The sequence below is a fragment of the Azonexus fungiphilus genome (assembly GCF_003634965.1).
Lineage (GTDB): Bacteria > Pseudomonadota > Gammaproteobacteria > Burkholderiales > Rhodocyclaceae > Azonexus > Azonexus fungiphilus.
On the sequence record NZ_RBXP01000014.1, the window covers coordinates 1 to 109,172 of the forward strand.

At 66.5% G+C, this 109,172-nt stretch carries 107 protein-coding genes, 2 tRNA genes and 3 riboswitches (1 of these 112 running past the window's edge); of the genes, 53 read left to right on the top strand and 56 right to left on the bottom strand.

The window, feature by feature from the left end; translation table 11 throughout:
- Window positions 1-256: 256 nt before the first annotated feature.
- The 9 genes from DFR40_RS07590 to DFR40_RS07630 form a co-directional block, all read right to left on the bottom strand.
- A complete protein-coding gene (locus DFR40_RS07590; RefSeq protein ID WP_121457902.1) occupies window positions 257-1,864 on the bottom strand; it encodes a carboxyl transferase domain-containing protein in 1,608 nt (535 codons plus the stop codon).
- A gap of 53 nt (window positions 1,865-1,917) precedes the next feature.
- A complete protein-coding gene (locus DFR40_RS07595; RefSeq protein WP_121457903.1) occupies window positions 1,918-2,517 on the bottom strand; it encodes an LOG family protein in 600 nt (199 codons plus the stop codon).
- Between the two features lie 16 nt (window positions 2,518-2,533).
- Complete coding sequence (locus DFR40_RS07600) at window positions 2,534-3,145, bottom strand: 2-hydroxychromene-2-carboxylate isomerase (RefSeq protein WP_121457904.1); 612 nt, start codon at window positions 3,143-3,145, stop codon at window positions 2,534-2,536.
- A gap of 70 nt (window positions 3,146-3,215) precedes the next feature.
- Window positions 3,216-4,352, bottom strand: a complete 1,137-nt coding sequence (locus DFR40_RS07605) for an acyl-CoA dehydrogenase (RefSeq protein ID WP_121457905.1) — start codon at window positions 4,350-4,352, stop codon at window positions 3,216-3,218.
- A complete protein-coding gene (locus tag DFR40_RS07610) occupies window positions 4,349-5,263 on the bottom strand; it encodes a DMT family transporter (protein WP_121457906.1) in 915 nt (304 codons plus the stop codon). Before DFR40_RS07610 ends, DFR40_RS07605 begins: the two co-directional genes overlap by 4 nt.
- The gene (locus DFR40_RS07615; RefSeq protein WP_121457907.1) at window positions 5,264-6,454 is read right to left on the bottom strand and encodes an acetyl-CoA C-acyltransferase; all 1,191 of its coding nucleotides are present in this window, start codon (window positions 6,452-6,454) and stop codon (window positions 5,264-5,266) included.
- Window positions 6,455-6,503: 49 nt separating this feature from the next.
- On the bottom strand, window positions 6,504-7,646 hold the full coding sequence (gene can / locus DFR40_RS07620; RefSeq protein ID WP_121457908.1) for a carbonate dehydratase: 1,143 nt from the start codon (window positions 7,644-7,646) through the stop codon (window positions 6,504-6,506).
- Between the two features lie 110 nt (window positions 7,647-7,756).
- Complete coding sequence (locus DFR40_RS07625; protein ID WP_121457909.1) at window positions 7,757-8,929, bottom strand: isovaleryl-CoA dehydrogenase; 1,173 nt, start codon at window positions 8,927-8,929, stop codon at window positions 7,757-7,759.
- 119 nt (window positions 8,930-9,048) lie between these two features.
- On the bottom strand, window positions 9,049-9,441 hold the full coding sequence (locus DFR40_RS07630; RefSeq protein WP_121458231.1) for a MerR family transcriptional regulator: 393 nt from the start codon (window positions 9,439-9,441) through the stop codon (window positions 9,049-9,051).
- Window positions 9,442-9,540: 99 nt separating this feature from the next.
- Here DFR40_RS07630 and DFR40_RS07635 point away from each other — a divergent pair, with 99 nt between their 5' ends.
- The 3 genes from DFR40_RS07635 (at window position 9,541) to DFR40_RS07645 (ending at window position 13,247) form a co-directional block, all read left to right on the top strand.
- Window positions 9,541-10,581 (top strand): MBL fold metallo-hydrolase, encoded by a 1,041-nt coding sequence (locus DFR40_RS07635; RefSeq protein ID WP_211329755.1) that lies wholly within the window; start codon window positions 9,541-9,543, stop codon window positions 10,579-10,581.
- A gap of 16 nt (window positions 10,582-10,597) precedes the next feature.
- Window positions 10,598-12,433 (top strand): PHA/PHB synthase family protein, encoded by a 1,836-nt coding sequence (locus DFR40_RS07640; RefSeq protein ID WP_121457911.1) that lies wholly within the window; start codon window positions 10,598-10,600, stop codon window positions 12,431-12,433.
- A gap of 151 nt (window positions 12,434-12,584) precedes the next feature.
- Window positions 12,585-13,247, top strand: coding sequence for a YiaD family glycine zipper/OmpA-like lipoprotein (locus DFR40_RS07645; protein WP_121457912.1), 663 nt, complete (start codon window positions 12,585-12,587; stop codon window positions 13,245-13,247).
- A 43-nt stretch (window positions 13,248-13,290) separates the two neighbouring features.
- Here DFR40_RS07645 and ubiT read toward each other — a convergent pair whose 3' ends face one another.
- The 3 genes from ubiT to ubiU are packed head-to-tail and all read right to left on the bottom strand — an operon-like array spanning window position 13,291 to window position 15,649.
- Complete coding sequence (gene ubiT, locus DFR40_RS07650) at window positions 13,291-13,746, bottom strand: ubiquinone anaerobic biosynthesis accessory factor UbiT (RefSeq protein ID WP_121457913.1); 456 nt, start codon at window positions 13,744-13,746, stop codon at window positions 13,291-13,293.
- Window positions 13,743-14,639 (bottom strand): U32 family peptidase, encoded by an 897-nt coding sequence (locus DFR40_RS07655; protein ID WP_121457914.1) that lies wholly within the window; start codon window positions 14,637-14,639, stop codon window positions 13,743-13,745. Before DFR40_RS07655 ends, ubiT begins: the two co-directional genes overlap by 4 nt.
- Before the next feature lie 2 nt (window positions 14,640-14,641).
- Window positions 14,642-15,649 (bottom strand): ubiquinone anaerobic biosynthesis protein UbiU, encoded by a 1,008-nt coding sequence (ubiU, locus tag DFR40_RS07660; protein ID WP_121457915.1) that lies wholly within the window; start codon window positions 15,647-15,649, stop codon window positions 14,642-14,644.
- 126 nt (window positions 15,650-15,775) lie between these two features.
- Between ubiU and DFR40_RS07665 the strand changes: the two genes are divergently transcribed.
- A complete protein-coding gene (locus tag DFR40_RS07665; RefSeq protein WP_121457916.1) occupies window positions 15,776-16,678 on the top strand; it encodes a response regulator in 903 nt (300 codons plus the stop codon).
- 6 nt (window positions 16,679-16,684) lie between these two features.
- On the opposite strand, the gene DFR40_RS07670 is transcribed toward DFR40_RS07665, so the two are convergent.
- From DFR40_RS07670 to DFR40_RS07695, 6 genes are read right to left on the bottom strand one after another with little or no spacing between them, the layout of a single operon-like run.
- Window positions 16,685-17,611, bottom strand: coding sequence for a septal ring lytic transglycosylase RlpA family protein (locus DFR40_RS07670; protein WP_121457917.1), 927 nt, complete (start codon window positions 17,609-17,611; stop codon window positions 16,685-16,687).
- On the bottom strand, window positions 17,608-18,711 hold the full coding sequence (rodA, locus tag DFR40_RS07675) for a rod shape-determining protein RodA (RefSeq protein ID WP_121457918.1): 1,104 nt from the start codon (window positions 18,709-18,711) through the stop codon (window positions 17,608-17,610). Before rodA ends, DFR40_RS07670 begins: the two co-directional genes overlap by 4 nt.
- Window positions 18,698-20,626: a penicillin-binding protein 2 gene (gene mrdA / locus DFR40_RS07680; protein WP_121457919.1), complete on the bottom strand. Its 1,929-nt coding sequence runs from the start codon at window positions 20,624-20,626 to the stop codon at window positions 18,698-18,700. Before mrdA ends, rodA begins: the two co-directional genes overlap by 14 nt.
- A gap of 12 nt (window positions 20,627-20,638) precedes the next feature.
- The gene (gene mreD, locus DFR40_RS07685) at window positions 20,639-21,160 is read right to left on the bottom strand and encodes a rod shape-determining protein MreD (protein WP_121457920.1); all 522 of its coding nucleotides are present in this window, start codon (window positions 21,158-21,160) and stop codon (window positions 20,639-20,641) included.
- On the bottom strand, window positions 21,160-22,074 hold the full coding sequence (gene mreC, locus DFR40_RS07690) for a rod shape-determining protein MreC (protein ID WP_121457921.1): 915 nt from the start codon (window positions 22,072-22,074) through the stop codon (window positions 21,160-21,162). Before mreC ends, mreD begins: the two co-directional genes overlap by 1 nt.
- Before the next feature lie 33 nt (window positions 22,075-22,107).
- Complete coding sequence (locus tag DFR40_RS07695) at window positions 22,108-23,151, bottom strand: rod shape-determining protein (protein WP_028994038.1); 1,044 nt, start codon at window positions 23,149-23,151, stop codon at window positions 22,108-22,110.
- A 104-nt stretch (window positions 23,152-23,255) separates the two neighbouring features.
- Here DFR40_RS07695 and gatC point away from each other — a divergent pair, with 104 nt between their 5' ends.
- The 4 genes from gatC to gatB are packed head-to-tail and all read left to right on the top strand — an operon-like array spanning window position 23,256 to window position 26,990.
- On the top strand, window positions 23,256-23,543 hold the full coding sequence (gene gatC / locus DFR40_RS07700; protein WP_121457922.1) for an Asp-tRNA(Asn)/Glu-tRNA(Gln) amidotransferase subunit GatC: 288 nt from the start codon (window positions 23,256-23,258) through the stop codon (window positions 23,541-23,543).
- Entirely contained in the window at window positions 23,540-24,997 is a 1,458-nt protein-coding gene (gene gatA / locus DFR40_RS07705; RefSeq protein WP_121457923.1) for an Asp-tRNA(Asn)/Glu-tRNA(Gln) amidotransferase subunit GatA, read from the top strand. The genes gatC and gatA overlap by 4 nt, the downstream gene beginning before the upstream one ends.
- A 1-nt stretch (window position 24,998) precedes the next feature.
- Window positions 24,999-25,526 carry a hypothetical protein gene (locus tag DFR40_RS07710; protein WP_121457924.1) on the top strand — a complete coding sequence of 176 codons (528 nt, stop codon included), beginning with the start codon at window positions 24,999-25,001 and terminating at the stop codon, window positions 25,524-25,526.
- Window positions 25,527-25,538: 12 nt separating this feature from the next.
- Window positions 25,539-26,990: an Asp-tRNA(Asn)/Glu-tRNA(Gln) amidotransferase subunit GatB gene (gatB, locus tag DFR40_RS07715; protein ID WP_121457925.1), complete on the top strand. Its 1,452-nt coding sequence runs from the start codon at window positions 25,539-25,541 to the stop codon at window positions 26,988-26,990.
- Here the strand turns inward: gatB and DFR40_RS07720 are convergent.
- A complete protein-coding gene (locus DFR40_RS07720; protein ID WP_121457926.1) occupies window positions 26,956-27,615 on the bottom strand; it encodes a hypothetical protein in 660 nt (219 codons plus the stop codon). The two genes, gatB and DFR40_RS07720, sit on opposite strands and share 35 nt — an antisense overlap.
- Window positions 27,608-28,249, bottom strand: a complete 642-nt coding sequence (gene pyrE / locus DFR40_RS07725) for an orotate phosphoribosyltransferase (RefSeq protein ID WP_121457927.1) — start codon at window positions 28,247-28,249, stop codon at window positions 27,608-27,610. Before pyrE ends, DFR40_RS07720 begins: the two co-directional genes overlap by 8 nt.
- A 41-nt stretch (window positions 28,250-28,290) precedes the next feature.
- Between pyrE and DFR40_RS07730 the strand changes: the two genes are divergently transcribed.
- From DFR40_RS07730 to DFR40_RS07755, 6 genes are all read left to right on the top strand, one after another.
- Entirely contained in the window at window positions 28,291-29,076 is a 786-nt protein-coding gene (locus DFR40_RS07730) for an exodeoxyribonuclease III (RefSeq protein WP_121457928.1), read from the top strand.
- A 63-nt stretch (window positions 29,077-29,139) separates the two neighbouring features.
- Window positions 29,140-29,454: an ElaB/YgaM/YqjD family protein gene (locus tag DFR40_RS07735; RefSeq protein ID WP_121457929.1), complete on the top strand. Its 315-nt coding sequence runs from the start codon at window positions 29,140-29,142 to the stop codon at window positions 29,452-29,454.
- Window positions 29,455-29,457: 3 nt separating this feature from the next.
- Complete coding sequence (locus tag DFR40_RS07740; protein WP_121457930.1) at window positions 29,458-29,859, top strand: phage holin family protein; 402 nt, start codon at window positions 29,458-29,460, stop codon at window positions 29,857-29,859.
- Window positions 29,856-30,149 (top strand): YqjK-like family protein, encoded by a 294-nt coding sequence (locus DFR40_RS07745; protein ID WP_121457931.1) that lies wholly within the window; start codon window positions 29,856-29,858, stop codon window positions 30,147-30,149. The genes DFR40_RS07740 and DFR40_RS07745 overlap by 4 nt, the downstream gene beginning before the upstream one ends.
- 2 nt (window positions 30,150-30,151) lie before the next feature.
- Window positions 30,152-30,478 (top strand): hypothetical protein, encoded by a 327-nt coding sequence (locus DFR40_RS07750; protein WP_121457932.1) that lies wholly within the window; start codon window positions 30,152-30,154, stop codon window positions 30,476-30,478.
- Entirely contained in the window at window positions 30,479-32,041 is a 1,563-nt protein-coding gene (locus DFR40_RS07755; protein WP_121457933.1) for an AmpG family muropeptide MFS transporter, read from the top strand.
- A gap of 6 nt (window positions 32,042-32,047) precedes the next feature.
- Here DFR40_RS07755 and metW read toward each other — a convergent pair whose 3' ends face one another.
- Together metW and metX are read right to left on the bottom strand one after the other, a co-directional pair.
- Window positions 32,048-32,659, bottom strand: a complete 612-nt coding sequence (metW, locus tag DFR40_RS07760) for a methionine biosynthesis protein MetW (RefSeq protein ID WP_121457934.1) — start codon at window positions 32,657-32,659, stop codon at window positions 32,048-32,050.
- On the bottom strand, window positions 32,656-33,789 hold the full coding sequence (gene metX, locus DFR40_RS07765; RefSeq protein WP_121457935.1) for a homoserine O-succinyltransferase MetX: 1,134 nt from the start codon (window positions 33,787-33,789) through the stop codon (window positions 32,656-32,658). The genes metW and metX overlap by 4 nt, the downstream gene beginning before the upstream one ends.
- Window positions 33,790-34,029: 240 nt before the next feature.
- On the opposite strand from metX, the gene DFR40_RS07770 reads away from it, so the two are divergent.
- Together DFR40_RS07770 and DFR40_RS07775 are read left to right on the top strand one after the other, a co-directional pair.
- The gene (locus tag DFR40_RS07770; protein WP_170160179.1) at window positions 34,030-34,626 is read left to right on the top strand and encodes a PilZ domain-containing protein; all 597 of its coding nucleotides are present in this window, start codon (window positions 34,030-34,032) and stop codon (window positions 34,624-34,626) included.
- Window positions 34,627-34,636: 10 nt separating this feature from the next.
- Window positions 34,637-36,679 carry a TonB-dependent receptor plug domain-containing protein gene (locus DFR40_RS07775; RefSeq protein WP_121457937.1) on the top strand — a complete coding sequence of 681 codons (2,043 nt, stop codon included), beginning with the start codon at window positions 34,637-34,639 and terminating at the stop codon, window positions 36,677-36,679.
- Window positions 36,680-36,686: 7 nt separating this feature from the next.
- Here the strand turns inward: DFR40_RS07775 and DFR40_RS07780 are convergent, their stop codons facing one another.
- From DFR40_RS07780 to bluB, 8 genes are read right to left on the bottom strand one after another with little or no spacing between them, the layout of a single operon-like run.
- Window positions 36,687-38,780: a diguanylate cyclase domain-containing protein gene (locus DFR40_RS07780; RefSeq protein ID WP_121457938.1), complete on the bottom strand. Its 2,094-nt coding sequence runs from the start codon at window positions 38,778-38,780 to the stop codon at window positions 36,687-36,689.
- Complete coding sequence (locus DFR40_RS07785) at window positions 38,777-39,670, bottom strand: ABC transporter substrate-binding protein (RefSeq protein ID WP_121457939.1); 894 nt, start codon at window positions 39,668-39,670, stop codon at window positions 38,777-38,779. Before DFR40_RS07785 ends, DFR40_RS07780 begins: the two co-directional genes overlap by 4 nt.
- Window positions 39,671-39,719: 49 nt before the next feature.
- Window positions 39,720-40,520 carry a cobalamin-binding protein gene (locus tag DFR40_RS07790; RefSeq protein WP_121458232.1) on the bottom strand — a complete coding sequence of 267 codons (801 nt, stop codon included), beginning with the start codon at window positions 40,518-40,520 and terminating at the stop codon, window positions 39,720-39,722.
- 10 nt (window positions 40,521-40,530) lie between these two features.
- A complete protein-coding gene (locus DFR40_RS07795; RefSeq protein ID WP_245985640.1) occupies window positions 40,531-41,421 on the bottom strand; it encodes a cobalamin-binding protein in 891 nt (296 codons plus the stop codon).
- Complete coding sequence (gene cobD / locus DFR40_RS07800; RefSeq protein WP_121457941.1) at window positions 41,412-42,410, bottom strand: threonine-phosphate decarboxylase CobD; 999 nt, start codon at window positions 42,408-42,410, stop codon at window positions 41,412-41,414. Before cobD ends, DFR40_RS07795 begins: the two co-directional genes overlap by 10 nt.
- Complete coding sequence (gene cbiB / locus DFR40_RS07805; RefSeq protein ID WP_211329756.1) at window positions 42,403-43,326, bottom strand: adenosylcobinamide-phosphate synthase CbiB; 924 nt, start codon at window positions 43,324-43,326, stop codon at window positions 42,403-42,405. Before cbiB ends, cobD begins: the two co-directional genes overlap by 8 nt.
- Window positions 43,314-43,559, bottom strand: a complete 246-nt coding sequence (locus DFR40_RS07810) for a helix-hairpin-helix domain-containing protein (RefSeq protein WP_121457942.1) — start codon at window positions 43,557-43,559, stop codon at window positions 43,314-43,316. The genes cbiB and DFR40_RS07810 overlap by 13 nt, the downstream gene beginning before the upstream one ends.
- The gene (gene bluB, locus DFR40_RS07815; RefSeq protein ID WP_121457943.1) at window positions 43,556-44,281 is read right to left on the bottom strand and encodes a 5,6-dimethylbenzimidazole synthase; all 726 of its coding nucleotides are present in this window, start codon (window positions 44,279-44,281) and stop codon (window positions 43,556-43,558) included. The genes DFR40_RS07810 and bluB overlap by 4 nt, the downstream gene beginning before the upstream one ends.
- A 40-nt stretch (window positions 44,282-44,321) precedes the next feature.
- Window positions 44,322-44,495: riboswitch (cobalamin riboswitch) on the bottom strand.
- A gap of 86 nt (window positions 44,496-44,581) precedes the next feature.
- Between bluB and DFR40_RS07820 the strand changes: the two genes are divergently transcribed.
- Entirely contained in the window at window positions 44,582-46,030 is a 1,449-nt protein-coding gene (locus tag DFR40_RS07820) for a cobyric acid synthase (RefSeq protein ID WP_121458234.1), read from the top strand.
- Here the strand turns inward: DFR40_RS07820 and cobU are convergent.
- Window positions 46,005-46,577, bottom strand: a complete 573-nt coding sequence (cobU, locus tag DFR40_RS07825; protein ID WP_211329758.1) for a bifunctional adenosylcobinamide kinase/adenosylcobinamide-phosphate guanylyltransferase — start codon at window positions 46,575-46,577, stop codon at window positions 46,005-46,007. The genes DFR40_RS07820 and cobU overlap by 26 nt on opposite strands.
- A riboswitch (cobalamin riboswitch) is annotated at window positions 46,578-46,763 on the top strand.
- Between the two features lie 74 nt (window positions 46,764-46,837).
- Here cobU and cobT point away from each other — a divergent pair.
- The 3 genes from cobT to cobC are packed head-to-tail and all read left to right on the top strand — an operon-like array spanning window position 46,838 to window position 49,163.
- On the top strand, window positions 46,838-47,878 hold the full coding sequence (cobT, locus tag DFR40_RS07830; protein ID WP_121458236.1) for a nicotinate-nucleotide--dimethylbenzimidazole phosphoribosyltransferase: 1,041 nt from the start codon (window positions 46,838-46,840) through the stop codon (window positions 47,876-47,878).
- A gap of 2 nt (window positions 47,879-47,880) precedes the next feature.
- Entirely contained in the window at window positions 47,881-48,642 is a 762-nt protein-coding gene (locus tag DFR40_RS07835) for an adenosylcobinamide-GDP ribazoletransferase (protein WP_121457944.1), read from the top strand.
- Window positions 48,630-49,163, top strand: coding sequence for an alpha-ribazole phosphatase family protein (cobC, locus tag DFR40_RS07840; protein ID WP_211329759.1), 534 nt, complete (start codon window positions 48,630-48,632; stop codon window positions 49,161-49,163). Before DFR40_RS07835 ends, cobC begins: the two co-directional genes overlap by 13 nt.
- Here the strand turns inward: cobC and DFR40_RS07845 are convergent.
- The 4 genes from DFR40_RS07845 to DFR40_RS07860 all read right to left on the bottom strand — a co-directional run bounded on the left by DFR40_RS07845 (window position 49,142) and on the right by DFR40_RS07860 (window position 53,912).
- On the bottom strand, window positions 49,142-51,142 hold the full coding sequence (locus DFR40_RS07845; RefSeq protein ID WP_121457945.1) for an LTA synthase family protein: 2,001 nt from the start codon (window positions 51,140-51,142) through the stop codon (window positions 49,142-49,144). The genes cobC and DFR40_RS07845 overlap by 22 nt on opposite strands.
- A 79-nt stretch (window positions 51,143-51,221) precedes the next feature.
- Entirely contained in the window at window positions 51,222-52,544 is a 1,323-nt protein-coding gene (locus tag DFR40_RS07850) for a sensor histidine kinase (RefSeq protein ID WP_121457946.1), read from the bottom strand.
- A complete protein-coding gene (locus DFR40_RS07855) occupies window positions 52,534-53,205 on the bottom strand; it encodes a response regulator transcription factor (protein ID WP_121457947.1) in 672 nt (223 codons plus the stop codon). The genes DFR40_RS07850 and DFR40_RS07855 overlap by 11 nt, the downstream gene beginning before the upstream one ends.
- Window positions 53,202-53,912 (bottom strand): PepSY domain-containing protein, encoded by a 711-nt coding sequence (locus DFR40_RS07860; RefSeq protein ID WP_121457948.1) that lies wholly within the window; start codon window positions 53,910-53,912, stop codon window positions 53,202-53,204. The genes DFR40_RS07855 and DFR40_RS07860 overlap by 4 nt, the downstream gene beginning before the upstream one ends.
- A 112-nt stretch (window positions 53,913-54,024) precedes the next feature.
- On the opposite strand from DFR40_RS07860, the gene DFR40_RS07865 reads away from it, so the two are divergent.
- On the top strand, window positions 54,025-54,990 hold the full coding sequence (locus DFR40_RS07865; RefSeq protein WP_211329760.1) for an SdiA-regulated domain-containing protein: 966 nt from the start codon (window positions 54,025-54,027) through the stop codon (window positions 54,988-54,990).
- On the opposite strand, the gene DFR40_RS07870 is transcribed toward DFR40_RS07865, so the two are convergent.
- The 7 genes from DFR40_RS07870 to polA all read right to left on the bottom strand — a co-directional run bounded on the left by DFR40_RS07870 (window position 54,956) and on the right by polA (window position 63,926).
- Window positions 54,956-56,317 (bottom strand): ATP-binding protein, encoded by a 1,362-nt coding sequence (locus DFR40_RS07870; RefSeq protein WP_211329761.1) that lies wholly within the window; start codon window positions 56,315-56,317, stop codon window positions 54,956-54,958. The genes DFR40_RS07865 and DFR40_RS07870 overlap by 35 nt on opposite strands.
- Window positions 56,314-56,979, bottom strand: coding sequence for a response regulator transcription factor (locus DFR40_RS07875; protein ID WP_121457949.1), 666 nt, complete (start codon window positions 56,977-56,979; stop codon window positions 56,314-56,316). The genes DFR40_RS07870 and DFR40_RS07875 overlap by 4 nt, the downstream gene beginning before the upstream one ends.
- Window positions 56,980-57,624 (bottom strand): TRAP transporter TatT component family protein, encoded by a 645-nt coding sequence (locus DFR40_RS07880; RefSeq protein ID WP_121457950.1) that lies wholly within the window; start codon window positions 57,622-57,624, stop codon window positions 56,980-56,982.
- Between the two features lie 25 nt (window positions 57,625-57,649).
- The gene (locus DFR40_RS07885) at window positions 57,650-58,435 is read right to left on the bottom strand and encodes an SDR family oxidoreductase (RefSeq protein ID WP_121457951.1); all 786 of its coding nucleotides are present in this window, start codon (window positions 58,433-58,435) and stop codon (window positions 57,650-57,652) included.
- Window positions 58,426-60,549, bottom strand: coding sequence for an AMP-binding protein (locus DFR40_RS07890; RefSeq protein WP_121457952.1), 2,124 nt, complete (start codon window positions 60,547-60,549; stop codon window positions 58,426-58,428). Before DFR40_RS07890 ends, DFR40_RS07885 begins: the two co-directional genes overlap by 10 nt.
- Complete coding sequence (locus tag DFR40_RS07895) at window positions 60,542-61,141, bottom strand: thermostable hemolysin (protein WP_121457953.1); 600 nt, start codon at window positions 61,139-61,141, stop codon at window positions 60,542-60,544. The genes DFR40_RS07890 and DFR40_RS07895 overlap by 8 nt, the downstream gene beginning before the upstream one ends.
- Before the next feature lie 85 nt (window positions 61,142-61,226).
- The gene (polA, locus tag DFR40_RS07900; protein WP_121457954.1) at window positions 61,227-63,926 is read right to left on the bottom strand and encodes a DNA polymerase I; all 2,700 of its coding nucleotides are present in this window, start codon (window positions 63,924-63,926) and stop codon (window positions 61,227-61,229) included.
- Between the two features lie 4 nt (window positions 63,927-63,930).
- Here polA and DFR40_RS07905 point away from each other — a divergent pair, with 4 nt between their 5' ends.
- Genes DFR40_RS07905 through DFR40_RS07945 form a run of 9 tightly spaced genes read left to right on the top strand, consistent with a single transcriptional unit; the run spans window position 63,931 to window position 69,545 of the window.
- The gene (locus tag DFR40_RS07905) at window positions 63,931-64,659 is read left to right on the top strand and encodes an LOG family protein (protein WP_121458240.1); all 729 of its coding nucleotides are present in this window, start codon (window positions 63,931-63,933) and stop codon (window positions 64,657-64,659) included.
- 31 nt (window positions 64,660-64,690) lie between these two features.
- Window positions 64,691-65,020 (top strand): DUF2782 domain-containing protein, encoded by a 330-nt coding sequence (locus DFR40_RS07910; RefSeq protein ID WP_121457955.1) that lies wholly within the window; start codon window positions 64,691-64,693, stop codon window positions 65,018-65,020.
- A 3-nt stretch (window positions 65,021-65,023) separates the two neighbouring features.
- Entirely contained in the window at window positions 65,024-65,950 is a 927-nt protein-coding gene (locus tag DFR40_RS07915) for a homoserine kinase (protein ID WP_121457956.1), read from the top strand.
- Between the two features lie 9 nt (window positions 65,951-65,959).
- Window positions 65,960-66,706, top strand: a complete 747-nt coding sequence (locus DFR40_RS07920) for a BPSS1780 family membrane protein (protein WP_121457957.1) — start codon at window positions 65,960-65,962, stop codon at window positions 66,704-66,706.
- 3 nt (window positions 66,707-66,709) lie between these two features.
- Complete coding sequence (locus DFR40_RS07925; RefSeq protein WP_121457958.1) at window positions 66,710-67,483, top strand: BPSS1780 family membrane protein; 774 nt, start codon at window positions 66,710-66,712, stop codon at window positions 67,481-67,483.
- Window positions 67,476-68,129, top strand: a complete 654-nt coding sequence (nadD, locus tag DFR40_RS07930) for a nicotinate-nucleotide adenylyltransferase (RefSeq protein ID WP_121457959.1) — start codon at window positions 67,476-67,478, stop codon at window positions 68,127-68,129. The genes DFR40_RS07925 and nadD overlap by 8 nt, the downstream gene beginning before the upstream one ends.
- Complete coding sequence (gene rsfS, locus DFR40_RS07935; RefSeq protein WP_121457960.1) at window positions 68,129-68,494, top strand: ribosome silencing factor; 366 nt, start codon at window positions 68,129-68,131, stop codon at window positions 68,492-68,494. The genes nadD and rsfS overlap by 1 nt, the downstream gene beginning before the upstream one ends.
- Entirely contained in the window at window positions 68,491-68,961 is a 471-nt protein-coding gene (rlmH, locus tag DFR40_RS07940) for a 23S rRNA (pseudouridine(1915)-N(3))-methyltransferase RlmH (RefSeq protein WP_121457961.1), read from the top strand. Before rsfS ends, rlmH begins: the two co-directional genes overlap by 4 nt.
- On the top strand, window positions 68,961-69,545 hold the full coding sequence (locus DFR40_RS07945) for a Maf family protein (RefSeq protein WP_121457962.1): 585 nt from the start codon (window positions 68,961-68,963) through the stop codon (window positions 69,543-69,545). The genes rlmH and DFR40_RS07945 overlap by 1 nt, the downstream gene beginning before the upstream one ends.
- On the opposite strand, the gene DFR40_RS07950 is transcribed toward DFR40_RS07945, so the two are convergent.
- Together DFR40_RS07950 and DFR40_RS07955 are read right to left on the bottom strand one after the other, a co-directional pair.
- Window positions 69,535-70,587, bottom strand: coding sequence for a hypothetical protein (locus DFR40_RS07950; protein ID WP_121457963.1), 1,053 nt, complete (start codon window positions 70,585-70,587; stop codon window positions 69,535-69,537). The genes DFR40_RS07945 and DFR40_RS07950 overlap by 11 nt on opposite strands.
- Before the next feature lie 60 nt (window positions 70,588-70,647).
- Window positions 70,648-71,421, bottom strand: coding sequence for an enoyl-CoA hydratase (locus DFR40_RS07955; protein WP_121457964.1), 774 nt, complete (start codon window positions 71,419-71,421; stop codon window positions 70,648-70,650).
- 147 nt (window positions 71,422-71,568) lie between these two features.
- On the opposite strand from DFR40_RS07955, the gene paaX reads away from it, so the two are divergent.
- Entirely contained in the window at window positions 71,569-72,495 is a 927-nt protein-coding gene (paaX, locus tag DFR40_RS07960) for a phenylacetic acid degradation operon negative regulatory protein PaaX (RefSeq protein WP_211329762.1), read from the top strand.
- On the opposite strand, the gene DFR40_RS07965 is transcribed toward paaX, so the two are convergent.
- Together DFR40_RS07965 and DFR40_RS07970 are read right to left on the bottom strand one after the other, a co-directional pair.
- The gene (locus DFR40_RS07965) at window positions 72,485-74,107 is read right to left on the bottom strand and encodes a methyl-accepting chemotaxis protein (RefSeq protein WP_121457965.1); all 1,623 of its coding nucleotides are present in this window, start codon (window positions 74,105-74,107) and stop codon (window positions 72,485-72,487) included. The two genes, paaX and DFR40_RS07965, sit on opposite strands and share 11 nt — an antisense overlap.
- 96 nt (window positions 74,108-74,203) lie before the next feature.
- Window positions 74,204-76,639, bottom strand: a complete 2,436-nt coding sequence (locus tag DFR40_RS07970) for a c-type heme family protein (RefSeq protein WP_121457966.1) — start codon at window positions 76,637-76,639, stop codon at window positions 74,204-74,206.
- A 222-nt stretch (window positions 76,640-76,861) separates the two neighbouring features.
- On the opposite strand from DFR40_RS07970, the gene DFR40_RS07975 reads away from it, so the two are divergent.
- Window positions 76,862-77,791, top strand: a complete 930-nt coding sequence (locus tag DFR40_RS07975) for a SphA family protein (protein WP_211329763.1) — start codon at window positions 76,862-76,864, stop codon at window positions 77,789-77,791.
- Window positions 77,792-77,875: 84 nt separating this feature from the next.
- Window positions 77,876-79,837 (top strand): acetoacetate--CoA ligase, encoded by a 1,962-nt coding sequence (locus DFR40_RS07980; protein ID WP_121457968.1) that lies wholly within the window; start codon window positions 77,876-77,878, stop codon window positions 79,835-79,837.
- Here DFR40_RS07980 and DFR40_RS07985 read toward each other — a convergent pair.
- Together DFR40_RS07985 and trhP are read right to left on the bottom strand one after the other, a co-directional pair.
- A complete protein-coding gene (locus DFR40_RS07985) occupies window positions 79,785-80,864 on the bottom strand; it encodes an acyltransferase family protein (protein ID WP_245985641.1) in 1,080 nt (359 codons plus the stop codon). The genes DFR40_RS07980 and DFR40_RS07985 overlap by 53 nt on opposite strands.
- Before the next feature lie 29 nt (window positions 80,865-80,893).
- Complete coding sequence (gene trhP, locus DFR40_RS07990; RefSeq protein ID WP_121457970.1) at window positions 80,894-82,168, bottom strand: prephenate-dependent tRNA uridine(34) hydroxylase TrhP; 1,275 nt, start codon at window positions 82,166-82,168, stop codon at window positions 80,894-80,896.
- Window positions 82,169-82,204: 36 nt separating this feature from the next.
- Here trhP and rng point away from each other — a divergent pair, with 36 nt between their 5' ends.
- The 11 genes from rng (at window position 82,205) to DFR40_RS08045 (ending at window position 94,299) form a co-directional block, all read left to right on the top strand.
- Window positions 82,205-83,656 (top strand): ribonuclease G, encoded by a 1,452-nt coding sequence (gene rng, locus DFR40_RS07995; protein ID WP_121457971.1) that lies wholly within the window; start codon window positions 82,205-82,207, stop codon window positions 83,654-83,656.
- 19 nt (window positions 83,657-83,675) lie between these two features.
- Entirely contained in the window at window positions 83,676-84,551 is an 876-nt protein-coding gene (locus DFR40_RS08000) for a dienelactone hydrolase family protein (protein ID WP_121457972.1), read from the top strand.
- A 68-nt stretch (window positions 84,552-84,619) separates the two neighbouring features.
- Window positions 84,620-85,048: a ProQ/FINO family protein gene (locus tag DFR40_RS08005; protein ID WP_121457973.1), complete on the top strand. Its 429-nt coding sequence runs from the start codon at window positions 84,620-84,622 to the stop codon at window positions 85,046-85,048.
- A 350-nt stretch (window positions 85,049-85,398) separates the two neighbouring features.
- Window positions 85,399-87,009 (top strand): ABC transporter substrate-binding protein, encoded by a 1,611-nt coding sequence (locus DFR40_RS08010; RefSeq protein WP_121457974.1) that lies wholly within the window; start codon window positions 85,399-85,401, stop codon window positions 87,007-87,009.
- A gap of 63 nt (window positions 87,010-87,072) precedes the next feature.
- On the top strand, window positions 87,073-88,026 hold the full coding sequence (locus tag DFR40_RS08015; RefSeq protein WP_121457975.1) for an ABC transporter permease: 954 nt from the start codon (window positions 87,073-87,075) through the stop codon (window positions 88,024-88,026).
- Between the two features lie 13 nt (window positions 88,027-88,039).
- On the top strand, window positions 88,040-88,936 hold the full coding sequence (locus tag DFR40_RS08020; RefSeq protein WP_121457976.1) for an ABC transporter permease: 897 nt from the start codon (window positions 88,040-88,042) through the stop codon (window positions 88,934-88,936).
- Window positions 88,933-89,997 carry an ABC transporter ATP-binding protein gene (locus tag DFR40_RS08025; protein ID WP_121457977.1) on the top strand — a complete coding sequence of 355 codons (1,065 nt, stop codon included), beginning with the start codon at window positions 88,933-88,935 and terminating at the stop codon, window positions 89,995-89,997. Before DFR40_RS08020 ends, DFR40_RS08025 begins: the two co-directional genes overlap by 4 nt.
- On the top strand, window positions 89,994-90,974 hold the full coding sequence (locus DFR40_RS08030) for an ABC transporter ATP-binding protein (RefSeq protein WP_121457978.1): 981 nt from the start codon (window positions 89,994-89,996) through the stop codon (window positions 90,972-90,974). Before DFR40_RS08025 ends, DFR40_RS08030 begins: the two co-directional genes overlap by 4 nt.
- On the top strand, window positions 90,974-91,690 hold the full coding sequence (locus tag DFR40_RS08035; protein ID WP_121457979.1) for a GntR family transcriptional regulator: 717 nt from the start codon (window positions 90,974-90,976) through the stop codon (window positions 91,688-91,690). The genes DFR40_RS08030 and DFR40_RS08035 overlap by 1 nt, the downstream gene beginning before the upstream one ends.
- Complete coding sequence (locus DFR40_RS08040; RefSeq protein WP_121457980.1) at window positions 91,687-93,276, top strand: gamma-glutamyltransferase family protein; 1,590 nt, start codon at window positions 91,687-91,689, stop codon at window positions 93,274-93,276. Before DFR40_RS08035 ends, DFR40_RS08040 begins: the two co-directional genes overlap by 4 nt.
- Window positions 93,277-93,324: 48 nt before the next feature.
- Window positions 93,325-94,299: a bile acid:sodium symporter family protein gene (locus tag DFR40_RS08045; protein WP_121457981.1), complete on the top strand. Its 975-nt coding sequence runs from the start codon at window positions 93,325-93,327 to the stop codon at window positions 94,297-94,299.
- 98 nt (window positions 94,300-94,397) lie between these two features.
- On the opposite strand, the gene DFR40_RS08050 is transcribed toward DFR40_RS08045, so the two are convergent.
- Both DFR40_RS08050 and DFR40_RS08055 read right to left on the bottom strand, forming a co-directional pair.
- Window positions 94,398-94,473, bottom strand: a tRNA-Lys gene (locus DFR40_RS08050).
- Window positions 94,474-94,487: 14 nt separating this feature from the next.
- Window positions 94,488-94,563: transfer RNA gene (locus tag DFR40_RS08055), tRNA-Lys, on the bottom strand.
- Window positions 94,564-94,710: 147 nt separating this feature from the next.
- Between DFR40_RS08055 and DFR40_RS08060 the strand changes: the two genes are divergently transcribed.
- Entirely contained in the window at window positions 94,711-95,535 is an 825-nt protein-coding gene (locus DFR40_RS08060; RefSeq protein ID WP_121457982.1) for a mechanosensitive ion channel family protein, read from the top strand.
- Between the two features lie 7 nt (window positions 95,536-95,542).
- Here the strand turns inward: DFR40_RS08060 and DFR40_RS08065 are convergent, their stop codons facing one another.
- From DFR40_RS08065 to metK, 6 genes are all read right to left on the bottom strand, one after another.
- On the bottom strand, window positions 95,543-96,379 hold the full coding sequence (locus tag DFR40_RS08065; RefSeq protein ID WP_121457983.1) for an HDOD domain-containing protein: 837 nt from the start codon (window positions 96,377-96,379) through the stop codon (window positions 95,543-95,545).
- Window positions 96,380-96,410: 31 nt separating this feature from the next.
- Window positions 96,411-97,235 (bottom strand): methylenetetrahydrofolate reductase [NAD(P)H], encoded by an 825-nt coding sequence (metF, locus tag DFR40_RS08070; RefSeq protein ID WP_121457984.1) that lies wholly within the window; start codon window positions 97,233-97,235, stop codon window positions 96,411-96,413.
- Window positions 97,232-98,059 (bottom strand): TlyA family RNA methyltransferase, encoded by an 828-nt coding sequence (locus tag DFR40_RS08075; RefSeq protein ID WP_121457985.1) that lies wholly within the window; start codon window positions 98,057-98,059, stop codon window positions 97,232-97,234. Before DFR40_RS08075 ends, metF begins: the two co-directional genes overlap by 4 nt.
- A 30-nt stretch (window positions 98,060-98,089) precedes the next feature.
- Window positions 98,090-99,490 carry an adenosylhomocysteinase gene (ahcY, locus tag DFR40_RS08080; protein WP_121457986.1) on the bottom strand — a complete coding sequence of 467 codons (1,401 nt, stop codon included), beginning with the start codon at window positions 99,488-99,490 and terminating at the stop codon, window positions 98,090-98,092.
- Window positions 99,491-99,571: 81 nt separating this feature from the next.
- Window positions 99,572-99,633, bottom strand: a riboswitch (S-adenosyl-L-homocysteine riboswitch).
- 20 nt (window positions 99,634-99,653) lie between these two features.
- Window positions 99,654-100,856, bottom strand: coding sequence for an HD-GYP domain-containing protein (locus DFR40_RS08085; protein WP_121457987.1), 1,203 nt, complete (start codon window positions 100,854-100,856; stop codon window positions 99,654-99,656).
- A gap of 253 nt (window positions 100,857-101,109) precedes the next feature.
- Window positions 101,110-102,273 carry a methionine adenosyltransferase gene (gene metK / locus DFR40_RS08090; protein ID WP_121457988.1) on the bottom strand — a complete coding sequence of 388 codons (1,164 nt, stop codon included), beginning with the start codon at window positions 102,271-102,273 and terminating at the stop codon, window positions 101,110-101,112.
- Between the two features lie 160 nt (window positions 102,274-102,433).
- On the opposite strand from metK, the gene DFR40_RS08095 reads away from it, so the two are divergent.
- The 8 genes from DFR40_RS08095 to DFR40_RS08125 all read left to right on the top strand — a co-directional run.
- Window positions 102,434-103,273 (top strand): lysophospholipid acyltransferase family protein, encoded by an 840-nt coding sequence (locus DFR40_RS08095; RefSeq protein ID WP_121457989.1) that lies wholly within the window; start codon window positions 102,434-102,436, stop codon window positions 103,271-103,273.
- A gap of 79 nt (window positions 103,274-103,352) precedes the next feature.
- The gene (locus tag DFR40_RS08100; protein ID WP_121457990.1) at window positions 103,353-103,856 is read left to right on the top strand and encodes a GNAT family N-acetyltransferase; all 504 of its coding nucleotides are present in this window, start codon (window positions 103,353-103,355) and stop codon (window positions 103,854-103,856) included.
- A gap of 59 nt (window positions 103,857-103,915) precedes the next feature.
- Window positions 103,916-104,746: a diaminopimelate epimerase gene (gene dapF / locus DFR40_RS08105; RefSeq protein ID WP_121457991.1), complete on the top strand. Its 831-nt coding sequence runs from the start codon at window positions 103,916-103,918 to the stop codon at window positions 104,744-104,746.
- Window positions 104,743-105,414 (top strand): DUF484 family protein, encoded by a 672-nt coding sequence (locus DFR40_RS08110; protein WP_211329764.1) that lies wholly within the window; start codon window positions 104,743-104,745, stop codon window positions 105,412-105,414. Before dapF ends, DFR40_RS08110 begins: the two co-directional genes overlap by 4 nt.
- On the top strand, window positions 105,411-106,304 hold the full coding sequence (gene xerC / locus DFR40_RS08115) for a tyrosine recombinase XerC (protein WP_121457992.1): 894 nt from the start codon (window positions 105,411-105,413) through the stop codon (window positions 106,302-106,304). The genes DFR40_RS08110 and xerC overlap by 4 nt, the downstream gene beginning before the upstream one ends.
- A 115-nt stretch (window positions 106,305-106,419) precedes the next feature.
- The gene (locus tag DFR40_RS17140; RefSeq protein WP_170160181.1) at window positions 106,420-106,572 is read left to right on the top strand and encodes a hypothetical protein; all 153 of its coding nucleotides are present in this window, start codon (window positions 106,420-106,422) and stop codon (window positions 106,570-106,572) included.
- 75 nt (window positions 106,573-106,647) lie between these two features.
- Window positions 106,648-107,841: a class I SAM-dependent rRNA methyltransferase gene (locus tag DFR40_RS08120; RefSeq protein WP_121457993.1), complete on the top strand. Its 1,194-nt coding sequence runs from the start codon at window positions 106,648-106,650 to the stop codon at window positions 107,839-107,841.
- Window positions 107,842-107,927: 86 nt separating this feature from the next.
- On the top strand, window positions 107,928-109,172 hold the 5' portion of the coding sequence (locus DFR40_RS08125) for a hypothetical protein (protein ID WP_121457994.1). 33 nt of this gene lie beyond the right edge of the window; the window shows 1,245 of its 1,278 coding nt (coding positions 1-1,245); its start codon is at window positions 107,928-107,930; its stop codon lies beyond the right edge, outside the window.

Genomic DNA, 109,172 nt, shown 5'->3' on the forward strand with positions numbered 1-109,172 from the left:
CCGCTGGTTTTCGGGGTCCCCCTGAGAGGCGCTGAGCAACGCAGGCGGTCCGGGGGAAGTCGGCTGGCGTTGTCTGAGCCGCGCAGCGGCGAGTTCAGCCAGCCGCCCGGAGCGTCGAGTAGCGCAAGGGACCCCGCGTAGCGGGGCGCCGACCTGGGGGGCGCCTTTTCTTTGGCTACTTTCTTTTGGCGAAGCAAAAGAAAGTAAGCCCGCCGGTCAACGGCGGAACCCAGCGGTTCAGAAATCCCCATCCCCATCACATCCGGAAAATCCCGAACTTCGTCACTTCCGCCGGCGCGTTCATCGCCGCCGACAGCCCCAGACCGAGCACGCGCCGGGTGTCGGCCGGATCGATGATGCCGTCGTCCCACAGCCGCGCCGAGGCGTAGTAGGGATGGCCCTGCGTCTCGTACTGCTCGCGGATCGGCGCCTTGAAGGCGGCTTCCTCTTCCGCCGACCAGCTGCCGCCCTTGGCCTCGATGCCGTCGCGCTTGACGGTGGCGAGTACGCCGGCCGCCTGTTCGCCGCCCATCACCGAGATGCGCGCGTTCGGCCACATCCACAGGAAGCGCGGCGAGTAGGCGCGGCCGCACATGCCGTAGTTGCCGGCGCCGAAGCTGCCGCCGATGACGACGGTGAATTTCGGCACTTTCGCGGTCGCTACCGCCGTGACCATCTTGGCGCCGTCGCGGGCGATGCCGCCGTTTTCGTACTTGCGGCCGACCATGAAGCCGGTGATGTTCTGCAAAAAGACGAGCGGAATGCCGCGCTGGGCGCAGAGTTCGATGAAATGCGCGCCTTTCAGGGCCGACTCGCTGAACAGGATGCCGTTGTTGGCGACGATCCCGACCGGGTAGCCGTAGATGCGCGCAAAGCCGCAGACCAGCGTCGTGCCGTAGCGCGCCTTGAATTCGTCGAATTCGGAGCCGTCGACGATGCGGGCGATGATTTCGCGCACGTCGAAAGGCTTCTTGGTGTCGGTCGGGATCACGCCGTACAGCTCTTCGGCGGCGAACAGCGGCGCGCTGGGCGCGGTCAACGTGACCGGCGGCGTCTTTTTCCAGTTCAGGTCGCGCACGATGCGCCGGGCGATGGCCAGCGCGTGCGCGTCGTTCTCGGCCAGATGGTCGGCGACGCCGGAGATGCGCGTATGCACGTCGGCGCCGCCGAGGTCTTCGGCGCTGACGACCTCGCCGGTCGCCGCCTTGACCAGCGGCGGGCCGCCGAGAAAGATGGTGCCCTGGTCGCGGACGATGATCGACTCGTCGCACATCGCCGGCACGTAGGCGCCGCCGGCCGTGCATGAACCCATGACGGCGGCGATCTGCGGGATGCCGGCGGCCGACAGGTTGGCCTGGTTGAAGAAAATGCGGCCGAAGTGCTCCTTGTCCGGAAAGACCTCGTCCTGCATGGGCAGGAAGGCGCCGCCGGAATCGACGAGATAGATGCACGGCAGGCGGTTTTCCAGGGCGATTTCCTGGGCGCGCAGGTGCTTTTTGACGGTCAGCGGGTAATAGGTGCCGCCCTTCACCGTCGCGTCGTTGGCGACGATCATGCATTCGACGCCTTCGACGCGGCCGATGCCGGCGATCACCGAGGCGGCCGGGACGTCGCCGCCGTACATCCCGTACGCCGCGAACTGGCCGATTTCGAGGAAGGGCGTACCGGGGTCGAGCAGGGCGCTGACCCGTTCGCGCGGCAGCAGCTTGCCGCGCGCCAGATGCTTCTGGCGCGCCGCTTCCGGGCCGCCGAGGGCGATCTTCTCGACCTTTTCATGCAGGTCGGCAACGACCGCCTGCATGGCCGCCGCGTTGGCCTGGAAGTCGGCCGAACGCGGGTTCAGTTGGGATTTCAGGATGGTCATGTCTCCTCGCTTCTTTTATCTGTGCGTTACCTGAAAACGAAAAACGGAAGGGCCTACAACTGCCTTTCCTCCTTGAGCCATTTGCTGACCGCCTCTGGCCGGTAGCTGGCCATGGCGCCGAGCAGTGCCTCGCTGTCGCTGTCGCACAGCGCCATCGCCCGGTTCTGCTCGCGCAGGAAACCGGCGGTGACGGCCTGGTCGAACATCGCCAGCAGCGGATCGTAGAAACCGCCGACGTTGAGCAGGCCGACCGGTTTCACGTGGAACCCGAGCTGGCCCCAGGTCAGCACCTCGCAGTACTCCTCGAAGGTGCCGAAGCCGCCGGGCATGGCGATGAAGCCGTCGGCCAGTTCGGCCATGCGCGCCTTGCGCGTGTGCATCGAATCGACGATTTCGAGCCGGGTCAGCGCCCGGTGGTCCACCGGGCGGCCGGCGACCTCCTTGCCGACCAGCGCTTGCGGGATGATGCCGATGACCGTGCCGCCGGCCGCCAGGCAGGCGTCGGCGACGGCGCCCATGAGGCCGACGTTGCCGCCGCCATAGACCAGCTGGATGCCGCGTGCGGCGAGGAGCCGTCCGAGCTTTTCGGCCTCGGCGCGGAAGATCGGTTGATTGCCGGCGTTGGAGCCGCAAAAGACGCAGATGCTTTTCATGTTTCTCGTTTGCTGATTAAAAACCGCCGCTTTCGAGCCAGCGCTCGAGCTGCGGCAGGCGGTCGGCGCCGAAGAAATGTTCGCCGTCGACGATCACGTGCGGTGAGCCGAAGACGCCGGCGGCCAGCGCCTGCTCGCATTCGTCCTTGAGTCGGGCCTTGATTTCCGGGCTTTGCAGCGCGGCGGCGAGAGGTTCACGGTCGACGCCGAGTTGGGCGGCAATTTCAAGGACGGTGTCGGGGGCGGAAATGTCGCGGTCGTCGACGAAGAAGGCGTTGAAGACGGCGTGGGCAAAGCGCCGGGCCTGCGCGCAATCGCGGCCGTGCAGCCAGTAATAGGCGCGGGCGGCGTTCTGCGTCGGCAACGGGAAGCGGCTCGGCATCCGGTAGGGAATGCCGAGGAAGCGGGCCGAGCGGGCGAAGTCGTGCAGCATGTACTTGCCCTTGCTGCTGATGCCGTCGGCCGGCGGGCGGGAGCCGGTGGCCTGGAAGATGATCCCGAGCAGGATCGGGTGCCAGCGCACCTGGCGGCCGAAGCGGGCGGCGAGGGCGTCGATCCTTTCAGCCATCAGGTAGCCGTAGGGGCTGGAGAAATCGAACCAGAAATCGATCGCTGACGGTGTGCTCATTCGTTTCTCCTCAAAGTTTGCGGTCGACCGGCGTTTTTGCCTGTTTTTGCCGGTCGACCGTGAAACCGCCTTACTCGGCGGCGATGCTGCGCCCGATCACCAGACGCTGGATGTCGTTGGCGCCTTCGTAGATCTGGCAGATGCGCACGTCGCGGTAGATGCGCTCGACCGGGAAGTCGCTGGTGTAGCCGACGCCGCCGTGGATCTGGATGGCGTCGGAGGCGATCTTCTCGGCGGCTTCGGAGGCGAACATCTTGGCCATCGAGGCTTCCTTCAGGCAGGGCTTGCCGGCGTCCTTGAGCTGGGCGGCGCGCCAGACCATCAGGCGGGCGGCGTCGAGCAGGGTGTTCATGTCGGCCAGCTTGAAATTGACCGCCTGGTGCTCGATGATCGGCTGGCCGAAGGTGACGCGCTCCCTGGCGTAACGGACGGCGGCCTCGAACGCGGCGCGGGCCATGCCGATGCTCTGGGCGGCGATGCCGATGCGGCCGGCTTCGAGGTTGGAGAGGGCGATCTTGTAGCCTTCGCCTTCCTTGCCGAGCAGCGCGGAAGCGGGCACGCGGCAGTTTTCCAGGATGATCTGCACGGTGTCGGAAGCGTGCTGGCCCATCTTGTCCTCGGTACGGCCGACAATGAAGCCCGGCGTGCTGGTCGGGATCAGGAAGCAGGAAATGCCCTTCTTGCCGGCGGCCTTGTCGGTCACCGCGAAGACGATGGCCATGTGCGCGTGCTTGCCGGTGGTGATGAACTGCTTGACGCCGTTGAGCACGAAATGGTCGCCGTCACGGTCGGCGCGCGTGGTGATCGCGGCGGCGTCGGAGCCGGTGTGCGGTTCGGTCAGGCAGAAGCAGCCGAGCTTTTCGCCGCGGGCGAGCGGCTTCAGCCATTCTTCCTTTTGCGCATCGGTGCCGTACTTCATGGTGATGCCGCAGGCCAGCGAGTTCTGCACCGAGACGATGGTCGAGGTGGCGCCGTCGCCGGCGGCGATTTCTTCCAGCGTCAGCACCAGCGACATGTAATCCATGCCGGCGCCGTCCCACTCCTCGGGCACGACCATGCCCATGGCGCCGAGTTCGCCGAGCTCCTTCAGCGCTTCGGCCGGGAAGCTGTGGTTCTTGTCCCATTCGGCGGCGAAGGGGGCGAGGCGCTCCTGCGCGAAGGCGCGCATCGAGTCGCGGATCATTTCCTGTTCTTGCGTAAGAATCATGCTGTTTTCTCCAGAGTTGTTTTTTGTACGGTGGTCAGCCAGACGCCGGCAATCACCAGCAGGCCGCCGAAAAGCACCGGCAGGCCGAGGCGTTCGTCGAGCAGCACGGCCGCCTGCAGGACGGCGAAGACCGGGACCAGATTGATGAAGACCGAGGCGTGGCCGGCGCCGAGCTGGTGCACGGCGGCGGTGAACCAGGTGTAGGCGATGGCGGTGCCGAAAATGGCGAGGAAGAGCATGCCGCTCCACACCCGCCACGACCAGGCAGCAAGGTCGACGCCGCCCTGCACCAGCGCCGCCAGGCCGAGCAGGATGGCGCCGGTGAAGCAGGCGTAGAGCGTCGTCGCCAGTGCCGAAAAGCGGCCGGTGGCCTGCCAGCCGATGAAGGTGTAGGCCGTCCAGCAGGCGACGCAGCCGACGATCAGCCATTCGCCGATGCCGACCGTGCCCTGCAGCAGGGCCAGCGGATCGCCGTTGCCGATCACCGTCAGGCAGCCGGCGAGTGCCACCGCGCAGCCGAGGGCCTTGCGCCGGTTCATGCCTTCCTTGCCGATGGCCCAGGCGAGCAGCACGATGACCACCGGGTTGAGCGCGACGACGAGAGCGCCGCGCCCGGCCGGGATGTGCTGCAGGCCGAAAAAGAAGCACAGGCCGTAGAGGAAGATGCCAAAGAAGCCGAGGGCCCAGACCAGACCCCATTCCTGCCGGTCCTTCGGCAGCGGGATGCCGCTGCCGCCGGCGAGCATGACGCCGCCGACGACCAGGCCGGCGACGACGAAGCGCATGGCGGCGACGGCGATCGGGGCACTGAGTTCCTGGGCGATCACGCGCCCGGCAATCCAGGTGCCGCCCCACATCGCCATCGCTGCCACCAGCTTGACGTAGGTCAGGGTCCGGGCCGACTGCGGCACTTAGAGCATTTCCACCGCGAGGGCCGTGGCTTCGCCGCCGCCGATGCAGAGCGAGGCGACGCCGCGCGTCAGCCCGTACTTCTTCAGCGCGCCGAGCAGCGAAACGACGATGCGGGCACCGGACGCGCCGATCGGGTGGCCGAGCGCGCAGGCGCCGCCATGCACGTTGACCTTGGCCGGGTCGAGCTTGAGGTCGTGCAGCGCGGCCATGGCGACCACGGCGAAGGCTTCGTTGACCTCGAAGAGATCGACCGATTCGGCGGTCCACCCGGTTTTTGCGAACAATTTCTGCATCGCGCCGACCGGTGCCGACGGGAACAGCGCCGGCACGCCGGCATGCGTGGTGTGGGCGACGATGCGGGCAAGCGGGGCAAGGCCGAGCTTGGCCGCCTGCGATTCACGCATCAGCACCATCGCGGCGGCGCCGTCGGAAATCGACGAGGAATTTGCGGCGGTGACCGTGCCGTCCTTCTTGAACGCCGGCTTCAGGGTCGGGATCTTGTCCACATTGACGGCGAACGGACCTTCGTCCTTGTCGATGACGACGTCGCCCTTGCGGCCGGCGACGGTGACCGGGACGATTTCCCAGGCGAAGGAACCGTTGTTGCTGGCCTCGATGGCGCGGGTCGTCGATTGCACGGCGTAGGCGTCCTGGGCTTCACGGCTGAAGCCGTAGCTGGCGGCGCATTCCTCGGCGAAGGTGCCCATCAGGCGACCACGCGTTTCCTTGCCGTAGGCGTCCTCGAGGCCGTCCATGAACATGTGGTCGATGACCTGGCCGTGGCCGAGGCGGTAGCCACCGCGGGCCTTGGGCAGCAGGTAGGGGGCGTTGGTCATCGACTCCATGCCGCCGACGACGGCGACGCCGTAGGAACCGGCGAGCAGGCCGTCGTGGCCGAGCATGGTGGCTTTCATCGCCGAGCCGCAGACCTTGTGGATGGTGGCGCAACCGGCCGACAGCGGCAGGCCGGCCTGCAGCGCGGCCTGGCGGGCCGGGGCCTGGCCCTGGCCGGCCTGGAGGACGCAGCCCATCAGGACTTCGTCGACCAGGTTGGCGTCGATGCCGGCGCGGGCGACGGCGGCCTTGATCGCTTCGGCGCCGAGATTGGCGGCGGTCAGGCTGGAAAAGCCGCCCTGAAAGCTGCCCATCGCGGTGCGGGCGGCGGATACGATGACAATCGGGTCGTTCATGCTGTTTTCTCCTTGCGGTTTGTTATGGGTAATGGGTTGCGGAACAATCTCAGGCGTCGAGTGCCAGCAGCGCCGCTTCGTAGCGGGTCGGCAGGTCGGTCGGCGCGTCGATGGTGATGCCGAGGTCGTGCATGTGCCCGTCCTTGAGACCGTAGATCCAGCCGTGCACGGTCAGTTGCTGGCCGCGCTGCCAGGCATCCTGGACCACCGGGTTGTGGCAGACGTTGACCACCTGCTCGAGGACGTTGAGCTCGCACAGGCGGTCGTGGCGTTTTTCCGGCGGCAGCGCGTCGACGGCGGCGAGATGCTTGTTGTGCACATCGTGCACATGCCGCAGCCAGAGGTCGACGACGCCGACGCGGGCGCGGTTGAGGGCGGCGAGCACGCCACCGCAGCCGTAATGGCCGACGACCATGATGTGCTTGACGCGCAGCACATCGACGGCGTACTGGATCACCGACAGGCAGTTGAGGTCGGTGTGCACGACGACGTTGGCGACGTTGCGATGGACGAAGACCTCGCCCGGCAGCAGGCCGACGATCTGGTTGGCCGGCACGCGCGAATCGGAGCAGCCGATCCACAGGAATTCCGGGTTCTGCAACTGCGCCAGCTTGTCGAAGTAGGTCGGGTCGATCTCGCGCATCTGGCGGGCCCAGGCGCGGTTGTAGTCGAACAGGTGGCAGAGGTTCTCGTTGCAGTTTTCTTCTTCCGACCAGTTGTCGAGGTCGAGTGCGAGGAAGATGGTGTTCTCGACCGGCGTCGGGTAATAGGCCGGGACTTCGTTGAAACCGAGTTCGCGGTAGAGCTTCACGGCCATGCGCATGTTCGGCATGGTGTCGAGGAGCAGGCGCTTGTAGCCGATTTCCTTGGCTGCCTTGATTGCCGCCAGCGCCAGCGCCCGGCCGATGCCCTGGCCGCGCTCTTCGGGCGCGACGTAGAGCCGCTTCATTTCGCAGACGCCTTCGGAAAACGGGCGCACGCCGACGCAGCCGGCCGGTCGGCCGTCCACTTCGGCAAAGAACAACCGGCCTTCCGGTGCCGAGTAGGCGCCGGGCAGCGAGGCCATCTCCTGGTCGAAGTTCTGGTACGACAGGTCGACGCCGAGCCAGCCCGCGTAGTTGCGGAAATACTGGCGGACCTGTTCGATGGCCTCGGTGTCGGTGGCGGAAAGCGTGCGCAGGGTGATTTTCATGCTTCTGTGGCTCCTGGTAGCGCGAGGCCGTGGCCGGCCCCGCTTCAGTTTCGTCGCCCCGGCCTGGCCGTGGGCAATCGCACATTCTACCCGTGCCGATAATTATGAAATTAGCGTGTCTCCGCCATCAGTTCGCGGCCGATCAGCATGCGCCGGATTTCCGAGGTGCCGGCGCCGATCTCGTAGAGCTTCGCATCGCGCCACAGGCGGCCGGTCGGGTATTCGTTGGTGTAGCCGACGCCGCCCAGGGTCTGGATCGCCTCGCCGGCCATCCAGGTCGCCTTCTCGGCGGAATAGAGGATGGCACCGGCGGCGTCCTTGCGCAGGGTGCGCGAGTGGTCGCCAGCATCACAGGCGCGGCCGACGGCATAGACGTAGGCGCGGGTGGCCTGCCAGGTCGAATACAGGTCGGCGACCTTGCCCTGCATCAGCTGGAAGTCGCCGATCGCCTGGCCGAACTGCTTGCGCTCGTGCAGATAGGGCACGACGACATCCATGCAGGCGGCCATGATGCCGAGCGGACCGCCGCAGAGCACGGCGCGTTCGTAGTCGAGGCCGGACATCAGCACCTTGGTGCCGTTGCCGACGCCACCGAGGACGTTTTCCTCCGGCACTTCGCAGTCGTCGAAGAACAGCGGGAAGGTGTTGGAGCCGCGCATGCCCAGCTTGTCGAGGTGGGTGCCGTGCGTGAAACCCTTGAAACCCTTTTCGACGATGAAGGCGGTCATGCCCTTGGCGCCGGCGTCCGGATCGGTCTTGGCGTAGACGACCAGGGTGTCGGCGTCGCCGCCGTTGGTGATCCACATCTTCGAGCCGTTGAGGACGTAGCGGTCGCCTTTCTTGTCGGCGCGCAGTTTCATCGAGACCACATCGGAGCCGGCGTTCGGCTCGGACATGGCGAGCGCGCCGACGTGTTCGCCGGAGATCAGCTTGGGCAGGTATTTCTGCTTCTGCGCTTCCGTGCCGTTGCGGCGGATCTGGTTGACGCACAGATTCGAGTGGGCACCATAGGACAGGCCGACCGAGGCCGAGGCGCGCGAGATTTCCTCGAGCGCGACAATGTGCGCGAGGTAGCCCATGTTGGTGCCGCCGTATTCCTCGCCGGCGGTCATGCCGAGCAGGCCCATGTCGCCGAATTTCTTCCACAGGTCGGCGGGGAATTCGTTGACGCGGTCGATCTCGGCGGCGCGCGGGGCGATCTCGGCGTCGGCGAAGGCCTTAACCGCATCGCGCAGCAGGTTGATGTCTTCGCCGAGGGCGAAGTCGAGGCTCGGTATGTTCATCGGTTTGTCTCCAGTTTGTTGTTTGGTCCTGCTTTTCGTTCTTGCCGTGCATCGCCAGTCATCGCACGGCAGTAAATTAATTTACGTTGACGTAAACGTAAACCAAGCGGCAAAAAAAATCACGCATTTTTCCGGCGCGTCAGTTCGCGCTGGCATTGCTCCTCGAACTGGCCGATTTCGGCGAGCATCGCCTCGATGTCCTCGCGTTGCTGTTCCAGCGCAGCCCGACGCTTTTCGATGACGCGCAGGCACTCGAGCAGTTGCGGCGTTTCGTCCTCGGTCGAGTTGTACATCCCGATCAGGTCCTTGATCTCGGCCAGGCTCAGGCCGAGGCGCTTGCCGCGCAGGGCCATCTTCAGGCGGGCCCGGTCGCGCCGGGTGAAGATGCGCTTGCTGCCCTCGCGCTGCGGTGCCAGGATGCCCTGGTCTTCCCAGAAGCGGATCGTGCGCGGCGTGATCGCGAACTCGCGGGCGAGGTCGGAAATGCTGAATGTGGCGGCCGTCTGGCTCATCATGTCTCCTTGGTTGCGGCGAAGTTAAGCAGATGGCGGGGCTTTTTTCAATCCGCTACCGTATGGTAACTTGCCTGCATGACGACGCCGGATGCAACCATGTCCCTGCATTACCCCTTTACCGAGATTCCCGCTGCCGGCGAACTGCGCGAAGTGGCGCCCGGGATTTTCTGGCTGCGCATGCCGCTGCCCTTTCAGCTCGATCACATCAATCTCTGGCTGCTGCGCGACGGCGCCGGCTGGGCGATCGTTGACACCGGTTTCCCGGACGACGAGGTCCGCACCGCCTGGCGCGCCATTCTCGACCGCCTCGACGGGCCGGTGACGCGCCTGATCGTCACCCATTTCCACCCCGATCACCTCGGCCTGGCGACCTGGCTGATGGCGGAAACCGGGGCGCCGCTGGCGATGACCAGCGGCGAGTTCCTTACTGCCCATGCCGTGTGGCATGAAGTCGGCGGCCACGGCGCCCGCTTCATGGTCGAGCAGTTCCGTCAGCACGGCCTCGATGCCGACCTGCTGGCCAAGTTCGAGCGCCGCGGTTCCGGCTACCGCAAGGCGGTCCCCGGGCTGCCCGAGCATTACCAGCGGATCAAGGCCGGCGATGCATTGCGCATCGACTGTCACACCTGGCAAACAGTCATCGGGTATGGTCACGCCCCGGAGCATCTGGCGCTTTACTGTGCCGAACTGGGCGTGTTAATTTCCGGAGACATGTTGTTGCCAAGGATTTCGACCAATATCAGCGTGTTCGCGGCGACCCCGGATGCCGATGCGCTGCGCTGGTACCTGGAGTCCCTGGACCGGATGGCGGAGGAAATTCCGCAGCCGACCCTGGTTTTACCATCACACGGCTTGCCCTTCACCGGAGTGCAGGCACGGGTGGGTGCATTGCATGCGCACCACGAAGAACGATTGCATGCGCTTGAGAACAGCTGTGAACACGCGCCGCAGAGCGCAGCCGGGTTGCTCGACGTGTTGTTTGGTCGGGTGCTCGATACACACCAAACGATGTTCGCGATGGGTGAAGCGATTGCCCATCTGAACTATCTGGAACAAGCCGGTCGGTTGTCGCGCAGCATCGACGCCGACGGGGTGATTCGCTATTCGCGGTTACAGCACCGACCCGCCGCGCACTGACAGAGGGAGTTTCAAGATGTCGCAGCAAACCGAAGACCAGGGCGTCAACCTGCCCAATCCGGCCGAGATGGCCAAGACCTATGCCGAAGTCGCCCAGCGCGCCTCGCGGATCATCACCCAGTTCATGGAAAAGAAGGCCAAGGACGGCGTCGAGGCGCCGGCCGACGAGCTCGGCGTGGCCAAGGCCTTCATGGACCTGTCGGCGCGCTTGATGGCCAATCCGTACAAGCTGGCGCAGACCCAGATGAACATGATGTGGGACTACTTCTCGCTGTGGCAGGGTTCCATGATGAAGATGATGGGCATGCCCGGCGCTGCGCCGGTGGCAACGCCCAAGAAGGGCGACAACCGCTTCAAGGACGAGGAATGGGAACAGCATTTCCTGTTCGATTTCATGAAGCAGTCCTATTTGATCGCCGCCCGTCACATCCACGATACGGTCAGTTCGACCGACGGCCTCGACGAGCATACTCAGCAGAAGGTCAATTTCTTCACCCGCCAGTACATCGACGCGCTGTCGCCGTCGAACTTCGCACTGACCAACCCGGAAGTCTTCCGCGAGACCGTCAAGTCGCACGGGCAGAACCTGATCAAGGGCCTCAACAACCTGCTCCAGGACGTCGAGGCGGGTGACGGCCAGCTGCGCATCCGGATGACCGACACCTCGGCTTTCGAGATGGGAAAGAACGTCGCCACGACGCCGGGCAAGGTGGTTTTCCAGAACGACCTGTTCCAGCTGATCCAGTACGATCCGAAGACGCCGGACCAGTTCAAGAAGCCTTTCCTGATCGTGCCGCCGTGGATCAACAAGTACTACATCCTCGATCTGCGCGAGAAGAATTCGCTGGTCAACTGGGCCACCAGCCAGGGCCACACGACCTTCATCATGTCCTGGGTCAACCCGGACGAGAAGCTGGCCCAGAAGTCGTTCGAGAACTACCTGCTCGAAGGCTCGCTGGAGGCCGTCAATCAGGTCTGCGCCCATACCGGCGAGAACAGCGTCAACATGGCCGGCTACTGCCTTGGCGGGACGCTGCTGATGACCACGCTGGCCTACATGACTGCCAAGAAGGACAAGCGCGTCAATTCCGCGACCTTCTTCACGACCATGCTCGATTTCTCCGAACCCGGCGAACTCGGTGTCTTCCTCGACGAGGGCGCCGTCACCGGCCTGGAAAAGAAGATGGCCGAACGCGGCTTCCTCGAGGGGTCGGAAATGGCCGGCACCTTCAACATGCTGCGCGCCAACGACCTGATCTGGTCATTCGTGGTGAACAACTACCTGATGGGCAAGGATCCCTTCCCCTTCGACCTGCTCTACTGGAACTCCGATTCGACGCGGATGCCGGCGGCGATGCACAGCTTCTACCTGCGCAACATGTACCTCGAGAACAAGCTCAAGGACCCTGGTGGCATCACCCTGGCCGGCGTCAAGATCGACATCTCGAAGGTCAAGACCCCGTGCTACTTCATCTCGACGATCGAGGATCACATCGCGCCGTGGAAGAGCACCTACATGGGGGCGCGCCTGCCCTCCGGGCCGACCAAGTTCGTCCTCGGCGGTTCCGGCCACATCGCCGGCATCGTCAATCCACCGGTCGCCAACAAGTATGGCTACTGGACCAACGATGCCACCGACGGCAACCTGCCGGAAAGCCCCGAGGATTTCCTGGCCGGCGCGACGCAGAATGCCGGTTCGTGGTGGACGCACTGGCACGAGTGGGTGACCAGCCTGCCCGGTGGTGCGGCCAAGGTGCCGGCTCGCCAGCCTGATGCCGGTGCGCTCAAGGTCATCGAACCGGCGCCGGGCAGCTACGTCAAGTTCCGCCTGGATACCCAGAAAAAGGCCTGAGCGTAAGGCCTGGCTGACGACAGAAAGGGGGCTTCGGCCCCCTTTTCCATTGTGTAAAGGGCTTTGCCATTTGTTACATATCGCCGGAGAAAGGCTTCCGGGGGCGTGCTAATCTGGATCGGTCGTCATCGAACAGCCGAAGGAGGCCCACATGAAGAATACGATCCTCGTCCTCAGCGCCGCCAGTCTGGCGCTTTCGGGATGCGCCAACATGGATGAAACCCAGCGCCATACCGGTACCGGTGCTGCCATCGGTGCTGTTGCCGGGGCCGTCATCGGGGCTGCGACATCGAGTCGCTCCGACCGCGGCAAGGGTGCCGCGATCGGCGCTGCTGCCGGGGCCGCGATCGGGGCCGGCGGCGGTTACCTGTGGTCGAAGCGGATGCAGGAACAGAAAGCAGCGATGGAGCAGGCAACCGAGGGGACCGGTGTCGAGGTCACGCAGACCAACGACAATCGTCTGAAGCTCGAGATTCCCAGCGACATCTCCTTCGATTCCGGCCGTGCCGACATCAAGCCGTCGCTGCGGCCGGTGCTCGACAAGCTGGCGCAGGGCCTGGCCCAGCATCCGGTGACCCGGGTGACGATCGTCGGTCATACCGACAATGTCGGCTCGGACACGGTGAACAACCCGCTGTCGGTCAATCGTGCGGCTGCCGTCCGGGATTATCTGGTGCCGCGCGGCGTTGCCTCGTCGCGGATCGGCATCGACGGCCGCGGATCGCGCGAACCGGTTGCCGACAACGCGACGGCGCAGGGCCGGGCGATGAATCGTCGGGTCGAGATCTTCGTCGCCGAAACGAGCGGCGGCTGAGCGCCGCTACCGGCAACGGAAAAGCCCACAATGCGGGCTTTTTTCATTGCCGGCCGGGCAGTGGCAGACGCGACAGCGAAGGCAGTTCGATGGCATCGAGCATGTTCTTGACGATCAGGCCGAGCTCGGTGTCGCCGGTGATTTCGAGTTCGCGGTTGAAGAACAGTGTGTCCGGATCTTCCTGGCGGCTGAGAAGTTGCAGGTAGGCGGAAAGATTGGCGGCGAAGGCCAGGTCGGGCTCCCGCTGTGCCCGGAAAACCGGGCGGAACAAGCCGTCACGGTAGGTGTAGCAGGCCTCGCCACCGGTATCGAGGACACGTACGCGGAACAGCTTGTCCTCGAGCACGGTCAACTCGCTTTCAGGCAACAATTTCAGTTTCAGGGCGGCGTTCAGCGCCCCGACCAGAACCAGCGTATGTGGCCATTGCGGCAGCTTCTGGCCGATCCCGGCAACGAAGTCGGGCAGGCGGAAACGCGGGATGGTGAAGTTTGGATTCATGCGCTGGCTCCAGCTCGGGTGTGATGTTCGGCGATTCCGGCGTCACCGAACCAGTAGCCGTCGACCAGGCCGCTGCTGCTCCAGTCGCTGCTCCCGGCGATCGTCGGCTGGCCCTGGCGGGCAGCGTCGAAGGCGGCGATGATCGCGTTCATGTGCGCCTTCTGCGGGCTGAGGCGGATGCTGTCAATGCCGATCTCGCGTAGCGTCGGCATCTCGGCAAGCAGGCAGTAGCTTTGTGCCGACATCGTCTGGATCCCGTTGATGGTCAGGAACTGCTGGCCCTCGCGGGTACGCAGCGTCAATCCTTCCTCGTGGTCGAGGCATTTGAACTGGCAGTCGTCCTTGTTCAGCTCGTAATGGCGGGCGGTGAAGCAGCGGGCCGAAAAGGCCAGCGGCAGCTTGCCGAAGGCGAAGACCTCGGTTTCGACACCGGCCGGGCGGCTGCGGTGCAGCGTCTCGATGATCGTCCGCGAAGCCTCCAGTGGCGGTATCCAGCGGCACATGCCGTAGCCGGCGAAAGTCGCCAGCGTGGCCTCGTTGTAGATATTGAGGTGCGGTCCGGCGACGAATTTTTGCCCAAAAACCAGGTTGACCGCACCCAGGTCGTTGGCTTCAACCTTGCAGCCGGCCTCGTCGACCAGCCGCCGAAGTGCCTTCAGGTCGCTTTCCGATTCGAGCAGGGCTTGCGCCGAGACGACGACCTCCTTGCCGGCATCGCTCAGGTCGCGGGCCAGGCCGATCCAGTCGGTGGTGCGCAGTTGCTGGCGGCGCGAACAGACGACTTCGCCGACGTAGATGGTGTCGATGGCCGGGTTTTCGGCCATTTCGGCGTAGAACGCCATGACTTCGGCCTTCGGCCAGAAATAGAGCAGGGGCCCCAGCGACAGTTTCATGCTTACCTCCACGGCCGGTTGTAGGCGCCCAAGGTCGCCTGGTTGCCCTCGGAAACCTTGGCCAGTTCGGCGTGCCAGGCTGGTTTGACGTGATAGCGTTCGCTGCCGTCGCGCAGTGCGTCGAGGGCAGCGCGCAGCGTCCGGGTGACCTGGGTGACGTAGGCCGGACTGCGCTGGCGGCCCTCGACCTTGATCGCCTTGACCCCGATGCGGATGATTTCCGGCAGGATTTCCAGGACGTTCAGGCTGGTCGGTTCCTCGAGCGCATAATAGGTTTCACCCTGGACGTCGAAGCGGCCCTTGCACAGCGTCGGATAGCCAGCCGGCTCGTCGTCGCCGAAGCGGTCAATGAGGATGCCGTTGAGCCGCGTTTCCATCACGCCCGGTTGCTTGTCCCACTTGACGTACTTGGCCGGCGAGCAGGCGCCGACGGTGTTCGGCGATTCGCCGCAGGCGTAGGACGACAGCCAGCAGCGTCCCTCGTTCATCACGCACAGGCTGCCGAAGCCGAAGACCTCGATCTCGACGCTGGTGTTGCGGATGACATGCTCGACCTGGGCCAGCGTCAGCACTCGCGGCAGGACGGCGCGCCGGATGCCGAATTCGCGCTGACAGAAATTGATCGCCTCGTAGCTGGTGGCCGATCCCTGGACCGACAGGTGCAGGCGTTGCTGCGGATGGCGGCGGGCGGCATAGTCGAGCAGGCCGACGTCGGCCAGGATGATCGCGTCGACGCCGAGATCGACGGCGGTGTCCACGGCCCGTTGCCAGTCGACGACGCGCCCGGCCTGGGCGAAGGTATTGATTGCCAGCAGGACCTCGCGGCCCTTGGTATGGGCGTAGCGGATACCCTCGCTGATGCCCTTCTGGTCGAAATTGAGGCCGGCGAAGTTGCGCGCGTTGGTATCGTTCTTGAAGCCGAGATAAACGGCATCGGCACCGTTGTCGACAGCCGCCTTGAGGGCCGGCAGGCTGCCGGCGGGACAGACGAGATCGGGCAGGGGGAGCATGGCAGGGTTCGTTCGGGACAAGCGGACGAGTATAGCCAGCGTCGCCGGGCGGCCATTGATCCGCATCAAAGGCTACGCTCGTGCTAGGATTCCAGGCACCTTTCCCTCGCCGAAAAGCCAGCATTCATGTCCGGAAACCATGTTCTCGTCGTCGACGACGAAGCGATCAACCTGATGCTGATCGAGGATTTTCTCGAGCAGGAGCAACTGGCGCTCGAACCCTTCAGCGATCCGCTGGCTGCCTGGGCGCGGATGTCGGCGCCGGGCAGCGATTTTTCGCTGGTCATCCTCGATCGCATGATGCCGGGCATGGACGGCATGGAGTTCCTGCGCCGGGTCAAGGGCGACGGCCGTTTCGCCGACGTGCCGGTGATCATGCAGACTGCCGCTTCGGCGCCGGAGCAGGTGCGCGAGGGCCTGGAGGCCGGTGCCTACTATTACCTGACCAAGCCCTACGCACCCGAGGCCTTGATCTCGATCGTCCGCGCGGCGCTCGAGGACCGGCGCGCGCGAGCCTCGCTGCGCACCCGGGCGGCCCGCCTGGAAGAGGCGCAAAAGCTGCTGCGCGGTGCCGAGTACGCTTTCGCCACGCTCGAGGACGTTGCCTGCCTGGTGCCGGTACTGGCGGCGATGTGCCCCGATCCGGACCGGGTGGCGCCGGGGCTGTCGGACCTGATGGTCAATGCTGTCGAGCATGGCAACCTGGGCATCAGCTACCGTGAGAAATCCCTGCTCAAGTGGGATGGCGACTGGGAGGCCGAGATCCGGCGCCGCCTCGACCTGCCGCAGTTCCGCGGGCGCCAGGCGACGATCCGCGTCGAGCATGGTGCCGAGGCGATCAGCTTTCGCATCGTCGACCAGGGCGATGGCTTCGACTGGCAGAAATTCCTCGAATTCGATCCCGAGCGCGCCTTCGATCCGAACGGTCGCGGCATCGCCATGGCCCGCCTGACCAGCTTTGCCAGCCTCGCCTACGAGGGCCGCGGCAATATCGTCACGGCCACCGTTGCCCGCAGCTTGCCGGGGTGAGCCGGTTCAGCGGACGACGATCGTCGGTTTGAAGCCGAGCGCCCCGCGGATCCGTTCGGCGACCTGTTCGGCAGCCGGGCGCGACGTGTAGGGCCCGAGCTGCAGGCGGTGCAGGTTGCCGGCCCGGAGGATGTGCATCGGCTCGCCGATCCAGTCCAGTTCGCGTTCCATGTGCCGTTTCAGGTTGTCGGCATTGTCGGCGTTGGCAAACGCCCCCAGTTGCAGGTAGGTGCCAGCCGGCAGCGCGGTTTCGACGCTCGGCGGGGGGCTCGGCGGCAGTGCCGGACGGCTCGGCGGCGCGACCTCAGCATACACGGTCGACGTGCCTTCGCCGGGCAAAATGGCCTCGACCTCGACCTGGCCGCTGCCGCCCTGGATCAGGCCAAGCTTGTAGGCGGCGGTGTAGGACAGGTCGATGATCCGCCCGGCGTGGAAGGGGCCGCGGTCGATGACGCGGACGACGACGCTGCGCCCGCTCTGCAGATGGGTGACGCGGACGTAAGAGGGCAGGGCCAGCGTCGGGTGCGCCGCGGTCATCGCGAACATGTCGTAAGGCTCGCCGATCGAGGTCTTCTGGCCGTGGAACTTCTTGCCGTACCAGCTGGCGATGCCGCGCGCCTTGTATGGCTGGACGCTGGTATTGGGGACGTAGCGGGTGCCGAATACCTCGTAGGGGCGCAGCGCCGGCTTGTGCAGGGGCTCCCAGCGCGGGACGGCGTCGGGTGTCAGCTCGAGGTTCTCGGGGATCTCGTCGGCCGGGCCATCGTCCTTGTAGTAGCCGCCGCCACGCCGTTGCGTCGGCGGCGGTGTCGTCGCCCGGACTGGCGGATTGCTGGCGCTGGTGCCACCGTGGTGGACCGGGGCTTCGGGGGTGCTGCCGCAGGCGCTCAGCAAGAGCAGCAGCAAGGCCGGGGGAAGATGGCGTCGGATCATTTTTTCACCAGCATGCGATGGGTGTGGATGCTCATCAGGATGCCGACGCCGAGCATCAGCGTCAGCAGCGCGGTGCCGCCGTAGCTGATGAAGGGCAGCGGGACGCCGACCACCGGCAGGATCCCGGAAACCATGCCCATGTTGACGAAGGCGTAGATGAAGAAGACCAGCGTCAGCGCACCGGCCAGCAGGCGTGAGAACATTGTCGGGGCGGCGGCGGCGATCATCAGGCCGCGACCGATCAGCAGCGTGAACAGGACGAGCAGGATGCCGTTGCCGAGCAGTCCCCATTCTTCGGAAAAGACGGCAAAGATGAAGTCGGTGTGCTTTTCCGGGATGAACTCGAGGTGGGTCTGGCTGCCCTTCAGCCAGCCCTTGCCGAGGCTGCCGCCGGAGCCGATGGCGATCGTCGACTGGATGATGTGGTAGCCGGCGCCGAGGGGGTCGGAGGTCGGGTCGAGCAGCGTCAGCACACGCCGGCGCTGGTAGTCGTGCAGCATGTTCCAGGCGAAGGGCATGGCGGCGCCAAAGGCGGCGGCGAGACCGAACATCACCTTCCAGGGCAGGCCGGCGAAGAAGATCACGAAGAAGCCGGCGGCGCCGATCAGCAGGGAGGTGCCGAGGTCCGGCTGCTTGAGGATGAAGGCAATTGGCACCAGCAGGATGAGGGTGGCGATGAAGTAGTGCTTGCCGCGCAGCATCGACTCGTGTTTGTGGAAATACCAGGCGAGCATCAGCGGCATCGCGATCTTCATGATTTCGGATGGCTGGATGCGGACGAAGCCAAGCGAGATCCAGCGCCGCGAGCCGTTGACGACGATGCCGAAAAGGGCAACGCCAAGCAGCAGGACGACGCCGAGCAGGTAAAGCGGAACCGCGAAGCGCATCAAGGTCTGTGGCGGGGTCCGGGCAACCAGCAGCATCACCGCCATCGACGCGGCCATGTTGATCAGCTGCCGGTCGAGCTTCCAGAAGCCTTCGCTGGCGGTTGCCGAATACACCGTCAGCAAGCCGATCGCCATCAGTGCCAGGACGATCAGGAAAAGCGGCATGTCGAGGTGGGCGAGAATGCCCTGGATGATCCGCTTAATCAGCTTCATGGCTGTCCTCGATCAGCTCGGCGGCTTCCGAACCCTCAGGCGCATCGACTTCCGGTGCCGGGCCGCCGGGGAGCTTGCCGGTCAGGTGATAGTCGAAGACCTGGCGCGCGATCGGCGCCGCCGACTGGGCGCCGAAGCCACCGTTCTCGACCATCACCGCGACTACGATCTTCGGCTGATCGACCGGTGCGAAGGCAACGTACCAGGAGTGGTCGCGCAGTCGTTCGCGCAACTGCCCGGCAACGTATTTCTGGCCGCTCTTCAGGCTGAACACCTGGGCCGTGCCGGTCTTGCCGCCCGAGGTGTAAGGTGCCCCGGCGAAGGCCCGGGAGCCGGTGCCCTCGAGCACGACGCCAGCCATGCCGCGCTTGATCACGTCTACGTGCTCCGGTTTGAGCGCAACCTGGCGGACTGGTTGTGATTCGACCATGCGCACCTCGCCGGTGGTCGGATTGGTGATGCTGTGCACCAGATGCGGCCGGAACACCTTGCCGTAGTTGAGGATGTTGGAAAGTGCGTGGGCCATCTGCAGGGTCGAGTAGGCGTTGTAGCCCTGGCCGATGCCAACCGAGATCGTTTCCCCGGAATACCACTTCTGCTGCTCGCGCTTCTTGAAGCGTTTCTGTTTCCACTCGGGCGACGGCAGGATGCCGGTGGCCTCGCCGGGAATGTCGATTTCGGTACGCCGGCCGAGGCCGAGCTCGCCCATGAAGCGGGCGATGTTGTCGATGCCCATGTCGTTGGCGAGGACGTAGTAGTAGGTGTTGCAGGAGACGACGATCGACTTGTGCATGTCGACCATGCCGTGCCCGCCGACCTTGTCGTCCATGAAGCGCCGGTTGCCGAAGTTGAAGTAACCGGGGTCGGCAATCGCCTGGCCGGGCGTCCGCTTGCCGGTGCTCAGTGCGGCAAGCGCCATCAGCGGCTTGAAGGTCGAACCGGGCGGGTAGGTCGAGTAGATCGCCCGGTTGAGCAGCGGTTTGTCGGGGTGGTTGTTCAGTTCGTCCCAGTCGTCGAAGCGGATGCCGTCGACGAACAGGTTCGGGTCGAAGGCCGGTGAGGAAACCAGGGCCAGCACCGCGCCGCTGCTCGGGTCGATCGCGGTGAGGGAGCCGCGGCGGCCGCCGAAGGCGTTCTCGGCCACTTTCTGCAGCTTGGCGTCGAGTGTCAGCGTCAGGTTGTTGCCGGGTAGTGGCGCGGTTTGCGAGAGCACGCGCACGGCGCGCCCACCGGCGTCGACCTCGACCTGCTCATAGCCGGCGGTGCCGTGCAGTTCATACTCGTAATGCGCTTCCAGGCCGACCTTGCCGATGTGCTCGGTGCCCTTGTAGTTGGCCTCGTGGCCGGCGGCTTCGATGTTTTCCTTGTCCTTGGCGTTGATCCGGCTGATGTAGCCGATGGCATGGGCAGCCAGGGTGTTTTCCGGGTACTGGCGGAACAGCCGGGCCTTCACCTCGACGCCGGGGAAGCGATAACGATGGGCAGCGAAGCGGGCGACCTCCTCGTCGGTGAGGCGGGTGCGAATCGGGATCGATTCGAAATTCTTCGATTCCTCGAGCAGGCGCTTGAAGCGGCGTCGGTCCTTGAGTTGGATGTCGACAATCTCGTCGAGACTGTCGATCGTCTCTTCCAGGCCGAGGGTTTTCGACGGCGTGATTTCGAGCGTGAAAGCAGAGTAGTTGCGGGCCAGCACCTGGCCGTTGCGATCGACGATGTTGCCGCGGTTGGGCATCACCGGAACCAGCGAAATCCGGTTGCTTTCGGCGCGCGTCGCGTAATACTCATGCTGCAGCACCTGCAGGTAGAAGAAGCGGCCGAACAGCAGCAAGAAGCAGAGCAGCACCAGGCCGCCCGAAACCAGGATGCGGTTGCGGAAGCGATCGGGGTCCTGTTCGCCGTGGTGGAAGTCGCTCATCGTCTATCTGCGTCAGAGCGGGCGGTTTTCGTCGCGCTCGACCGGCTGGTACTGAGGCAGCAGCAACAGGAAGGTGGCCGGCAGCCAGAGCACGGTCGCAACCAGCGGGCCGATCAGATAGCCCCAGCCGGGGAAGTCGGCGCCGACCAGGGTGCGCATCAGCAACTGGATCAACTGGCAGGCAAGCAGTACGGGCAGGATCTGCAGCGCCTGCTGGGCCAGCGGGAACCACAGGATACGCCGCGACTGGGCGGCGGTGACGTAGGCGAGGAGGACGTAGGCGACGCAGTGCTGGCCGAGGACGGCACCGTCGGCAACATCCATCGCCAGGCCGAGGATGAAGGCCCAGCCCATGCCGACGCGACGCGACTCGCGCACGCTCCAGAAGCACAGGACCAGGGCGACCCAGTCGGGAATCCCCGGCCAGTGCGAGGTCGGCAGCAGATTGCAGAGGAGCGCTGCGAACAGGCTGAAGACGATGAACCAGGGGCGGACCGGCAGCAGGATGCGCGACGAGGAGAAGGTCGGTTGCATTATTTGTCTCCGGGCTTGCTCGGGGCGCCGGTGTTGCCGCTGCGTCCGGGCGAGTCGGGCGGACGCGGGGCCTGTGGCTGGCGCGGCGACAGCACCAGGACTTCGCCGAAGTTCTCGACGGCGGCGATCGGTGCGCAGCGGATGCGGGCGAAGGCGTAGGAGTTCTCGCGCTCGATGCTGACCACGCGGGCGACCGGGAATCCGGGCAGGTAGATGCCGTCGAGTCCGGAGGTGACCAGCAGGTCACCCTCCTTTATGTCGGCATTGGCCGGCAGGTAGCGCAGTTCGAGCTGGCCGCCGCCGAGGCCGAAGACGACCGAGCGCTGGCCGCTGCGCACGACCTGGACCGGGACGGTCTGGTCCTTGTCGGTGATCAGCGTGATTTCGGCCGAGAACGGGAAGACCCGGGTGACCTGGCCGACCACGCCGGCTTCGTCGATCGCCGGCTGGCCGGCGACGATGCCCGACTGCTGGCCCTTGTCGATGATGATCCGGTGGGTGAAGGGGTCGCGTGCCGTGTACATGATCCGCGCCACTTCGCCGCTCGCCTTTTCCCGTTCCTTGACCGAGAGCAGCTTGCGCAGGCGCTCGTTCTCGCTGGCCAGGTGTTCGAGGCGCGCGAGATCGGGGGCCAGGCGCAGTTGCGCCTGCTTCAGGCGGGCGTTCTCGTCGAGCAGGTCGTGCAGGCCGCGCAGGTAGGCGGCAGCGTTGTCCACCAGGCTGCCCGGCGTCTGCGCGATGCGCTGGATCGGATCGGTGACCAGGGCGACGCTCTGGCGCAGCAGGTCGAGACTCTGCAGGCGCAGGTCGATGACGAACAGCGCCAGCGAGAGTGCCAGATAAAACGTCAAAAGGGCCAGCGGTGCTGGCCCTCTCTTGAAGAAAGGCGGTGGAGCGTGGTCGGTGCCGGCCATCGCGATCAGTCCTGCAATGTTGCGGTCGACGCGTTAATCCGAGGCAAAAATGCTGCCCAGCTTGTCCATCTTTTCCAGCGCCATGCCACAGCCGCGGGCAACGCAGGTCAGCGGTTCGTCGGCGACGATCACCGGCAGGCCGGTTTCTTCCATCAGCAGGCGGTCGAGGTCGCGCAGCAGCGCGCCGCCACCGGTCAGGACCATGCCCTTCTCGGCGATGTCGGCGCCGAGTTCCGGCGGCGTCTTTTCCAGGGCCGACTTGACGGCGGAAATGATCTGGTTGAGCGGGTCGGTCAGCGCTTCGAGGATTTCGTTCGACGAGATCGTGAACTTGCGCGGGATGCCTTCGGCCTTGTTGATGCCGGAAACTTCCATTTCCTTGACTTCGGCGCCGGGGAAGGCCGAGCCGATGGTCTTCTTGATGTTTTCGGCGGTGTTCTCGCCGATCATCATGCCGTAGTTGCGGCTGATGTAGTTGATGATCGCTTCGTCGAGCTTGTCGCCGCCGACACGCACGGAACCAGCATAGACCATGCCGCCGAGCGAGATGACGCCGACTTCGGTGGTGCCGCCGCCGATGTCGACGACCATCGAGCCGGTCGCGTCGGAAACCGGCAGGCCGGCGCCGATTGCGGCGGCCATCGGTTCCTCGATCAGATACACCTGGCTGGCGCCGGCGCCGAGGGCCGATTCGCGGATCGCGCGGCGTTCGACCTGGGTCGAGCCCGACGGCACGCAGATGATGATGCGCGGGCTCGGCGAGAACAGCTTGGAATCGTGCGCCTTCTTGATGAACTGCTTGAGCATCTGCTCGGTGACGGTGAAGTCGGCGATCACGCCATCCTTCATCGGCCGGATGACGGTGATGCTGCCGGGGGCCTTGCCAAGCATTTCCTTGGCTTCCTTGCCGACGGCCTGGATGGTTTTCTTGGCGTTGGGGCCGCCTTCGAGGCGGATCGCAACGACCGACGGCTCATCGAGGACGATCGAGCGGCCGCGCACGTAAATCAGCGTATTGGCCGTGCCGAGGTCGATGGCGAGGTCGTTGGAAAAATACTTGGAGAGGAATCCGAACATCGTTGTGCTCCGCGTTGGGGGGTGCGGTAGATAAAGCTTTTATGATACCTTACAACGCTTTCGTTTTTAAGACTTTGTGCGCTGCAAAAAGTCTTTTTCAAGCCATGTCGCTCACACCAGAACAGGTCAAGCGGATCGCCCATCTCGCCCGCATCGAGGTCAGCGAATCCGAGGCCCTGACCACCCAGGGCCATCTCAACGGCATCTTCGAACTGATCGAGCAGATGCAGGCGGTCGACACCGCCGGCGTCGAGCCGATGGCCCATGCCCAGGACGTCTGCCAGCGCCTGCGCGCCGACGCCGTCAGCGAGGCCGACCGGCGCGCTGCCTACCAGGCCGTCGCCCCGGAAACCGAGGCCGGTCTTTACCTGGTGCCGAAGGTGATCGAATGATCGACAAGACACTCAAGCAACTGTCGCAAGCGTTGGCGGCGAAGGATATTTCCAGCGTCGAGCTGAGCACCTTGTTCCTCGACCGGATCGAGCGCCTGAATCCCGAGATCAACGCCTTTGTCACGGTCGACCGTGACAAAACGCTGAAAATGGCCGCCGCCGCCGATGCCCGTATCGCCGCCGGCAGCGCCGGCCCGCTGACCGGCATTCCGGTCGCCCAGAAGGACATCTTCTGTGCCGAAGGCTGGCGCACCACCTGCGGCTCGAAGATGCTCGCCGACTTCGTCGCGCCCTACGACGCGACGGTGATCGAGAAGATGCATCGCGATGCCGGCCTGGTTTCGCTGGGCAAGACCAACATGGACGAGTTCGCGATGGGCTCGTCGAACGAGACTTCGTTCTTCGGCCCGGTGAGGAATCCCTGGGACCGTACGCGCGTGCCCGGCGGTTCGTCCGGCGGTTCGGCGGCGGCGATCGCCGCCCGTCTGGCGCCGGCGGCGACCGGCACCGACACCGGCGGCTCGATCCGCCAGCCGGCGGCGCTGTGCAACCTGACCGGCCTCAAGCCGACCTACGGCGTCGTCTCGCGCTACGGCATGATCGCCTACGCCTCGTCGCTCGACCAGGGCGGCCCGATGGGTGCCACCGCCGAAGATTGCGCGCTGCTGCTCAACACCATGGCCGGCTTCGATGCGCGTGATTCGACCTCGCTCGAGCGTCCGGCCGAGGATTACACACGCAGCCTCGAGCAGCCGCTGGCCGGCCTGCGCATCGGCCTGCCCAAGGAATTCTTCGCCGCCGGCTGCGACGCCGGGGTGATGGCCGCGGTCCAGGAAGCGATCAACGAATACCGTCGGCTCGGCGCCACCATCGTCGATGTCTCGCTGCCCAATTCGCATCTTTCGGTGCCGGCCTACTACGTCATCGCGCCGGCCGAGGCGAGCTCGAACCTGAGTCGCTTCGACGGCGTCCGCTACGGCTACCGCGCGCCGGATTACGGCAACCTCGACGACATGTACATGAAGACGCGGGCGCAGGGTTTCGGCGAAGAGGTCAAGCGGCGCATCCTGATCGGCACCTACGTCCTCTCGCATGGCTACTACGACGCCTACTACCTGCAGGCGCAGCGTATCCGCCGGCTGATCGCCAACGATTTCGTCGACGCCTTCAAGGCCTGCGACGTGATCCTCGGGCCGACTTCGCCGACGACCGCCTTCAAGCTTGGCGAAAAATCGGCCGACCCGGTGCAGATGTACCTGTCCGACATCTACACCATCGCCGTCAACCTTGCCGGCCTGCCCGGCATGGCGCTGCCTTGCGGTTTTGCCGACGGCCTGCCGGTCGGCCTGCAACTGATCGGCAACTATTTCGACGAGGCCCGCCTGCTCAACGTTGCCCACCGCTACCAGCAGGCGACCGACTGGCATCAGCGGCGTCCGGCGGGTATCGCCTGAGATGCGCGCAACCGTCCTTGCGTTGATCGCCGGCCTCCTGCTCGCCGCCTGCGGTTCGCCGCCGAAGCCGCCGGAAGCCGAGCCGGAGGCGCCGCCGCCGGCGCCGGTCGCCGAGGAAGCGCCGAAGTTCAAGAACTCGACGCTGAAATACCTCGCCAACCGCAACCTGAAGCCGCAGCCGACGCGGCCGCTCAACGTCCGCTCGCGCTGCACGCACCGCGACGCGATCGGGACCGCGACCCGGCTCAATCTGCTGGTCAAGGAGGCCGAGGTCAAGAATTTCGATGCCCAGGTCAGCATCAAGGGGCGCGGCGTCTGCAACTTCAACATCAAGGACTTCGCGCAGGACGCGAAGCTGCCGCAGGTCCTGCTCCGGCACAAGAAGGAAAGCAACTGCACCGTGCGCATGTGGGAGCAGGGCAAGGAAGTCACCATCGCCTTCAACAGTTGCCCGCAGTCCTGCGAAGGCAAGGCTTTCGATTATCTGTGGCCGGTCGTCGTCGACGCGAAGACCGGGCGCTGTCATTGAACGGATGAAACCATGAATCAGTGGGAAGTTGTCATCGGCATCGAGACGCACACGCAACTGGCGACCGTCTCCAAGATCTTTTCCGGCGCTTCGACCGCCTTCGGTGCGGCGCCGAATACCCAGGCCTGCGCGGTCGACCTGGCGCTGCCCGGCGTGCTGCCGGTACTCAACCGGCAGGCCGTCGAGTGCGCCATCCGCTTCGGCCTGGCCATCGGCGCGCACGTCGCACCGAAATCGGTGTTCGCGCGCAAGAACTACTTCTACCCCGATCTGCCCAAGGGCTACCAGATCAGCCAGTTCGAGCTGCCGGTGGTGCAGGGCGGCGCCATCACCGTGCAGGTGGGTTCTGGCGACAAGGCCTACGAAAAGACCATCAACCTGACCCGCGCCCACCTCGAGGAAGACGCCGGCAAGTCGCTGCACGAGGATTTCCACGGCAAGTCGGGCATCGACCTCAACCGCGCCGGTACGCCGCTGCTGGAAATCGTCACCGAACCGGACATGCGCTCCTCCGACGAGGCCGTCGCCTACGCCCGTGCCCTGCACGCGCTGGTGCGCTGGATCGGCATCTGCGACGGCAACATGCAGGAAGGCTCCTTCCGCTGCGACGCCAACGTTTCCGTGCGCCGCCCCGGCGCGCCCTTCGGCACCCGGCGCGAGATCAAGAACCTGAATTCCTTCCGTTTCCTCAAGGAAGCCATCGACTTCGAAGTGCAGTGGCAGATCAACGAGATCGAGGAAGGCCGCGCCATCCAGCAGGCGACCGTGCTGTTTGACCCGGATACCGGCGAGACGCGGATGATGCGCAGCAAGGAAGACGCGCACGACTACCGCTATTTCCCCGATCCCGACCTGCTGCCGCTGGTCATTTCCGCCGACTGGCTGGAGCGGGTCAGGGGCGAACTGCCGGAACTGCCGGCGCAGAAGCGCCAGCGCTTCGTCGAGCAGCTCGGCCTGTCGGCCTATGATGCGACGACGCTGACCGCCAGCCAGGAAATTGCCGATTTTTACGAGTCGACCGTCAGCGTCGCCGGCCAGGCCGCGGCCAAGCCGTGCGCCAACTGGGTCATGGTCGATCTCGCCGCCCGCCTGAACAAGGACGGCCTAGACATCGCCCAGTCGCCGGTGTCGCCGCAGCAACTCGGTGGCCTGGTGCTGCGCATCGTCGACAACACCATCTCCAACAACATTGCCAAGAAGGTCTTCGAGGCCTTGTGGAGCGGTGACGGCGCGACGGCCGACGAGGTCATCGAGAAACAGGGGCTGAAGCAGATCACCGACAGCGGCGCCATCGAGGCGCTGGTGGACGAGGTCCTCGCCGCCAATCCGGCCAATGTCGCCGAATACCGTGCCGGCAAGGAAAAGGCCTTCAACGCGCTGGTCGGTCAGGTGATGAAGGCGGCCAAGGGCAAGGCCAACCCGCAGCAGGTCAACGAACTGCTGAAGGCGAAGCTGGCGGGCTGACCGGCGCGTTGCTGCGGCGGCCGGTGAGTTCGTAGTACCGACGCCGGTCGCCGTCGTACTTGCTGCTGATCGTCGCCAGTTCCTTGCGCTTGAGCCCGATCAGTTCCTGCTGCAGGCGGATTTCGTGGCCGACCGTGCGCAGTTGCGTGTCGAGCTCGGCCGGCATCGTCTTGCGCTTGTAGAACTCCGCTTCCTCGGCCAGCTTGCGCTGGCGTTTCTGCAGTTCGGTGATTTTCGCCGTGGCATCGCGGATCGTCAGCTTGACGTCGTTTTCGGCCTTGGCCTGGGCCATGTCGATGTCTTCGGCGGTGGCGTAGGTGGACAGCAGCGCCTGGTCGATGCGCCGGCGCTCGCGTTTTTCCTCTTCCAGCTGCTTTTCGCGTTCGGCGGCGGCCGCCGCCGCCGCCTTCTGCTCAGGCGTCAGCGTTGCCGGCACGTCCTTGATCGGGTTGCCGGCCTTGTCGTAGATGCGGTGTGCCTGGCCGCGGCAGACCGGCGGCAGCGTGTCGCCGCAGATCCGTCGGCCGCTGCCCGGATCGGTGCAGCAGAACAACTCCCCCGTCGCCCCCCAGGCCGGAGCGATCAACGCGATCAGCAGGAGGGGGGCGAGGCGGCGTTCAGGCATCGATACCGTACTGTTCCCGGTAGCGGGCCACGGCCGGCCGGTATTCGGCGAACTCCGCGTGTTGCTCGAGGTAGGTCATCAGGTCGCGCAGGCCGGCGACGGCAACGACCGGGATGCCGTAGTCGCGCTGCACTTCCTGGACCGCCGACAGTTCGCCCTGGCCGCGTTCCTGGCGGTCGAGCGCGATCAGCACGCCGGCCGGCGTGGCGCCGGCGGCACGGATCATCTCGACCGATTCGCGCACCGAGGTGCCGGCCGAAATGACGTCGTCGACGATCAGCACGCGCCCGGCCAGCGGGGCGCCGACGATGGTGCCGCCTTCGCCGTGATCCTTGGCTTCCTTGCGGTTGAAGGCGAAGGGATAGTTGCTGCCCTGGCCGGCAAGGGCGATGGCGATCGCGGCAACCAGCGGAATGCCCTTGTAGGCCGGGCCGAACAGCATGTCGAAGCCGACCCCGCCGGCTTGCGCCGCTTTCGCGTAGAATCCGGCCAGCCGCCCGAGCGACGCACCGTCGTTGAACAGGCCGGCGTTGAAGAAGTAGGGCGACATCCGCCCGGCCTTGGTTTTGAATTCGCCGAAGCGCAACACCTTGCAGGTGAGGGCGAATTCGATGAAATCCTGACGAAAATCCATAAATCTCCAGTTTCAGTCCGGAAACGACCGATATTTACGCAATGTTACGCATCATCTCCCTCAACCTCAATGGCATCCGTTCGGCCTGGAGCAAAAACGTCCAGCCCTGGCTGGCAACGCAACAGGCCGATGTCGTCTGCCTCCAGGAACTGAAGGCGCAATTGCCCGACCTGACACCGGCGATGCTTGCGCCGGAAGGCATGCAGGCTTTCTATCACTGTGCCGAAAAGAAGGGCTACAGCGGCGTCGGCGTATGGACACGGACGCCGCCGCAAGGTGTTGTCGAAGGTTTCGACGGTGGCGAGTTCGATGCCGAGGGGCGTTACCTGCGCGTCGATCTTGGCCGCCTGTCGGTGATCTCGCTGTACCTGCCGTCCGGCTCGTCGTCGCCGGAGCGCCAGGAGGCGAAATTCCGCTTCCTCGATGTCTTCCTGCCGAAAATGCAGGCGCTGCGCGCAGAGGGTCGCGAGATCGTGATCTGTGGCGACTGGAACATCGCTCACCAGGAAATCGACCTGAAGAACTGGAAATCGAACCGCAAGAACTCGGGTTTCCTGCCAGAAGAGCGCGCCTGGCTGACCCGGGTGTTCGACGAACTCGGCTGGGTCGATGTCTATCGCAGCCTGTATCCGGCTGCCGGCGAGGAAGCCTATACCTGGTGGAGCAACCGCGGCCAGGCCTGGGCGAAGAATGTCGGCTGGCGCATCGACTACCAGATCGCCACGCCGGGCATTGCCGCTGCGGCACGTCAGGCATCGGTGTACAAGAGCGAGCGCTTTTCCGATCATGCGCCGCTGATCGTCGATTACGACTGGCATGCGAATTGATTTGCCTGCCTGGAAAGGCTACCCTGTAAGTCCTGTACAACCGCTCCCTGACGAGGTTTGAAAATGTCCGAACAAATCACCGCCGCCAACAAGGATAAGCTGGTTTCCGACCTGAAGGTCGTGATTGCCGACACCGAAGAGCTGCTGCGCGCGACCACCGGCGTTGCCGGCGAGAAAGTCGTCGAGCTGCGCGAGCGCCTCGGCGTCCGCCTGCGCGACGCCAAGGAGCGCCTGGTCGACCTCGAGCATGCCGTGATCGACAAGACCAAGGCCGCCGCCCGCGCCACCGACGACTTCGTGCACGACGAGCCGTGGAAGGCCGTCGGCGTTGCCGCCCTGGTCGGTCTGGCGCTCGGCGTCCTGATCGGTCGTCGCTAAGGCATGTCGTCTGGCGATGCCGGCGCAACGGGCCGTCCCGGCCTGTTCGCCGCGCTCAAGACCCTGCTCGGCACGGCGCTGGCGATCGGCCGCACGCGTGCCGAGTTGCTGGTTACCGAGCTCGAGGAGGAAAAATACCGGCTGGTCGGCCTGTGGGCCAAGGCCATCGCTGCCGCCTTCCTGCTCAGCCTCGGCGTGATCATGGCGGTATTCAGCCTGGCGCTGGCGTTCTGGGAGCAGCGGGTGCTCGTTTTCGGCGTCTTCGCCGGGCTCTTCTTTGCCGGCGCTGCCGTCCTGCTGGTCCTGCTGCTGCGCCAGGCGCGTGCACCCAGCCGTCTGTTCCGGGCCAGTCTGGCCGAACTGGACGCAGATATTGCGCAATTGCACGGTCGACCGCAAAAATGAACGAAAAACGCCTTGAGCTCGCCGCCCGCCGCGGTGCGCTGCAGGCGCGCTGCGCCGAGCAGCGGCAACGCTTCGCCACGGCTGCAGCCGGGGTCGAACCGGTATTTGCCGCCGGCGATGCGGTGCTGCACGGTGTCGACTGGCTCAAGCGTCATCCGCTCGAAGTCGGTGGCGCCGTAGCCCTTGCCGTGATCGCCAAGCCGCGCCGTCTGTGGCGCTGGGGGCGCAGCGCTTTCATCGTCTGGCGCGGCTGGCAGGCGCTGCGCAGCCGGCTTGCCGGAGAGCGCTGACGATGGTTGCCGGCGATCGACTGGCCGTCGCGCTGCCCGGCTGGTGGCGGCAGATGTTGTCGGCGCAGCGCCGCGAGGTGCAGCGCGTGCTCGGCGAACTGATGGCGACGCGCGGCCTCATGCCCTTGCTGATGAAGAGTCGCAATGGCGGCCAGTGGACGCCGGCAGAAAAGGACGAGTTGCTCCTCCACCTGCGCCGGATGGCACATCTCTCGCCCTACATGATCGTGCTGCTGTTGCCGGGCTCGGTGCTGATCCTGCCGGTTTACGCCTGGTGGCTCGATCGTCGCCGCCTGCGCCGGGGTGATCCCGGGAGTGGCGATGCCTGAATGTTTTGCCGGTTTCTGCCGGCTCCCCCGGGTCCGCTTTTCTTGACCGCGCTGCATCTGGCCCGCGGCTGGCGGCTGTCCGCCATCCTGCTGCTCGGTTTCGCCTCCGGGCTGCCGCTGGCCCTGACCGGTCAGGCCATGCAGGCCTGGTTGACGATCGATGGCATCGATCTGGCGACAATCGGCTTTTTCGGTCTGGTCGGCATTCCCTATACCTTCAAGTTCCTCTGGGCGCCGCTGATGGATCGCTTCGAGCCACCCTGGCTGGGGCGGCGGCGTGGCTGGCTGGTGCTGACGCAACTGGCCCTGGCTGCCCTGCTGTGGTGGATGAGCACGCTGTCGCCGGCTGCCGCGCCGGCGCCGTTTGCCGTGGCGGCAGTACTGGTGGCTTTCCTTTCGGCCTCGCAGGATGTCGTTGTCGATGCCTATCGCACCGATCTGCTGCCGGAGGACGAGCGCGGCCTGGGCGCTTCGGTGCATGTCTTTGCCTATCGTCTGGCGATGATCCTGTCGGGCGGCATCGCGCTGATCTGGGCCGGGCAGTGGCAATCCTGGCCACGTGTCTATGAAACGATGGCGGCGATCATGCTGGCCTGCAGCGTGCTCTCGCTGCTCATGCTGCCCGGGGTGTCGGCGGCGCTGAAACCGCTGGCTTCCGATCCGCGCCGCGAACTGTTCGGCTTTGTCGCCATGCTCGGCGGCGTTATCGTCGGCTACTGGCTGGCCCGCCTGCTGCTGATTGCGGCGGGACTTGATCCGAATGACGCCAATCGCTGGATCCAGCTGCTTTTCGTCCTGGCCGAGATCGCTCTGGCCCTGCCGCTGGCTGCCTGGGCGGCGAAACGCGCTGGTTTCGAGACGCTCAACCGCTCGCTGTCGAGCTATTTCTCGCAGCAGGGAGCAGCCGCATTTCTTGCCCTGATCATCCTCTACAAGCTTGGCGATGCCTTTGCCGGCAGCCTGACGACGCCTTTCCTGATCAAGGGCATGGGCTTCGCCCAGGAAGAGGTCGGCATCGCCAACAAGGTGATCGGCATCTGGCTGACCATCTTCGGTGCCTTCCTCGGCGGGCTGATCATGACCCGGCTGGCGCTCTACCGCTCGTTGCTGCTGTTCGGCGTGTTGCAGTTGGTCTCCAACTTCGGTTTCTACCTGCTGGCCCAGCTCGGCAAGGGCGCCTGGGGTGAAGTGACGGTGCCCGCTTTCGACTGGTGGATCGTCTCGCTGGCTCAACCGGCGGTTCTCGACGGGCTGCTGCTGGCAGTGATTGCCGGCGAGAACATCAGCGGTGGCATGGGCACGGTGGCTTTCGTCGCGCTGCTGATGGGGCTGTGCAACCAGCAGTTCACTGCGACCCACTACGCGATGCTGTCGGCCTTTGCCGCGGTTGGCCGGATCTACGTCAGCCCCTTGTCCGGGGTGCTGTCGGCGAGCATCGGCTGGCCGGCCTTCTTCCTGTTCTCGATCGTCGTCGCCGTGCCCGGCGTGGTCATGGTCTGGTGGTTGCGCTCCGCCCTGAACGCGCTCGGGCGACCGCCGGTTGTTGCGGCGGCCGACGACTGAGTCGTCTCAGCGCGGCCGGGTCAGACGGTAGACGGCAAGGCTGCCGAGGAAGTTGAGGTCGCGGTCGGCGTCGGCGCTGACCGGGTCGCCACTCTCGTCGAGCACGCGTCGCTCGACGATGGTCAGCCCCATTTGCCCGCACAGCGCTTCGAAATCGAGCAGCGTGAAGAAACGCACGTTGGGCGAGTCGTACCACTGGTAGGGCAGGTCCTCGGAAACCGGCATGCGGCCGTCGAGAACCGAGCGCAGGTTCTTCCAGTAGGCGAAGTTGGGGAAGGAAACGACGGCTTCGCGGCCGACCCGCAGCATTTCGCGCAGGATGCCTTCGGTGTGGCGCACCGTCTGCAGCGTCCGCGACAGTACGACATGGTCGAAGGCGTCGTCGGCGAAATCCTTGAGGCCATTCTCGAGGTTGCTCTGGATGACGTTGATGCCGTTGCGCATCGCCGCCAGCACGTTGGCGTCTTCGATATCGACGCCCCAGCCGTGCACGTTGCGGGTGTCGATCAGGTGCTTGAGCAGGGCACCGTCGCCGCAGCCGAGGTCGAGTACCCGGTGGCCGGGTTCGACCCAGGCGGCGATGACGTCGAAGTCGGGGCGTCCGAGGGTGTGGGTCATGACTTGATGTTCCCCAGGAAAGCGGCGACCAGGCCGTGGTATTGCGGATCTTCCATCAGGAAGGAGTCGTGGCCGAAATTGAGGTCGATCTCGGCGTAGGAAACCTTGCGCCCGTTGGCCAGCAGCGCTGCGACGATTTCCCGCGAGCGGGCCGGCGAGAAGCGCCAGTCGGTGGTGAACGAGGCGACGAAGAAATTGGTGTCGCGATGCGTACGTGCCATCGTCCGCACCAGGTCGCCGCCATCGAGGCGCGCCGGGTCGAAGTAGTCGAGCGCCTTGGTCATCAGCAGGTAGGTGTTGGCGTCGAAGTAGCCGGCGAACTTGTCGCCTTGATAGCGCAGGTAGGACTCGACCTCGAACTCGACGTCGTAGTCGAAGGAGAATGCGGCATTGCGCAGCTCGCGGCCGAATTTCTCGCCCATCTGGTCGTCCGACAGGTAGGTGATATGGCCGAGCATGCGCGCCAGGCGCAGGCCGCGCATCGGCCGGGTGCCGTGTTCGTAGTAGTGGCCGCCGTGGAAGTCGGGGTCGGTGAGGATGGCCTGGCGGGCGACATCGTTGAAGGCGATGTTCTGGGCGGTCAGCTTCGGCGCCGATGCGATGATCAGTGCGTTGCGCACCCGTTCCGGGTGCGAGATCGTCCAGCGCAGTGCCTGCATGCCGCCGAGACTGCCACCCATCACCGCGGCCCAGCGGTCGATGCCGAAATGGTCGGCCAGGCGGGCCTGGGCGTTGACCCAGTCGCTGACTGCGACAATCGGAAAATCCGCACCCCAGGGTTTGCCGGTGGCCGGGTTGATCGACGAGGGACCGGTCGAGCCGTGGCAGCCACCGGGGTTGTTCAGGCCGACGATGAAGAACCTGTCGGTGTCGAGCGGCCGCCCCGGGCCGATGATGTTGTCCCACCAGCCGATGTTGTCGGGCTGGTCGGCATAGTAGCCGGCGACATGATGATGCCCGGACAGTGCATGGCAGACCAGGATGGCGTTGGATTTGGCCGCATTGAGCGTGCCGTAGGTTTCGACGGCCAGATCGTAGGCCGGCAGGATGCTGCCGCTGCGCAGCGGCAGCGGCTCGCTGAAATGGATGCGTTGCGCTTCGACGGCGCCGACGGACTGGCCCGGCATGATGCTCCCGAAAACAAAAAACCCAGTTGGCTGAAACGCGAACTGGGTGTTCCCGTTTTAGCTGCATTTGTAAGCGCCCGCAATCTGAGTTCAAATCGGCGCTGCCGGAGAATCCGACCGCTTCAAGATACTGAGCCGTGGCGGAAAAGTCAATCGGTGGAGCACCTAGGAAAGATGGTCGTAGGGCAATCGGACTTTGATAACATAGGGCACAGGGGAATTCGAAGCGAGATGGGGGCGAGCATGATCGAGCAGCGCAGGCATCAACGGATACGCTTTGGCGAGCCGCCGGCGGTGAGCATCGGCTTTGCCGGCCAGCTGTGCGAAGGCGGAATCGAGAACCTGTCGATGTCCGGCATCATGTTGCGCTCCTCGCTGGTACTCGAGATCGGGCGCAGCGTTGGTTGCGAGTTCTCGCTTTTCGGTTCGCCGCGCATGGATGTCGCGGTGACCGTCGTCAGCCGGATCGGCGATCTTTACGGGGCGCGTTTCCAGGTTGGCCTGATCAACCAGGTGCTGATCGAGGACGCGATCCGGCAGGCCCTGGAATCCGGCAAGGCGTCGGTGTTGACCGTGCACGAGCTGGCCGGGCGCAAGGTGATGCGCATCGCCGGCGGACTGAACGCTTCCTTGCGCAACGATTTCATGCACGCGCTGACCCGGGTTGGTGTGGACGAAATCGATCTCGCCGGCGTCACCCTGGTTGAACAGGCCGGCCTGGCGCTTTGCCTGGTGGCGACCGAGCGTCATGGTGCGGTCATTGGCAGCCAGTCCAATTGTTTTGCCGGGGCCTGGAAACTGGCACTGGCCTTGCCCGGCAGCGTCGCTCAGGTGGCCTGAGTCGTAAACCATGCAAAAATTCCAGCGTCGATTCCTGCCCCTGGCTCTTGCCGCGCTAACCAGTGGCGTGCTGGCTGACGACGACATTTTCTTCGCTGAACTGCCGGTAGTCGCTTCAGTCAGTCGTCTGCCACAGCGCCAGGCCGATGCCCCGGCATCGGTGACTGTGGTCGATCGCGAAATGATCCGGGCCTCGGGAGTCCGTTCGCTCTCCGACATCTTCCGGCTGGTTCCGGGTTTCCAGACCTTTGCCCAAAGCGACACGACGAGTCGGGTAACCTATCACGGGATCACCGACGACAACGATTATTCACCCCGTGTGCAGGTCCTGGTTGACGGGCGTTCGTTGCACTCCCCACTGTTCCGCGGGGGCGTCAACTGGGCCTTGCTGCCGGTCGCACTCGAAGACATCGAGCGGATCGAGGTGGTCCGTGGCTCGAACTCGGTCTCGTACGGGACCAATGCCTTTCTCGGCGTGGTCAACATCATCACCGTTGATCCGTCGCTGGTCCGCGGTACCTCGGTATCGACCAGTCTTGGTTCGCAGGGCGTACGCGATTACACCGTGCGTGGCGGTGGCGGCTGGGAGAACGGAAACTATCGCCTGACCTATCAGGAGGTCAAGGACGATGGCCTCGAGGATGCCTACGACTGGCAGGACAGCAACCGCGTACGGCGTCTCGATGCCCGCCTGGATTACCAGTTGACCGACAAGGATGCGCTGGAACTCAACCTTGGCCGGGTTGAAGGACGTTTCACCAAGGGGCGGCTGGACTTTGATGAACCAGCACCGCATATCGACACCGGTAATCCGATGCGCAACCTCGATGAGTCGTCCTCCTGGCTGCAGATGCGCTGGTTGCACACGCTGGGTGCCGATGCCGATTTCTCGCTGCGCTACACGTTCAGCGAAGACCGCAGTGATGAAACGTTCAGCGATCCCGGCAGGGCGATCGGTTACCAGCGTGTCAATGAGGGAGGCGACTGGGGGCAGCGCCATGAACTGGAGGCGACGCACCACTTTTCTCCGATGAGGGCAACACGCCTGGTCTGGGGGGCGAGCTGGCGTCATGACACGCTCAGCTCGGACACGATGATGCGCGATCGAGGTCAGGAGAGTCGTCAGGTCTGGCGAGCCTTTGCCAACGGCGAGTGGAAGCCGGTGACCTGGCTGACGGCGAATGCCGGAATGTCAAACGAATATGATTCGCTGGCTGGCAATCATCTCTCGCCGCGCGCCAGCCTGGCTTTCCACCTCGATGCGGAAAACACACTCAGGATCGGCTATGCCAGGGCCTGGCGTACCTCCAGCATCCTCGCCTACAAGGCCAATTATCGGCACGATGTCGTCGTCGATCGTGATGATCAGATCGGGAATCCGCGATTGCCGGCAGAACGGCTCGATAGTTGGGAGATCGCCTATCTGGGGGATTGGCGATCACTGCGGATGAGCCTGGACCTCAGGGGGTTCGACGAACGGATACGCGACCGCTTGATGCTGGTCCGTCCCGGGGTCGCCTACAGTGGCGACATCCAGTACTCGGAGCAGTCTATCCAGGATTTGAAAATCCGCGGCTACGAACTGCAGTGGAAGTGGACGCCTCGTGACGGTACCCAACTCCTCTTGAACTATGCTCGGATCCACATCACGAGCGAGTGGTCGGACAACGGGAAGTTGATCGCCTTGAGCCCGGGCAGTCATCTTTATGCACCAGTGAATTCGAACAAATATGTTGCGCTGGCCGAGAACTCGGCCCCGCGCAATTCGTCGTCGGCAATGCTGATTCAGCGCCTGCCAAACAATTGGCAGCTCTCGGTTGTCTACTCCCAGGTTGGTGCCATGCAGTGGACCCGAAATACCGAGGTGGACCGCTATCAGCGGGTTGATGCCCGTCTGGCCTATCCGTTCTCGCTGGGGGGAAAACCTGTCGAGATCGCCTATACGGTTCAGTCGCTGAATGGGGCGCACATCGAGCAGCGCAAGTCCGATGACGATCCCAAGGCGCGTGTCGTGGACCGGCGCCAGTGGTTGACCCTCAACGTCAGCTTCTGAGTTCTCCTCAGCCCCGGCTGCCGCGCATCACAGCCCCTTCGAACCAGGCGTCGAAGGGTTCGCGCGGGGCGACCGCCTTGCCATGTGCGTAGGCGATGCCGAGGCGGCGCAGGTGTTCGAGAAGCGGGGTGTCATCGACGTCCTCGGCAATCGAGTAGATCTGCTGTTCGGCGGTGATTTCGAGAATCGCCCGAAGCAGCGCGGTCGAGGTGACGCCGTCGCCGATGTCGCGGGTCAGGCTCTGGCTGAGGCGAACATGGCTCGGTGCCAGCGTGCGCAACTGGGTGAACGAGGAGATGCCGCCACCGAATTCGGTCAACGCAATCTGGCAGCCGAGTTCGCGCATGCGCCGGGAGAATTCGATCAGCTGGCTGGTCTGGTGCGTGCTGATTTCCTCCGAGAACATCAGGTACAGACCGTCGCCGCGGATACTGCGCCTGGCGAGCTCCGCCGCGATGAAATCGCCAGTCTTCGGCCCGCTGATCGCTGCCCGCGACAGCGGCACCATGCAGCCCATCCCGGACTTGCGGCCACTGGCCTGGGCCAGCGCGTCGATCGCGGTTTCCAGGAAATGATGGTCGAAAACGCTGGCCATGTCGTAGCGCTCGGCGGCGTCGATCAGGGCGTTCAGGGCGATCGGCGATTGTCCGGGTTCGTTGAGGCGGGCGCTCAGTTCGGCGATCTGGGCGCCGGGCAGCCCCGGCTGCAGGGCCCGGATCGGGATTGCTTCGACGATCAGGCGGCCTTCCGAAAGCGCGCTGGCCAGGCGGCTGGCCCAGTTGCCGCGGTCGCGGCGGCGCTCTGTCGGTGCTGCCGGTGCCGCTTCGCAAACCTGGTTGCGGCCGAGCTCCTTGGCCTGCAGGCAGGCGGCATCGCTGAGCGCGAAAATTTCCTGGACGTCGCGAACATCGCGGGTCACCGGTGCCAGCCCGATGCTGGCACCAATCGCGAAGATCTTGTCCTGCCAGACGAAGCGGTATTCGGCGGAAAGTGCGCAAAGGTCCTGCGCAACCTGACGCGCCTTGCTCAGGCTGCAATTGGCCAGCATGATGCCGAATTCGTCGCCGCCCAGGCGGGCCAGCGTGTCCTCTTCGCGCAGCCGGCCCTGGAACAGCAGCGAGATCTGGCGCAGCAGTTCGTCCCCGGCAAGGTGGCCGCAAGCGTCGTTGACCGTCTTGAAACGGTCGAGGTCGATGTAGAGGACGCTGAATTCGTCGCCGCCGGCATGTACGGTATCGAGCGCCTTGTCCAGGCGGAGTTCGAACTCGCGCCGGTTGACCAGGCCGGTCAGGGCATCGTGACGGGCCTGGAAGACCAGCTGGGCGGTGGCTTCCTCGATCCGTGCCTGCATCGAGCGGTGGGCTTCCTCGATATGACCGGCCATGTCGTTGAAACCGTCCTCGAGGATGCGCAGTTCGCCGCTCGACTGCGCTGCCACCCGGGTATCAAAGTGACCGGCCGACATGCTGCGGACCGCGGTGGCCAGGCGCTGCAGCGGTAGCGCCAGCCGGTCGGCCATGGCGATGGCGAGCCCACCCATCAGGCCGAGGCCGAGCAGGATGGCGAAGAAGCCCTGGAGCATCAGTTCGCGCTGGCGCTCGATGAGTTCGGCTTTGTCCAGTTCGATGAAGACGTGGCCGATGGTTTCCTGCGGCTGGTTGTCGAGGCCGGCGATGTCGAACAACGGGTCGCTGTCGGTCTGGCTGCGGATCACCGGGGCGCCGAAAGCGATCCAGTCATGGCTTTCGTCGACCTGCGCCGGTGCCTCCAGGCGCTGGCGGATGGTTTCGGCAGCGAGTGAGACGCGGCCGGAAACGGCCAGCGTGCGTCCCTTCGGGTTGACGATGATTGCCGCCTTGACCCCGGGTTCCTGCATCGCCGCCTGGACCAGGCCGTAGATGCTGTCCATCTGCCCGGCGATGATCCCGTATTCGCTGATCGGCGCGAGGTAGCGGACCGTGGCCAGGCCCTTGGCGCGCAGCTGGCTTTCGAGCGCGCTGATGCCGCTCATCGAGAAGTAGAGCACGAGCAGCGTGGTGATCAGGGCGCTGGGCAGCAGCGTCAGGACCAGCAGTCGTTGGCGCAGTGTCAGGTTTTTCATTGTTCAGTTCCGCCGGAAAGCAGTTTCTGGAACAGGTCAGCCTCTTCGGGGAGGCGCAGACCGAAGGCATCGGCGACGCTCTGGTTGATGCTCAGGGAAAATTCGACGGGGCCGCCGGGCGGCGGCAGGCGGTTGCCATGGGTGGACACCTGTTCGCCCGCCTGGCGGCCGATCTGCGCCGGGGTCGAGTACAGGCCGGCGAGTGCGCCGGCCTTGACCAGCGCAGCCGAGAAGGCGACGACCGGGCGACGGAAGCGGTAGGCGGTGATCAGCAGCGGCTTGATCGTGTTGCGCGAGTAGATCAGCGGATCGGGCAGGGCGAGCAGGGCGTCGGTGCGTGGCAGCAGCGTCTCCAGTGCCGGCAGGATATGGGCTTCGTCGTTGACGGTTTCTGTGATCAGTTGCAGGCGCTGGCTGGTCAGCGGCTGGCGAAAGGCGTTGGCCTGGGCCCGCGACTGTTCGCTGACCAGCATCCCGATCCGCTGGCTGTCGGGGAAGAGCAGGCGCAACAGCCGGGCTTGCCGGCGCGCCGGCTGATCGAGGTAGATCGCCGATACCGGCGGCGGCGAGCGGGCGTCGAGGATGATCCCCTGGTAGGCGTTTTCCGGCAGCAGGGTGGCCAGTACCGGCGTCTTCTGGGCCTTGCCCAGGGTCTTGCGCAGTGCCTCGGTGCCGGCGGTGATGACCAGGTCGACCGGGAAGCGGTCGAGCGGGCGCAGGTCGTTATCGGTGTAGTTGATCCGCCAGCCGGCCTTGAGGTTCTTCTGCAGGCTGCTGGCGAATTCGCGGTAAGGCGGGCTGTCGTCGGCGAGGATGAGCGCGATCTCGCCGGCCCAGCTTTTCAAGGCAAGCAGGCAGAGGGCGAGGAAGATCAGGGCCAAGCGCAACATGGCTGCACTATAGAGTCTGGCCCCATGCCAGGGCAATAAGCGTTTACCGTTACGAGCGGTCGGGGTCGAGCAGGTCGAGCAGCAGCGGCAGGCCTTCGCTGATCGCGACCGGTCCCGGGGTGAGGATGATCGCCGACTTGATTTCGTGCAGGCGACCGCGCTCGACCGCCGGGATCGACTGCCAGCCCGGCCGGGCGGCCACCCGTTCGGGGCGGAAGTGCTTGCCGCACCAGGAGCCGATGATGATGTCGGGGGCCGCGGCGATCACTTCCGCCGGCGTCGGCCGGCGGTCGGCGGCCAGCGGCGAACCGGCGCGTGCGGCAAAGACATCCTCGCCGCCGGCGATCCCGATCAGTTCTGAGACCCAGCGCAGGCCGCTGATCAGCGGATCGTCCCATTCCTCGAAGTAAACGCGCGGCCGGCGGCCGCTGCGGGCGATGCGTTCGGCGGCGATGGCCCGGGCAGCGGCAATCTGTGCTTCCAGTCCGGCAACCAGTGCCTGGGCACGTTCCTCGGCGCCGACCAGGCGGCCGACCGTTTCGATCATCGCCAGGATGTCGTCTACGCTGCGCATGTTCAGTGCGTAGACCGGGATGCCGGCCTTGATCAAGTCGCGGGCGATGTCGGCCTGGAGATCCGAGAAGGTGAGCACCAGGTCGGGTTCGACGGCGAGGATCTTGGCAATGTCGCCGGTGGTGAAGGCGAAGACCTTGGGCTTTTCCTTGCGCGCCTGTGGCGGCCGTACGGTGTAGCCGCTGATGCCGACGATGCGGTCCTGTTCGCCGAGGGCGTAGAGGACCTCGACGGTTTCGGTGGTCAGGCAGACGATGCGTTGGGGCAGGCGGGACATGGCGTGGGCTTCATTTCGGTCGACGGCTGCGTGCGACATCGAGATGGGCGCAGAGTTTCGTCGTGCCGTCGAGGATGCGCGGCGTGTGCCGCTGCATGATGTCCGGGTTGATGTGGAAGAGGTTGTCGCGGCGGACGGCGGTCATGTTCTTCCACTTGTCCCAGTCGTGCAGCCATTCCGGTTTGGCGTCGCCCATGCCGGTGGCGATGATTGCCTCGGGGTCGGCTTCGATCACCGCCTCGAGTGTCACCTTGGGCGCCATCTGCTTGAGGTGGCCGAAGACGTTGTCGCCGCCGCACAGGCGGATCGCGTCGCTGATGATCTGCGGGCCGCCGACGGTGGTCAGCGGCGCCTTCCAGATCTGGTAGAAGGCGCGCACTTTAGGCTTGCCGGCGTTGGCTGCCTGCAGCGCTGCCAGGCGTTCGCGGAAGCGCCTGGCCTCGGCGTCGGCGACGGCGCTGGTGCCGGCCAGCTGGCCGTAGCGCTCGAGCTGGCGGGCAACGTCTTCCATGCGGTTGGGTTGCGAGATGTACACGGTCAGGCCGAGGCCGCGCAGCTTGTCGGCCTGGGCCATGTTGTTGCCGCTTTCCCAGGCGATCACCAGGTCGGGCTTGAGGGCGACGATGGCCTCGAGGTCGATGCGCGAATAGCCGCCGACGCGCGGCAGCTGCTTCGCCGCCGGCGGATAGTCGCTGTAGTCGACGGTGCCGACCACCCGGCTGCCGGCGCCGGCAGCGAACAGCGTTTCGGCGATGTGCGGAGCGAGGGCGACGATGCGCCGCGCCGGTTCCGGCAGGCGGACTTCGCGGCCGCTGTCGTCGGTGAACACCAGGTCGGCATGGGCGCCGGCGGCGAGGAATGTTGCGGTCAACGCCGCAAAAAGGCGGATTTTCAGGTGCATGCGGGTTTCCATTCGGTGAGCGCGTCGGTCAGGCGCTGCCAGCCGGCTTCGTCGGGCGGCAGGCCAAAGCGCAGCAGCGGGTTGGTTGCGTAGCGGCGGGTGAGGATGGCGCGGCGCGCCAGGTGTTCGTGCAGTTCGCCGGTGCTCGGCGCGTTCAGCGTCGCGAACAGCGGCGTCGCCTTGACCTCGCCGAGCGGTGCCAGCAACTGGCGCAGGCGTTCGCCGTCGGCGTGCAGGCGCTGACGGGTTGCCGTCTGCCAGGTGCTGTCGCCGAGTGCCAGCGTCGCTGCGGCGCGCGACGGGCCGGCGATTGCCCACGGGCCGATTGCGTCGGCCATCTTTGTCAGCAGCTCGGGGGCGGCGAACAGGAAGCCGACGCGCAGCCCGGCCAGGCCGAAGAACTTGCCCAGCGAGCGGAAGACGATCAGGTTCGGCGCGTCCGCCGTGCCGGCCAGCGGCGTCAGGCTGTGCTCGGGTGTGGCGTCGATGAAGGCCTCGTCGACGATCAGCCAGCCGCCGCGCTTTTTCAGCTGTGCCGCGGCGTCGACCGCCAGCTCGCGCGGGTGGCGGTCGGCGGTCGGGTTGTTCGGGTTGCACAGCAGCACGTAAGGGGTCGCCGCCGCCAGCGCACGCGGCAGCGTCGCGTTCTGCAGGAAGCGCAGCTTGTGGCCGGCGCGCTGCCAGGCCTGCGGGTGTTCGTTGTAGAGCGGTGCGATGCAGGCCACGGCGGCGCGCGGCAACAGCGCCGGCAACCACTGGATGGCAGCCTGCGAGCCGGCCACCGGCAGCAGGTTGGCGTTGCCGTAGTAGGCGGCAGCGGTGGCTTCCAGGCCGTCGTTGTCTTCCGGCAGGCGTTGCCAGGCTGCCGCCGGCAATGGCGGCACCGGCCAGCCCTGGGGGTTGATGCCGGTGGACAGGTCGAGCCAGTCGGCGAGCGGGATGTCGTAGTGGGCCGCGGCTTCGCGCAGGCGGCCGCCATGGTCAAGCATGCAGGGCTCCGATCAGGAAAAGGACGGCCAGCCACAGCCACAGGCTGCGCCGGATCAGCGTGATCGCCCGGCCGAGGTCGGCGGCGACCGGCGCCGGGCCGCAGCCAAGCGGCGGGCGGATTTCCTCGCGGCCGTGGTAGATGGCGGCGCCGCCGCATTGCACGCCGAGGCTGCCGGCGCCCGCTGCCATCACCGGGCCGGCGTTCGGGCTTTCCCAGCCGGGCGCCTGGGCCCGCCAGCAAGTGAGCGCGTCGCGCCAGCGGCCGAGCAGGGCGTAGCTCAGCGCGGTCAGCCGCGCCGGCAGCCAGTTGAGCGCGTCGTCAACGCGGGCGGCCCAGCGGCCGTACAGGTTGTAGCGTTCGGTACGGTAACCCCACATCGCGTCGAGCGTGTTGGCCAGCCGGAAGAGCAGGGCGCCGGGGCCGCCGAACAGGGCGAACCAGAACAGCGCGCCGAAGATCGCGTCGTTGCCGTTTTCCAGCACCGACTCGACGCCGGCCTTGGCGACGCCGGACTCGTCGAGTGCTGCGGTATCGCGGGAAACGATCCAGCCGACGCGCTGCCGCGCTTCGTCGAGCCGCCCCTCGCGTAGCGGCCGGGCGACCGCTTCGGCGTGTTCGCACAGGCTGCGCGCGCCGAGCGAAAAATAGAGCAGCAGCACGTCGACCGTGAACGGCGCCAGCGGCCGCAAGGCCAGCGCCAGCGCCAGCCAGGGCAGCACCGCCAGCGCCCAGCCGAGGACGCCGCCGGCGATCGTGCGCCGGTTCAGCCGTCTTTCGATCGCCGCCGCCAGCGTGCCGAAGCCGACCAGCGGGTGAAAACGCCGCACTTCGCCGAACAGGCGGTCGAGCAGCACGGCGGCGAGCGCCGCCAGCGGCATGGCGTAGGGGCCAGTGAGCAGGTTCAGTTCGGCCATTGGCGGGCCAGGGCGATGGCGGCGTCGATTGCCGTGCGCGCCTGGGGACTGTTGTGCCAGCAGGTCGAGCCGATCAGGCGGGCGATGTGCAGCGTGACGACTGCGCTTTCCTCGCCGGCCAGGCGGGCGAGCGGCGCGTAGCCGGCCTCTTCGAGGCGGCGGATCACCGTCGGCCCGACACCGGGCAAGGCGAGCAGCGCGGCGCGCTGGTCGGCCGGGAAAGTGCCATTCATGCGCCACGCTCCGCCGCGGCGAGCGCCGACAGGGCGGCGGTCAATCCGGCATTTTCCGGTAAATCGTGCGTCCCCCACTGTTCGTGGAAGACCAGTTCTTCGACCGGCAGGCGCGGCAGCCAGCCGGCGCTTTCCAGTTCCGGGCGATCCTTGAAGTGGCTGACGTGGCCGATGCACAGATAGGCGATCGGCACGATGTGATGCGGAATGCCGAGCGCGTCCTGCAGCGCCTTCTCGTGGAAGATGCTGACCCAGCCGACGCCAAGTCCCTCGGCGCGGGCGGCCAGCCACAGGTTCTGCACGGCGCAGACGCTGGAATAGAGGTCCATGGTCGGCATGTGGGTGCGGCCGAGCACGACCGGGCCGCTACGCGAGCGGTCGCAGGTGATGCACAGGTTCACCGGCGCATCGAGGATGCCCTGCAGCTTGAGTTTGCTGTAGATCTCGCGCTTCTCGTCGGGGAACATCCGTTCGGCTTCGGCGTTGGCTGCGCGGAAGATGTCGTGCACGCGTTGTTTGACGGTCGACGCACGGACGACGAGGAAATTCCACGGCTGCATGAAACCGACCGACGGAGCGTGATGCGCCGCCAGCAGGATGCGCGCGAGCTGCTCGTCGGCGACCGGGTCGGGCAGGAACTGGCCGCGCACGTCGCGGCGGTTGAAGATGGCACGATAGACGGCGGCCCGTTCGGCGTCGGAAAAAGCGTGCTGGTTTTCCATGGATTCCCCTTCTGGAAACGCGAAGGCACCCGTCCACGGCGCCGTGTGACGTCTCCCGGCCGGTCTTCTGACTCGGATTCACCCGAACGATGCGCCTTCCCGCCGCGGCAGTGGCCTGTGCATCGCCCGTCATCCTCACAGCGCTGGGCACGTGGCGGATTCGCACCGCCTTCCCGATTCTCCTGCCGGCAAAGCCGGAAGGCACCCGGAGACACAATCCCGACTTTCGTCGGAAGTCGGCGATGGTGCCATAATTACCGCCTTTTTTCACGGGCCGGGACGATGATAGGCAACGCGCTGATGGTGCAGGGAACGACCTCCGACGCCGGCAAATCGACGCTGGTCGCGGCGCTGTGCCGGATTCTCAAGCGTCGCGGGGTGCGTGTGGCGCCGTTCAAGCCGCAGAACATGGCGCTCAATTCGGCGGTCACCGTCGACGGCGGCGAGATCGGCCGGGCGCAGGCGCTGCAGGCGCTGGCCTGCGGTCTCGAAGCGCATACCGATTTCAACCCGGTGCTGTTGAAGCCGACCACCGACCGCAAGGCGCAGGTGATCATCCACGGCAAGGTCGCCACCGACCTCGATGCCAAGGCGTACCACGACTACAAACCGCGGGCGATGGGCGCGGTGCTCGAATCCTGGGCGCGGCTGACCGCGCAGTACGATTGCGTTCTCGTCGAGGGCGCCGGCTCGCCGGCCGAGATCAACCTGCGCGACCGCGACATCGCCAACATGGGCTTTGCCGAGGCGGTCGATTGCCCGGTGATCATCGTTGCCGACATCGACCGCGGCGGCGTCTTCGCCCACCTGGTCGGCACGCTGGAGCTGCTGTCGGCGTCCGAGCAGGCGCGCGTCGTCGGTTTCGTCATCAATCGTTTTCGCGGCGACATCGCACTGCTCGAGCCCGGTCTCGACTGGCTCGAACAGCGCACCGGCAAGCCGGTGCTCGGCGTGCTGCCCTACCTGCACGGGCTGATGCTCGACGCCGAGGACGCGATCGCGACGTCCACGGTCGACGGCAAGAAAACGGCAAAAATCCGCGTTGTCGCGCCGGCCTACCCGCGTACTTCCAACCATAACGATCTCGATCCGCTGCGCCTGCATCCGCAGGTCGATTTCCGCTGGATCGCGCCGGGCGAAGCCTTGCCGCCGGCCGACCTGATCGTCCTGCCCGGTTCCAAGGCAGTGCGTGCCGACCTCGACTGGTTGCGCGCCCACGGCCACGATCAGGCCATCGCCCGCCACTTGCGCTACGGCGGCAAGGTGATCGGCCTGTGCGGCGGCTACCAGATGCTCGGGCGCAGCATTGCCGACCCGCTCGGTCTCGAAGGACAGCCGGGAACGACGGCGGGCCTCGGTTTCCTGGCGGTGGACACGACGCTGGAAAGCGAAAAGCAGTTGCGCAATGTCAGCGGTCATCTGCATCTCGAAGGACAACCGGCGATGACCGGCTACGAAATTCACCTCGGCGTCACCCAGGGCGATGGCTTGACACGGGCCGCCGTGCAGCTGGCCGATGGCCGTGCCGACGGCGCCATCTCGGCTGACGACCAAGTGCTCGGCACCTACTGCCACGGCGTTTTCGACCATCCCGAGGCCCTGGCCGCATTGTTGCGCTGGGCCGGTGCCGGCGAGGTCGACAGCGTCGATTTCGCCGCCCGCCGCGAAGCCGATCTCGACCGCCTGGCCGATTCGGTCGAGGCGGCGTTCGACTGGGAAAAGCTCAGGCCCTGGCTGGCGCTGCCTTGAGCGTCAGCGGCAGGCCGGCGGCGACCAGCGTCACCTGATCGCAGACTGCGGCGACGTGCTGGTTGAGCCGGCCCTGTTCGTCGGCGAACAGGCGCGAGACCGGGTGCATCGGCACGATGCCCCAGCCGACCTCGTTGGAGACCAGGATGATCTGCCCGGGCAGTTGCGGCAGCGTGTCGATCAGTGCCGCCGTCTGGCCGGCGAACAGCGGGCAGTCGACGGCCTCACCGGCGTCGGCCTGGGCGGCGGCGCGGCCGGCGAAGAGCAGGTTGGACAGCCACAGCGTCAGGCAGTCGACCAGGATGCAGGTGTCGGGCGCCGCCAGTTCGCGCAGGCGCGCGGCCAGGTGCAGCGGCTCCTCGACGCAGCCCCAGTCGGCCGGGCGGCGTTCGCGGTGGTGGGCGATGCGACGCGCCATCTCGCCGTCGCGCGATTCGGCGGTGGCGACGTAGACGACCCGCTGGCCGCTGGCGGCGGCGATTTGCTCGGCGTGGCGGCTCTTGCCCGAACGGGCGCCGCCGAGGATCAGTTGGTTCATGGTCGCCATTGTATAATCGCCGCGTTCGACATCACGGAACCCGGTGCGAGACAACTCAATTCCGGGGCGGGCCCGCCGCTGTAACCGGGGACCCCACCGCAACAAGCCACTACGAGCGGAAACAGACGCTCCGGGAAGGCGCGGTCAGGGGGACGATCCGGAAGCCAGAAGACCTGTCGGACATCTTCATTTTGAAGCCTATGGACAAGGGCTTCGCGACCGCGTTGGCCAAACGCCGTCGCGAGGCCCTTTCGCTTTTGGAGAATCGGATGCATTCGTTCGCAATCACCGCCCCCGACCGGGGTATCGAAAATTCGCTCAAGCACAAGGTCGACCGCAAGACCAAGCCGCCCGGCGCGCTCGGCCAGCTGGAAACGCTGGCGGTGCAGATCGGCCTGATCCAGCAGACGCTGTCGCCGTCGCTCGACCGGCCGCAGATGCTGGTCTTCGCCGGTGACCACGGCGCGGCCAAGGCCGGCGTTTCGGCGTCGCCGCAGGAAGTGACCTGGCAGATGGTCGGCAATTTCCTCAATGGCGGTGCGGCGATCAATGTCTTCTGCCGCGCCAGCGGAATCGCGCTGTCGGTCGTCGACGCCGGTGTCGCCCACGACTTTGTCACGGTCGACGGCCTGATCGACGCAAAAATCGCCCATGGCACCGCCAGCTACCTCGACCAGCCGGCGATGAGCGCAGCCCAGTGCGCGGAAGCGGTCGGGCGCGGCGCGGCGATCGTGCGCCAGCTGGCGGCACAAGGTTGCCGGGTGGTCGGCTTCGGCGAAATGGGGATCGGCAATACCGCCGCCGCCTCGCTGATCACCCATGCACTGACCGGCGTCGCGCTGGCCGACTGCGTCGGCCGCGGCACCGGCCTTGACGATGCCGGCCTGGCCCGCAAGCAGGCCTTGCTGGCGCAGGCCGCCGGGCGCTGGCAGGCCGCTGGTGGCGATGCGGCGCCGCTGGCCGTGCTTGCCGAGTTCGGCGGCTTCGAGATCGCGATGATGGCCGGCGCCATGCTGGCGGCGGCCGAAGCGAAGATGGTGCTGCTCATCGACGGCTTCATCGTCGGTGCGGCGGCGCTGGTCGCCGCGCGCCTCGAACCGGCATTGGTCGACTACTGCGTCTTCTGCCACCGCTCGGCCGAACCCGGTCACCGTGCCCAGTTGCAGGCGCTGCGCGCCGAGCCGCTGCTCGACCTCGGCCTGCGCCTGGGCGAGGGCACCGGCGCCGCGCTGGCCTTTCCGCTGGTCAAGGCGGCGGTGGCCTTCCTCAACGAGATGGCCAGCTTCGAGTCGGCCGGCGTCGCCGGCTAGCCATGCTGCGCCGCGAGCTCGAGTATTTCCTCGGCGCCGTACGTTTCTTCACGCGGCTGCCGGTGCCGGCCTGGGTCGGCCATTCGGCCGAGGCGCTGCAGCATTCGGCGCGCTGGTTTCCGGCGGTCGGCCTGGTTGTCGGCAGCATCGCCGCGCTGGTCTACCTCGCCGCGCTGCAGCTCTGGCCGCAGCCGGTCGCCGTGCTGCTGGCGATGGCGGCGACGCTGTACGCCACCGGCGCCTTCCACGAGGACGGCCTGTCCGACACCGCCGACGGCCTCGGCGGTGGCTGGGACAAGTCGCGCATCCTGGCGATCATGAAGGATTCGCGGGTCGGCAGTTACGGCGTCGTCGCGTTGTGGCTGGGGCTGACCGGCAAGTTCGTGCTGCTCGCGGCGCTCGATCCGGCACTGGTGCCGGCGGCGCTGCTCGCCGGGCATGCCTGGTCGCGTGGCTGCGCGACACTGTTGCTGGCGACCATGGACTATGCGCGCGACGACGCGCAGGCCAAGGCGAAACCGTTGGCCAGCCGGCTGGCGCCGGGTCCGCTGCTGTTCGCCCTGGCGCTGGCGCTGGCGCCCTTGCTCTGGCTGCCCTGGTCGCAAGCGGCGGCCGGGCTGCTGCTGGCGCTGCTGGCGACGGCCTGGCTGGCGGCCAGGTTCCGCCGCTGGCTGGGCGGTTACACCGGCGACTGCCTGGGCGCCACCCAGCAGCTCGCCGAAATCGCCTTCTACCTCGGGCTGCTCGCGCAATGGCCGCGCTGACGCTGTACCTGGTGCGCCATCCGCGACCGTTGATCGCGCCGGGCGTCTGTTACGGTCAACTCGATGTCGCGGCCGAAAACCCGGCGCCTATCGTTGAGCGCCTGCGCCGCGAACTGCCGCCGGGCTTGCCGCTCTGGAGCAGCCCGCTGCAGCGCTGCCGGACGCTGGCCGAAGCCCTGCAGCCGGCGCCGCGGCTCGATGCGCGGCTGATGGAACTGGATTTCGGCGCCTGGGAAGGTCGACCGTGGGATGCCATCGCGCGTGCCGAACTCGACGCCTGGGCCGCCGACATCGACGGCTACGCGCCGCCCGGCGGCGAGTCGCCGCGACAGTTGCAGCAGCGCGTGCTCGCTTTCGTCGACGAATTGCCGGCCGGGGCGCATCTGCTGGTCACCCACGCCGGCGTGATCCGCGCGCTGCTTGCCGCCGCGGCTGGCGAAACCCAGGCGGCGGCGCTGAATCGGCCGGCGCCTGCATACGGCAGCCTGACCCGGCTCGATTATTCCTCGGGCAGCCGGTAGCGCTGCTCGCGGTACAGCCAGGCCGGCAGCAGGGCGTGCGCCAGGGCGCGCCGGGCCAGGGCCTCGCCGTCGGCGGGTGGCGCCTCGGCGGCGCTCAGGTGCTTCCTGGCGCGGTCGTAGTGGGCGAAAGCCGGTTCTTTTTCCGGGCGCAGGACGACCATGCGGTTGCCTTCCATCCAGCCGTAGTTCTGTTCGTACTGCATCATCGCCCGGCCGGGCAGGTCGTCGGCTTCGCGGGTCAGGTCGCGGCCGGGCATCGGGTGTTTGGCATCAACGCCCATCAGCGAGAGCAGCGTCGGCGCCAGGTCGATCTGGCTGGCGACGGTCTTGACCCGCTTCGGCTTGAGGTCGGCGCCGAGGATCAGGCCGGGGATGTGGAAGCGCTCGACCGGCACCATGCTGTCGCCACGCACGCGGATGTCGTGGTCGGCAACGACGACGAACAGCGTGTCCTGCCAGTAGGGGCTGGCCTTGGCCTTGGCCATGAATTCGCCGAGCGCGTGGTCGGTGTATTTGACGGCGTTGTTGTCGGTCGCTTTCGGTTGCTCGTAAAGCTCGATGCGGCCGTCGGGGAAGTCGAAGGGCGAATGGTTGGTCGAGGTGAACACCAGCGTGAAGCTGGGCTGGCCTTCGGCGTGCTTGGCGCTCAGGCGTTCGTGCGTCTTGTCGAACAGGTCTTCGTCGGAGACCCCCCAGCCGGCGACGAACTTCGGATTCTTGTAGTCCTTCTGCTCGGTGATGTGGGTGAAGCCGTTGCCGGTGAAGAAGCCGCGCATGTTGTCGAAATGTGCCTCGCCGCCGTAGATGAACTCCGACTCGTAGCCATGCTGGCCAAGGATGGACGCTAGCGTCGAGAAGTTGCGCTGGGCCAGCGACAGCTTGACCACGGCCTGCGCCGGCGTCGGCAGGAAGCCGGTGGTGACCGCCTCGATGCCGCGGATCGAACGGGTGCCGGTGGCGTAGAGCTGCTCGAACCACCAGCCTTCTTCCTTCAGCTTCTCCAGGTTGGGCGTCACCGGTACGCCGCCGAGCGACTCGACGAAGGTCGCGCCCAGGCTTTCCTCGAGGATGATCACCAGATTCAGCGGCTGGTCACGGCGTACCGTCGCCTGCTGGTCGACCAGCGTCGGGATTTCCGGGTCATTGACCAGCGGGTGCGGGTTGCCGAAGCGGGCGCGGGCGTTGCGGAACTCGGCGAGGATGTCGGCGCTTTCCATCTTGCCGTAGATCTCGCTCGAATTGGCCTCGTGTTGCATGCCGTAGATCGCGTGCGTCACCGACCAGGCCGAGTTGAGGATCAGCGTGTTGACCATCGGGTCGGCGGTCAGCGCGAAGGTGGCCGGATTGGCCGGCCGGTGCTGCAGGCTGGAGCGGATGGCCAGCGCACAGATCAGGAGCAGGATCGGCCAGGTGAGCCAGAGTTTCCAGCCGGACCAGGGGGCCTCGGCCCGCTGCCAGGCGCGCATCGTGCGCCAGGCGCCCCAGCCGCAGAGGCCGGTGACCAGCAGGCCGCCGACCAGATGCAGGCGGAAGCCGCTCCACAGCATGGCGACGACTTCGTGCGGATACTTCAGGTATTCGACGAAGAGTCGGTTCGGCCGGCTGTCGTATTCGTTGATGAAGGCCGGCGAGGCGATCTCGAGCAGCGCCAGGGCAGCGATCGCCAGCGTCATCCAGGCAATGTTCAGCTTGCGCCAGGCCGGCCACAGACGCTTGCCGGCGAGCAGCGGGGCAAGCAGCAGCAGCGGCAGGGCGAGCAGGGAAAGCTGGATCACGTCCACGCGCACGCCCTGCAGCAGCATCGTGCTCCAGATGCCGGTGGCGGCGACCCGTTCCGACTGCCACAGCATCAGCGCCGCGCGCGACAGCGTCAGCAGCGGCAGGCCGACCAGGAAGAGCATGGCGATGCCGGCGTAGGGACCGAACAGGTCGAGGCGTTGCCAGAGACGGGAGAGGGGGGAGGCGAGCTTGGCTGTCATGGCGGATTGTGTGAGGCAGATTCCGCAGAGTCTGACCAGCGGTTATTAAACGAAGCTTAAACGAAGCTTAAAACAAGGGCTAACCCGGCAGTCGCAGACTGGCCTGCAGGCCGCCCAGCGGCGAACGGTCGAGGCTCAGTTCGCCGCCGTAGGTTTCGGCGATGTCGGCCGTGATTGCCAGGCCGAGGCCGCTGCCTTCGACATTCTCGTCGAAGCGCTTGCCGCGCACGCCGGTCTCGCGGATCTGCCCGGCCGACAGTCCGGGGCCGTCGTCGCCGATCTCGATGACGACCTCGTCGTGCTGTCGACGGGCGCTGACGACGACGCGCGATCTTGCCCATTTGCCGGCGTTGTCAAGCAGGTTGCCGAGCATTTCCTCGAAATCGGTCTGTTCGCCGCGCCAGTGCAGTTCGCGGTCGACGTCGAGCTGCCAGCTCAGGCCGCGCTCGCGGTGCAGGCGCTGCATCAGGCCGATCAGGCCGTCGATGCAGTCGCCGACGGCGACCTGGCGGACGCTGCCGGCCCCGCTGCCGGCGCGGGCCAGGTGGCGGTCGATCAGCTGAGTCATGGCGCCGACCTGCTGGCGCAGCAACGGGTTCTGCTGCAGTTCCCCGTCGGCCGCCAGCAGCGACAGCGGCTTCTTCAACGCATGGCTGAGGTCGGCGGCATGGCCGCGGGCGCGGTCGACGATGCGGGCATTGCGGGCCAGCACCAGGTCGAGCTCCTGGGCCACCGGTGCCAGTTCCGGGCCGTAATCGTTGCCGACGCTGGCGGCGCTGCCGGTACGCACGGCCGCCAGCCGGTCGCGCAGTCGGTGCAGCGGTACCAGGCCGAGGCGTACCTGGAGGATGCTGGTGACCAGCAGCGAGACGATCAGGCCGAGCTGGGTGAACAACAGGATGCGGTCGAGCCGGTCGAGTTCGCTGGCGATCTCGTCGGCCGGCCCGAAAACATGCAGGCGGGCTGACTGGCCCTCGACCTCGATGTCGCGCATGAGGCCCATCAATCGCTGCGCCTGCGGCCCCACCAGCTGCAGCAGCTGCGGGTTGCCCGGCACCGGATGGGCCTGTGCCGTGTCCAGCCGGCTATCCCAGAGCGAGCGCGAGGTCTGGGTCTGACCGGCATTTTCCAGTTGCCAGTACCAGCCCGAGAAGATGCGGGCGAACTCGTCGTTGCTGCGCCCCTGCCAGCGCATGCCGTCGTCGCCGGCGAGCACGAAGATGCCGGCGAGCAGCCGCTCGCTCCGTTCTTCCAGGCGCTGTTCGAAATGCTTGAGCAGCGTCGTTTGCACGCTCTGGCGCAGGGCCCAGCCGCCGATCGTGGCAACCAGCAGCGCGGCCAGGGCGCCGAGCGCGACCAGCCGGCTGGCCAGGCCGAAGCGCCGGCTGCCTTTAATCAGCATCGACGGACCCGGTCAGCCGGAAACCGCGGCCGCGCTCGGTCTGGATCAGCGGCACGCCGAGCTTGCGGCGGATACGGCCGATCAGTACGTCGAGGGTGTTCGAGTCGGGGTCGAGATCGCGGGCATAGACATGTTCCGAGAGCTCGCTGCGGCTGACGACGCAGTCCTTGCGCTGGATCAGGTAGGCGAGGATGCGCTGTTCCTGGGCGGTCAGGGTGAGTGCTTCGCCGTGCAGCGTGAAGCGGTCGGCGTTGGCGTCGTAACTGAGGGGGCCGGCGGCCAGCAGCGGCGAGCTGTGGCCGAGCGCCCGCCGCTTCAGTACGCGCAGGCGCAGCGCCACTTCCTCGTGGAGGAAGGGTTTGGTCAGGTAATCGTCGGCGCCGGCATCGAAACTCGCCAGCTTGTCGCTCCAGCGGCCGCGTGCGGTGAGTACCAGGACCGGCATCGGGCGCTGGTGTTCGCGCCAGTGGCGCAGTACCGCGACGCCATCCATGCCGGGCAGGCCGAGGTCGAGCACGGCCGCGTCGTAGTCCTCGGTGCAGCCGACGAAAGCGGCTTCTTCACCATCATGGACGAGGTCGACGATCATCCCGTCGGCGGCGAGCGCGCTGGCGATCTTCCCGGCCAGTTCGCGGTCGTCCTCGACGACCAGCACCTTCATCGTTCGACCTCTTCGCCGTTGAGGACCTTGCCGCTGATCGCGTCGATGTCGAGTTCGAAAACCCGGCCGTCGGCCAGGCGGACCTCGACTTCGTAAAAGTAGCGTCCGTACTGGTCGTATTCGAGTTCGACCTCGTGGATGACACCGCGGTAACGGGCCGGCAGGCGCTCGAGAATGTCGGGCAGGGGCTTCAGGTTTTTCAGGACTTCCTGACGGTGGCCGTTGCCATCGATCAATTCGCCGCTGTTGGCATCGATGACGAACTCACGCAGGCGTCCGTCGAGCAGGATGACCTGGACTTCGTAGATCATGCGCTGGTCGGCAGCCTGCTTGAGCTCGAGTTCGAGAACGTTGCCAGGGTGGCGGGCGAGCAGGTTGCGCAGGGCCTTGGCCATGTTGATGCGCGGGTTGGCTGCCGTGCTGGCGTGGCGCAACTCGCTGCCGCTGACCGCGTCGACGAGCAGCTTGGCGCGCTGGCCATCGTTCTTGAGGATGGTGATCTCGTAGATCCGGTTGCCGTTGATGTCGCGCTCGAGGTCGACATCGAGGACCTTGCCCGGATGGCTGGACTGGATGCGTGTCAGGATTTCGTTGAGCGGCTTGAGCTGGCCGGCCTCGACCGCGCGCCGGATCGCGTATTGCTCCTCGCCGCGGGCGAGCGGAGGCAGCGCCAGCAGCAGGATGAACAGGAAGGGGAGGGCTTTCATGACGGCTATCTTGCGGCGACCCGGTTAAACGTTTCGTGAATTGTAGCGTCACGAAGCGTTCACGATTGGCGGGCTAGCATGGCTGCATCGTCAATTGTCCGGATTTTGCCCCATGTCCCAAGCCAGCTCCTCAGCCTTGCCGGCGCTTGCCGCCTTCCTGGTTCGCCGTCAGCGTGTCCGCCTGCCGGGCATGCGCTGGTTGCTCGCCGTCCTGCTGCTGGTGGCGACTGGTTTCGTCCTGGTCGTCGCCCAGCCGAGGCTGGCGCTGGCCTGGGCTCAATTTGCAGCCGATGCCGGTGAGCGCGAACGGGCCGTCTGGCTGCCCGATTACCGGGTCGAGATCGAGGCCCTGCCGTTGGCCGGGATCGCCGACGATGTCTCCGGGCTGACCTACGATCCCGATCGCGGCACGCTGTTCGCGATCACCAATGCGCGTCCCGAGATCCTCGAGCTGTCGTTGTCCGGCGAGGTGCTGCGGCGCATTCCGGTGAGCGGCCTCGGCGATCCGGAAGCGATCGAGTACGTCGGCCCCGGCCGCTACGTGGTCACCGACGAGCGGCGCCAGGCGCTCGTCGAAATCCGCCTCGATCCGGCCACGCGTGTTGTCGATGCCGCTGCCGCCAGGCAATTGATGATCGGTATCGGGCGCAACGGCAACAAGGGTTTCGAGGGACTGGCCTACGACCGCGCCGGCGATCGCCTGTTCGTTGCCAAGGAGCGTGATCCGCAGCGTATTTTCGAGGTGCGCGGCTTCCCGCAGGCAGCGGCGATCGAGATCGCCGAAGACCGGGCGCGCGACGCGGCCCTGCCCGGCAAGGACCTGTCCAGCCTGCATTTCGACGCAGCCAGCGGCCACCTCCTTGCCCTCTCCGATCAGTCGCGCCTGCTGGTCGAGTTCGACACTGCCGGCAAGCCCCTCAGCAGCCTGTCGCTGCAAGCCGGCCGCAGCGGCCTGCAACAGGCAGTGCCGCAGGCCGAGGGGGTGGCCATGGACAGTCGCGGCAATCTCTACCTGGTCAGCGAACCGAACCTCTTCTACCGTTTCAGCCGGCCGTCGGCCGCAGGTTCTGCAGGCTGACCGAAAGGCCGCCTTGCGGCCGGTTGGCCAGCCGTAGCCGGGCTGCGTGCAGCTCGGCGATGCGCGCAACGATGGCCAGGCCGAGCCCATTTCCTTCGGTTTTTCCCGGTTGACCGCGGAAGAAGCGTTCGCCCAGGCGGGCCAGCATGCTTTCCGGAACGCCTGGGCCGTGATCGTTCACGGTCAGTGCGCAATTGTCGACGCCGCTGTCGATGACGATTTCCACGGTACGGTCTGGCGCCGTGTAGCGGAGTGCGTTGTCGATCAGGTTGCGCAGGGCGATCTGGAGCAGGTCGGGGTCGCCGAGGACGACGGCGCTGGTGGCCGGAAGCACGATGCGGTCGCGCTCGGGCAGCGCGGCGACGGCCTCGTTGACCAGCCGCCCGAGGTCGACCGGGACGGTGTGCGGGGGCTGGTTCAGCGGATCGAGCCGGGCCAGGCGCAGCAGTTGCTCGACCAGTCGTCCGGCGCGGTCCACGCCGACCTCGATCTGCTGCAGCGCGTGCTCGCGTACCGGCGAGTCGCCGCTCAGCCGCGCCACCTGGGTCTGCACCTTGAGCGCGGCGAGCGGCGTGCGCAGTTCATGGGCGGCATCGGCGGTGAACCGGCGTTCGTTGTCGAGCGTCCGCTCGACCCGTCGGAACAGCCGGTTGATCGCATTGAGCAGCGGTTGCGCTTCGGTTGGCACGCGCCGGCTGGCGAGCGGCGCGAGATTGTCCGGCGAGCGCGCGGCGACCTCGTCGGCCAGTTGTTCGAGCGGCCGCAGCGTGCGCCGGATCGACAGGTAGATGAACAGGATCAGGACCGGCACGATGAGGATCAGCGGCAGCACGGTCTGGACCGCGACCTCGAGTGCGGCACGGTCGCGCAGGCCGATCGCCTGGGCGACCTGGACGCGGTAGCGGCCATCCTCGGAAACCCTGTTGAGCACTCGCCAGGCGGCGTCGTGGCGGATGATGTCGCTGTAGTCGGCGACGCCGAGGATCGGCAGTTCGGGCGCATCGGGCGAGCGCGCGAGGATGCTGCCGTCGCCCAGCCCGATCTGGAATTCCAGTGGTGGTTCGTAGATGTTGTCCTCGGTGCCGCGCACGGTTTCCAGCCGGGCGACGATGTCGGCCAGGTCGTCCTCGTTGTCGTGGGTGATCGCCAGCAGCAGGCGGGCGGTTTGCGCCAGGCTGCCGTCCATCAGCTCCTCGGCCTCGTGCTGGGCCTTGGTGTAGCTGAACCAGCCGGTGAGCAGCCAGGTCGTCAGGACGATCGCGCCGATCGCCGCCAGCAGCCGCCAGCGCAGCGAATGGACCCGCCTCGAGGTAATCGCCGGCTTCATGCGTCGCCGTCGGCGAGCTGATAGCCGAGGCCACGCACCGTCCTGATGAAATCGGCACCGAATTTCTTGCGCAGGTGATGGATGTAGACTTCGACGGTATTGCTGCCGGCTTCGTCGCCCCAGGCGTAGAGGCTTTCCTCGAGCTGGCTGCGGCTGCGGATGTGGGTCGGCTGGCTGATCAGGGCATGCAGCAGTGCATATTCGCGACCGGAGAGCGGTACGTCGCGGCCCTGGTAGCTGACCCGCTTGCTGGCCGGATCGAGGCTGACGCCGCGGTGTTCGAGCAGGGGCTGGGCCTTGCCGCCGGCGCGGCGGAGCAGGGCGCGGATGCGCGCCTGCAGTTCGCCGAGGTCGAAGGGTTTGGTCAGGTAGTCGTCGGCGCCGTGGTCGAGGCCGGCGATCTTGTCTTCGGCGGTGTCGCGCGCGGTCAGCAGCAAGACCGGGGTCTGGTCGCCGCGCGAGCGCATTTCACGCAGCACGGTCAGGCCGTCCTTGCCGGGCAGGCCGAGGTCGAGGACGCAGGCGTCGTAGCGGTGGTCGGCCAGCGCCAGCAAGGCCATTTTTCCGTCCTCGACCCAGTCGACCGCATAGGCCGCCAGTGTCAGCCCGGCGCGGATGCCGTCGCCGAGCAGGGTGTCGTCTTCAACCAGCAAGAGTCTCAATTAGCGTGCATCCCCGGCAGTTTTCGCGAGCAGCGCCCGGATTTCCTGGCGCCGCCCCTGATCGGCCAGTTCGCGTCCCGGGCGGGCCGGCGCGGCAAGGGCCTTTTCCAGGTAGCGGCGGCCTTCGGCGACGCGATCCTGGTCGATCAGATACTCGCCGTAAAAGAAATTCGGGTCAATCCCGTCGGGATTGACGGCCAGCGACTTCCGGAACAGCGCTTCGGCCTTCTCCTTGTCGCCGAAACCGAGCGGCCAGCGCGGCACCTTGGCGTAGAGCGTGGCCAGGCTGGTATAGGCGGAACCGTTGAGCGACTTTTCGTCGAGTTTCAGGCTTTCCTCGAGCAGGGCCTTGGCTTCCTTGGCCAGCGAGAGGCCGCCGAGGCCGCCGCGGACGCCGGCTTCGCTGGAGACGACGATGGCCTCCCAGATCAGCGCGGCGGCCAGGTTGGGGTTGGCCTTGGCGACCTGGCTGGCCTGGACGGCGAGCTCGCGGTAGAGGTCGGCCTGCTGTTTTTCCGGGGCCTTGTACTTGATCTCGGCCCAGCGGTCCTGGATCGGGCGAACCAGGTCGTCGCCGGGGGCGGCGTGGAGCAGCGTCGCGCAGCCGAGGCCAAGCGCGAAAAGCAGGGATTTCAAACGGGACATGATGCCTCCTGTGTTCTGTTGAAGATCACGCCTTGGCGGCGTGTTGTTTGATCCTGGCGAGCTTGCCGCGCAGGCCCTGGTCGACGAGACCGGGGGCGCAGCCGTTGAGCCAGGCGAAAAAGCGCTCCGGGAAACCGATGTGGCCTTCGGCGACGTCGTTGGCGAGCATGCCCAAGATGTGCCGGGCGACCTTCTCCGGCGTGTCGGTGGCGCTGCCCAGCGCACGATTCAGGGCGCGCACCGCCGGCGGGTTGATCGGCGTGTCGATGGCGCGCGGCGCGACATGGATGACGCGCACCGTACTGTCGGCAAGCTCGCGCCGCAGGGCCTGGGAGAAGCCGCGCAGCCCGGCTTTGGCCGCCGAATAGGCAGTGAAGCCGGCGAAGGGAATGCTGCCGAAGGCCGAGCCGATGTTGACCACCGCTGCCGTCGGCTGTTGCGTCAGCCAGGGCAGCAGCGCCCGGGTCAGGCGGATCGGAGCGCCGAGGTTGGTCGCCAGGATGCGCTCGATGTCGTTCCAGTCCTGTTCGGCAAGCAGCCCGAAGCTGGCGACGCCGGCGTTGTTGATCAGGATGTTCGTCCCGAAGGCGCGGGCCGCGGCGACCGCACTGTCGATGCCGGCGGCGTCGGTCAGGTCGGCCTGGAGCAGTCGGTAATCGCTGCCGGCCGGCAGGTCGATGCGGGCCAGCGCGACCGGGTCGCGGCCGGTCAGCAGCAGGGCTGCGCCGGCTTGTGCCAGTTCGCGGGCGAGCACGCCGCCGAGGCCGCCGCTGGCGCCGGTGAGCAGGATGCGGGCGCCGTTCAGCTGCATGTCGCGACCTCGACCGGCAGGGCGTGGAAGATGTCGCCGTAGAGCTTGAAGAAGACCTTGGCGGCGTGCAGCACCTCGGCCTGATCGGCTGGCGTCATCAGGTCGAGGATGTTGGCCAGGTGCTGCGTGTGTTCCTGGTCGAGGGTGCCGTGCGAGCGCAGGTAGGAGAAGGCGCTGTCGGGCAGGCCGAGGGCGGTCTGGATGCGGTCGGCGGCGGTCAGTGCGAGATCGACGCTGGTGCCTTCGAGGACGAAGACCATGCCGAAGAAGCCGGCCGGGTTGCCGCGGTTGATCAGGTCGTAGGCGTAGGCGACCATCAGTTCGGCCGGCAGCTCGGGGCGGCTGTGGCGTACCGCTTCGGCGTCGCCGCCGGCGGCGGCGATGTCGTTGAGGATCCATTCCTCGTGGCCGATTTCCTCCTCGATGTACTCGGCGACGCCGGCGCGCATCCAGGCTAGGCGCTCGGGCAGGCGGCCGCCGAGGGTCATCAGCAGCGGCGTGGTGTGGCGCACGTGGTGGTAGGCCTGGGCCAGGAAGGCCAGGTAGCTGTCGCGGCTGGCGCGACCCTGCAGGCATTCGCTGATGATCGGGGCGCTGAGCAGGTGGGCGCGGGCAGCTGCGGTTTCGAACTTGAGCGTGTCGTAGAAGGACATCGGGGACTCCTTGGCAGAATGAAGGGCCGCCAGGGCGGCATGGTGGTGATCGATGACGGCCTGGCGGCGTGGCCGGCCGTTGCCGGTGGCCAGCCCGTTGGCCGGGGTGAAGGCCGGGCTGGCGATGAAGTGGGCGACCTGCGCGTACTCGGGCAGGCTGGCATTGGCGCGGGCGATCGCTTCGCCCAGCGCCGTTTCGGGCAGGCCGGGGAGGCCGACGACGATGGCGCTGAGCGCCGGCTGACCGTCGCCGGCGACGACTGCCTGGACGATCTGCGGCTGTGCCAGCAGCGCCGCCTCGACCCACTCGGGCGAGACGTTGCGGCCGAACGAGGTGATCAGCAGGTTCTTGCGCCGGCCCTGCAGGTGCAGGTGGCCGTTGCCGTCGACGCTGGCGAGGTCGCCGGTGGCGAAGGCGCCGCCGCTGGCCGCGGCTTGTCCGGTGTAGCCGAGGAAGGCGCGGGTGCGCACGCTCAGCTCGCCGTCGACGATGGCCAGTTCGGCGTGGGCGAGCGGACGGCCGACACCCTCGCCGTCGTCGCCGGGCCGGTTGATCGCCAGCACCGAGCCGCCTTCGGTCAAGCCGTAGCCCTGGTAGGCGGGAATGCCGAGGGCCCGGGCGTCGGCCAGCAGGCCGGGGGCGACGCGGGCGCCGCCGACGGCGACGAAGCGCAGCGAATCTTGCGGTCGACTGCCGGAAAAGGCCAAAAATGCGCACCAGGCCTTGAGCAGCTCGGGCACCAGGATGACGCTGCCGGCGCCGCTTTCCCTGACCTTGCGGTCGAGCGTCGCCGGGTCGAAGCCTTGCCTGCCGGCCCAGCCGAGTTCGGCCAGCGGCGGCAGGTGCACCGGCATGCCGCGCAGCAGTGGCGCATAGACGCCGGCGACGTTTTCCAGCAGCAGGGCCAGCGGCAGGACGGCCAGATGGCGTTCGAGCGGCAGGTCGGCGAGGCGCTCGTGCACTGCGCGGGCGGTGTCGAGCAGGCCGTCGCGGCTCAGGCAGACGCCCTTGGGCGCGCCGGTGCTGCCCGAGGTGAAGGAGATCTTGGCGGTGCCCGGCGGCAGCTCGACCGGCTCGACCACCCGGCGCATCCAGGTCAGGCCCTGCCAGCGGCCGGTGATCGCGAAGCCGAGGTCGAGGGCGCCGATGCGTTCCGGCTGGTCGGTGAGCACGGTGTCGGCGCCGGCCTGTTCGAGCGCATTGCGCAGTTGTTCGCCATGGAAGAAGGCGGGCAGCGGCAGATGCACGCGGCCGGCGTCCTGGCAGGCGAGATCGGCGATGATCCAGGCCGGGCTGTTGTCGGCGAGGACGCCGACGACGCGGCTGCCGGCCAGGCGTTCGCGCAGGTTGAGCAGTTCGGCGACGATCTCGTCGGCGTTCCAGCGGCGCTGGCTGTCGAGCAGCAGCGGGAAGTCGGCCGGGCGGGCGGCGAGTTCGGCTTGCCAGGAAAAATCAGCCATGGCGCTTCACCATTTCCAGGGCCAGCGCGATGCGGCCGGCGACGACCACCGGCCGGCTGTCGTAGTAGCTGCCCCAGTCGGCGGCGTCGGCGCCGAGGCGGGCCGGGTCGGCGCTGGCCAGCGCCAGCGGCGGCAGGCCGAGGCGGCGGAAGATGCCGATCAGCTCGCTGGTGGCGGTGAAGGCGACCCATTCGTAGCCGAGCCGGTCGAGGTGGCGGGCCAGGTTGAGGATGACATCGACACTGCCGCCGGCTCGGTCGGCCGCCAGGTTGCCGACCTCGACGATGGCTTCGCGCCGCACCGGCTGGCCGGCGAGGCGGGCGACGGCGGCCTCGATCGGCTCGTCGAGGTAGGTTTCGAGGAACAGGCGCTCCTCACCGGCGCAACGCCAGCCGGCCGCGGCGGCGATGCGGCCGGCGTCCTCGAGCAGCATCAGGTTGGGGGCGAAGCTGCTGACCTCGGCGCCGTAGTGGCGGCGGAAGATGTCGGCGATGAAGCCTTCCGCCGCTGCCCGTTGCGGGGCGCCGACGACGGTATGGCGAACCGTCGGCAGCGGCCGGCGGGTCTGGAGAATCTTCTGGATGGCAGCCATCTTGGCCTCCCTGGAGCACGATATGGCTCCAAGGATGCGACTGCCGAATTAAAGGAAACTTAAGCGTTTCCTTTTTTTCGTGCTTTCAGTGCGCGGCTTCCCAGTTCGGCCCGACGCCGACTTCGACCAGCAGCGGCACCTTCAACTGCGCCACCTGGGTCATCAGGCGCGGCAGGTGGGTGCGGATTTCCATCAGCTCGGCGTCCGGCACTTCGAGTACCAGTTCGTCGTGCACCTGCAGGACCAGCTTCGACTGGCGGGCGGTCTGCTCCAGCCAGCCCTGGACGGCGATCATGGCGAGCTTGATCAGGTCGGCGGCGGTGCCCTGCATCGGCGCATTGATTGCCGCGCGCTCGGCGGCCTGGCGGCGGTTGCCGTTGCTCGAACGGATTTCCGGCAACCACAGCCGTCGACCGTAAACGGTCTCGACGTAGCCGTGCTCGCGCACCGTGGCGCGGGCTTCTTCCATGTAGCGGGCGACGCCGGGGTAACGGGCGAAGTAGCGGTCGATGTAGGTCTGCGCGGCGCTGCGCTCCAGGCCCAACTGGCGGGCCAGGCCGAAGGCGCTCATGCCGTAGATCAGGCCGAAGTTGATGCTCTTGGCGACGCGCCGTTGGTCCGGGCCGACTTCCAGCGGCGTGACCCCGAAGATCTCGGCGGCGGTGGCGCGGTGCACGTCCTCGCCTTGGGCGAAGGCGTCGAGCAGGCGGGCGTCGCCGGAGAGGTGGGCCATGATGCGCAGCTCGATCTGCGAGTAGTCGGCCGAGACGATGCTGCTGCCTTCGGGGGCGACGAAGGCGGTGCGGATTTTCCGCCCTTCGTCGGTGCGCACCGGGATGTTCTGCAGGTTGGGTTCGCTGGAGGCGAGCCGGCCGGTGACCACGGACGCCTGCGAGAAATGCGTATGCACGCGGCCGCTGTCCGGGTTGATCATGCGCGGCAGCTTGTCGGTGTAGGTGCCCTTCAGCTTCGACAGCGAGCGGTGTTCGAGCAGGAGCTTGGGCAGCGGGTAGTCGAGCGCCAGTTCGGAGAGCACTTCCTCGTCGGTGGACGGGCCGCCGGAGGCGGTTTTCTTTTTCACCGGCAGGCCCAGCTTGCCGAACAGGATTTCGCCGAGTTGCTTGGGCGAAGCGAGGTTGAACGGCTGGCCGGCGAGTTCGTAGGCCTGCGCTTCCAGCGCCATGATCTTCTGGCCGATCTCGTGGCTCTGGCGGGCGAGCGTGTCGCCGTCGATCAGGATGCCGGTACGCTCCATCTGCCAGATCACCTGCCGGGCCGGCAGTTCGATCTCGTGATAGATGTGCGATAGACCGGGTTCGTTGGCGAATTGCGGGTGCAGCACGTCATGGACGCGCAGCGTGACATCGGCGTCCTCGGCGGCGTAGGTGGCGGCGCGCTCGATGTCCACCTGGTCGAAGCCGATCTGCTTGGCGCCCTTGCCGCACAGGTCCTCGTAGGCGATCGTTGCGAGGCCGAGGTGGCGACTGCACAACTGGCCAAGGTCGTGGCCCTTGTCGGATTCGATGACGTAGCTCTGCAGCATGGTGTCGTGGGCGATGCCGGCCAGCGCGATGGCGTGGTTGGCGAAGACGTGCTGGTCGTACTTGGCGTTCTGCAGCACTTTTTGGCGTTCGGCGTTTTCCAGCCAGGGCTTCAGTTTCGCCAGCACCTCGTCGCGCGGCAACTGCTCGGCGACGCCGGGGCCGTTGTGGGCGAGCGGAATGTAGCAGGCATCGCCGGGCGTGACCGACAGCGAGATGCCGACGATGCGCGCGGCGAAGCTGTCGAGGCTGGTGGTTTCGGTGTCGAGCGCGGTCAACGGCGCAGTTTCGATCTTTTTCAGCCAGTGCTCGAACTGTTCCCAGGTGAACACCGTGTCGTAGCGGACTTCGCTGGGTGCGGCCGGTGGCGTGGCAGTTTCTTCGCCGGCCGGCGGCGCATCGCTGTCCAGTTCGCGCGTCCAGGTGCGGAAGTTGTAGCGCGTGTACAGGTCGCGCAAGGTGTCGCGGTCGCGGGCTGTTGCGGTCAACGCGCTCGGCGCCGGCAAATCCGGCAGGTCGCAGACGACGGTGACGAGTTTCCTGCCGAGCGGCAGGAAGTCGAGGTGGTCGCGCAGGTTCTGGCCGACCACGCCGCTGATCTTGTCGGCGTTGGCGACGATTTCGTCGAGCGAGCCGTACTGCGTCAGCCATTTGACGGCGGTCTTCGGCCCGCATTTGGCGACGCCGGGAACGCCGTCGACGGTGTCGCCGACCAGCGCCAGGTAATCGACGATCAGCGAAGGCGGGACGCCGAACTTGGCTTCGACGCCGGTCGCGTCGAGCATTTCCTCGCTCATCGTGTTGTACCAGCGGACATGCGGGCCGACCAGCTGGGTCAGGTCCTTGTCGCCGGTGGAAATCAGCGTGTCGATGCCGTCGGCGGCAGCTTTCGTCGCCAGCGTGCCGATCACGTCGTCGGCCTCGACGCCGTCGACGCACAGCACCGGCCAGCCGGCGGCGGCGATGGCGGCGTGGATCGGCTCGATCTGGGCTCGCAGGTCGTCGGGCATCGGCGGGCGGTGCGCCTTGTATTCGGGATACCAGTCGTCGCGGAAGGTCTTGCCCTTGGCGTCGAAGACCACGGCCTTGTAGTCCGCCTTGTGGTCGCTTTCCAGACGACGTAGCATGTTCAAAACCCCGTACAGCGCGCCAGTCGGCTCGCCGGCCGGATTCCGCAGGTCGGGCAGGGCGTGATAGGCGCGGTACAGATAGGACGAACCGTCCACCAACAACAAGAGAGGCATGGCGATGACCGAAAACGAAAAACTGGTGATGGGGATCGAGACCGAGGCCTTGCTGAAAAGCGCGACGGCCCGCGAATCCTGGCGGATTTTCGGCATTATGTCAGAGTTCGTCGAGGCCACCGACCGCCTGGCGGCGATCAAGCCGGCGGTGACCATCTTCGGTTCCGCCCGGGTCAAGGAAGGCACGCCCTACTACGACCTGACCGAGCGCGTTGCCCGTCTGCTCTCCGATTCCGGCTTCTCGGTGATCTCCGGCGGCGGCCCCGGGATCATGGAGGCGGCCAACAAGGGTGCCTTCCACGGCAAGTCGCCGTCGGTCGGCCTCAACATCCAGCTGCCGCACGAGCAGGCCAACAATCCCTACCAGGACATCTCGCAGACCTTCCGCCACTTCTTCGCGCGCAAGTACATGTTCGTCCGCTTCGCCAGCGCCTACGTCGTCATGCCCGGTGGTTTCGGCACGCTCGACGAGCTGATGGAGGCGCTGACCCTGATCCAGACCGGCAAGGCGCGCCGCATGCCGATCATCCTGGTCTGCTCGGATTTCTGGAAGGGCCTGATCGACTGGTTCAAGGAAACGCTGGTGCGCGAGAAGATGATCGACGCCGAAGACATGCACCTGATCCAGCTGATCGACGAACCGGAAAAGATCGTCGAGGCGATCTTCAAGCATTACGAAGCGCGTCCGTTCAGCCCGCTGCCGAACGAACGGGAGATGATGCTCAACCTGTAATAAAATGGCAGCGAACCCGAAAGGAAATCCCATGCGCCGTCTGTTCCCGATCCTGCTGCTCGCTGCCTTGCCCGTCTGGGCCCAGCGCGGCGACCTGCAACCCCTGCCGGCGGTGCCGCCGCCGCCGCCCGAGATGGAAGCCTTCGATGCGGCGCTCGAGCCGCAGGTGACGATCGTCCGCAACGACAAGGAAACCCGCGAGGAATACCGGATCAACGGCAAGCTGTACATGGTCCGGGTCACGCCGGCCGCCGGCAAGCCCTACTACCTGGTCGACCGCCAGGGCGACGGCGTGATGATCGAGACCGAGATCAATCCCAACCCGGTGCGGCCGCCGATGTGGGTCATCCACAGCTGGTAAGCCTTGTCGGTCTACACCACGGTCGGGCGCGCCGAACTCGCCGCCTGGCTGGCACCGCTGGCGGCCGGCGAACTGCTTGAGCATGCCGGCATCGCCGCCGGCATGCAGAATTCCAATTACTTCGTCAGCACCGGGCGCGGCCGCTACGTGCTCACGTTGTTCGAGGCGATCGATCCGGCCGGCCTCGATTTCTACCTGCACCTGCAGGCGCATCTCGCCGATGCCGGCCTGCCTTGTCCGCGGCCGCTGGCCGACGCCGCCGGCCAGCGCTGGCGACCGTTGTGCGGCAAGCCGGCGGCGTTGCTCACCTGTCTCCCGGGGCGCGCCGTCGATCAGCCCGATGCTGCCCAATGCCGGGCCGTCGGTGCCGCCCTGGCGCAACTCCATCTGGCGGCCGCCGATCTCGCCGGGGCACCGGCCAATCCTTGCGGTGCGGCGTGGCGGCAAGCGGTCGGCGCCGATCTGCTGCCGCTGCTCGGCGCGGCCGAAGCGGCCTTGCTCGCCGACGAGCTTGCCTTCCAGGCAAATCAGGACTGGTCGGTGCTGCCGCAGGGCGTGATCCACGCCGACCTGTTCCGCGACAACGTGCTCTGGGACGCTGACGGTCGACTCGGCGGATTGCTCGATTTCTACTTTGCCGGTGTCGATGCCTGGCTGTTCGATCTGGCCGTCGTCGCCAACGACTGGTGCCCGGACGATGCGCGGCTGGCGGCGCTGGTCGATGGCTATGCCGGCGTCCGCCCCCTGACCGCCGCCGAGCAGGCCGCCTGGTCGGCGGTACGGCGGGCGGCGGCGCTGCGCTTCTGGCTGTTGCGCCTCGATGCCAGGCTGCGGCCGCGCGCCGGCGAGGTGGTGACGGTCAAGGATCCGGACGACTTCCGCCGCCTGCTCGAGCAATTCCGCCTTGCCCCGCCGGCGCTCCCCGGCTAGCATCCGCGCATGAGCGAAACTCCGCAATTCCCGATGGCCCCGGCGCCTTTCGACGGCAACAGCCGCGAGGTCGATGCCGGCGCCTGCTTCGACTGGCTCGCCCAAGGCTGGGCGATGTTCCTTGCACATCCCGGCATCTGGCTGGGCAGCAGTGTGCTGCTGCTGGTCATGCTGATGGCCATCTCGATCCCGCCGGTGTTCGGCCTGATCGCCGCCCACCTGCTGGTGCCGCTGTTCGGCGCCGGCATGCTGCAGATCTGCCGGACCATCGCCAACGACGGCGAACCGCAGATCGGCGAGCTGTTCGCCGGTTTCCGCCAGCAGGCCGGGCAACTGGTGATGGTCGGCGTGTTCTTCGCCCTCGGCGTTTTCGGCATCGCGCTGATCGCCGTCGTGCTGATCGGCGGCGGCTTCCTCGGCGGCGCGGTGTCCGGACGCATCGGCGGTTTCGGCATCGCCTTCGGCGGCGTCATGCTCGCCGGGCTGCTGGTGCTGGTGCTGTCGGTGCCGGTGATCATGGCCACCTGGTTTGCGCCGGCGCTGGTCTATTTCCACGGCATGCAGCCGCTCGCCGCGATGAAGGCGAGCTTCGCCGCCGGCCTGCGCAACTGGCTGGCGATGATCATCTTCGGCATCTTCCTCGTGGTCGCCGGCTTCTTCGCGCTGCTCCCGGTCGGTCTCGGATTGCTGTTGCTGCTGCCGATCTTCTCGGCCGCGGTGTACGCATCCTACCGCGACATCTTCCCGGGGGCCTGAACGATGCGCGCGCAAAACCTGCCGGCCGCCGCCGGCTGGCAGTGGGTGACCGGCGGCTTCGCGATCTACCGGCGCAATCCGCTGATGTTCTCGATGCTGGTCGTCACCTACTGGTTCATCGTCGTCTTCCTCAACGTCTTCCCGGTGGTCGGGGCGCTCGCCGCGTCGATGGTCATCCCCGCGCTCTCGGTCGGGCTGATGACCGCGGCGCGCGGCATCGAGCGCGGCCAGGCAGTGCAGTTGCCGATGCTCTTCGCCGGTTTTCGCGACAACCTGCGCACGCTGCTGCTGCTCGGTGCCCTCTACCTGCTGGCGACGCTGGCCGTGCTCGGCCTGTCGACGCTGGCCGACGGCGGCGACCTGCTCCGCTACATGCTCGCCGACAGCCGTGCCGAGCGGGCGCTGGTCGAGGATGCCGACTTCACGCTGTCGGCCCTGCTCGCCGCGATCCTGATGGTGCCGGTGCTGATGGCCTGGTGGTTCGCGCCGGTACTCGCCGCCTGGCACCGGCAGCCGCTTGGCAAGTCGCTGTTCTTCAGCTTCGTCGCCTGCTACATGAACTGGCGCAGCTTCGTCGTCTACGCGCTGGGCCTGTTCATCGTCGCCGCGGTCGTGCCCGGCCTGCTGCTCGGCCTGCTGCTGATCCTCTTCCCCGGCCTGCAGCAGATCGCGGCGGTGCTGGTCAGCGTCGCCATGGCGCTGGTCATCGCGCCGACCGTGTTCGCCAGCTTCTACGTCGCCTACCGCGACATCTTCGGTATTTCCGAAATTGTCTGAGCCACTCGGCCTGTTCGGCGGGACCTTCGATCCGGTGCATTACGGCCATCTGCGGCTGGCCGAAGAGGCCATCGCCCAGCTCGGCCTGGCCGGGGTGCGCTGGATTCCCGCCGGCAATCCGCCGCATCGCGGGGCGCCGCAGGTGACCGCGGCGCAGCGTCTGGCCATGGTGTCACGGTCGACGGCCGATAATCCGCGTTTTTCGGTCGATCCGGCCGAGGTCGAGGCGGCGGCGCCAAGCTACACGGTGCTCACGCTCGAACGCCTGCGCGCCGAACTCGGGCCGGTGCAGCCGCTGGTCCTGCTCGTCGGCGCCGACGCCTTCGCCGGCCTCGCCGGCTGGCATCGCTGGCCGGAGATCCTCGACCTGGCGCACGTTGCGGTCTCGCACCGGCCCGGTTTTCCGGTCGAGGCGGCGAGCCTGCCGACGGCGCTCGCCGACGCCTTCCGCCAGCGCCGGCTGGCCGACGTCGGCGGTTTGCGCGCGGCGCCCGGCGGCGGCATCGTCACCTTCGCGATGACCCAGCTGGCGATTTCGGCGACGCAGATCCGCAAGCTGCTGGCGAACGGCTTGTCGGCCCGTTATTTGCTGCCGGATGGCGTTCTCGACTATATTTCGTCCCATTCCCTTTACAGAAACCCCTGATGGACATCCGCAAGCTGCAAAAAATCGTCGTATCCGCCCTCGAAGACATCAAGGGCAAGGACATCGAAGTCATCAACACCACCAAGCTCACATCGATGTTCGACCGGGTGATCATTGCCACCGGCGATTCCAACCGTCAGGTCAAGGCGCTCGCCAACAACGTCGTCGTCAAGGTCAAGGAAGCCGGCGGCGAGATCATCTCGACCGAGGGCGAGGACGCCGGCGAATGGGTACTCGTGGACATCGGCGACGTCGTCGTCCATGTCATGCAGCCGGCCGTGCGTGCCCACTACAACCTCGAGGAGCTCTGGCAGCTGACCCCTGCCCAGCGCCGCAAGCTGGCGGAGCCGGCCGCCGGCGAATGAAGCTGGCGATCCTCGCCGTCGGCCATCGTCAGCCCGACTGGGTTGACGCCGGTTGCGCCGAGTACCTCAAGCGGATGCCGCGCGAATGCGCGGCCAGCGTCACCGAGATCAAGCCCGAGCCACGCGGCTCGAAAACCCGCGAACAGCTGCTCGCCGCCGAAAAGGCGCGGATCGACGACGCCCTGTCGGCGAGCTGCCGGCTGGTCGTCCTCGACGAGAAGGGCGAGGACCTGACCACGCTCAAGCTGGCCCGGCGCCTCGAGGCATGGATGCAGGACGGGCGCGACGTGGCCTTGCTGATCGGCGGCGCCGACGGCATCGACGAGGCGCTCAAGCAGCGTGCCGCCGAGAAGATCCGCCTGTCCAGCCTGACCCTGCCGCACGGCATGGCCCGGCTGCTGCTCTGCGAGCAGCTCTACCGCGCGGTCAGCGTGCTCAAGAACCATCCTTATCACCGGGAAGGCTGATGCGTCTCTATCTTGCCTCGCGCAGTCCGCGCCGTCGTGAACTGCTGCACCAGATCGGCGTCGATTTCGAAACCCTGATCGGCGATGTCGAGGTCGATGAAACGCCGCTGCCCGGCGAAGCCGCCGCCGCCTACGTCGAGCGGGTGACCCGGGCGAAGGCGGCGCAGGGCCTGCAGATCATCGGCGAGCGCCGGCTGCTGGCGCATCCGGTGCTGTCGGCCGACACCACGCTCGAGTTTGCCGGCGAGATCATCGGCAAGCCGGTCGATGCCGCCGACGCCGAGGCCATCCTGCAGCGCCTGTCCGGCCAGGTGCACCGGGTCATCACCGGCGTCGCCGTCGCCGACGAGACGCGCTGCCGCTACCTGCAGTCGGTCAGCGAGGTCCGCTTCCGCGCCATCAGCGCCGCCGAGATCCGCCATTACGTGCTCTCCGGCGAACCGATGGACAAGGCCGGCGCCTATGGCATCCAGGGCCGCGCCGGGCTGTTCGTCGCCCACATTGCCGGCAGCTACACCGGGATCATGGGCCTGCCGTTGTGCGAGACCGGCGAACTGCTCAAGGAATTCGGCTTCAGCTTCTGAGCAGCACCGCCGCCACCCGGGCGGCGATCGCCGGCGCTTCCAGGCGCACCGCGGCGCTTGCTGCCGGCTGCGCCCACAACTGCGCCAGCGGCGCTGCCAGCTCTCCGGTCGCCGCCAGTTCCGGGGCGATTTCGAGGGCCCGGCCGTGCTCGTGCAGCCATTCGATCAGGCAGTCCTGTTCCGGCCAGTCGGCGCGGCGCAGGTAAAGCACCGGCGTTGCGTTGGCCGCGGCTTCGGTGAAGGTGCCGTAGCCGGGCTTGGTCAGCACCGCGTCGGCCGAGGCGAGGAGGTCGGTGAAGGCCAGGCCGAAACTTTCCTGGACCAGCGCATCGGGATGCTCGACCTGCCAGGCCGCCGGCACCAGCCAGCGGATGCCGGGCAGGCGCGGCCAGCGTTCGAGCGGCAGGCGGTGGGCGATGCCGCCGGGGGCGACCAGCACGCTGCGCAGGCCGGCGCCGAGCAGGCGCTGGCGGCGGCCGAGCGCCGCCACCGTGCCGACCGCGGTCGGTGCCAGCGCCGGCATCGGCATGCCCGGGGTGACGCGCAGGAAGGCGGCGGCGCTGCGGTAGGCGGCGAGGATCTCGGCGTGGATCGGCGCCGCCCAGGCCTGATCGGCGAAGAAATGGGCGAACAGGTCGGCCCAGTTGAGCGAGCAGAAGCTGCACGCCGGCAGCCCGAGACGGGCGGCGGCGGCGAGCGGCAGATAGGCGACGTTGGTGAGCACCGCGTCGACGCCGAGCCGGCGCAGCTGTCCGGCTTCCCCGGCGACGGCGCGCGGCCAGTCGGCGTGGGCGGCGCGGTAGGCAGCGGCGCTGGCGGCAAGGTCCACGCGCAGCGTGTCGTGCATGACCAGGCCGAAGTCGCTGCCGCCGGCGAGATGCGCAAACGGCGCCCGGATGCGCTGGCGCAGCAGGGCTGGCGGCAGCCGGCTGCGCAGCGTCAGCCGCCAGTCGGGGTGGCGGGCGGCGAGCGCGTCGACGACCGGGGCGGCGATCGCCAGGTGGCCGTAGCCGTGGCCGCTGATGTCGACGAGCAGGTGCATGGAAAGCTCACGGTCGACGGCGAAAAACGGGCAATTTCCGGCGTCGACCGTGAACGCCGGTCAGCGGTTCTTGAAGGCCGGCTTGCGCTTCTCGACGAAGGCGGCCATGCCTTCCTTCTGGTCCTCGAGGCCGAACGAGGCGTGGAAGGCGCGGCGTTCGAAGAGCAGGCCTTCGTTGAGCGAGCTCTCGAAGCTGCGGTTGACCGCTTCCTTGATCATCATGATCACCGGCAGCGAGTAGCCGGCGATCGTCGCCGCCGCCTTCAGGGTTTCCTCCATCAGCTGCTCGGCCGGGATGACGCGGGCGACCAGGCCGGATTTCTCGGCCTCGGCGGCGTCCATCATGCGCGCCGTCAGGCACAGGTCCATCGCCTTGGCCTTGCCGACCGCACGCGGCAGGCGCTGGGTGCCGCCGGCGCCGGGCATGGTGCCGAGGCGGATTTCCGGCTGGCCGAACCTGGCCGTATCGGCGGCGAAGATCATGTCGCACATCATCGCCATCTCGCAGCCGCCGCCCAGCGCGAAGCCGGCCACCGCCGCGATCACCGGCTTGCGCGCGGTCTTGATGCGCTCCCAGTTGCGGGTGATGAAGTCGGTCTTGTAGGCGTGCATGTAGTCGAAATCCTTCATGAAGCCGATGTCGGCGCCGGCGGCGAAGGCCTTCTCGCTGCCGGTGAGGACGATGCAGCCGATGTTCTCGTCGGCTTCGAAGGCGTCGATGGCGGCGGCGATGCCGTCCACCACGTCGTTGTTCAGCGCGTTCATCGCTTCCGGGCGGTTGATGCGGATCAGGCCGACCTTGCCGTGGATTTCGCTGAGGATGACGTTGCTCATTGTGTTCTCCTGTGTCGTTATCGTTGTCGATTGCCGCCGCGCGGCAGCCGACATCTTAGCGAGAGCGGCGCCGGCGGCCTAGGGGCTGCCCTGTTCAGGCGCCGGCCGAGTCGCTAACATGCCGCCTTTGCCGCCATCGAGGCCCGCTTGAGCGCTGCCACCCCGTCCGACCTGGAGGATTTCTGCCGGCAGCGTCCGCTGCGCGCCGGTTCGCTGATCGTTTCCGCCTTCGGCGATGCCGTCCTGCCTTACGGCGGCCGCCTCTGGCTCGGCAGCCTGATCCGCCTGCTGCGGCCGTGCGGCCTCAACGAGCGCCAGGTGCGCACCGCGGTCTTCCGCCTGGTCCGCGACGAATGGCTGCACCCCGAGAGCGTCGGCCGGCGCGCCGATTACTGCCTGACCGCGGTCGGGCGCCGCCGTTTCGAAGCCGCCGCCCGCCACATCTACGCCGCCGAGGCGCCGCGCTGGGATGGCCGCTGGCGCCTGCTGCTGGTGCTCGGCGAGCGTCCGGCGAAGGAGCGCGAGCAACTGCGCAAGGCGCTCTTCTGGCAGGGATTCGGGGCCTTCGGCAGCGACTGCTTCGTGCATCCCGGCGCCGATCTCGCCGCGGTCTGCGAGGCCCTCGCCGGACCTGCCGGCGTCCCCTGTCCGGGCTTGCTGCCGCTGCTCGCCGCCGAGGCCGACTGCGGCCTGCCGGCGTGCAATGCCGAACTGGTCGCGCGGGCCTGGAACCTGCCGGCGCTGGCTGCTTCGTATGCCGGTTTCCTCGCCCTCTACCGGCCGCTCGCCGAGCGCCTGGCGGCGACGCTGCCGAGCGACGAGCAGGCCTTGCGCCTGCGTCTGCTGCTGATCCACGATTATCGCCGCCTGCTGCTGCGCGATCCGCAACTGCCGGCGGCGCTGCTGCCGGCCGACTGGCCGGGCGAACAGGCGCGCCGGTTGTGCGCGGCGCTCTATCGGCAGCTGCTGGCGCCGTCGGAAGCCGCCCTGGCGGCCACGCTGAGCCTCGCCGACGGCCGCCGGCCGCACCCGGACGGCAGTGCCGCCGGGCGCTTCCAGGCGTTCAGCGGATGAAGCGGAAGTAGCCGATCAGCTCGCGCAGGCGGCTGGCGGTCTGCTTCATTTCCTCGCTGCGCTGGCCGACTTCCTGGATCGTCTTCGAGGTCTGGTTGACCCCGCTGACGATGTCTTCCATGCGGATCGCGATCTCGTTGCCGGCGGCCGACTGCTGGCGCGTGCCGTGGGCGATGTGCTGGGCCAGTTCCTGGACCTTGCCGCCCTGTTCGGCAACCGCCTGCAGCCCCTCGCGGGCCGAGCCGGCAGCGTCGTTGGCCTCGCCGACATGGTCGGCGGCCTCGCTCATGGTTGCCACCGCGGTATGCGTGCTGCCCTGGATGCGGTGGATGCTGGTGGCGATCTCGCCGGTCTGCTTGCTCGAATTCTCGGCCAGCTTGCGCACCTCGTCGGCGACCACCGCGAAGCCGCGGCCGGCTTCGCCGGCGCGGGCGGCCTCGATCGCCGCGTTGAGGGCGAGCAGGTTGGTCTGGTCGGCGATCTCGCGGATCACCTGACTGACCCGCTCGATCGCCGAAATCGACTGGAACAGCTCGTCCATCGTGCTGCCGGCCGAGCGCACCGTGGCGACGACGTTGTCCGAGGCCTGCTGGCTCTGCGCCATGCGTCGCGAGGCGTCGTCGAGCAGGCTGCCCGAGGCGAGCACGGCATCCGAGGCCTGCTGGGCGCCGTCGGCGATCTCGTTGACCGAGGTCACCAGTTGCTCGACGGCGGCGGCAATGCTGCTCGCTGCCGCCGACTGTGCGGCGGTCGAGCGCCGCGTCTCGTCGATTTCCCGGGTCAGCGATTCGGCGTTGCCGCCGACCGCCGCGCTGGCTTCGGCAATCTCCGCCATCATCGCCTTGAGGTGGGTCTGCATGGTCACCAGGGCGTCGTTGAGGCGCCCCAGCTCGTCGACGCGGTGCAGCGGAATCTCGTCGGTCAGATCGCCCTGGGCGATGTTGCGCAGGCGCCCGGTGATCCGGCCGACGATCGTCATCAGGCTGCCCTGCAGCAGCATCAGCGCGATGCCGGCGCCGATGCCGAGCAGGCTGAACAGGCTGGCCAGCCAGTTGGTCGTCGCGGCGCTCAGGCCGAGTTCGCCGGTGAAGGCCTGCAGGCCGGCGCCGAGTACCTGGACGACGATCATCCCGATGACCAGCGCACTGAGCTTGGTGCTCAGGGGGATGCGCGCCCAGGCCGAGGCTTTCGGCGTCGTCGCGCTGCCGTCGGCGAGCTTGCGGTAGAGCGCTTCGGCATCGCTGACCTGCTGCCGGGTCGGCTTGGTCCGCACCGACATGTAGCCGATCTTGCGGTTGTCCTTGAGCACCGGCACGATCAGCGCGTCGACCCAGTAGTAATCGCCGTTGCGGCAGCGGTTCTTGACGATGCCGCGCCACGGCCGGTCGGCCTTGATCGTCTCCCAGGCCCAGGCGAACGCCGCCGGCGGCATTTCCGGATGGCGGACGATGTTGTGGCTGCTGCCGATCAGCTCTTCGCGCGAGAAGCCGCTGACGTCGACGAAGGTGTCGTCGGCATAGGTGATGATGCCCTTGAGGTCGGTGCGCGAGACGATGTATTTCCCGTCCGGGAAAGGACGCTCGACGTTCGTCACCGGCGAATTGATCTTCATGCCCGATCCCCTTTATCGGTTTGATGATGGTTCGTCAGTTCGGAGAAATTCCGAATCGGCCATTCTAGGCAAAACCCTAGGGGCCGGGGAAAATTTCTATGCCTTTCGGCATATGCTGATCCACTGATGCAGCTTGGCATAAAAGACTTCCGGCGCCAGGGGTTTGGTGATCACGTCGACCATGCCGGCCTGCAGGCAGGCGGCCTTGTCTTCGAGGAAGGCGTTGGCGGTGGTGGCGATCACCGGCACGGTCGACCGGCCGGGCAGGGCAAGAATCGCCCGCGTCGCCGCCAACCCGTCCATGACCGGCATCTGCATGTCCATCAGGATCAGGTCGTAATGCCGCTCGCGTGCCGCGGCGAGGGCCTGGGCACCGTCGCCGGCGGTGTCGACGTGCAGGCCGACGTCCTCGAGCAGCAGGCGGGTGATTTCGCGGTTGATCGGCTCGTCGTCGGCGAGCAGCAGGCGCAGGCCCGGTGCCAGTGCCTTGAGCGCACTCTCGGCGGCGAGCGGTGGCAGGGCCGGGGCCGGCGCCGGCCGCCCCTTGTCCAGCCAGGCGGTGAACCAGAAACGGCTGCCGCGCCCCGGTTCGCTTTCGGCGCCGGCGTCGCCGTCCATCGCCCGGGCAATGTGGCGGACGATGGCCAGGCCCAGGCCGGAGCCGCCGAAACGGCGGGTGGTCGAGTTGTCGGCCTGCTCGAAGGCGGCGAACAGCCGGCCAAGCGCGTCGGCGGCGATGCCGATGCCGCTGTCGCTGACTGCGAAGCGCAACTGCAGCCGGCTGTCTGCCTCGGCGACGACGTCCACCTGCAGGTGGATGCTGCCGTGGGCGGTGAACTTGACGGCATTGCCGAGGTAGTTGAGCAGTGCCTGCTGCAACCGGGTCGGGTCGCCGAGCAGCGGCGGCAGCAGCGGCGGCAGCTGGTTCGAATAGGCGAGGCCTTTTTCGGCGAACTTGTCGTGCAGGATCGATCCAATGTTCTCGACGATTTCGTCGAGGCGGACTTCGGTGCGCTCGAGTTCGAGCTTGCCGGATTCGATCTTCGACAGATCGAGGACGCCGTTGATCGTCTGCAGCAGATGGCTGCTGGCGCCCTCGAGCTTGCGCAGGCGCTCGCCCTGCAGCGGGTCGAGGCGGCCGCGGCGGATCAGGTGGGCCATGCCGAGAATGGCGTTGAGCGGGGTCCGGATCTCGTGGCTCATGTTGGCCAGGAAGCTGCTTTTGGCGCGGCTGGCCTGCTCGGCCTGTTCCTTGGCCTGGTGCAGCTCGCGCGTGCGTGCGGCGACCAGTTCCTCGAGGCGCTCCCGATGCTCGGCCAGTTCGGCGGCGGCCCGCTTCTGTGCGGTGATGTCCTGCTTGACCGCGACGTAGTGCGTGATCCGGCCGTCTTCCTGGTGCAGCGGGGCGATCACCGCCGACTCGACATAGGCGCTGCCATCGCGCCGCCGGTTGTTGAATTCGCCGCGCCAGATGCGGCCGGCGGTCAGTGTTTCCCACAGCGCCTGGTACACCTCGGGCGGCGTGTCGCCCGAACGCAGGATGCGCGGGTTCTCGCCGATCACCTCGTGCGGCCGGTAGCCGGTGGTGTGTACGAAGCAGGCATTGACGTACTCGATGGTGCCGTGCAGGTCGGTGATGACGATGCTTTCCGGGCTTTGCTCGACGGCCAGCGACAGCTTGCGCAGGTGCGTCTCGCGTTCCCGGATGTCCTCGGCCATGTTGCCGAAGGCCTCGGCCAGGCGGTCGATTTCGTCGCTGCCGCGCGGTCCCGGCGGCAACGCGTAGTCGCCGGCGGCAATGCGCCGGGCGCCAGCCTCGAGACGGGCCAGGCGCTGCACGACCAGGCGTTCGAGCAGCAGGCCGATGCCGAGCAGCAGGGCCAGGTAGCTGCCGATCTTGACCAGCAGTTGCTGGCCCCAGATCTGCCAGAAGCGCTGCTCGAAGGCGGCGGTCGGAATGCGGATGCTGATCAGCCCGCGCAGGTCGCCGATCTTGTAGCCGAAGGCCGGGTCGTCGGCGGCGAGCAGCCCGGCGGGCGCCGTTTGCGGCTTGCCGTGGCAGTTCAGGCAGTATTCCTCGATCCACAGCGGCGCGGTGTACAGCAGCGCCGGGTGGCCGCCTTCGTCGATCTCGTCGATCTTTTCGCTGGCCTGCGGATTGGCCCGGTACCAGGCCATCGCCGCCAGTTCGTGGCGGTCGGCCTGGTTGTCCGGGTTGCGCGGCCGGTCGGAGACGTTGTTGAAGCGGATGCCGGTGTCGCTGCGCCCGGCGAATTGCTCGCCGATCCGCGACAGGGCGTGGGCCGGCAGGAAGCCGACGGTGTTGCGCCGGATCGGCAGCTCGCTGTCGAGGAATTGCTGGTGGTACACCTCGCGCATTGCCAGGATGATGTCGTAGACGGTGCGCGCGTCGGTCTCGGCGGCAGCGCGCATCTCGCGCTTGAGCTGGCCGTGGCTGAGCCACAGGTCGACCGCGAAGAGCAAGGCGAACAGCCCGCCGAGGAACAGCCAGACCTGCTGCTTCAGCGTCATCGCGTGCCTCTGACGGTCAACCGCCGGAACGGGGCAATTTTGCGGGCGGGGTGGCAGGACAATTGGCGAGGGCGGACGGGGCTAGGGTGCCCGGATGCTAGCCGCTGATGCCGGGCGCCGCCTTGAGATGCCTTAAAAGGCGCAGGGTTTTTTTGCGCTGCGTCAAGGCGGCGCCGCCGCCCGGCGACGAACAATGCGCCTTCGTTCGTTCCGGGGAAAATGATGAAGACTGCCTGCCTCGCCGCTTGTGCCATCGCGTTGCTCGGCAGCCTGGCGCCGGCCGCCGCCACCGAGGGCGGCGGCAATGCCTACGCGATCGGCGTCGAGACCAATTCCAGCGGCATGATGCTGCCCGAGGGCAGCCACCTGCTGGTCTACTACCAGCATTACGCGGCCGACCGGGCGCGCGGCAACGATGGCGGCGACAACCGCCGCTTCGCCGACTTCGGACTGCGCGCCGACGTCGTCGCGCTGCGCCTGTCGCATGTCTGGCGGGGCGTCCGGCTGGCCGGCGCCAGCCTCGAGAGCCGCATCGTGCTGCCGCTGCCCAGTCTCGCCCTCGACCTGGCGATCGCCCGTCCGGCGCCGCAGCCGGCGCTCGACCGCGGCGGCGCGACGCGCGGCCCCGGCGACCTGACCGTGGCACCGCTGCTGCTCGGCTGGCACGGTGCGACGCTGCATCACATCGCCGGCCTCGAGCTGATCCTGCCGAGCGGGCATTACAACCGCGACCGGCCGCTCAATGTCGGCCGCAATGCCTGGCAGCTCGCCGCGCTCTACGGCGTCACCTGGCTGCCCGGGCGCTGGGAGGCCTCGGCCCGGCTGCGCCATGCGATCAATGGCCGCAACGACGCCACCGACTACCGCTCCGGCAACGAGCTCAGCCTCGAGTTCAGCGGCGGCTACCGCTTCGCGCCCGGCTGGTCGGCCGGGATCAACGGCTATGTCTATCGCCAGACCAGCGACGACCGCCAGGCCGGCGCCGCGGTCAATGGCGACGGCAACCGCGGCGCCGTCGAGGCGCTTGGTCCCTACCTGGCCTGGTCGCCGGCGCCCGGCCTCGGGCTGGTGGCCAAGCTGCAGGTCGAGTCGGGCGCGCACAACCGCGCCGAGGGCCGGCGCTTCTGGCTGCAGGGGCGCTACGCTTTCTGAGCGGCTTTGTCCGGCGGGCGACAATCCGCGCCGGCGATCTCCTGCTATCTTTGGCGTCTGCGACCAATAACGACAGGAGACGCCATGAGCTACGCCAGCGACGCCACCCCGCTGTGGACCCCGAATCCCGCCACCGTCGGCGACACGCGCATGGCGCAGTTCATGCAGGCGACCGGCCATGGCCGCTATGGCGAACTGTGGCAGTGGTCGGTCGATGCCCCGGCGGCCTTCTGGACCGAGGTCTGGCGCTTCTGCGGCGTGCTCGGCGAGCGCGGCGAGACGGTGCTCGAGGACGGCGACCGGATGCCCGGCGCGCGCTGGTTCCCGCAGGCCCGCCTGAATTACGCCGAGAACCTGCTGCGCCGCGGCCCGGACGCCGGCGAGGCGCTGGTCTTCCGCGGCGAGAACAAGGTCGAGCGGCGCTGGACGCATGCCGAGCTGCATGCCGAGGTCGCCCGCTTCCAGCAGTTCCTGATCGCTGCCGGCGTCGGCGTTGGCGACCGCGTTGCCGGCTACCTGCCCAACCTGCCCGAGACGCTGGCGGCGATGCTGGCGACGACGGCGCTCGGCGCGATCTGGTCGTCGGCCTCGCCCGACTTCGGCGTCCAGGGCGTGCTCGACCGCTTCGGCCAGATCGAGCCGAAGGTGCTGGTCTGCGTCGATGGCTACTGGTACAACGGCAAGCCGGTCGATTGCCTGGCCAAGAATGCCGAGGTCGCCGCCCGCATGCCGTCGCTGCGGCACACCGTGGTCGTTCCCTACCTGAACGCGACGCCGGTGCTCGACGGCATCGCCAATGCCGTCGGCTGGCAGCAGATGTTGACGGTCGACGGCCCGAAAACGCCGATTTTCAAACGCGTCGCCTTCGACCACCCGCTCTTCATCATGTTCTCCAGCGGCACCACCGGCGTTCCCAAGTGCATCGTCCATTGCCACGGCGGCGTGCTCCTGCAGCACCTCAAGGAGCACGTCCTGCACAGCGACGTGCGCCCGGGCGATCGTCTCTTCTATTTCACCACCTGCGGCTGGATGATGTGGAACTGGCTGGTCTCCGGATTGGCCGCCGGGGCCACGCTGCTGCTCTATGACGGCTCGCCGTTCGCGGCCGGCGGCGCGGTGCTGTTCGACTATGCCGCGGCGGAGAAAATGACCCACTTCGGCACCTCGGCCAAGTTCATCGACGCCGCCGCCAAGCTCGGCCTGACGCCGGGCAGGACGCACGATCTCGCCGCCCTGCGCGCCATGTTCTCGACCGGCAGCCCGCTGTCGCCGGAAGGCTTCGACTGGGTCTATCGCGAGATCAAGCAGGACATCCTGCTCGCCTCGATTTCCGGCGGCACCGACATCGTTTCCTGCTTCGTGCTTGGCAACCCGGTGCTGCCCGTCTATCGCGGCGAGATCCAGTGTCGCGGCCTGGGCATGGCGGTCGAGGTGTTCGACGAGGACGGCAGTCCGCTACGCGGCGCCAAGGGCGAACTGGTGTGCACCCGGCCGTTCCCGGCGATGCCGGTCGGATTCTGGAACGATGCCGACGGCAGCAAGTACCGCGCCGCCTATTTCGAGCGTTTCCCGAACATCTGGTGCCACGGCGATTTCTCGGAGCTGACCGCGCACGACGGCATGATCATCTACGGCCGCTCGGACGCGACGCTGAACCCTGGAGGCGTGCGCATCGGCACCGCCGAGATCTACCGTCAGGTCGAGCAGCTGCCGGAGGTGCTGGAAGCCCTGGTGATCGGCCAGGACTGGCCGCCGGGGCGCAACGACGACGTGCGCGTGGTGCTCTTCGTCAAGCTGGCCGAGGGCGCCGTCCTCGACGCCGCGCTGGTCGACCGGATCAAGCGGCAGATCCGCGACAACACGACGCCGCGCCACGTGCCGGCGCGGATCGTGCAGGTCCAGGACATTCCGCGCACGAAGTCGGGCAAGATCGTCGAACTGGCCGTGCGCAACGTGGTGCACGACCGGCCGGTGAAGAACGTCGAGGCGCTGGCTAATCCGGAAGCGCTGGACTGTTTCCGCGCCCGCGCCGAACTCGCAGACTAGCCGGCAGCACGAAGCGCCAGCCGCCGAGCGGCAGCTCGACCCAGCGGTGGAAAGCGAGCCCGGCCCACAGGCAGCTGACCCAGGCGAACATCGCCCACCAGGCGACCGCTGCCGGGTCCTCGGCCGGATGTGCGGCGAACAGCGCATTGATCAGCAGCAGCACCGGGAAGTGCACCAGGAAGACGGCGTAGGAGATGCGGCCGAGGAAGGCCGGCACGCGGCTGGCCGGCCAGCGCTCGAGCTGGCCGCCGAGGCGGGCGCCCCCGAGGAGCAGGGCGACCGCCAGCGCGATCGCGATGCGCGGGCGGAAATCGACGAGCAGCGCGGCACCCCCGATCGCCGCCGCGAGCAGCAGCCAGCCGGCGGCGCGCGGCCGGGTCGACGCCCACCAGGCGGCGGCACCGAGGCCGTAGGAGCCGAAGAAATAGATCGCCCAGTTGTCGAGGCTGCTGTCGCGGTTGAACCAGAACAGCGAGATGATTGCCAGGCCGAGCACCGCCAGCAGGGCGCCGGCGCGGTTGCGGCCGAGCCAGAGCAGCAGCGCCAGCAGCGCGAACAGCTGGAAGTCGATGGCGACGTACCAGACGCCGGCCGACAGCGACTCGCTGCCGAGCACGCCGTGCACCAGCAGCGCGTGCGCCAGCCACTGGCCGGGGGTGGCCTGCTCGGGTACGGCCGGATCGTCGAGCCATTGGTTGGCGAGCGCCGAAACGGCGACGGCGAGGCTGATCGCGACCATGAACGGCAGCACCAGGCGCAGGTAGCGGCGGCCGATCAGCGGCAGCGGGTTGGCGCGCAGTGCGCCGGCCGCCGGCGACAGGCTGCGGGCGGCGAGAAAGCCGCCGACGACGAGAAAGACCTGGACCGCCATCCGCCCGTACTCGGTCAGCCACTCGGCGATTTCCGGGAAGGTCGCGGCGACGGCCACGGCCAGCGGGCCGTAGAGCGCCATGTGATGGAGCAGGACGAGTTGCGAGGCGACGGCCTTGAGGGCGTCGATCAGCGGCATGCGTGAGGCGGTGGCCATTATTCTGGATTAGGTTGGCAGCGGGCGATTCAGAAGTAACGCGCGACGAAGGAATCGGTGTACCGCTCGGGCAAATCGATCCACACCCGGTGGCCGCTGCCCGGTGCGACGGTCAACGGCTCGCCGGCGGCATTTTCCAGGCGCCCGATGGTGGCGTTCAGGTTGCCTTGCGGGTGCACGCATTCGATGCGGTCGCCGAGGTGGAAGCGGTTCTTGACCTCGACCTGCATCAGGCCGCGCGCCGTATCGAAGGCGACGGCGTCGCCGACGTACTGGCTGCGCTCCGATTCGGAATGGCCGCGCAGGTAGTTCTGGTAATCGGCGTCGTGGTGGCGCTGGTAGAAGCCGTCGGTGTAGCCGCGGTTGGCCAGGTTTTCCAGGTCGGCCAGCAGTTCCGGGTTGAACGGGCGGCCGGCGACGGCGTCGTCGACCGCCTGGCGGTAGGCCTGGCAGGTGCGGGCGACGTAGTAGGGGCTCTTGGTGCGGCCCTCGATCTTCAGCGAGTCGACACCGATCTCGGTCAGCCGATGGACGTGCTCGATGGCGCGCAGGTCCTTCGAGTTCATGATGTAGGTGCCGTGCTCGTCTTCCTCGATCGGCATCAGTTCGCCGGGGCGCTGGCGTTCCTCGAGCAGGATTTCCTGGTCGCGGTTTTCGTAAAAATTGACCGGTTGACCGTCCGAGGTCGATACCTTGTAGTCCCAGCGGCAGGAATTGGTGCAGGTGCCCTGGTTCGGGTCGCGGTGGTTGAAGTAGCCGGAGAGCAGGCAGCGGCCGGAATAGGCGATGCACAGCGCGCCGTGCACGAAGACCTCGAGCTCGATGTCCGGGCATTGCTGGCGGATTTCGGCGACTTCGTCGAGCGATAGCTCGCGCGACAGGATCACACGGTCGACGCCCATCTTTTGCCAGAAACGGACCGCCGCCCAGTTCACCGTGTTGGCCTGCACCGACAGGTGGATGACCTGGTCCGGCCACTGCGTGCGTACCATATCGATCAGGCCGGGGTCGGACATGATCAGCGCGTCCGGCTTGAGCGCGATCACCGGCGCCATGTCGGCGAGGTAGGTGGCGAGCTTGGCGTTGTGCGGAATGATGTTGCTGACGACGAAGAACTGCTTGCCCAGGGCGTGCGCCTCGGCGATGCCGGCGCCGAGTTTCTCCAGCGTGCCGAACTCGTTGTTGCGCACGCGCAGGCTGTAGCGCGGCTGGCCGGCGTAGATCGCGTCGGCGCCAAAGGCGAAGGCGGTCCGCATCATCGCCAGCGAGCCGGCGGGAGCGAGAAGTTCGGGGGCCTTGCGCATAGTAGAATCCAGCAAAAACCGCGAATTGTAGAGACTATGTCCGAAGAAATCCTGATCAATTTCACGCCGCAGGAAACCCGCGTTGCCGTCATGCAACAGGGGGTCGTCCAGGAGCTGCACATCGAGCGCACCGCCAGCCGCGGTCTGGTCGGCAACGTCTATCTCGGGCGTATCGTGCGCATCCTGCCCGGCATGCAGTCGGCTTTCGTCGATGTCGGCCTCGAGCGCACCGCCTTCCTCCACGTCGCCGACATCTGGCAGCCGCGCGAAACGGCGCAGGAGCGGCCGATCGAGCGGATCCTCGCGGAGGGCCAGAGCATCGTCGTCCAGGTCGTCAAGGATCCGATCGGGACCAAGGGGGCGCGCCTGTCGACGCAGATCTCGATCGCCGGCCGCATGCTGGTGCATCTGCCGCAGGAAAAACATATCGGCATCTCGCAGCGCATCGAGGCCGAAGCCGAGCGCGAGATGCTGCGCGAGAAGATCACCCGTCTGGTGCCGGCCGACGAACCCGGCGGCTTCATCGTCCGGACCATGGCCGAGAATGCCAGCGACGCCGAGTTCGCCACCGACATCGCCTATCTGCGCAAGACCTGGGCCGACATCCGCGACAAGGCACGGACCAGCGCGCCGCCCAGCCTGCTCTATCAGGAGCTGTCGCTGGGGCAGCGCGTGCTGCGCGACTTCGTCAATCCGGAAACCTCGCGCATCGTCATCGACTCGCGGGAGAATTTCCAGAAACTGACGCTGTTCGCCGAGGAATACACGCCGGCGGTCGGCCCGCTGCTTGACCACTACACCGGCCAGCGGCCGCTGTTCGACCTGCACGGGGTCGAGGAGGAAATCCAGAAGGCGCTGGCCCGCCGCGTCGACCTCAAGTCGGGCGGCTACCTGATCATCGACCAGACCGAGGCGATGACGACGATCGACGTCAATACCGGCGGCTTCGTCGGCGTGCGCAACTTCGACGACACCATCTTCAAGACCAACCTCGAGGCGGCGGTCACCATCGCCCGCCAGCTGCGCTTGCGGAACCTCGGCGGCATCATCATTGTCGATTTCATTGACATGGAAAACGAGGAGCACAAGAAGTCGGTGCTGGAAGAGTTCAACAAGGCGCTGTCGCGCGACCACACGCGGCTGACGGTGAACGGCTTCACCCATCTCGGCCTGGTCGAGATGACCCGCAAGCGCACCCGCGAATCGCTGGCGCACGTGCTGTGCGAGCCGTGCCCGACTTGCGGCGGCCGCGGCGAGGTGAAGACGGCGCGCACCGTCGCCTACGAGATCCTCCGCGAACTGCTGCGCGAGGCGCGTCAGTTCAACGCCCGCGAGTACCGCATCCTGGCCGGCCCGGCGGTCGTCGACCTGTTCCTCGACGAGGAGTCGCAGTCGCTGGCGATGCTGTCCGACTTCATCGGCAAATCGGTTTCCCTGCAATCCGAACCCAGTTATTCGCCCGAGCAGTACGACATCGTCCTGATGTAACCCCAAGGAGGAGTACCCGATGAACGAAAGCAAGGAATTCGACAGTCTGGTCCCGGCGCAGGCCTTCGACCGGCGCAGTTTCCTGGTCACCAGCCTGGGTGCCGGTTTCGCCCTGGCGACCCTGCCGGTCGCCGCGCAGACGGCGATCCGCACCGATGCCGCCGGCCTGCTCGAGGGCGAGGTCAAGGTGCCGGTGCACGACGGCGCGATGGTCGCCTACCGGGCGGCCCCGGCCGGCGTCGCCCGGGCGCCGGTGGTGCTGCTGATTTCGGAAATCTTCGGCGTCCATGAATACATCCGCGACACCGCGCGTCGCCTGGCCAAGCTCGGCTATTTCGTCGTCGCCCCCGAGCTGTTCGCCCGCCAGGGCGATCCGCGCAAGATCGAGAGCGTCGCCGAGATCATCGACAGGATCAGCAGCAAGACGCCCGACGCCGAGGTGATGAAGGACCTCGATGCAACGGTCGCCTGGGCCGCCGGGCAGGGCGCCGACAGCGCTCGCCTGGCGATCACCGGTTTCTGCTGGGGCGGCCGCATCACCTGGCTGTACAGCGCCCACAATCCCGGGGTCAAGGCCGGCGTCGCCTGGTACGGGCGCCTGGTCAGCCCGGTCAATGCCTACAATCCGCGCCACCCGATCGACCTGGTCGGCGAGTTGCGGGCACCGGTGCTCGGCCTCTACGGTGGCGTCGATACCGGCATCCCGGTCGACACCGTCGACGCCATGGAAGCCGCGCTGAAGACCGGTAGCCCGGCGGCCAGGGCCTCGCAGATCCACCTCTACGACAATGCGCCGCATGCCTTCCACGCCGATTACCGGCCGAGCTATCGCAAGGAAGAGGCCGAGGACGGCTGGCGCCGGATGCTCGACTGGTTCCGCCAGAACGGCGTCTGAACGCCATTTCGGGGCACGAAGGGGCGCATTCGTGCTACCCTTCGCGCCTTGATCCGACCGTACTCATCATGACCACCGCCGAATCCGCCACCCCCGTCGCCAACGACAAGCCCGTCGATGTCCGCAGCCTGCTCAAGGACCTGCAAAGCCGCTTCGATGTCTTCCGCAACTACAGTCCGCTGGCCATCGGCATCGACAAGCAGCTGTTCGCCGCGCTGCCCGAGGTGAGCAAGAAGTCGGTCCGCCTGGCGATGCGCAGCCACACGATGGCGACGCGTTACCTGCGCGAGATGGAAAAGGCGACGCACCGTCTCAACCTCGACGGCAGCCAGGCCGGCGAAGTCACCGACGAAAACCGCCAGCACGCCGCCGAACTGCTCAAGGAGCGCTTCAAGAAGCAGGCCGAGCAGCGCAAGGCCCAGGAGGCCGCGGCCAAGGCCGAGGCGGTCAAGCAGAAGAAGCTGCTCGAACTGGCGGAGAAATTCGGCCGCAAGTAACGGTCGACCGTTAAATTCCCGGGTTTTTCACCCCTTGACTGCCGGCCTTGCGCCGGCAGTTGCGTTTGGGCGACGCAAAAACGCAGGGGCTTGCCCGGTTGTCCGCCGGGCCTGCTTCGGCGCGCCCCAATCTGGTTAATTCCGGCAGCGACACGCCCCGGTCGAGTGCGTTTTGCATGCAATCCTGCGGCGCTTTTTCCGCCCCGGCGGCGGCAGCTGATTTTCCGGCAAAGAACAATCTGCAAATTTTTTTATATCCAACAGTTCTTTAGGAAATACATTCCGGAACCCCGTTGAATTGGCACATTGCATGCAATCTCCCAAGTGTTTTCACCCCTTTGGAGATCCACATGACCCCCCAATTCACCAAGCTTTCACGCTGGCTGGCGGCGCTTCCCCTGGCCCTCACCCTGCATGGCGGTTTGCATGCAGAAACCGTCGCCCGCTACGGCATTTCCATGGCCGACATTCCGCTGACCACCGGTCAGCCGGATCGCGGTGCCGGTGCCTACCAGTTCACCGGCCACACCCTGTACGACCCGCTGGTCGCCTGGGAGGCCAACGTCGGCAATCGTCCGGGCAAGCTGGTGCCGGGCCTGGCCAGCGAGTGGAAGGTCGATGCCAAGGACAACAAGAAATGGCTCTTCACGCTGCGCAAGGGGGTCAAGTTCCACGACGGTTCCGAGTTCAATGCCGACGCCGTGGTCTGGAACCTCGACAAGGTGCTCGCCGACAAGTCGCCGCAGTTCGATGCCAAGCAGAGCGCCCAGGTGCGCCCGCGCATTCCGTCGATTGCGTCCTATCGCAAGGTCAATGACTACACGGTCGAGATCACGACCAAGGAAATCGACGCACTGTTCCCTTACCAGTTGCCGTGGTTCCTGATTTCCAGCCCGACGCAGTGGGAAAAGATGGGCAAGGACTGGAACAAGGTCGCCAGCAAGCCGTCCGGCACCGGTCCGTTCAAGCTCGACAAGCTGGTGCCGCGCGAGCGGGCCGACCTGGTCAAGAACACCGCCTACTGGGACAAGGCGCGCATGGCCAAGACCGATCGCATCGTGCTGGTGCCGATTCCCGACGCGATGACCCGCGCCAACGCATTGCTCAACGGCCAGGTCGACATCATCGAAACGCCGCCGCCCGATGTCCTGCCGCAGTTGAAGGGCGCCGGCTTCAAGCTGGTGCAGAACGTCACGCCGCACGTATGGCCGTATCACTTCTCGACCCAGCCCGGTTCGCCGTGGACCGACATCCGGGTGCGCAAGGCCGCCAACCTGGCGATCGACCGCAGTGCGGTGGTCAGCCTGATGAGTGGCCTGGCGACGCCGGCCAAGGGCCAGCTCGACCCGACCAGCCCGTGGTTTGGCAAGCCGGAATTCAAGATCGGCTACGACCTGCCGGCCGCCCGTGCCTTGATGGCCCAGGCCGGCTACAGCCAGGCCAAGCCGCTCAAGGCCAAGGTCATCATCGCCCAGGGCGGCACCGGCCAGATGCTGTCCTTGCCGATGAACGAGTTCATCCAGCAGAGCCTGGCCGAAATCGGCATCCAGGTGAGCTTCGAAGTGGTCGAGCTGGAAAACCTCTACCTGCACTGGCGTAGCGGTGCCAAGGCCGACATGAACGCCGGCAAGGGGATCACCGCGATCAACCTCGGCTATGTCACCGCCGACCCCTTCTACGCGCTGACCCGCTTCGCCGACAGCCGTTACGTGGCGCCGAACGGCGTGAACTGGGGCGGCTACAACAACCCCAAGGTCGATACCGCGCTTGATCAGGTGCGCACCACCTTCGATACCAAGAAGCAGGACGGGCTGCTCTCCTTCGTCCATCAATCCATGGTCGATGACGCGCTGATGCTGTGGGTGGTGCATGACGTCAATCCGCATGCCATCTCGCCCAAGGTCAAGGAGTTCGTCCAGGCCCAGCACTGGTTCCAGGACCTGACCACCATCCGCATGTGACCCACCGGGCCGGGGTTCGCCCCGGCCATTCACCGGCTGTCGCCGGATTGAAGAAAGCGCCTCATGTTTGCCTACATCATCAAGCGTCTGCTCTACGCCATCCCCATCGCGCTGAGCGTGACGGTGGTTTCCTTCGTGCTCGTCTATCTGGCGCCGGGCGATCCGCTCAATGCCATCGCCCCGGCTGACGCGCCGGAAGAGGTCATCGTTGCCCTGAAGAGTGCCTACGGCCTCGACAAGCCGGTGCCGGTGCAATACGGCCTGTGGCTGCTGCGTGCCGTGCAGGGCGACCTCGGCACCTCGATCGCTTCCGGGCGTGCCGTCACCGCCGAAGTGCTGAGCGCCGTCAGCAACACGCTGCTGCTTGCCGGCATGGCGGCACTCGGCGGCGTCCTGATCGGCTGCATCCTCGGCGCCCTGGCAGGCTACCGCCACGGCACCTGGATCGACCGCGTCGCCACCGTCGTTTCGGTGATCGGCGTCAGCATTCCCCACTACTGGCTGGGCCTCGTGCTGACCATCGTCTTTTCCATCTGGCTGCCCTGGTTTCCGGCGATGGGCGCAGGCCCCGGCGGTTCTTCCGAATGGCTGTGGGATGTCGAACACCTGCGTCACCTGGTGCTGCCGGCGCTGACCCTGTCGGTGATCCCGATGGGCATCATCACCCGCACCGTACGCGCCCTGGTCGCCGACATGCTGGAGCAGGAGTTCGTCGCCGCACTGCGGGCGCGCGGCCTGTCCGCCATCGCCATCTTCCGTCACATCGCCAAGAACACCGCACCGACCGTGCTTGCCGTCGCCGGCCTGCAGATAGGCTACCTGATGGGCGGCTCGATCCTGGTCGAGACCGTCTTCGCCTGGCCGGGCACGGGTTTCCTGCTCAATACCGCGATCTTCCAGCGTGACATCCCGCTGCTGCAGGGAACCATCCTCGTGCTCTGCATGTTCTTCGTCGTCCTCAACCTGCTGGTGGACATCCTGCAACCGCTGATCGACCCGCGCATGGGCCGCGGCTGAACGGAGACTATCGATGTCTGCTTCTCTTGAACTTTCCCTGCCGGCCGCCGCCGTAGCCGCTCAGGCCCCGAGCCGCAGCTACTGGCTGGTCGTCTGGCGCCAGCTGCGGCACGATCCGATGGCGCTGGCCGCCGGCCTGGTCCTGCTGATCATCATCGGCGCCGCCGTCTTCGCGCCCTGGCTGGCGCCGGCCGATCCCTTCAAGGCGAGCATGATCAAGCGCCTGCTGCCGATCGGCAGCCCCGGCTTCCTGCTCGGCACCGACGAGCTCGGCCGCGACATGCTCTCACGCTTGATGCATGGGGGGCGCCTGTCGCTGCTCATGGGCGTCGTACCGGTACTCGCCGCCTTCGGGATCGGCACCGCGATCGGCCTCTTTGCCGGCTACGTCGGCGGCAAGGTCAACATGGTCATCATGCGCGTCCTCGACGTGTTCTACGCCTTCCCCTCGGTGCTGCTCGCCGTGGCGATTTCCGGCGCGCTCGGGCCGGGCATGAGCAACAGCCTGCTGGCGCTGACCCTGGTCTTCGTGCCGCAGGTGGTGCGGGTCGCCGAAAGCGTCACCACCCAGGTGCGCCAGCTCGATTACATCGAGGCGGCACGAATGAGTGGTGCCAGCGCCTTCTCGATCATCCGCGTACATGTGCTGGGCAACGTCCTCGGTCCCGTCTTCGTCTATGCCACCGGTCTGCTCAGCGTCAGCATGATCCTGGCGTCCGGACTCTCCTTCCTCGGCCTTGGCGTCAAGCCGCCGGAGCCGGAGTGGGGCCTGATGCTCAACACGCTGCGCTCGGCGATCTACGTCAATCCCTGGATCGCGGCACTGCCCGGTGCGCTGATCTTCATTACTTCCATCGCATTCAATCTGCTTGCAGATAGCGTGCGCTCGGCCATGGACATCCGTCGATGAATACCTCTTCCTACTCCCAGGCCCCGGTTCAGGACCGGGGCGGTCCAGCCCAGCCGCTGCTGATTGTGCGCAATCTCAAGAAGCACTTTGCCGTGCGCGGCCAAGCGCTGGAAAAGACCAGAAAATACGTCCATGCAGTCGATGGCGTCAGCTTCTCGGTGCCGAAGGGCAAGACGCTGGGCATCGTCGGCGAATCGGGCTGCGGCAAATCGACCACCGCCCGCCTGATTGCCCGCCTGATGCCTGCCGATTCGGGCAGCATGGTGTTCGATGGCGAGGGCGTCGACGAATTCGGAGGCATCCGCCTCAAGGAGTTCCGGCGCAACTTGCAGATGGTTTTTCAGGATTCATTTGCTTCCCTCAATCCTCGACTGACCATCGCCGAAACCATTGCCTATGGGCCTTGCGTGCACGGCATGCCGAAGGCGGCGGCAATGCAGCAGGCGCATGCACTGCTGGCACGCGTCGGACTGGAGCCCGCGCAGTTCGCCAGCCGCTATCCGCACGAGTTGTCCGGCGGCCAGCGCCAGCGCGTCAATATTGCCCGGGCGTTGGCCTTCGATCCGCGCCTGGTGATTCTCGACGAGGCCGTCGCGGCACTCGACAAGTCGGTGCAGGCGCAGGTGCTCAACCTGTTGCAGGAACTCAAGGCCGAGCGCCAGCTGACCTACCTGTTCATCTCGCACGACCTGCACGTGGTGCATTACATCTCGGACTACGTAATGGTGATGTATCTCGGCCAGGTCGTCGAAACCGGCCCGGTCGAGCGCATCTACGGCCAGGCGGCGCATCCCTACACGCGGGCGCTGCTTTCCGCCGTGCCATCGATGGATCCTGAGCGGCGGACGCAGGCCTCCCCGCTCGCCGGCGACCCTCCCAACCCGATCAACCCGCCGGGCGGCTGCCGCTTCCGCGACCGCTGTCCGCATGCCGATCCGGTGTGTGCCAGCCACGCACCCATATTGCTCGGCTTGCCCGGCGAGCCGGCACATCAGGCTGCCTGTCATCTCAATGACCCGGCTTCGGGGCATCCCGCTGCTCTTTCGGAGGTTCAATCATGACGACACCCCTGGTATCCCTGCAGGATTTGTCGGTGCAGTTCTGCGGCAACCGCAAGGCGAGTGCGTTGAACGAGGTCAATATCGAACTGGCGGCCGGCGAAGTGCTCGGCTTGCTCGGCGAGTCCGGTTCGGGCAAGAGCGTGACGCTACGCACCTTGCTGCGCCTGCATCCGGAGCGGACGACGAAAATCCGGGGTCGGATGCTGGTCGACGGTCAGGATGTGCTTGCCCTCAAAGGGCGGGCGCTCGAGCTATATCGCGGCGGCACGGTTTCCATGGTCTTCCAGGAACCGGGCCTGGCTTTCGATCCGGTCTACACCGTCGGTCAGCAGATCACCGAAGCGATCCGGGCCCACGAGTCGGTCACAGAGCAGGCCGCGCGCGCCCGGGCGCTGCTGATGCTCGAACGGGTGCAGATTCCGCAGGCAAAGCGGCGTTTCGATGCCTATCCACACGAACTTTCCGGTGGCATGCGTCAGCGCGCGATGATCGCGCTGGCACTGGCCTGCCAGCCCAAGCTGCTGCTCGCCGACGAGCCGACGACGGCGCTCGATGCCACGGTACAAATCCAGATCCTGTTGCTGTTGCGTGAGTTGCAACGCGAAACCGGCATGTCGGTGATTTTCGTGACCCACGACATCGGTGCCGCCGTTGAAGTCGCCGACCGCATTGCCGTGATGTATGCAGGACGAATTGTCGAGCAGGGGCCGGTCGGACAGCTTGTCCGGGCACCACGTCATCCCTACACGGCCGGTTTGCTGGCCGCCACGGTCGGTACGGAAAACCGGGGGCAGCCGCTAATGGCGGTGCCCGGTTCGCCGCCGGACCTGGCCGCTTTGCCCCCGGGCTGCAGCTTCGCGCCTCGGTGCAAGCATGCCGATGAAGCTTGCCGGTCCCGGGTGCCGCCACTCCTTTCCTCTGCGGGGCAGGCCGTGGCTTGCTGGCATCCGTTGATGCCTCTGGCGGAGGCGGCCTGATGAGCATCCTTTCCTTGGAGGCTGCGCGCAGTCGGGGCGGGCTGGCTGATGATGTCTGTCGCCATATTGCCGACGAAATCGTGCTCGGCAATCTGGCGCCTGGTTCGCGGCTCGACGAAGTCGGCCTCGCTGCCCGCTTCAACGTTTCGCGGACGCCGGTGCGCGAAGCGCTCAAGCAGCTCGCCATCATGGGCCTGGTCGATACCCGGCCGAACCGCGGTTCGGTCGTTGCCGAACTGACCGTCGACCAGCTCGACCAGATGTTCGAAGCGATCGGCGAGCTGGAAGCTGCTTGTGCTCGTCACGCCGCTTTACGCATGACCGAGGAGGATCGAAGCCGGATGCGCGAGCTGCACGCCGAGGGACGCGCGGCGATGCAGGCGGGCGATATCGATCGCTACGATGCGGCCAACCTGGAGTTGCACGCAACGATCATCCGCGGTTGCTACAACCCGGTACTGATCGATCTGGCGACCAGCCTGCGCTATCGCGTTTCACCCTTCCGCCGGACGCAGTTCCGCAATCTCGAGCGGATGGGTGAGTCCTTCGAAGAGCATTCGGTGATTGTCGAAGCCATCCTTGCCCACGATGTCATCACCACTTACCGGGAGATGCGCTCGCATCTGCTCTCGGCTCGCAGCGCAACCAATCGTGTTGCGCCGGCCTGGGGTCTCCCGTCCACCAGCAAACAAAACTTGAAGGGCGAATCGGCATGAAACCCATCCTCGCAACCCGTGGCGCCGTTGTCGCCTCGCATTCCCTGGCGGCCCAGGCCGGCCTCGACATCCTGCGCGACGGCGGCAATGCCATTGAAGCGACCATTGCCGTTGCCGCCACCCTCGCGGTGGTCTATCCACACATGACCGGCATCGGCGGCGACGGCTTCTGGCTGATGCATGCGCCGGGCCAGCCGATGCGCTCGATCGATGCCTGTGGCGCGGCCGGTGCCGGCGTCACCCGCGAACTTTACGGCAGCTTGACGAGCATTCCCTGGCGCGGCCCGCTGGCTGCCAATACGGTGGCCGGTACGCTCTCCGGCTGGGGCGCGGCCTACGAATTCAGTCGCCGCGAGTGGGGCGGTCGGCTGCCTTTCGCCCGCCTGCTCGAAAGCGCCATCCACTATGCGCGGGAAGGCTTTCCGGTCACTCACAGCCAGGAAGAAAACACCCGCAACAAATTGGCGGAACTGCAGGCCCAGCCCGGCTTCGCCGACGCATTCCTGGCCGATGGCAAGGTTCCGGCCTATGGTCAGCGCCATCGTTTCCCGGCCCTGGCAGCGACTCTCGAACAGCTGGCGCGGGCCGGTGCCGACGATTTCTATCGCGGCGAACTGGCGCAGCAGGTTGGCGCCGACCTGGCCGCCGTCGGCAGTCCGATTACGGTCGCCGATCTCGCCCGTCACCAGGCTGAAATCAAGGCGCCGCTCGAGGTGAAGTTGTCCTGCGGCAAGGTCTACAACATGGCGCCGCCAACCCAGGGCCTGGCATCGCTGCTCATCCTCGGCATCTACGACCGCATCCGCCAGGCCGGCTGGAATCCGGACAACGTCGAAGGCATCCATGCGCTGGTCGAAGCCACGAAGCAGGCCTTCATCGTGCGCGACAAGTACGTCACCGATCCGGCGGCGATGCAGATCGATCCATCCGGTCTGCTTGGCGACTCGACCGTGGCTGCGCTGGCGGCAGCCGTGCCTTTCGACAAGGCCAGTCCGTGGCCGGCGCCGAACTCCGATGGCGACACCACCTGGATGGGTGTCGTCGATGCCGAAGGCCGTGCGGTGAGCATGATCCAGAGCATCTACTTCGAATTCGGCAGCGGCGTCGTCCTGCCGCAGACCGGCATCTGGTGGCAGAACCGCGGCTGCTCCTTCGGTCTGCGGCCGAACCAGTTGCGCAGCCTGGCGCCGGGGCGCAAACCCTTCCACACGCTGAACCCCGCGATGGCGCGCCTCGACGACGGTCGCCTGCTGGTGTACGGCACGATGGGGGGCGAAGGCCAGCCGCAGACGCAAGCGGCGATCTTCTCGCGTTATGTCTGGGGCGGCCACAATGTCCGTTCGGCGGTTGCCGCACCGCGCTGGTTGCTGGGCCGGACCTGGGCGGAGCAGAGTACGAGCTTGAAGCTGGAGTCGCGCTATGCGCCGGAAATCATCGACAAATTGCGCGCGCTAGGCCACCCGGTTGAAGTGGCTGGCGATTTCGACGAGCGCATGGGGCACGCCGGGGCGCTGGTCCTGCATCCGGATGGCTGGATCGAGGGCGGCGAAGATCCGCGCAGCGACGGCTGTGTCGCGGCCTGGTAGCTTGCCGCGCCCGGACTTCTTCGAATCCCGACAAGGTCATACGACAACATGAAATTCAAATTCGACTGGTTTCTCAAGGGCATGCTGGTTGCCGTCGCCCTGGCGTTCATCTGGCCGTCGCCGGGTGCCAAGGGCGGCTTCCTGCATCCGGAACTACTCAACAAGATCGGTATCGCCCTGGTTTTCTTTCTCAACGGCCTGGGCCTTTCGCTGGCCTCGCTCAAGGATGGTGCGCTGCGCTGGAAGGTGCATTTGCTGATTCAGGCCAGCACCTTCCTGATCTTTCCCGGCCTCGGCTGGTTGTTGCTCATGGCTTCCACTGGCTGGATGTCGGCCGACCTGCAGCTGGGGTTTTTCTACCTCTGCGCGCTGCCGTCCACCGTTTCGTCATCGGTTGCACTTACCGTTGCGGCTCGCGGGAATGTGCCGGTAGCCGTCTTCAATGCCACGCTGTCGAGCTTGATTGGCGTCGTCCTGACGCCGTTCTGGATGGCCTGGATTCTTGGCAGTAGCGGCGCCGTTTTCGATGTCTGGCCGGTCATCGTCGACCTGTTGCTGTGGCTGGTTCTGCCCCTGGTCCTGGGGCAGCTCTTGCGCCCTGTGCTGGCTGGCTGGGCTGGTCGTCATAAAAGCCGCATCCAGGTGGTGGACCGGCTGACCATCCTGACCCTGGTTTACACCTCTTTTGCCGATACGGTGAAAGAGGGGGTCTGGTCCAGCTATGGTCCGCTCATCCTGCTGGAAACCGTTGTCGGCAGCGTGCTTCTCTTTGCCATCGTACTGGTGTTGACCCGGTTGCTCGGCCGCTTGTTCGGCTTGCCGATCGAGGACCGGATCGCCGCGGTTTTCTGCGGCTCGAAAAAGACGCTCGCGTCCGGTGTGCCGATGGCGCATCTCATCTTCGGGGCCAATCCGGCGCTTGGATTGATCCTGATGCCGATCATGATCTACCACCCCTTGCAACTGGCTGTTGGAGGCGTGCTGGCGCAACGCTGGGCGGAACGGGGGGCGGCTGAGTCTTAGCTGGGCTGGATTGTCCGCGCCACGATGTGCCGGCGCGGGCCTAACTTCGACTGGGGTAGAAATGGAAACGGCTTCCGCTTGGGAAGCCGCTTGAATTCTGGTGGGTCGTGAGTGATTCGAACACTCGACCTACGGATTAAGAGTCCGCTGCTCTACCAACTGAGCTAACGACCCAGAATTTTTTCACCTGGTGGGTCGGGCGAGATTCGAACTCGCGACCAACGGATTAAAAGTCCGCTGCTCTACCGACTGAGCTACCGACCCGGCCCACACGGGAAGCGCGCATTATAGGGAGGCGTCGGGGGAACGTCAACGGTTTTTACGATTTGTGAAGATATGTGCCGCGCCATCCTTTCGGCGACGGGAGTGGCTAGAATTTTTTCTCTCCATCTGACCGCCCCGGAGGGCACCATGAACGAGCAGGAAATCAGTCGTTACCAGGATATTTTCGTGACCGCGTTGACCGACGTCGGTTTCAAGGTTCTTGCCGCCATCGTCTTCTGGGTCGTCGGGCGCTGGCTGATCGGCCTGGCAATCCGTCTGCTGCGCGCCTCGCTGGAGCGCCAGAAGGTCGATCCGACGCTGATGCGCTACGTCGGTTCGATCGTCAACGTGACCCTGAACATCCTGCTGGTGATCGGCATCCTCGGCTATTTCGGGGTTCAGACCACGACTTTCGCCGCGCTCGTCGCCGGTGCCGGTATCGCGATCGGGGCGGCCTGGGCCGGCTTGCTTGCCAACTTCGCCGCCGGCGCCTTCCTGATCGTGCTGCGACCGTTCAAGGTCGGCGATTTTGTCACGGTGGCAGGAACCGTCGGTACGGTGACCGAGATCGGCCTGTTCGCAACGACGATCAACACGCCCGACAACATCGCGACGGTGGTCGGCAACAACAAGATCTTTGCCGACAACATCCAGAATTTCTCGGCCAATCCCTTCCGCCGTGTCGATCTGAAGTGCCAGCTGGCGGGGGCGGCCGACCATCAGGCGGCGATCGCGCTGCTGCGCGAGCGGATCGCGGCGGTGCCGAACGTCCTGGCAAGCCCGGCGGTCGATGTCGAAATCCTCGAGTTCACGCTGGTCGGCCCGGTGCTGGCGGTGCGCCCTTACTGCAACAACGACCACTACTGGCAGGTTTATTTCGACAGCAACCGGGTGATCCGCGAAGCCCTCGCCGAAGCCGGGTTCCCGGCGCCGATGCCGGCCCAGAGCGTGATCGTCAGCCAGTCGGCGTGAGCGGGGGCTACTGACGCAGGGCAGCGGCCAGCTCGGCGACTTCGCCGGCCGATTCGGCGAGGATTTCGCTCAGCGTCCGTTCGTTGACCACGGCGTCGATCTGCGGCGCGCTGTCCGCGGTACGCGTCGCGTCGGTGGTGTACAGCGGCGACGGCGTCAGCGCCAGTTCGTCGGCGAGCAGCAGGGTGTCGCCGAGGCTTGCCGGCGGCAGGGAGCGCAAGCCTTCCCACATCGCTTCGATGGCGGCGCAGACGGTCGGCGGAATGTCGAGTCGGGCGAGGATGGCGCGGCCGACGATGGCTTCGTTGTCCTCGGTCCAGTCGCCCGGGTCGCCGTCGAGTAGCGTCGGCATGTCGGCGGCACGGGAGATCAGGTAGAAACCGCCGATTTCGTGGACGACCCCGGCAAAAAACGCGGTTTCCGGATCGACGTGGCTGACCCGGCGGGCGATCACCTGAGCAAGCGCGGCGACTTCGCTGGTATGTGCCCACAGCCGGTTTGCCGCTTCGCGCAGGCGCGGGGATTGCGGCGTGCCGGCCAGGCGTCGGGTGGCGATGGCAACGGCGAGCGTGCGCGTGGTGCGCAGGCCGATGCGGGCGACTGCCTGGCGCAGGTCGGCGGTCTGCTGGCCGGGGCGGCAGTAGATGCTGGCGTTGGCTACCGCGACGACGCGCGCGGCGAGTAGCGGATCGCCCTTGACCAGGCGCACGGCATGATCGACGTGGCAGTCCGGGTCGTCGAGCGCGCGCAGCAGCGTCAGCGAGACGTCGAGCCCGGTCGGGAAGACGAGCTCGCCGTGAAGGGCCTGTGCGGCAACCAGGCGGAGGGCTTCAAGGCGTTCCATCGACGCAGTTTAACCCGCCGCCCTGGCTGCCTCAACCGAGGCGGCGGCAGATTTCGGTGGTCAGCGCCGACTGGTTCATGCTGTAGAAGTGCAGCCCCGGGGCGCCGCCCTTGAGCAGGCGCTCGCAGAGCTCGGTGACCAGGTCGAGGCCGAAGGCGCGGATCGAGTCGCTGTCGTCGCCGAAGCTCTCGAACTTCTTGCGCATCCAGCGCGGCAGGTCGGCGCCGCAGGCGTCCGAAAAGCGGGCCAGCTTGGTGAAGCCGACGATGGGCATGATGCCCGGCACGATGGGGATGTCGACGCCAAGCGCGCGCGCTTCGTCGACGAAGTGGAAGTAGGCGTCGGCGTTGTAGAAATACTGCGTGATCGCCGAGTTGGCGCCGGCCTTGACCTTGCGCGCGAAGGCGTCGAGGTCGTCCTTCGGGCTGCGCGCCTGCGGGTGCCATTCCGGGTAAGCGGCGACTTCTAGGCTGAAGTGGCTGCCGGTTTCGGCGCGGATGAATTCGACCAGTTCGTTGGCGTAGCGGAATTCGCCGGCCTCGGCCATGCCCGAGGGCAGGTCGCCGCGCAGGGCGACGATGCGGCGGACGCCGGTCGCCTTGAATTCGGCCAGGATTTCGCGGATCGACTCACGCGTCGAGCCGATGCATGACAGGTGCGGCGCGGCGTCGAAGCCTTCGCTGGCGATTTCGCGAACGATGGCGAAGGTGCGCTCGCGGGTCGAGCCGCCAGCGCCGTAGGTGACCGAGAAGAACTCGGGCTTGAGCTTGGCCAGTTCGGCCCGGGTGGCGCGCAGTTTTTCGACGCCTTCGGGCGTCTGCGGCGGGAAGAATTCGATCGAGATATTGGTGTTCATTTTTTCAGCCAGATAAAGAATTCGCGGTTGCCGTCGCCGCCGGTGATGGGGCTGTCGAGCCAGGCTTTGGCGGTCAACCCGAGTTTTTTGGCAATTTCCAGGAAGCGCCCTTCGACCTCGCGGTACAGCGACGGGTCACGGACGATGCCGCCCTTGCCGATGTTGTGCGGACCGACCTCGAACTGCGGTTTGATGAGCAGCAGCAGGTCGCCGTCGGCGGCGAGCAGCGCCGGTAGTTGCGGCAGCACCAGGGTCATCGAGATGAAGGAGACGTCGCCGACGATCAGGTCGAAACCGCCGGCCGGCATGGCGTCGCCGAGATCGGCGGCGGTCAGCGCGCGGCAGTTGATGCCTTCGAGTGCGCTGACGCGCCCGTCGTTTTTCAGCTTGGCGTGCAGTTGACCGTGACCGACATCGACACCGACCACTTGCGCGGCACCGGCCTGCAGCAGGCAGTCGGTGAAGCCGCCGGTGGATTGCCCGACATCGAGGCAGGTCCTGCCGGCGACAGCCAGACCGGTGTGCGCCAGGGCGCCGGCCAGCTTGAGGCCGCCGCGCGAAACGTAGCGGTCGCTCTCGTCTTCGACAACGCTGAGGCTGGCGTCGGCCGGCAGTTCCAGCGATGGCTTGGCGATCGCCTTGCCGTCGGCGAGGACCCGGCCTTCGCCGATCAGCCGCTGCGCCTGCGTGCGCGACGCCGCCAGTCCGCGCTGGACCAGCAGGGCGTCGGCGCGCAGAAGGCCGTGACGGTCGACCGGCGTCTTGACCGGTTTTTCGTCACGTTGCCGACCGCCCTGGCGGGCATGGAAGGAGTTCATGCTCATCGGGGCGGCCTGTATGGCAGCTTTGGACGATCAGTAGCGGTAATGGTCGGCCTTGTAGGGGCCTTCCACCGGCACGCCGATGTAGTCGGCCTGCTGCTGCGTCAGCGTCGTCAGCTGCACGTTGAGCGTCTTCAGCTGCAGGCGGGCGACCTTTTCATCCAGGTGCTTGGGCAGCGTGTACACCCCGACCGGGTAGTCGGCGGTCTTGGTGAACAGCTCGATCTGGGCGATGGTCTGGTTGGCGAACGACGAGGACATCACGTAGGACGGGTGGCCGGTGGCGCAGCCGAGGTTCACCAGGCGGCCCTTGGCGAGCAGGATGATGCGCTTGCCGTCCGGGAAGATGACGTGATCGACCTGCGGCTTGATCTCTTCCCACTGGTACTTTTCCAGCGAGGCGACGTCGATTTCGTTGTCGAAGTGGCCGATGTTGCAGACGATGGCGTTGTTCTTCATCTTGACCATGTGGTCATGGGTGATGACGTGGAAGTTGCCGGTCGTGGTGACGAAGATGTCGGCCTTGTCGGCGGCGTATTCCATGGTGACGACGCGATAGCCTTCCATGGCGGCCTGCAGGGCGCAGATCGGGTCGATTTCGGTGACCCAGACCTGCGCCGACAGGGCACGCATGGCTTGCGCCGAACCCTTGCCCACGTCGCCGTAGCCGCAGATCACGGCGATCTTGCCGGCGACCATGACGTCGGTGGCGCGCTTGATGCCATCGACCAGCGATTCGCGGCAGCCGTAGAGGTTGTCGAACTTGGACTTGGTGACCGAGTCGTTGACGTTGATCGCCGGGAACTTGAGGTCGCCACGCTGGTGCATCTGGTACAGGCGATGGACGCCGGTGGTGGTTTCTTCGGTCACGCCCTTGATCTGGGCCAGGCGCACCGAGTACCAGGTCGGATCGACGGCCAGCTTGGCCTTGATCGCGGCGAACAGGATGGTTTCTTCTTCCGAACCCGGCTTGGCCAGCACGGAAAGATCCTTCTCGGCCTTGGCGCCGAGGTGCAGCAGCAGCGTTGCGTCGCCGCCGTCGTCGAGGATCATGTTCGAGTAGCCGCCGTCGGCCCACTCGAAGATGCGGTGGGTGTAGTCCCAGTAATCGACCAGGGTTTCGCCCTTGACGGCAAAGACCGGGATGCCGGCGGCAGCGATGGCGGCGGCGGCGTGGTCCTGGGTCGAGAAGATGTTGCACGAGGCCCAGCGGACGTCGGCGCCGAGCGCGGTCAGCGTCTCGATGAGCACGGCGGTCTGGATGGTCATGTGCAGCGAACCGGTGATGCGTGCGCCCTTGAGCGGCTGGGTCTTCGCGAATTCCTCGCGAATGGCCATCAGGCCCGGCATTTCGCCTTCGGCGATGCGGATTTCCTTGCGACCCCAGTCGGCAAGGTTGATGTCGGCAATGACGTAGTCTTGGGTATTGGCCACAGTAAGCTCCTCAATAACTGTGACGGGGAGGGGAATAACGGCGTTGTTGCTCACCGGCGGCCCCCTGCGCCCGGCAGGGTTGATCAGTGAGCGCAGTTTTGAACCGAGCCTGGGAGTGATCTCCTGCAGCGCCCCTCGGTAGGTGCCGGATTATAAACCGCTTTCAGGCCGTTTCGGCAGCCCAGTAACGGTCAACATCCTTGATGCCCCATTTTTCGGCGTCCTCGCGGCCGGCGATCTTTTCGGCGCTGCGCGCCAGGTCGATGGTTTCCGGCTTGAAGTAGGCCTGTGCTCTGGTGGAAAAGAAAATCCGCAGTTTCGGCTTGAGCAGCGATTGCTCGCCCTGTTCGACGACGACGCCGAGCTTGCCCGATTCGAGCCGGACCAGCGAGCCGACCGGGTAGATGCCCAGGCTCTTGACGAAGGCTTGGAAGACCAGCGGGTCGAAATGCCCCTTCCACTCGGCCATCCGCTTGATCGACTCGGCCGGATCCCAGCCAGCCTTGTACGGACGGTTCGAGGTGATCGCGTCATAGACGTCGCAAACCGCACCCATCTTGGCAAACAGGCTCATCGAATTGCCATCGAGGCCGTCGGGATAACCGCTGCCGTCGACCTTCTCGTGGTGATGCAGGCAGACGTCGCGGATGATCTCGCTGATGTCCTTGCCGGCCAGCAGCTTGTGGCCTTCGCTCGGATGCGTCTTGATGATCGCGAATTCCTCGTCGGTCAGTTTGCCCGGTTTGTTGAGCACCTCGCCCGGCATCAGTGCCTTGCCCAGGTCGTGGAGCAGGCCGGCCATCCCGGCCTCCCGGGTCTGCTTCTCGTCGAGGCCGAGCTGGCGTGCCAGCGCGATCATCAATGCGCAGACGGCGACCGAGTGGAGGAAGGTGTAATCGTCGGCAGTCTTCAGCCGGGCCAGGCTGACCAGGGCGCCGGGGTTGCGCAGCACCGAACTGGCGATTTCCTCGACCAGCGGGGCGGCTGCCTCGGCGTCGACGGCCTTGCCCATGCGTGCTTCCTGGAACATCGAGACGACCGCCTCGCGGCCTTTGGCGACGATGCGCGAGGCGCGCTTGAGTTCGTCGTCGAAGCGGGTCTTTTCCACGGGCGGCGGTGCCGACGTGGCCGGGATTGTCTCGGCGGTCGCGTAATGCATGGCACCATCGGTGGTGGCGTCGACATCGAGGCCCTTGTCGATGTCGATCCAGACTTCGCGGATGGCGCTGGCACGGATCAGCGCGAGATCGGCCGGATCCTTCAGGACGAAGCGGGTGCGCCAGAAAGGATGCTCCAGCCAGGCGCCGCAAAAGGCCTGGAGGTGCATGCCGAGACGCAGCTGATCGACGGGAATTTGTTTGAGCATATTTGTCGATTTTAACAAAAATGGAGGCTGGTGGCCTCCATTTTTGTTGAGTCGGGTTCATGCCGTGCTGCCTGTTGCCAACAAGCAACAGGCAGCACTTGCCGGTTCCAGGCCGGCGTCGTTGCGCAGCAACGCTGCCCGGTCAGTCGCACTGGCTCCGGCCGGTGCTGCGCACCTTAACCGGTCCGCATGCGTACCGGTTAGCCTGCGCCGAAGTACCGATCCCGCTGCGTGGTTGGACTGTGCGCTTCGCTTACAGTCCGGCGTCGCCCTTGAGAAGGGCGGCGCGATCGGTACTTTCCCAGGTGAATTCAGGCTCGTCGCGGCCGAAGTGGCCGTAGGCGGCGGTCTTCTGGTAGATCGGGCGGAGCAGGTCGAGCATGTTGACGATGCCCTTCGGGCGCAGGTCGAAGTGCTTGCGGATCAGCGCGGTCAGGGTTTCGTTGCTGACCTTGCCGGTGCCGAAGGTGTCGACCATCACCGAGGTCGGCTCGGCGACGCCGATGGCGTAGGAAACCTGCACCAGGCAGCGCGAAGCCAGGCCGGCGGCGACGATGTTCTTGGCGACGTAGCGGCCGGCGTAGGCGGCGGAGCGGTCGACCTTGGACGGGTCCTTGCCGGAGAAGGCGCCGCCGCCGTGCGGGGCGGCACCGCCATAGGTGTCGACGATGATCTTGCGGCCGGTCAGGCCGCAGTCGCCCTGCGGGCCGCCGACGACGAAGCGGCCGGTCGGGTTGACCAGATACTTGATGTCGCCCTTGATCAGTTCCTTCGGCAGCACCGGCTTGATGATCTCCTCGATGGTCTGCTCGCGCAGGTCTTCCAGGCTGATGTCCGGCGAGTGCTGGGTGGACAGCACGACGGTGTCGATGCAGTAGGGCTTGCCATCGACGTACTTGATGGTCACCTGCGACTTGGCATCCGGGCGCGCCCAGGGCAGGCGGCCGTCCTTGCGCAGCAGGGCCTGGCGTTCGACCAGACGGTGCGACAGGTAGATCGGCAGCGGCATCAGCGACGGCGTTTCGTCGCAGGCGTAGCCGAACATCAGGCCCTGGTCGCCGGCACCCTGGTTGAGGTTGTCGTCGTAGGCCTTGTCCACGCCCTGGGCGATGTCCGGGCTCTGCTTGTCGTAGGCGACGAGGACGGCGCAACCCTTGTAGTCGATGCCGTATTCGGTATTGTCGTAGCCGATGCGCTTGATCGTGTCGCGGGCGACCTGGATGTAATCGACGTTGGCGTTGGTGGTGATTTCACCGGCCAGAACGACCAGGCCGGTGTTGCACAGGGTTTCTGCGGCAACGCGGGAATGCTTGTCCTGGGCCAGGATGGCGTCGAGGATGGCGTCGGAAATCTGGTCGGCGACCTTGTCCGGATGGCCTTCGGAAACCGATTCGGAAGTGAAGAAGAATTCGCTCATGGCGCTTGCTCCGTTGGTCCTTGGTTACGGCGTGACCGGCTGCGGACCAGAAGCAGGCGACGCTTTAGCGGTATTTTGAATCGCCCCGCAAGTTGTCTGTTTAACTCGGCGATCCCATAATGATAAGCCTTTGTTGTCGGCTTTCAACCCCCGGAGTCCCATGGTTTTTCTGTTCCGCCTGCTGTCGCGCCTGCCGCTGTCCGTCGTTCACCGGCTCGGGGACTGGCTTGGGCGTCTGACCTACTGGCTGTCGCCGACCTATCGTCGCCACTTGCGCGAGAACATGGCCCAGGCCGGTGTCGATCCGGCGCTCAATCTGCCGGCGGCCGCCGAGTCGGGCAAGCAGATGCTCGAACTGGCGCGGATCTGGATGCGCACGCTCGACGAAGCCAATGCCCAGGTTGTCGATGTGGCGGGACGCGAGCACCTCGAGGCGGCGCTGCAGGCAGGGCACGGGATTGTTTTCCTGACGCCGCACCTGGGCTGCTTCGAGATCACCGCCCAGTACCTGTCCACCTTTGGCGACATCACCGTCCTCTACCGGGCGCCGAAGTCGGCGGCGGCGCAGGAACTGATCCTGACCGGGCGCAAGCGCGCACAACTGCATCTGGCGCCGGCCGACCTGTCCGGGGTGCGGGCGCTGATCAAGGCCTTGAAGAAGGGGCAGATGGTCGGCATGCTGCCGGATCAGGCACCGAAAACCGGCGAGGGCGTCTGGCTCGACTTCTTCGGTCGTCCGGCCTACACCATGACGCTGGCCGCCCGGCTTACCGAAACCGGTGCCACGGCCTTGCTGACCTGGGGCGAGCGCCTGCCGGGCGGGCGCGGCTACCGGATTCATTTCCAGCCGCCGACGCAGCCGCTGGCAGGCGATACCGTGGCGCGGGCGCAGCAGATCAATCACCAGATCGAGGCGCTGATCCGCCAGTGCCCGGTGCAGTACCTGTGGGGCTACAACCGCTACAAGCGGCCGCGCGGCGTCGAACCGCCGCCGGCCTGAGCGCATTTCCGACGTCTGCCGGCCAGGGCCAGGCCGGCAGCGCCATCCAGACCAAGGCCGATTGAGAACAGGACCAACCATGAGCAGCCTGAACATCGAGATTCGTCCCATCACGCCGCCGGATGTGCCGGCGATCGCGTCGCTGGCCCGGGAAATCTGGCAAGCCTCGTATCCGGGGATCATCACCCAGGAGCAGATCGACTTCATGCTCGAGCAGCGCTACGGCCACGAGCGCCTCTACGACGATCTCGAGGATCTGCACAAATGGCTGTTCCAGGCGCTGTGCGAGGGGCGTCGTGTCGGCTTCGCCTTTGCCGAAATCTGGAAGGGCGAATTCAAGCTCGACAAGCTCTACATCCATCCCGACGTCCAGCGTCGCGGCGTCGGTGGCCAGCTGATCGCGCACGTCGCCGAACTGGCACGCAAGCAGGGTTATCCCTGCGTCGTCCTGCAGGTCAACAAGCGCAACGTCAAGGCGATCAACTCCTACATGAAGTACGGATTCACGGTACGCGAAACGATGGTCGACGATATCGGCCGCGGCTACGTGATGGACGATTTCGTGATGGAGAAAAAACTTTAGAAATTTTGGATAACTAACTGTCTCTGTTATCCTTTTTGAGTCAATCAACGGAGCAGTACGTGAAGCTCAAATTTTCCAAGATGCACGGCCTGGGCAACGACTTCGTCGTGCTCGACGGCGTGCGCCAGCAATTTTCCCTGACCCCCGAGCAGCTGCGCTATCTCGGCGACCGGCACTTCGGCGTCGGCTGCGATCAGATCCTGGTCGTCGAAAAGCCGACCCGCCCCGGCGTCGATTTCCGCTACCGCATCTTCAATGCCGACGGCGGCGAGGTCGAGCAGTGCGGCAACGGCGCCCGCTGTTTCGTCCGTTTCGTCCACGAGCAGGGCTTGACCGGCAAGCCGGAAATCCTGGTCGAGACGATGAAGGGCGTCATTGCGCCGCGCCTCGAGGCGGACGGCAATGTCACGGTCGACATGGGAATTCCGCGTTTTTTGCCGGAGGAAATTCCCTTCCTCAACGACGACGACAGCATCATTCATCACCTCGATGTCGCCGACGACACGCTCGAGATCAGTGTCGTCTCGATGGGCAACCCGCACGCCGTGAACGTGGTCGCCGACGTCGACGGCGCGCCGGTCGGCGTGCAGGGGCCGGCGATCGAGAACCATCCGCGCTTCCCGCAGCGGGTCAACGCCGGCTTCATGCAGGTGCTCGACCGGCACGCGATCAAGCTGCGCGTCTACGAGCGCGGCGCCGGCGAGACGCTGGCCTGCGGCACCGGTGCCTGTGCCGCTGCCGTCGCCGGCATCCGTCGCGGCCTGCTCGATTCGCCGGTGCGCGTGACGACGCGCGGCGGCGACCTGAGCATCGCCTGGGGTGGCGCCGGCTGTCCGGTGCTGATGACCGGCCCGGCCGTCACTGTCTTCTCCGGAGAAATCGAACTATGAGCGCCATGTTTCCCGACGAAATTGCCGATTACCTGAAGAACAATCCCGGCTTTTTCGAGCAGTACGCCGACCTGATGGCGCAGATCTTCGTGCCGCATCCGCACGGCGGCCGGGCGGTTTCGCTGGCCGAGCGGCAGATGCTGACGCTGCGCGAGAAGAACCGCGCCACCGAGAGCAAGCTGGCCGAACTGATCGCCTTTGGCGAGGAGAACGACCGCATCTCCGAGAAGGTGCATCGGCTGGCGGTCGGCCTGATCGCGGCCGAAACCTTCCAGGCGGTGATCCACCTGCTCAATTTCCACCTGCGCGACGATTTTTCGGTGCCGCACGTCGCCCTGCGCCTGTGGGACAAGCCGGCCGGCATCGAGGACCTGCCCGAGTTCGCGGCCGTCAGCGAAGAGCTGCAGGTCTTCGCCGAAACGCTGGCGCGCCCCTACTGCGGCTCGACCGCCGGTTTCGGCACTGCCTCGTGGTTCGGCGAAGCCGCGCCGCATATCCGTTCGCAGGCGCTGATCGCGCTGCGCAACGGCGGCGGCACGATTGGCATGGTCGCCCTCGGCAGCGAGGAAAACCAGCGCTTCTACGCCGACATGGGCACGCTCTATCTCGAGCGCATCGGCGAGATGGTCTCGGCGGCGCTGGCGCGGGTCACCAAGAGCACGCTGTGACGCCGGCCGAGGCCGTCGCTGCCTGGCTTGCCGAGCTTGCCGAGCAGCGCCGGCTGTCGCCGCACACCATTGCCAACTACCGGCGCGACCTGGCGCAACTGCTGGCCGCCGCTGAAGGGCAGCCGCTCGACCGGCTGCTCGTCCATCACATCCGCCGTTTTGTCGCCGGCCTGCATGCCAAGGGTTTGTCCGGGCGTTCGCTGGCGCGGCTGCTCTCCGCCTGGCGTGGTTTCTTTGCCTGGCTGGGCGAGCGCGGCCTGGTCCGGATCAATCCCTGCGACGGCATCCGCGCGCCGAAGTCGCCGCGCCGGCTGCCCAAGGCGCTGTCGGTCGACGAGGCAGCACGCCTGCTGCAGCCCGACGACGACGGTGACAGCCGACTCGAAGCCCGCGATGCGGCGATGTTCGAGCTGCTCTATTCGTCCGGCTTGCGCCTGGCCGAACTGGTCGGCCTCGATCGCGACGCGCTCGACAGCATCCTCAACGACGGCGAGGTGCGCGTCATCGGCAAGCGCAGCAAGCCGCGCCTGGTGCCGGTCGGCAGTCAGGCGCGACAGGCGCTGGCCGCCTGGGCCGCAGTCCGCGACGCGCTGGCGGCGACCGACGAGCCGGCGCTCTTCGTCAATCGCCGTGGCCGGCGCATCGGTCCGCGCTCGGTCGAATTGCGCCTGGCCCGCCGCGCCGTCCGCCTCGGCCTGCCGCAGCACGTCCATCCGCACATGCTGCGGCATTCGTTCGCCTCGCACGTGCTGCAATCCTCGGGCGACCTGCGCGCGGTCCAGGAAATGCTCGGCCATGCCAGCATCGCCTCGACCCAGGTCTACACCCATCTCGACTTCCAGCACCTGGCCAGCGTCTACGATCGGGCACACCCGCGGGCAAAACGCTGAAATCTGACGGTCGACCGGCGAAAACGGCCAAAAAATCAAGTGGTAATTGACCTTCGCCGCGTCAACCCGGCATAATGCGCGTCTTTCAAAATTTCGCCGAAATCCGGAGTCATCCATGGCCATCAACCGTACCCGCCGCAACATCCTGGAACGCCGCTGTGTTTCCAAGTCCGTCAAGCGCCTGTTCAAGGGCGACGGCAAGACGACGTTCAAGACCATGTACGCTGTCGAGTGCCAGCAGCGCAACCGCAAGCCGCTGGGCAACTAAGCACCACCCAAGCATTCCCGGCCCCGGTTATCGCAAGGTAACCGGGGCTTCTTGCATTTTCCGGTCGAGAAAGATATGGCCCAATTGATCCTGATGCCGGGCAAGGAACGCTCGGCGATGAAGCAGCGCCATCCCTGGCTGTTCGCCGGCTCGGTCGGCCGCCTTGAAGGGCGCGCCCGACCTGGCGATACGGTCGAGGTGCTGGCCGACAACCTGCGCCCGCTGGGGCGCGCCGCCTACAGCCCGCAATCGCAGATCCGCGCCCGTTTCTGGACCTTCGATGCCGACGAGTCGGTCGACGATGCCTTCTTCAAACGCCGCATCGCCGCCGCCGTCGCCCGCCGCGAGGCGCTGCCGGAACTGCGCGGCCAGGATGGCGTGCGCCTGATCCATGCGGAATCCGACGGTCTGCCCGGGGTCATTGCCGACCGCTACGGCGACACCGTCGTCGTCCAGCTGACCTCGGCCGGCGCCGACAAGTGGCGCCAGGCGATCGTCGCCGGCCTGGTCAAGGCCACCGGCTGTGCCCGCGTCTATGAACGCTCCGACTCGGAAGTGCGCGCCCTCGAAGGGCTGCAGCCGACCACCGGCTGGCTGTACGGCGAGGCGCCGGCCGAGCCGCTGGCGATCATGGAAAACGGCGTGCGTCTGGCGGTCGACATCGCCGGCGGGCATAAAACCGGCTTCTACCTCGACCAGCGCGAAAACCGCCGTCTGCTCGGCGAGCTGGCGGCCGGCAAGGACATCCTCAACTGCTTCTGCTACACCGGCGGCTTTTCGCTGCAGGCGCTGGCCGGCGGCGCCGCCAACGTGCTCTCGATCGACTCGTCCGGCCCGGCGCTGGCGCAGGCCCGCGCCAACCTGGCGCTCAATCCGCAATTGTCGGCCGCGCGCGCCGAGTGGCAGGAGGCCGACGTTTTCCAGGCCTTGCGCGATTTCCGCCAGGCCGGCCGCAAATTCGACCTGATCGTCCTCGATCCGCCCAAGTTCGCGCCGTCGGCCGCTCACGCCCAACGCGCCGCCCGTGCCTACAAGGACATCAACGTCCTCGGCTGCCGTCTGCTGCGTCCGGGCGGCATGCTGATGACCTATTCCTGTTCCGGCGGCATCGGACTCGAACTGTTCCAGAAGATCGTCGCCGGCGCCGCCCACGATGCCGGCCGCGATGCGCGCATCGTTCGCCGGCTGGCCGGCGCGGCCGATCACCCGGTGGCGTTGAACTTTCCCGAAGGCGAATACCTAAAGGGCTTGCTGGTCCAGGTCGACTGATTCCGTTTGACGGGTTTTTACCGCCGCCGACCGTTGCCATCGCGATCGGTGCATGCTAAAACGGTCCTTCAGTACGCGGAGTGGTCATGGTCTTTTCCTTCTTCAAGAAGCAGCCCCAGAAAATGCCCGAGCGGACGGCGGCCCGTCCGCGTGCACCGCTGCCCGAGATGAAGCTGAACCCGCCACCGGCCGAGGTCCCGCCGGCGGAGGCCGAACTCCTGCCCGACCTCGAGTTCACCGTCGAGGAACTGCCCGCTGCTGCCGCCACGCCGGCGCCCGTTGCCAAGCCGCAGCCGGCGGCTGCGCCGCAGCGCAAGATCGACCTGGCGATGAGCGCCGACGATTTCGACAGCGAGTTCACCGAATCCAGCGTCATGGCGATCGACGTCGAGCACGACATCGATCCCCTCCAGGCCGACGTCGAGCAGGTTGCCGTGCTTTTCGCCAACGGCCAGGACGCGGCTGCCCGCGGCATCCTCGAAAGCCTGTTGCAAAGCTATCCGGGCGAGCAGGGAATCCGTCTCTGGCGCATGCTCTTCGACCTGCTGCAGATTCTTGGCGAGCGGGCCGCATTCGATCGTTTCGGCGTCGAGTTTGCCGAGCGTTTCGAAGTCTCGCCGCCGGCCTGGCGCGACGAGCAATGCCTGGTGTCCGGGGCGCCCGGCGCGACCCAGGTTTTTTCGCTGCAGGGGGTGTTGACCGATGACGACCGGCAGCCGCTGCAGCAACTGAGCGCACTGCTTGCCCAGCCAGGCGAGTTGCAGCTCGACTGCAGCAAGCTCGCCGGCTGCGACGACATCGCCGCCGGCGTGCTCGCCGATGCCCTGATCGTTTCCCGGCGCACACGCAAGCATGTCGTCCTGCGCGGCGCCGAGGTCTTCAGCCAGCGTCTCGACGAGCGCCTGAAGGCCGGCGACGCCCGCCACGAGCCGTCCTGGCGCCTGCTGCTCGAACTGCTGCAGCGCTGCGGGACGCAGGCGCATTTCGAGGAACGGGCTGTCGATTATGCGGTGACCTTCGAACGCTCGCCGCCGTCCTGGGAGCCGCCGCTGGCCGCCGCCGTCGAGCGCAAGGCGGTCGCCGCGCCGCGCGGTGGCGAGGTGCATTACCTGAGCGGCGACCTCAAGGCGCAACGTTTCGAGGACCTGTTGCCGCTGCTCGAAAGCAGCGAGCAGCCGGTGCTCGACTTTTCCTGCGTGCGTCGCCTCGATTTCTTCTCCGCCGGCCAGCTGGTCAACCGGCTGGTGCCGTTCAAGGCTGCCGGCAAGGACATCGTGCTGCGCAGCCCGAATCATCTGGTCGCCGAGCTGATGGCCGTGGTCGGCCTGAAC

Excerpts from the sequence above, each read along its gene's own strand:
- DFR40_RS07595 (WP_121457903.1), bottom strand. The coding sequence starts at position 2,517 with ATGAAAAGCATCTGCGTCTTTTGCGGCTCCAACGCCGGCAATCAACCG.
- DFR40_RS07880 (WP_121457950.1), bottom strand. The coding sequence starts at position 57,624 with ATGTCCCGTTTGAAATCCCTGCTTTTCGCGCTTGGCCTCGGCTGCGCG.
- DFR40_RS07970 (WP_121457966.1), bottom strand. The coding sequence starts at position 76,639 with ATGACGCTGAAGCAGCAGGTCTGGCTGTTCCTCGGCGGGCTGTTCGCC.
- DFR40_RS07755 (WP_121457933.1), top strand. The coding sequence starts at position 30,479 with ATGTTTTGCCGGTTTCTGCCGGCTCCCCCGGGTCCGCTTTTCTTGACC.
- rsfS (WP_121457960.1), top strand. The coding sequence starts at position 68,129 with ATGGACATCCGCAAGCTGCAAAAAATCGTCGTATCCGCCCTCGAAGAC.
- DFR40_RS08010 (WP_121457974.1), top strand. The coding sequence starts at position 85,399 with ATGACCCCCCAATTCACCAAGCTTTCACGCTGGCTGGCGGCGCTTCCC.
- rng (WP_121457971.1), top strand. The coding sequence starts at position 82,205 with ATGTCCGAAGAAATCCTGATCAATTTCACGCCGCAGGAAACCCGCGTT.
- gatB (WP_121457925.1), top strand. The coding sequence starts at position 25,539 with ATGAATCAGTGGGAAGTTGTCATCGGCATCGAGACGCACACGCAACTG.
- polA (WP_121457954.1), bottom strand. The coding sequence starts at position 63,926 with ATGCCTCTCTTGTTGTTGGTGGACGGTTCGTCCTATCTGTACCGCGCC.
- DFR40_RS07950 (WP_121457963.1), bottom strand. The coding sequence starts at position 70,587 with ATGCACCTGCTCGTCGACATCAGCGGCCACGGCTACGGCCACCTGGCG.
- DFR40_RS08045 (WP_121457981.1), top strand. The coding sequence starts at position 93,325 with ATGAAATTCAAATTCGACTGGTTTCTCAAGGGCATGCTGGTTGCCGTC.
- DFR40_RS07665 (WP_121457916.1), top strand. The coding sequence starts at position 15,776 with ATGTCCGGAAACCATGTTCTCGTCGTCGACGACGAAGCGATCAACCTG.
- DFR40_RS07835 (WP_121457944.1), top strand. The coding sequence starts at position 47,881 with ATGCTGCGCCGCGAGCTCGAGTATTTCCTCGGCGCCGTACGTTTCTTC.
- DFR40_RS07965 (WP_121457965.1), bottom strand. The coding sequence starts at position 74,107 with ATGAAGATCAATTCGCCGGTGACGAACGTCGAGCGTCCTTTCCCGGAC.
- gatC (WP_121457922.1), top strand. The coding sequence starts at position 23,256 with ATGTCGCTCACACCAGAACAGGTCAAGCGGATCGCCCATCTCGCCCGC.
- DFR40_RS17140 (WP_170160181.1), top strand. The coding sequence starts at position 106,420 with ATGGCCATCAACCGTACCCGCCGCAACATCCTGGAACGCCGCTGTGTT.
- DFR40_RS07605 (WP_121457905.1), bottom strand. The coding sequence starts at position 4,352 with ATGATTCTTACGCAAGAACAGGAAATGATCCGCGACTCGATGCGCGCC.
- ubiT (WP_121457913.1), bottom strand. The coding sequence starts at position 13,746 with ATGAATCCAAACTTCACCATCCCGCGTTTCCGCCTGCCCGACTTCGTT.
- DFR40_RS07785 (WP_121457939.1), bottom strand. The coding sequence starts at position 39,670 with ATGTTGCGCTTGGCCCTGATCTTCCTCGCCCTCTGCCTGCTTGCCTTG.
- DFR40_RS07920 (WP_121457957.1), top strand. The coding sequence starts at position 65,960 with ATGAGCGAAACTCCGCAATTCCCGATGGCCCCGGCGCCTTTCGACGGC.
- DFR40_RS08015 (WP_121457975.1), top strand. The coding sequence starts at position 87,073 with ATGTTTGCCTACATCATCAAGCGTCTGCTCTACGCCATCCCCATCGCG.
- DFR40_RS08075 (WP_121457985.1), bottom strand. The coding sequence starts at position 98,059 with ATGAGCATGAACTCCTTCCATGCCCGCCAGGGCGGTCGGCAACGTGAC.
- DFR40_RS08025 (WP_121457977.1), top strand. The coding sequence starts at position 88,933 with ATGAATACCTCTTCCTACTCCCAGGCCCCGGTTCAGGACCGGGGCGGT.
- DFR40_RS07750 (WP_121457932.1), top strand. The coding sequence starts at position 30,152 with ATGGTTGCCGGCGATCGACTGGCCGTCGCGCTGCCCGGCTGGTGGCGG.
- metW (WP_121457934.1), bottom strand. The coding sequence starts at position 32,659 with ATGACCCACACCCTCGGACGCCCCGACTTCGACGTCATCGCCGCCTGG.
- DFR40_RS07790 (WP_121458232.1), bottom strand. The coding sequence starts at position 40,520 with ATGTCCCGCCTGCCCCAACGCATCGTCTGCCTGACCACCGAAACCGTC.
- metK (WP_121457988.1), bottom strand. The coding sequence starts at position 102,273 with ATGAGCGAATTCTTCTTCACTTCCGAATCGGTTTCCGAAGGCCATCCG.
- DFR40_RS07640 (WP_121457911.1), top strand. The coding sequence starts at position 10,598 with ATGTCGCAGCAAACCGAAGACCAGGGCGTCAACCTGCCCAATCCGGCC.
- DFR40_RS07590 (WP_121457902.1), bottom strand. The coding sequence starts at position 1,864 with ATGACCATCCTGAAATCCCAACTGAACCCGCGTTCGGCCGACTTCCAG.
- DFR40_RS07955 (WP_121457964.1), bottom strand. The coding sequence starts at position 71,421 with ATGAGCAACGTCATCCTCAGCGAAATCCACGGCAAGGTCGGCCTGATC.
- DFR40_RS07635 (WP_211329755.1), top strand. The coding sequence starts at position 9,541 with ATGTCCCTGCATTACCCCTTTACCGAGATTCCCGCTGCCGGCGAACTG.
- ubiU (WP_121457915.1), bottom strand. The coding sequence starts at position 15,649 with ATGCTCCCCCTGCCCGATCTCGTCTGTCCCGCCGGCAGCCTGCCGGCC.
- DFR40_RS07855 (WP_121457947.1), bottom strand. The coding sequence starts at position 53,205 with ATGAAGGTGCTGGTCGTCGAGGACGACCGCGAACTGGCCGGGAAGATC.
- metF (WP_121457984.1), bottom strand. The coding sequence starts at position 97,235 with ATGAACACCAATATCTCGATCGAATTCTTCCCGCCGCAGACGCCCGAA.
- DFR40_RS08085 (WP_121457987.1), bottom strand. The coding sequence starts at position 100,856 with ATGCTCAAACAAATTCCCGTCGATCAGCTGCGTCTCGGCATGCACCTC.
- DFR40_RS07645 (WP_121457912.1), top strand. The coding sequence starts at position 12,585 with ATGAAGAATACGATCCTCGTCCTCAGCGCCGCCAGTCTGGCGCTTTCG.
- DFR40_RS07820 (WP_121458234.1), top strand. The coding sequence starts at position 44,582 with ATGGTGCAGGGAACGACCTCCGACGCCGGCAAATCGACGCTGGTCGCG.
- DFR40_RS07795 (WP_245985640.1), bottom strand. The coding sequence starts at position 41,421 with ATGCACCTGAAAATCCGCCTTTTTGCGGCGTTGACCGCAACATTCCTC.
- DFR40_RS07720 (WP_121457926.1), bottom strand. The coding sequence starts at position 27,615 with ATGCCTGAACGCCGCCTCGCCCCCCTCCTGCTGATCGCGTTGATCGCT.
- DFR40_RS07860 (WP_121457948.1), bottom strand. The coding sequence starts at position 53,912 with ATGAAAGCCCTCCCCTTCCTGTTCATCCTGCTGCTGGCGCTGCCTCCG.
- cobU (WP_211329758.1), bottom strand. The coding sequence starts at position 46,577 with ATGGCGACCATGAACCAACTGATCCTCGGCGGCGCCCGTTCGGGCAAG.
- DFR40_RS07980 (WP_121457968.1), top strand. The coding sequence starts at position 77,876 with ATGAGCTACGCCAGCGACGCCACCCCGCTGTGGACCCCGAATCCCGCC.
- DFR40_RS08060 (WP_121457982.1), top strand. The coding sequence starts at position 94,711 with ATGAACGAGCAGGAAATCAGTCGTTACCAGGATATTTTCGTGACCGCG.
- DFR40_RS08120 (WP_121457993.1), top strand. The coding sequence starts at position 106,648 with ATGGCCCAATTGATCCTGATGCCGGGCAAGGAACGCTCGGCGATGAAG.
- gatA (WP_121457923.1), top strand. The coding sequence starts at position 23,540 with ATGATCGACAAGACACTCAAGCAACTGTCGCAAGCGTTGGCGGCGAAG.
- DFR40_RS07735 (WP_121457929.1), top strand. The coding sequence starts at position 29,140 with ATGTCCGAACAAATCACCGCCGCCAACAAGGATAAGCTGGTTTCCGAC.
- DFR40_RS07845 (WP_121457945.1), bottom strand. The coding sequence starts at position 51,142 with ATGACAGCCAAGCTCGCCTCCCCCCTCTCCCGTCTCTGGCAACGCCTC.
- DFR40_RS08110 (WP_211329764.1), top strand. The coding sequence starts at position 104,743 with ATGAGCGCCATGTTTCCCGACGAAATTGCCGATTACCTGAAGAACAAT.
- DFR40_RS07780 (WP_121457938.1), bottom strand. The coding sequence starts at position 38,780 with ATGAAAAACCTGACACTGCGCCAACGACTGCTGGTCCTGACGCTGCTG.
- DFR40_RS07975 (WP_211329763.1), top strand. The coding sequence starts at position 76,862 with ATGAAGACTGCCTGCCTCGCCGCTTGTGCCATCGCGTTGCTCGGCAGC.
- DFR40_RS07615 (WP_121457907.1), bottom strand. The coding sequence starts at position 6,454 with ATGAACGACCCGATTGTCATCGTATCCGCCGCCCGCACCGCGATGGGC.
- DFR40_RS08020 (WP_121457976.1), top strand. The coding sequence starts at position 88,040 with ATGTCTGCTTCTCTTGAACTTTCCCTGCCGGCCGCCGCCGTAGCCGCT.
- cobD (WP_121457941.1), bottom strand. The coding sequence starts at position 42,410 with ATGCTTGACCATGGCGGCCGCCTGCGCGAAGCCGCGGCCCACTACGAC.
- pyrE (WP_121457927.1), bottom strand. The coding sequence starts at position 28,249 with ATGGATTTTCGTCAGGATTTCATCGAATTCGCCCTCACCTGCAAGGTG.
- DFR40_RS08100 (WP_121457990.1), top strand. The coding sequence starts at position 103,353 with ATGAGCAGCCTGAACATCGAGATTCGTCCCATCACGCCGCCGGATGTG.
- DFR40_RS07985 (WP_245985641.1), bottom strand. The coding sequence starts at position 80,864 with ATGGCCACCGCCTCACGCATGCCGCTGATCGACGCCCTCAAGGCCGTC.
- DFR40_RS08035 (WP_121457979.1), top strand. The coding sequence starts at position 90,974 with ATGAGCATCCTTTCCTTGGAGGCTGCGCGCAGTCGGGGCGGGCTGGCT.
- DFR40_RS08040 (WP_121457980.1), top strand. The coding sequence starts at position 91,687 with ATGAAACCCATCCTCGCAACCCGTGGCGCCGTTGTCGCCTCGCATTCC.
- DFR40_RS07740 (WP_121457930.1), top strand. The coding sequence starts at position 29,458 with ATGTCGTCTGGCGATGCCGGCGCAACGGGCCGTCCCGGCCTGTTCGCC.
- DFR40_RS07910 (WP_121457955.1), top strand. The coding sequence starts at position 64,691 with ATGCGCCGTCTGTTCCCGATCCTGCTGCTCGCTGCCTTGCCCGTCTGG.
- rodA (WP_121457918.1), bottom strand. The coding sequence starts at position 18,711 with ATGAAGCTGATTAAGCGGATCATCCAGGGCATTCTCGCCCACCTCGAC.
- mrdA (WP_121457919.1), bottom strand. The coding sequence starts at position 20,626 with ATGAGCGACTTCCACCACGGCGAACAGGACCCCGATCGCTTCCGCAAC.
- DFR40_RS07925 (WP_121457958.1), top strand. The coding sequence starts at position 66,710 with ATGCGCGCGCAAAACCTGCCGGCCGCCGCCGGCTGGCAGTGGGTGACC.
- DFR40_RS07810 (WP_121457942.1), bottom strand. The coding sequence starts at position 43,559 with ATGAATGGCACTTTCCCGGCCGACCAGCGCGCCGCGCTGCTCGCCTTG.
- DFR40_RS07745 (WP_121457931.1), top strand. The coding sequence starts at position 29,856 with ATGAACGAAAAACGCCTTGAGCTCGCCGCCCGCCGCGGTGCGCTGCAG.
- DFR40_RS07905 (WP_121458240.1), top strand. The coding sequence starts at position 63,931 with ATGACCGAAAACGAAAAACTGGTGATGGGGATCGAGACCGAGGCCTTG.
- DFR40_RS07625 (WP_121457909.1), bottom strand. The coding sequence starts at position 8,929 with ATGAACATACCGAGCCTCGACTTCGCCCTCGGCGAAGACATCAACCTG.
- cobT (WP_121458236.1), top strand. The coding sequence starts at position 46,838 with ATGCATTCGTTCGCAATCACCGCCCCCGACCGGGGTATCGAAAATTCG.
- DFR40_RS07770 (WP_170160179.1), top strand. The coding sequence starts at position 34,030 with ATGATCGAGCAGCGCAGGCATCAACGGATACGCTTTGGCGAGCCGCCG.
- bluB (WP_121457943.1), bottom strand. The coding sequence starts at position 44,281 with ATGGAAAACCAGCACGCTTTTTCCGACGCCGAACGGGCCGCCGTCTAT.
- DFR40_RS08095 (WP_121457989.1), top strand. The coding sequence starts at position 102,434 with ATGGTTTTTCTGTTCCGCCTGCTGTCGCGCCTGCCGCTGTCCGTCGTT.
- DFR40_RS07885 (WP_121457951.1), bottom strand. The coding sequence starts at position 58,435 with ATGCAGCTGAACGGCGCCCGCATCCTGCTCACCGGCGCCAGCGGCGGC.
- mreD (WP_121457920.1), bottom strand. The coding sequence starts at position 21,160 with ATGCAACCGACCTTCTCCTCGTCGCGCATCCTGCTGCCGGTCCGCCCC.
- DFR40_RS07850 (WP_121457946.1), bottom strand. The coding sequence starts at position 52,544 with ATGCTGATTAAAGGCAGCCGGCGCTTCGGCCTGGCCAGCCGGCTGGTC.
- DFR40_RS08065 (WP_121457983.1), bottom strand. The coding sequence starts at position 96,379 with ATGGAACGCCTTGAAGCCCTCCGCCTGGTTGCCGCACAGGCCCTTCAC.
- cbiB (WP_211329756.1), bottom strand. The coding sequence starts at position 43,326 with ATGGCCGAACTGAACCTGCTCACTGGCCCCTACGCCATGCCGCTGGCG.
- DFR40_RS08000 (WP_121457972.1), top strand. The coding sequence starts at position 83,676 with ATGAACGAAAGCAAGGAATTCGACAGTCTGGTCCCGGCGCAGGCCTTC.
- DFR40_RS07870 (WP_211329761.1), bottom strand. The coding sequence starts at position 56,317 with ATGAAGCCGGCGATTACCTCGAGGCGGGTCCATTCGCTGCGCTGGCGG.
- DFR40_RS07710 (WP_121457924.1), top strand. The coding sequence starts at position 24,999 with ATGCGCGCAACCGTCCTTGCGTTGATCGCCGGCCTCCTGCTCGCCGCC.
- DFR40_RS07730 (WP_121457928.1), top strand. The coding sequence starts at position 28,291 with ATGTTACGCATCATCTCCCTCAACCTCAATGGCATCCGTTCGGCCTGG.
- mreC (WP_121457921.1), bottom strand. The coding sequence starts at position 22,074 with ATGGCCGGCACCGACCACGCTCCACCGCCTTTCTTCAAGAGAGGGCCA.
- rlmH (WP_121457961.1), top strand. The coding sequence starts at position 68,491 with ATGAAGCTGGCGATCCTCGCCGTCGGCCATCGTCAGCCCGACTGGGTT.
- DFR40_RS07775 (WP_121457937.1), top strand. The coding sequence starts at position 34,637 with ATGCAAAAATTCCAGCGTCGATTCCTGCCCCTGGCTCTTGCCGCGCTA.
- DFR40_RS07865 (WP_211329760.1), top strand. The coding sequence starts at position 54,025 with ATGTCCCAAGCCAGCTCCTCAGCCTTGCCGGCGCTTGCCGCCTTCCTG.
- DFR40_RS07655 (WP_121457914.1), bottom strand. The coding sequence starts at position 14,639 with ATGAAACTGTCGCTGGGGCCCCTGCTCTATTTCTGGCCGAAGGCCGAA.
- DFR40_RS08005 (WP_121457973.1), top strand. The coding sequence starts at position 84,620 with ATGACCACCGCCGAATCCGCCACCCCCGTCGCCAACGACAAGCCCGTC.
- DFR40_RS07600 (WP_121457904.1), bottom strand. The coding sequence starts at position 3,145 with ATGAGCACACCGTCAGCGATCGATTTCTGGTTCGATTTCTCCAGCCCC.
- DFR40_RS07945 (WP_121457962.1), top strand. The coding sequence starts at position 68,961 with ATGCGTCTCTATCTTGCCTCGCGCAGTCCGCGCCGTCGTGAACTGCTG.
- trhP (WP_121457970.1), bottom strand. The coding sequence starts at position 82,168 with ATGCGCAAGGCCCCCGAACTTCTCGCTCCCGCCGGCTCGCTGGCGATG.
- DFR40_RS07890 (WP_121457952.1), bottom strand. The coding sequence starts at position 60,549 with ATGGCTGATTTTTCCTGGCAAGCCGAACTCGCCGCCCGCCCGGCCGAC.
- DFR40_RS07670 (WP_121457917.1), bottom strand. The coding sequence starts at position 17,611 with ATGATCCGACGCCATCTTCCCCCGGCCTTGCTGCTGCTCTTGCTGAGC.
- DFR40_RS07695 (WP_028994038.1), bottom strand. The coding sequence starts at position 23,151 with ATGTTCGGATTCCTCTCCAAGTATTTTTCCAACGACCTCGCCATCGAC.
- DFR40_RS07630 (WP_121458231.1), bottom strand. The coding sequence starts at position 9,441 with ATGAGCCAGACGGCCGCCACATTCAGCATTTCCGACCTCGCCCGCGAG.
- cobC (WP_211329759.1), top strand. The coding sequence starts at position 48,630 with ATGGCCGCGCTGACGCTGTACCTGGTGCGCCATCCGCGACCGTTGATC.
- can (WP_121457908.1), bottom strand. The coding sequence starts at position 7,646 with ATGAAAATCACCCTGCGCACGCTTTCCGCCACCGACACCGAGGCCATC.
- DFR40_RS08030 (WP_121457978.1), top strand. The coding sequence starts at position 89,994 with ATGACGACACCCCTGGTATCCCTGCAGGATTTGTCGGTGCAGTTCTGC.
- DFR40_RS07895 (WP_121457953.1), bottom strand. The coding sequence starts at position 61,141 with ATGGCTGCCATCCAGAAGATTCTCCAGACCCGCCGGCCGCTGCCGACG.